Origin of the sequence: Acinetobacter schindleri CIP 107287 (genome assembly GCF_000368625.1) — a bacterium.
GTDB classification, from domain to species: Bacteria; Pseudomonadota; Gammaproteobacteria; order Pseudomonadales; family Moraxellaceae; genus Acinetobacter; species Acinetobacter schindleri.
Map to the genome: position 1 here is coordinate 287,137 of NZ_KB849576.1, position 115,343 is coordinate 402,479.

Annotated in this window: 106 protein-coding genes, 6 tRNA genes, 1 other RNA gene and 1 pseudogene (2 of these 114 only partly in view); 57 read left to right on the plus strand and 57 right to left on the minus strand. The window is 42.8% G+C overall.

Annotation, left to right across the window (positions count from 1 at the left end; all coding sequences use genetic code 11):
• Positions 1 to 19, plus strand: the 3' end of a protein-coding gene (locus F955_RS08905) for a M28 family peptidase (RefSeq protein WP_004893601.1). 929 nt of this gene lie to the left of the window's left edge; the window shows 19 of its 948 coding nt (coding positions 930-948); its start codon lies beyond the left edge, outside the window; its stop codon occupies positions 17 to 19.
• 60 nt (positions 20 to 79) lie between these two features.
• On the opposite strand, the gene lon is transcribed toward F955_RS08905, so the two are convergent.
• Positions 80 to 2,506 (minus strand): endopeptidase La, encoded by a 2,427-nt coding sequence (lon, locus tag F955_RS08910; protein ID WP_004893605.1) that lies wholly within the window; start codon positions 2,504 to 2,506, stop codon positions 80 to 82.
• A 142-nt stretch (positions 2,507 to 2,648) separates the two neighbouring features.
• The gene (locus F955_RS08915; RefSeq protein WP_004893610.1) at positions 2,649 to 3,239 is read right to left on the minus strand and encodes a 5-formyltetrahydrofolate cyclo-ligase; all 591 of its coding nucleotides are present in this window, start codon (positions 3,237 to 3,239) and stop codon (positions 2,649 to 2,651) included.
• Positions 3,240 to 3,598: 359 nt separating this feature from the next.
• Between F955_RS08915 and F955_RS08920 the strand changes: the two genes are divergently transcribed.
• Positions 3,599 to 4,789 carry a YncE family protein gene (locus F955_RS08920; RefSeq protein WP_228127690.1) on the plus strand — a complete coding sequence of 397 codons (1,191 nt, stop codon included), beginning with the start codon at positions 3,599 to 3,601 and terminating at the stop codon, positions 4,787 to 4,789.
• A gap of 69 nt (positions 4,790 to 4,858) precedes the next feature.
• Positions 4,859 to 5,311: a hypothetical protein gene (locus F955_RS08925; RefSeq protein WP_004893616.1), complete on the plus strand. Its 453-nt coding sequence runs from the start codon at positions 4,859 to 4,861 to the stop codon at positions 5,309 to 5,311.
• Positions 5,312 to 5,406: 95 nt separating this feature from the next.
• Here F955_RS08925 and ssrS read toward each other — a convergent pair.
• The 3 genes from ssrS to F955_RS08935 form a co-directional block, all read right to left on the minus strand.
• A non-coding RNA gene (gene ssrS / locus F955_RS16355) (6S RNA) lies at positions 5,407 to 5,591 on the minus strand.
• A 97-nt stretch (positions 5,592 to 5,688) separates the two neighbouring features.
• Positions 5,689 to 5,976: a cell division protein ZapA gene (locus F955_RS08930; protein ID WP_004810731.1), complete on the minus strand. Its 288-nt coding sequence runs from the start codon at positions 5,974 to 5,976 to the stop codon at positions 5,689 to 5,691.
• Positions 5,973 to 6,530: a hypothetical protein gene (locus F955_RS08935; protein ID WP_004893620.1), complete on the minus strand. Its 558-nt coding sequence runs from the start codon at positions 6,528 to 6,530 to the stop codon at positions 5,973 to 5,975. Before F955_RS08935 ends, F955_RS08930 begins: the two co-directional genes overlap by 4 nt.
• A 64-nt stretch (positions 6,531 to 6,594) precedes the next feature.
• Here F955_RS08935 and F955_RS08940 point away from each other — a divergent pair, with 64 nt between their 5' ends.
• The 4 genes from F955_RS08940 (at position 6,595) to F955_RS08955 (ending at position 10,663) form a co-directional block, all read left to right on the plus strand.
• On the plus strand, positions 6,595 to 7,230 hold the full coding sequence (locus F955_RS08940; RefSeq protein ID WP_004893623.1) for a UPF0149 family protein: 636 nt from the start codon (positions 6,595 to 6,597) through the stop codon (positions 7,228 to 7,230).
• Between the two features lie 109 nt (positions 7,231 to 7,339).
• The gene (gene pepP, locus F955_RS08945; protein ID WP_004893626.1) at positions 7,340 to 8,674 is read left to right on the plus strand and encodes a Xaa-Pro aminopeptidase; all 1,335 of its coding nucleotides are present in this window, start codon (positions 7,340 to 7,342) and stop codon (positions 8,672 to 8,674) included.
• 211 nt (positions 8,675 to 8,885) lie between these two features.
• Entirely contained in the window at positions 8,886 to 9,842 is a 957-nt protein-coding gene (locus F955_RS08950; protein WP_004893628.1) for a sensor domain-containing diguanylate cyclase, read from the plus strand.
• Positions 9,843 to 10,420: 578 nt separating this feature from the next.
• Positions 10,421 to 10,663, plus strand: coding sequence for a DUF378 domain-containing protein (locus tag F955_RS08955; RefSeq protein WP_004810720.1), 243 nt, complete (start codon positions 10,421 to 10,423; stop codon positions 10,661 to 10,663).
• 272 nt (positions 10,664 to 10,935) lie between these two features.
• Here the strand turns inward: F955_RS08955 and F955_RS08960 are convergent, their stop codons facing one another.
• Complete coding sequence (locus tag F955_RS08960; RefSeq protein WP_008302424.1) at positions 10,936 to 11,868, minus strand: IS5 family transposase; 933 nt, start codon at positions 11,866 to 11,868, stop codon at positions 10,936 to 10,938.
• Between the two features lie 1,021 nt (positions 11,869 to 12,889).
• On the opposite strand from F955_RS08960, the gene ubiH reads away from it, so the two are divergent.
• The 3 genes from ubiH (at position 12,890) to F955_RS08980 (ending at position 15,759) form a co-directional block, all read left to right on the plus strand.
• Complete coding sequence (gene ubiH / locus F955_RS08970) at positions 12,890 to 14,098, plus strand: 2-octaprenyl-6-methoxyphenyl hydroxylase (RefSeq protein ID WP_004893633.1); 1,209 nt, start codon at positions 12,890 to 12,892, stop codon at positions 14,096 to 14,098.
• Positions 14,095 to 15,336: an FAD-dependent monooxygenase gene (locus F955_RS08975; protein ID WP_004893635.1), complete on the plus strand. Its 1,242-nt coding sequence runs from the start codon at positions 14,095 to 14,097 to the stop codon at positions 15,334 to 15,336. The genes ubiH and F955_RS08975 overlap by 4 nt, the downstream gene beginning before the upstream one ends.
• A 174-nt stretch (positions 15,337 to 15,510) precedes the next feature.
• On the plus strand, positions 15,511 to 15,759 hold the full coding sequence (locus tag F955_RS08980) for a hypothetical protein (RefSeq protein ID WP_004893637.1): 249 nt from the start codon (positions 15,511 to 15,513) through the stop codon (positions 15,757 to 15,759).
• 82 nt (positions 15,760 to 15,841) lie between these two features.
• Here the strand turns inward: F955_RS08980 and rsmI are convergent, their stop codons facing one another.
• On the minus strand, positions 15,842 to 16,684 hold the full coding sequence (gene rsmI / locus F955_RS08985) for a 16S rRNA (cytidine(1402)-2'-O)-methyltransferase (protein WP_004893640.1): 843 nt from the start codon (positions 16,682 to 16,684) through the stop codon (positions 15,842 to 15,844).
• Positions 16,685 to 16,694: 10 nt separating this feature from the next.
• On the opposite strand from rsmI, the gene F955_RS08990 reads away from it, so the two are divergent.
• The 4 genes from F955_RS08990 (at position 16,695) to F955_RS09005 (ending at position 19,773) form a co-directional block, all read left to right on the plus strand.
• Entirely contained in the window at positions 16,695 to 17,654 is a 960-nt protein-coding gene (locus F955_RS08990) for a penicillin-binding protein activator (protein ID WP_004893641.1), read from the plus strand.
• Between the two features lie 5 nt (positions 17,655 to 17,659).
• Positions 17,660 to 18,079 (plus strand): YraN family protein, encoded by a 420-nt coding sequence (locus tag F955_RS08995; RefSeq protein ID WP_004893644.1) that lies wholly within the window; start codon positions 17,660 to 17,662, stop codon positions 18,077 to 18,079.
• A 139-nt stretch (positions 18,080 to 18,218) separates the two neighbouring features.
• Entirely contained in the window at positions 18,219 to 18,902 is a 684-nt protein-coding gene (locus F955_RS09000) for a BON domain-containing protein (RefSeq protein ID WP_004810697.1), read from the plus strand.
• A complete protein-coding gene (locus F955_RS09005) occupies positions 18,892 to 19,773 on the plus strand; it encodes an alpha/beta hydrolase (RefSeq protein ID WP_004893648.1) in 882 nt (293 codons plus the stop codon). Before F955_RS09000 ends, F955_RS09005 begins: the two co-directional genes overlap by 11 nt.
• 61 nt (positions 19,774 to 19,834) lie before the next feature.
• On the opposite strand, the gene nudC is transcribed toward F955_RS09005, so the two are convergent.
• From nudC to dnaQ, 3 genes are all read right to left on the minus strand, one after another.
• On the minus strand, positions 19,835 to 20,611 hold the full coding sequence (gene nudC, locus F955_RS09010; protein WP_004893649.1) for an NAD(+) diphosphatase: 777 nt from the start codon (positions 20,609 to 20,611) through the stop codon (positions 19,835 to 19,837).
• Positions 20,611 to 22,254 carry a hypothetical protein gene (locus F955_RS09015; RefSeq protein WP_004893651.1) on the minus strand — a complete coding sequence of 548 codons (1,644 nt, stop codon included), beginning with the start codon at positions 22,252 to 22,254 and terminating at the stop codon, positions 20,611 to 20,613. The genes nudC and F955_RS09015 overlap by 1 nt, the downstream gene beginning before the upstream one ends.
• 127 nt (positions 22,255 to 22,381) lie before the next feature.
• Positions 22,382 to 23,785: a DNA polymerase III subunit epsilon gene (gene dnaQ, locus F955_RS09020; protein WP_004893655.1), complete on the minus strand. Its 1,404-nt coding sequence runs from the start codon at positions 23,783 to 23,785 to the stop codon at positions 22,382 to 22,384.
• Between the two features lie 206 nt (positions 23,786 to 23,991).
• Here dnaQ and F955_RS09025 point away from each other — a divergent pair, with 206 nt between their 5' ends.
• The 6 genes from F955_RS09025 to F955_RS09050 all read left to right on the plus strand — a co-directional run bounded on the left by F955_RS09025 (position 23,992) and on the right by F955_RS09050 (position 34,185).
• Entirely contained in the window at positions 23,992 to 27,309 is a 3,318-nt protein-coding gene (locus tag F955_RS09025) for a LysM peptidoglycan-binding domain-containing protein (protein WP_004893656.1), read from the plus strand.
• 27 nt (positions 27,310 to 27,336) lie between these two features.
• Positions 27,337 to 29,178 carry an extracellular solute-binding protein gene (locus F955_RS09030; protein ID WP_004893659.1) on the plus strand — a complete coding sequence of 614 codons (1,842 nt, stop codon included), beginning with the start codon at positions 27,337 to 27,339 and terminating at the stop codon, positions 29,176 to 29,178.
• An 18-nt stretch (positions 29,179 to 29,196) separates the two neighbouring features.
• The gene (locus F955_RS09035) at positions 29,197 to 30,264 is read left to right on the plus strand and encodes a microcin C ABC transporter permease YejB (protein WP_004893663.1); all 1,068 of its coding nucleotides are present in this window, start codon (positions 29,197 to 29,199) and stop codon (positions 30,262 to 30,264) included.
• On the plus strand, positions 30,264 to 31,277 hold the full coding sequence (locus F955_RS09040; protein WP_004893664.1) for an ABC transporter permease: 1,014 nt from the start codon (positions 30,264 to 30,266) through the stop codon (positions 31,275 to 31,277). Before F955_RS09035 ends, F955_RS09040 begins: the two co-directional genes overlap by 1 nt.
• A complete protein-coding gene (locus tag F955_RS09045) occupies positions 31,252 to 32,838 on the plus strand; it encodes an ABC transporter ATP-binding protein (protein ID WP_004893667.1) in 1,587 nt (528 codons plus the stop codon). Before F955_RS09040 ends, F955_RS09045 begins: the two co-directional genes overlap by 26 nt.
• A gap of 102 nt (positions 32,839 to 32,940) precedes the next feature.
• Complete coding sequence (locus F955_RS09050) at positions 32,941 to 34,185, plus strand: NADH:flavin oxidoreductase/NADH oxidase family protein (RefSeq protein WP_004893670.1); 1,245 nt, start codon at positions 32,941 to 32,943, stop codon at positions 34,183 to 34,185.
• Between the two features lie 53 nt (positions 34,186 to 34,238).
• Here the strand turns inward: F955_RS09050 and F955_RS09055 are convergent, their stop codons facing one another.
• The 13 genes from F955_RS09055 to pyrC form a co-directional block, all read right to left on the minus strand.
• On the minus strand, positions 34,239 to 35,651 hold the full coding sequence (locus F955_RS09055) for an iron-containing redox enzyme family protein (RefSeq protein WP_004893673.1): 1,413 nt from the start codon (positions 35,649 to 35,651) through the stop codon (positions 34,239 to 34,241).
• Positions 35,652 to 35,894: 243 nt separating this feature from the next.
• Positions 35,895 to 35,970 (minus strand) — tRNA-Glu (locus F955_RS09060).
• Between the two features lie 46 nt (positions 35,971 to 36,016).
• Positions 36,017 to 36,092, minus strand: a tRNA-Glu gene (locus F955_RS09065).
• Between the two features lie 24 nt (positions 36,093 to 36,116).
• Positions 36,117 to 36,192: transfer RNA gene (locus tag F955_RS09070), tRNA-Glu, on the minus strand.
• Positions 36,193 to 36,323: 131 nt separating this feature from the next.
• Positions 36,324 to 37,235, minus strand: coding sequence for an alpha/beta fold hydrolase domain-containing protein (locus tag F955_RS09075; RefSeq protein WP_004893674.1), 912 nt, complete (start codon positions 37,233 to 37,235; stop codon positions 36,324 to 36,326).
• Positions 37,236 to 37,478: 243 nt separating this feature from the next.
• Positions 37,479 to 38,372 (minus strand): alpha/beta fold hydrolase, encoded by an 894-nt coding sequence (locus F955_RS09080; RefSeq protein ID WP_004893677.1) that lies wholly within the window; start codon positions 38,370 to 38,372, stop codon positions 37,479 to 37,481.
• 86 nt (positions 38,373 to 38,458) lie between these two features.
• A complete protein-coding gene (locus F955_RS09085) occupies positions 38,459 to 39,871 on the minus strand; it encodes an amino acid permease (RefSeq protein WP_004893680.1) in 1,413 nt (470 codons plus the stop codon).
• A gap of 114 nt (positions 39,872 to 39,985) precedes the next feature.
• Positions 39,986 to 40,061, minus strand: a tRNA-Glu gene (locus tag F955_RS09090).
• Positions 40,062 to 40,272: 211 nt separating this feature from the next.
• Positions 40,273 to 40,422 (minus strand): hypothetical protein, encoded by a 150-nt coding sequence (locus tag F955_RS16715; protein WP_004893681.1) that lies wholly within the window; start codon positions 40,420 to 40,422, stop codon positions 40,273 to 40,275.
• An 81-nt stretch (positions 40,423 to 40,503) separates the two neighbouring features.
• Complete coding sequence (locus tag F955_RS09095) at positions 40,504 to 43,050, minus strand: TonB-dependent receptor plug domain-containing protein (RefSeq protein ID WP_004893683.1); 2,547 nt, start codon at positions 43,048 to 43,050, stop codon at positions 40,504 to 40,506.
• Between the two features lie 166 nt (positions 43,051 to 43,216).
• Positions 43,217 to 43,292: transfer RNA gene (locus F955_RS09100), tRNA-Glu, on the minus strand.
• 20 nt (positions 43,293 to 43,312) lie between these two features.
• Complete coding sequence (gene rnt, locus F955_RS09105; RefSeq protein ID WP_008303612.1) at positions 43,313 to 43,972, minus strand: ribonuclease T; 660 nt, start codon at positions 43,970 to 43,972, stop codon at positions 43,313 to 43,315.
• Positions 43,957 to 44,991: a dihydroorotase gene (pyrC, locus tag F955_RS09110; RefSeq protein ID WP_004893685.1), complete on the minus strand. Its 1,035-nt coding sequence runs from the start codon at positions 44,989 to 44,991 to the stop codon at positions 43,957 to 43,959. The genes rnt and pyrC overlap by 16 nt, the downstream gene beginning before the upstream one ends.
• A 151-nt stretch (positions 44,992 to 45,142) precedes the next feature.
• Here pyrC and F955_RS09115 point away from each other — a divergent pair, with 151 nt between their 5' ends.
• A complete protein-coding gene (locus tag F955_RS09115) occupies positions 45,143 to 46,411 on the plus strand; it encodes a GGDEF domain-containing protein (protein ID WP_026056722.1) in 1,269 nt (422 codons plus the stop codon).
• 66 nt (positions 46,412 to 46,477) lie between these two features.
• Here F955_RS09115 and argG read toward each other — a convergent pair whose 3' ends face one another.
• The gene (gene argG, locus F955_RS09120) at positions 46,478 to 47,818 is read right to left on the minus strand and encodes an argininosuccinate synthase (protein WP_004893689.1); all 1,341 of its coding nucleotides are present in this window, start codon (positions 47,816 to 47,818) and stop codon (positions 46,478 to 46,480) included.
• Between the two features lie 59 nt (positions 47,819 to 47,877).
• Between argG and F955_RS16600 the strand changes: the two genes are divergently transcribed.
• From F955_RS16600 to F955_RS09155, 8 genes are all read left to right on the plus strand, one after another.
• Positions 47,878 to 48,048, plus strand: a complete 171-nt coding sequence (locus F955_RS16600) for a hypothetical protein (protein WP_017401397.1) — start codon at positions 47,878 to 47,880, stop codon at positions 48,046 to 48,048.
• A 273-nt stretch (positions 48,049 to 48,321) separates the two neighbouring features.
• Entirely contained in the window at positions 48,322 to 49,983 is a 1,662-nt protein-coding gene (lldP, locus tag F955_RS09125; RefSeq protein WP_004893691.1) for an L-lactate permease, read from the plus strand.
• A 21-nt stretch (positions 49,984 to 50,004) separates the two neighbouring features.
• Positions 50,005 to 50,748: a transcriptional regulator LldR gene (gene lldR, locus F955_RS09130; RefSeq protein WP_004893693.1), complete on the plus strand. Its 744-nt coding sequence runs from the start codon at positions 50,005 to 50,007 to the stop codon at positions 50,746 to 50,748.
• 3 nt (positions 50,749 to 50,751) lie between these two features.
• Positions 50,752 to 51,906, plus strand: coding sequence for an FMN-dependent L-lactate dehydrogenase LldD (lldD, locus tag F955_RS09135; RefSeq protein ID WP_004893695.1), 1,155 nt, complete (start codon positions 50,752 to 50,754; stop codon positions 51,904 to 51,906).
• A 156-nt stretch (positions 51,907 to 52,062) separates the two neighbouring features.
• On the plus strand, positions 52,063 to 53,757 hold the full coding sequence (gene dld / locus F955_RS09140; RefSeq protein WP_004893697.1) for a D-lactate dehydrogenase: 1,695 nt from the start codon (positions 52,063 to 52,065) through the stop codon (positions 53,755 to 53,757).
• Between the two features lie 234 nt (positions 53,758 to 53,991).
• Positions 53,992 to 54,345, plus strand: a complete 354-nt coding sequence (locus F955_RS09145) for a hypothetical protein (RefSeq protein WP_004893699.1) — start codon at positions 53,992 to 53,994, stop codon at positions 54,343 to 54,345.
• 107 nt (positions 54,346 to 54,452) lie between these two features.
• Positions 54,453 to 56,489, plus strand: coding sequence for an NADPH-dependent 2,4-dienoyl-CoA reductase (locus F955_RS09150; protein ID WP_004893703.1), 2,037 nt, complete (start codon positions 54,453 to 54,455; stop codon positions 56,487 to 56,489).
• Between the two features lie 87 nt (positions 56,490 to 56,576).
• A tRNA-Ser gene (locus F955_RS09155) sits at positions 56,577 to 56,667 on the plus strand.
• Positions 56,668 to 57,291: 624 nt separating this feature from the next.
• Here the strand turns inward: F955_RS09155 and F955_RS09165 are convergent.
• Positions 57,292 to 58,656: pseudogene (locus F955_RS09165) on the minus strand (ATP-binding protein).
• The gene (locus F955_RS09170) at positions 58,649 to 59,323 is read right to left on the minus strand and encodes a response regulator (RefSeq protein ID WP_004893711.1); all 675 of its coding nucleotides are present in this window, start codon (positions 59,321 to 59,323) and stop codon (positions 58,649 to 58,651) included. The pseudogene F955_RS09165 and the gene F955_RS09170 overlap by 8 nt, the downstream one beginning before the upstream one ends.
• 108 nt (positions 59,324 to 59,431) lie before the next feature.
• Between F955_RS09170 and dsbD the strand changes: the two genes are divergently transcribed.
• Genes dsbD through F955_RS09190 form a run of 4 tightly spaced genes read left to right on the plus strand, consistent with a single transcriptional unit; the run spans position 59,432 to position 63,351 of the window.
• A complete protein-coding gene (gene dsbD, locus F955_RS09175; protein ID WP_004893713.1) occupies positions 59,432 to 61,369 on the plus strand; it encodes a protein-disulfide reductase DsbD in 1,938 nt (645 codons plus the stop codon).
• Positions 61,366 to 62,214, plus strand: coding sequence for a TlpA disulfide reductase family protein (locus F955_RS09180; protein WP_004893715.1), 849 nt, complete (start codon positions 61,366 to 61,368; stop codon positions 62,212 to 62,214). The genes dsbD and F955_RS09180 overlap by 4 nt, the downstream gene beginning before the upstream one ends.
• Before the next feature lie 20 nt (positions 62,215 to 62,234).
• On the plus strand, positions 62,235 to 62,975 hold the full coding sequence (dsbG, locus tag F955_RS09185) for a thiol:disulfide interchange protein DsbG (protein WP_004893717.1): 741 nt from the start codon (positions 62,235 to 62,237) through the stop codon (positions 62,973 to 62,975).
• Positions 62,976 to 62,988: 13 nt separating this feature from the next.
• Positions 62,989 to 63,351: a YidH family protein gene (locus F955_RS09190; RefSeq protein WP_004893719.1), complete on the plus strand. Its 363-nt coding sequence runs from the start codon at positions 62,989 to 62,991 to the stop codon at positions 63,349 to 63,351.
• Here F955_RS09190 and F955_RS09195 read toward each other — a convergent pair.
• Complete coding sequence (locus F955_RS09195) at positions 63,348 to 63,668, minus strand: ArsR/SmtB family transcription factor (RefSeq protein ID WP_004893722.1); 321 nt, start codon at positions 63,666 to 63,668, stop codon at positions 63,348 to 63,350. The genes F955_RS09190 and F955_RS09195 overlap by 4 nt on opposite strands.
• A 120-nt stretch (positions 63,669 to 63,788) precedes the next feature.
• On the opposite strand from F955_RS09195, the gene F955_RS09200 reads away from it, so the two are divergent.
• The 3 genes from F955_RS09200 to F955_RS09210 are packed head-to-tail and all read left to right on the plus strand — an operon-like array spanning position 63,789 to position 65,498.
• Positions 63,789 to 64,205, plus strand: coding sequence for a YeeE/YedE family protein (locus F955_RS09200; RefSeq protein ID WP_004893724.1), 417 nt, complete (start codon positions 63,789 to 63,791; stop codon positions 64,203 to 64,205).
• Position 64,206: 1 nt separating this feature from the next.
• The gene (locus tag F955_RS09205; protein WP_004893727.1) at positions 64,207 to 64,623 is read left to right on the plus strand and encodes a DUF6691 family protein; all 417 of its coding nucleotides are present in this window, start codon (positions 64,207 to 64,209) and stop codon (positions 64,621 to 64,623) included.
• Between the two features lie 2 nt (positions 64,624 to 64,625).
• Positions 64,626 to 65,498, plus strand: a complete 873-nt coding sequence (locus F955_RS09210; protein WP_004893728.1) for an MBL fold metallo-hydrolase — start codon at positions 64,626 to 64,628, stop codon at positions 65,496 to 65,498.
• A 202-nt stretch (positions 65,499 to 65,700) separates the two neighbouring features.
• Here the strand turns inward: F955_RS09210 and F955_RS09215 are convergent, their stop codons facing one another.
• Both F955_RS09215 and F955_RS09220 read right to left on the minus strand, forming a co-directional pair.
• Entirely contained in the window at positions 65,701 to 67,620 is a 1,920-nt protein-coding gene (locus tag F955_RS09215) for a sensor histidine kinase (RefSeq protein ID WP_228127681.1), read from the minus strand.
• Entirely contained in the window at positions 67,530 to 68,204 is a 675-nt protein-coding gene (locus F955_RS09220; RefSeq protein ID WP_004893735.1) for a response regulator transcription factor, read from the minus strand. Before F955_RS09220 ends, F955_RS09215 begins: the two co-directional genes overlap by 91 nt.
• A gap of 602 nt (positions 68,205 to 68,806) precedes the next feature.
• On the opposite strand from F955_RS09220, the gene F955_RS09225 reads away from it, so the two are divergent.
• Positions 68,807 to 80,068 (plus strand): ESPR-type extended signal peptide-containing protein, encoded by an 11,262-nt coding sequence (locus F955_RS09225; RefSeq protein ID WP_004893737.1) that lies wholly within the window; start codon positions 68,807 to 68,809, stop codon positions 80,066 to 80,068.
• A gap of 162 nt (positions 80,069 to 80,230) precedes the next feature.
• Here F955_RS09225 and F955_RS09230 read toward each other — a convergent pair whose 3' ends face one another.
• The 3 genes from F955_RS09230 to F955_RS09240 form a co-directional block, all read right to left on the minus strand.
• On the minus strand, positions 80,231 to 81,202 hold the full coding sequence (locus F955_RS09230; protein WP_004893740.1) for a methyltransferase: 972 nt from the start codon (positions 81,200 to 81,202) through the stop codon (positions 80,231 to 80,233).
• Positions 81,203 to 81,520: 318 nt separating this feature from the next.
• Positions 81,521 to 82,219 (minus strand): pirin family protein, encoded by a 699-nt coding sequence (locus tag F955_RS09235; protein WP_004893742.1) that lies wholly within the window; start codon positions 82,217 to 82,219, stop codon positions 81,521 to 81,523.
• A 163-nt stretch (positions 82,220 to 82,382) separates the two neighbouring features.
• Positions 82,383 to 83,606 (minus strand): L,D-transpeptidase family protein, encoded by a 1,224-nt coding sequence (locus F955_RS09240; RefSeq protein ID WP_004893747.1) that lies wholly within the window; start codon positions 83,604 to 83,606, stop codon positions 82,383 to 82,385.
• 198 nt (positions 83,607 to 83,804) lie between these two features.
• On the opposite strand from F955_RS09240, the gene hemE reads away from it, so the two are divergent.
• The 5 genes from hemE (at position 83,805) to F955_RS09265 (ending at position 89,842) form a co-directional block, all read left to right on the plus strand.
• Complete coding sequence (hemE, locus tag F955_RS09245; protein ID WP_004893750.1) at positions 83,805 to 84,875, plus strand: uroporphyrinogen decarboxylase; 1,071 nt, start codon at positions 83,805 to 83,807, stop codon at positions 84,873 to 84,875.
• A 10-nt stretch (positions 84,876 to 84,885) separates the two neighbouring features.
• Complete coding sequence (locus F955_RS09250) at positions 84,886 to 85,692, plus strand: DUF817 family protein (RefSeq protein WP_004893754.1); 807 nt, start codon at positions 84,886 to 84,888, stop codon at positions 85,690 to 85,692.
• 138 nt (positions 85,693 to 85,830) lie between these two features.
• The gene (locus F955_RS09255; protein WP_004893757.1) at positions 85,831 to 86,301 is read left to right on the plus strand and encodes a DUF3015 family protein; all 471 of its coding nucleotides are present in this window, start codon (positions 85,831 to 85,833) and stop codon (positions 86,299 to 86,301) included.
• 72 nt (positions 86,302 to 86,373) lie between these two features.
• Positions 86,374 to 88,260: an Lnb N-terminal periplasmic domain-containing protein gene (locus tag F955_RS09260; RefSeq protein ID WP_004893759.1), complete on the plus strand. Its 1,887-nt coding sequence runs from the start codon at positions 86,374 to 86,376 to the stop codon at positions 88,258 to 88,260.
• A gap of 178 nt (positions 88,261 to 88,438) precedes the next feature.
• Positions 88,439 to 89,842 (plus strand): diguanylate cyclase, encoded by a 1,404-nt coding sequence (locus F955_RS09265; RefSeq protein ID WP_017401325.1) that lies wholly within the window; start codon positions 88,439 to 88,441, stop codon positions 89,840 to 89,842.
• Between the two features lies 1 nt (position 89,843).
• On the opposite strand, the gene F955_RS09270 is transcribed toward F955_RS09265, so the two are convergent.
• The 16 genes from F955_RS09270 to F955_RS09340 all read right to left on the minus strand — a co-directional run bounded on the left by F955_RS09270 (position 89,844) and on the right by F955_RS09340 (position 100,284).
• Positions 89,844 to 90,407: a DUF4385 domain-containing protein gene (locus F955_RS09270; RefSeq protein WP_004893763.1), complete on the minus strand. Its 564-nt coding sequence runs from the start codon at positions 90,405 to 90,407 to the stop codon at positions 89,844 to 89,846.
• 256 nt (positions 90,408 to 90,663) lie between these two features.
• Entirely contained in the window at positions 90,664 to 91,023 is a 360-nt protein-coding gene (locus F955_RS09275; RefSeq protein ID WP_004893766.1) for a cupin domain-containing protein, read from the minus strand.
• Positions 91,024 to 91,118: 95 nt separating this feature from the next.
• Positions 91,119 to 91,667 carry a GTP cyclohydrolase I FolE gene (gene folE / locus F955_RS09280; RefSeq protein ID WP_017401324.1) on the minus strand — a complete coding sequence of 183 codons (549 nt, stop codon included), beginning with the start codon at positions 91,665 to 91,667 and terminating at the stop codon, positions 91,119 to 91,121.
• Between the two features lie 93 nt (positions 91,668 to 91,760).
• Positions 91,761 to 92,444, minus strand: a complete 684-nt coding sequence (locus F955_RS09285) for a Smr/MutS family protein (RefSeq protein WP_004893768.1) — start codon at positions 92,442 to 92,444, stop codon at positions 91,761 to 91,763.
• 350 nt (positions 92,445 to 92,794) lie between these two features.
• A complete protein-coding gene (gene trpC, locus F955_RS09290) occupies positions 92,795 to 93,601 on the minus strand; it encodes an indole-3-glycerol phosphate synthase TrpC (RefSeq protein WP_004893769.1) in 807 nt (268 codons plus the stop codon).
• 20 nt (positions 93,602 to 93,621) lie between these two features.
• The gene (gene trpD / locus F955_RS09295; RefSeq protein ID WP_026056694.1) at positions 93,622 to 94,668 is read right to left on the minus strand and encodes an anthranilate phosphoribosyltransferase; all 1,047 of its coding nucleotides are present in this window, start codon (positions 94,666 to 94,668) and stop codon (positions 93,622 to 93,624) included.
• Positions 94,669 to 94,674: 6 nt separating this feature from the next.
• The gene (locus F955_RS09300; RefSeq protein ID WP_004893775.1) at positions 94,675 to 95,259 is read right to left on the minus strand and encodes an anthranilate synthase component II; all 585 of its coding nucleotides are present in this window, start codon (positions 95,257 to 95,259) and stop codon (positions 94,675 to 94,677) included.
• Positions 95,260 to 95,376: 117 nt separating this feature from the next.
• Positions 95,377 to 95,646 carry a helix-turn-helix transcriptional regulator gene (locus F955_RS09305; RefSeq protein WP_004893778.1) on the minus strand — a complete coding sequence of 90 codons (270 nt, stop codon included), beginning with the start codon at positions 95,644 to 95,646 and terminating at the stop codon, positions 95,377 to 95,379.
• Entirely contained in the window at positions 95,647 to 96,111 is a 465-nt protein-coding gene (locus F955_RS09310; RefSeq protein WP_004893781.1) for a hypothetical protein, read from the minus strand.
• Positions 96,108 to 96,278: a hypothetical protein gene (locus F955_RS16720; protein ID WP_004893783.1), complete on the minus strand. Its 171-nt coding sequence runs from the start codon at positions 96,276 to 96,278 to the stop codon at positions 96,108 to 96,110. The genes F955_RS09310 and F955_RS16720 overlap by 4 nt, the downstream gene beginning before the upstream one ends.
• Positions 96,278 to 96,661 carry a hypothetical protein gene (locus tag F955_RS09315; RefSeq protein WP_004893784.1) on the minus strand — a complete coding sequence of 128 codons (384 nt, stop codon included), beginning with the start codon at positions 96,659 to 96,661 and terminating at the stop codon, positions 96,278 to 96,280. The genes F955_RS16720 and F955_RS09315 overlap by 1 nt, the downstream gene beginning before the upstream one ends.
• Positions 96,661 to 96,903: a hypothetical protein gene (locus F955_RS09320; protein ID WP_004893787.1), complete on the minus strand. Its 243-nt coding sequence runs from the start codon at positions 96,901 to 96,903 to the stop codon at positions 96,661 to 96,663. The genes F955_RS09315 and F955_RS09320 overlap by 1 nt, the downstream gene beginning before the upstream one ends.
• Positions 96,904 to 97,033: 130 nt before the next feature.
• Positions 97,034 to 98,158, minus strand: a complete 1,125-nt coding sequence (locus tag F955_RS09325; RefSeq protein ID WP_004893790.1) for a hypothetical protein — start codon at positions 98,156 to 98,158, stop codon at positions 97,034 to 97,036.
• Complete coding sequence (locus F955_RS09330; RefSeq protein ID WP_004893792.1) at positions 98,155 to 99,315, minus strand: ATP-binding protein; 1,161 nt, start codon at positions 99,313 to 99,315, stop codon at positions 98,155 to 98,157. The genes F955_RS09325 and F955_RS09330 overlap by 4 nt, the downstream gene beginning before the upstream one ends.
• Before the next feature lies 1 nt (position 99,316).
• Positions 99,317 to 99,853 carry a hypothetical protein gene (locus tag F955_RS09335; RefSeq protein ID WP_004893796.1) on the minus strand — a complete coding sequence of 179 codons (537 nt, stop codon included), beginning with the start codon at positions 99,851 to 99,853 and terminating at the stop codon, positions 99,317 to 99,319.
• A complete protein-coding gene (locus F955_RS09340) occupies positions 99,850 to 100,284 on the minus strand; it encodes a hypothetical protein (RefSeq protein WP_004893801.1) in 435 nt (144 codons plus the stop codon). Before F955_RS09340 ends, F955_RS09335 begins: the two co-directional genes overlap by 4 nt.
• A 96-nt stretch (positions 100,285 to 100,380) precedes the next feature.
• Here F955_RS09340 and F955_RS09345 point away from each other — a divergent pair, with 96 nt between their 5' ends.
• Positions 100,381 to 100,704 carry a hypothetical protein gene (locus tag F955_RS09345; protein WP_017401449.1) on the plus strand — a complete coding sequence of 108 codons (324 nt, stop codon included), beginning with the start codon at positions 100,381 to 100,383 and terminating at the stop codon, positions 100,702 to 100,704.
• Here the strand turns inward: F955_RS09345 and F955_RS09350 are convergent, their stop codons facing one another.
• The 9 genes from F955_RS09350 to F955_RS09390 form a co-directional block, all read right to left on the minus strand.
• Positions 100,705 to 100,950, minus strand: coding sequence for a hypothetical protein (locus tag F955_RS09350; protein WP_004893803.1), 246 nt, complete (start codon positions 100,948 to 100,950; stop codon positions 100,705 to 100,707).
• A gap of 206 nt (positions 100,951 to 101,156) precedes the next feature.
• Positions 101,157 to 101,660 (minus strand): hypothetical protein, encoded by a 504-nt coding sequence (locus tag F955_RS09355; RefSeq protein ID WP_004893805.1) that lies wholly within the window; start codon positions 101,658 to 101,660, stop codon positions 101,157 to 101,159.
• A 43-nt stretch (positions 101,661 to 101,703) separates the two neighbouring features.
• On the minus strand, positions 101,704 to 102,651 hold the full coding sequence (locus F955_RS09360; RefSeq protein WP_004893807.1) for a sensor domain-containing diguanylate cyclase: 948 nt from the start codon (positions 102,649 to 102,651) through the stop codon (positions 101,704 to 101,706).
• A 151-nt stretch (positions 102,652 to 102,802) separates the two neighbouring features.
• Positions 102,803 to 103,156: a hypothetical protein gene (locus tag F955_RS09365; protein WP_004893810.1), complete on the minus strand. Its 354-nt coding sequence runs from the start codon at positions 103,154 to 103,156 to the stop codon at positions 102,803 to 102,805.
• A gap of 206 nt (positions 103,157 to 103,362) precedes the next feature.
• On the minus strand, positions 103,363 to 103,698 hold the full coding sequence (locus F955_RS09370) for a hypothetical protein (protein ID WP_004893812.1): 336 nt from the start codon (positions 103,696 to 103,698) through the stop codon (positions 103,363 to 103,365).
• 98 nt (positions 103,699 to 103,796) lie between these two features.
• Positions 103,797 to 104,744 (minus strand): LAPAL motif-containing putative phage structural protein, encoded by a 948-nt coding sequence (locus F955_RS09375; protein ID WP_004893815.1) that lies wholly within the window; start codon positions 104,742 to 104,744, stop codon positions 103,797 to 103,799.
• A gap of 132 nt (positions 104,745 to 104,876) precedes the next feature.
• Positions 104,877 to 105,179 carry a hypothetical protein gene (locus F955_RS09380; protein ID WP_004893817.1) on the minus strand — a complete coding sequence of 101 codons (303 nt, stop codon included), beginning with the start codon at positions 105,177 to 105,179 and terminating at the stop codon, positions 104,877 to 104,879.
• 83 nt (positions 105,180 to 105,262) lie between these two features.
• Positions 105,263 to 106,435: a type I restriction endonuclease gene (locus F955_RS09385; RefSeq protein ID WP_004893819.1), complete on the minus strand. Its 1,173-nt coding sequence runs from the start codon at positions 106,433 to 106,435 to the stop codon at positions 105,263 to 105,265.
• Between the two features lie 50 nt (positions 106,436 to 106,485).
• Positions 106,486 to 107,187 carry a S24 family peptidase gene (locus F955_RS09390; protein ID WP_016807135.1) on the minus strand — a complete coding sequence of 234 codons (702 nt, stop codon included), beginning with the start codon at positions 107,185 to 107,187 and terminating at the stop codon, positions 106,486 to 106,488.
• Positions 107,188 to 107,298: 111 nt separating this feature from the next.
• Here F955_RS09390 and F955_RS09395 point away from each other — a divergent pair, with 111 nt between their 5' ends.
• The 14 genes from F955_RS09395 to terL form a co-directional block, all read left to right on the plus strand.
• The gene (locus F955_RS09395) at positions 107,299 to 107,508 is read left to right on the plus strand and encodes a Cro/CI family transcriptional regulator (protein ID WP_004893824.1); all 210 of its coding nucleotides are present in this window, start codon (positions 107,299 to 107,301) and stop codon (positions 107,506 to 107,508) included.
• Between the two features lie 51 nt (positions 107,509 to 107,559).
• The gene (locus tag F955_RS09400; RefSeq protein ID WP_004646421.1) at positions 107,560 to 108,024 is read left to right on the plus strand and encodes a phage regulatory CII family protein; all 465 of its coding nucleotides are present in this window, start codon (positions 107,560 to 107,562) and stop codon (positions 108,022 to 108,024) included.
• Between the two features lie 48 nt (positions 108,025 to 108,072).
• Entirely contained in the window at positions 108,073 to 108,843 is a 771-nt protein-coding gene (locus F955_RS09405; protein ID WP_004893826.1) for a phage antirepressor KilAC domain-containing protein, read from the plus strand.
• Positions 108,840 to 109,139, plus strand: coding sequence for a hypothetical protein (locus tag F955_RS09410; RefSeq protein WP_004893828.1), 300 nt, complete (start codon positions 108,840 to 108,842; stop codon positions 109,137 to 109,139). Before F955_RS09405 ends, F955_RS09410 begins: the two co-directional genes overlap by 4 nt.
• On the plus strand, positions 109,136 to 110,125 hold the full coding sequence (locus F955_RS09415; protein ID WP_004893833.1) for a YdaU family protein: 990 nt from the start codon (positions 109,136 to 109,138) through the stop codon (positions 110,123 to 110,125). The genes F955_RS09410 and F955_RS09415 overlap by 4 nt, the downstream gene beginning before the upstream one ends.
• Complete coding sequence (locus F955_RS09420) at positions 110,118 to 110,888, plus strand: hypothetical protein (protein ID WP_004893837.1); 771 nt, start codon at positions 110,118 to 110,120, stop codon at positions 110,886 to 110,888. Before F955_RS09415 ends, F955_RS09420 begins: the two co-directional genes overlap by 8 nt.
• Positions 110,889 to 110,935: 47 nt before the next feature.
• Positions 110,936 to 111,175, plus strand: coding sequence for a helix-turn-helix domain-containing protein (locus F955_RS09425; RefSeq protein WP_228127682.1), 240 nt, complete (start codon positions 110,936 to 110,938; stop codon positions 111,173 to 111,175).
• Positions 111,176 to 111,245: 70 nt separating this feature from the next.
• Positions 111,246 to 111,650, plus strand: a complete 405-nt coding sequence (locus F955_RS09430; RefSeq protein WP_004893842.1) for a DUF559 domain-containing protein — start codon at positions 111,246 to 111,248, stop codon at positions 111,648 to 111,650.
• 2 nt (positions 111,651 to 111,652) lie between these two features.
• On the plus strand, positions 111,653 to 112,180 hold the full coding sequence (locus F955_RS09435) for a hypothetical protein (RefSeq protein WP_004893846.1): 528 nt from the start codon (positions 111,653 to 111,655) through the stop codon (positions 112,178 to 112,180).
• Positions 112,181 to 112,351: 171 nt separating this feature from the next.
• Positions 112,352 to 112,591, plus strand: coding sequence for a hypothetical protein (locus F955_RS09440; protein WP_004893848.1), 240 nt, complete (start codon positions 112,352 to 112,354; stop codon positions 112,589 to 112,591).
• Between the two features lie 746 nt (positions 112,592 to 113,337).
• A complete protein-coding gene (locus F955_RS09445; RefSeq protein ID WP_004893853.1) occupies positions 113,338 to 113,775 on the plus strand; it encodes a hypothetical protein in 438 nt (145 codons plus the stop codon).
• Positions 113,735 to 114,376: a putative metallopeptidase gene (locus F955_RS09450; protein WP_004893855.1), complete on the plus strand. Its 642-nt coding sequence runs from the start codon at positions 113,735 to 113,737 to the stop codon at positions 114,374 to 114,376. The genes F955_RS09445 and F955_RS09450 overlap by 41 nt, the downstream gene beginning before the upstream one ends.
• Before the next feature lie 45 nt (positions 114,377 to 114,421).
• Positions 114,422 to 114,892, plus strand: coding sequence for a DUF2280 domain-containing protein (locus F955_RS09455; protein WP_004893857.1), 471 nt, complete (start codon positions 114,422 to 114,424; stop codon positions 114,890 to 114,892).
• Positions 114,893 to 115,343: the 5' end (the start) of a phage terminase large subunit gene (gene terL / locus F955_RS09460; RefSeq protein ID WP_004893858.1), read on the plus strand. It continues 1,085 nt past the right edge of the window; 451 of the gene's 1,536 nt are visible here — the first part of the coding sequence; it begins with the start codon at positions 114,893 to 114,895; the stop codon falls past the right edge of the window.

A 115,343-nucleotide genomic window follows, 5' to 3' on the forward strand; every position in this document is an offset into this window, starting at 1 on the left:
AACCGTTCTAAGTCCATAAAATTTAGGTGGAGATAATAAAAAAACCCTGCCGGAGCAGGGTTTTTTATGAGCAGATCACTTAGTGACGTGCGGCTTTAGCTTCATCAGTCGCTTTTACAATTGGGGTTTTTACCAATGCTTTCGGCATAGAGGTAAGTGCCAATGGTAAAATCTCATCGATTGATTTCACGGCTTTGATTTCCAGACCTTCTTTCACATTTTCAGGAATTTCAGCTAGGTCACGTACGTTGTCTTGCGGAATGAATACCAGCTTGATCCCACCACGGTGAGCAGCAAGCAGTTTTTCCTTCAGACCACCGATACGCATCGCACGACCACGTAAGCTGGTTTCACCGGTCATCGCGATATCAGGACGAATCGTAATACCTGTGAATGCAGACACGAGAGCAGTGGTTAGTGCCAGACCAGCAGATGGACCATCTTTCGGTGTCGCACCTTCAGGTAAATGTACGTGTACATCAGTTTCTTCAAAACGAGAAGCTTCGATACCCAATTCAGCTGCACGCGTACGTACTACGGTCATCGCGGCGGTAATCGATTCTTTCATCACATCACCGAGAGAACCGGTAGTAATGAATTTACCTTTACCCGGAACCGCTGCTACTTCAATTGTCAGTAACTCACCACCAACCGAAGTCCAGGCCAGACCATTTACGCGACCCACTTCTGGTTCTTCTTCAGCCATGCCGAAATCGAATTTGTGAGGACCCAGGTACTCTGGCAAGTTGTTCGAATTCACTTCAAGCTGAAGATTTTTCGCTTTCTTGCTCACCGCTTCTTTAACTACCTTACGGGCAATTTTAGAAACTTCACGTTCCAGGCTACGCACACCAGCTTCGCGGGTATAACGCTGTACGATGTCGCGAATTGCCTCTTCATGAATGGTCAATTCTTTGCTGCGCAAACCATTATTCTTGATTGCTTTCGGAACAAGATAGCGTTCAGCAATATTGACTTTTTCATCTTCGGTATAACCCGGAAGACGAATCACTTCCATACGGTCAAGCAAAGCTTCCGGAATATTCATGCTGTTCGCAGTACAGATGAACATCACTTCAGACAGATCCAGATCAAGATCCAGGTAATGATCGTTGAACTTGCTGTTTTGTGATGGATCTAGTACTTCAAGCAGTGCAGAAGCAGGGTCACCACGGTAGTCCTGAGCCATCTTGTCGATTTCATCAAGCAAGAACAGTGGGTTTTTTACGCCAACTTTGGTTAAAGACTGCACAATTTTACCTGGCATCGCACCGATATAAGTACGACGGTGACCACGGATCTCAGCTTCATCACGTACACCACCTAGCGCCATACGCACGAATTCACGACCAGTTGCTTTGGCAACAGATTCACCCAGAGAGGTTTTACCTACACCCGGAGGACCTACCAGACATAGAATCGGGCCACGTAGTTTTTTCACACGTGACTGAACTGCCAGATATTCCACAATACGATCTTTGACATCATCCAGACCATAATGATCAGCATCCAGAATTTCCTGAGCCTTGTTCAGGTTAATGCTGACTTTGCTCGCTTTGTTCCAAGGTGTATCTAGGATCACTTCAAGATAGTTGCGAACAACCGCAGCTTCACTTGATGCAGGTTGCATTGCTTTCAGCTTGCGGAACTCAGCTTCCGCTTTTTTACGTACGTGCTCAGGCAGGTCTGCTTCAGCCAGACGTTTTTCAATCTCAGCGACATCATCTTCTGCACCGCCATTCAGGTCAGAAAGTTCGCGTTGAATCACCTTCATTTTTTCATTCAGGAAATATTCACGCTGATTCTTTTCCATTTGGCGTTTGACTGAATCATGCAGGGTTTGCTCAATCTGCTGTTCTTCAGACTGTTGCAGTAAATAAGTCATGAGTTCAGTCAGATGCGCTTCAAACTCATCGTGCTCAAGGAATTTTTGCTTGATTTCGATGTTCAGCGGCACACGAGTTGCCACGAAGAACAATAACTGAAGCAAGTCTTCAATTTTATTTGCAGCTGCAATCAGTTCACGTGCATTACGTAACTTCGCTTCTGCATACTGGGCAAATAACGCACGCAGTTCCTCTACACGGGTATCCTGAGTGTCATTGTCCATATTGACAGTGATCGGACTAAGCTCATGTTCAGCAGTCAGATAATCAGTGTCATCAATGATTTTAGTTAATTTGGCACGATAAAGGCCTTCGATGAGTACCTTGATACAGTTTTCATCATTTTCATGATTCACAACCTGCACAATCTTCGCGACAGTACCGTATTGATATAAGTTGTCGTGATCAATTTCTTCTGTAAGCGAATCTTTTTGCGCAACCACAAATACCAGATTGTCACTGTTACGAGCCACATCAACTGCATTGATCGATTTTTCACGACCGACAAATAGCGCGATTTGCATGTGTGGATATACCACTACATCACGTAACGCTAAAAGTGGTAATACACTTGGAACCTGAGGCTCAAAGCTTTCTTCATTCATAATAATTTCAGACATGGGCACTCCTAATGAGTGACAACGATGTTGCCATGTATTTTATAGTGATGGGTATTTTTAAAATTACAAGGGCCGTTCAGATGAAATTGTATAATTATTGACTAATTATTTGATTTAAAATTAACTTAGTCAATGAATTGATTTACAAACGCTTAAAATGTAGCAAGCGTGTAGGAGTTAAAAGTGCATCTAAAGGCTGATCCCATTTTTCCCGGGGTAATGATGTTTCTACAAGCTGTAAATCATGTGCCAAACCAAGACGATAGGGTTTTTTATACGCTGTTACCAAGGTACGGTCATAATACCCACCACCCATTCCGATCCGGGTGCCTCGATAGTCACAGATCAATAACGGCATAATTAATAAATCAAGTTTTGATACATGCAAACCACGACTTTGCATAGGTTCACGCATGCCTAAACGGTGATGGAAAAAACGCTTGTTTCGGTATAGGTGTTTGTTAATCCGTACCCATTCTAATCGCTGATTCATGTTACAGATCACTGGCAAATAGACTTTTTTCTCGACAGAGAAACAATATTCAATAATTTGCTGAGTGCGAATTTCACCAAAAGCATCTAAGTAAAGACCGACATGCTGTGAGTGAATAAATTGAGGATTTGATCTAAGCAGATTTAGCACTTGCTGGGCAGATTTTTTTTGTTCAAATCGGGAAATGCGACGACGGGCTTGGCGGATTTTTTTTCGAAGTTCCTGAACGGTCGTATACATAAATTATCTGAACTTTAGATGGTGCTGAGCATAAGTCTAAGGCAGGAAAAGCAAAAAGTAAAAAAGAAGACCTAAAGAAAATAAATTTTGAGTAAAAGCAGGTGATGACTAAAAATTTTCACAGCTATTCGGGTATTGAAAAATATTTTATTAATATACATAGAATTAATTTATTTATCGGAAACTTCCCCAACAATCCAAATACCTTTGTATATTGGAACAGCTTGAAGTTTTGCCCTGGTTGAAGAGCTAAAACTCAACTTAAGAATAATATAAAAAACAATTCAGGATTGAATGATATGAATAAGAAAATCAAGCCATTAACACGGTTTACACAACTATTTTTTGGTCTCGGTAGCATGCTGGCAGGATTAAGCTATGCTGCAGTGCCTAACTTGCCCGCACCACCGAATACACAACAGGTTTTTTTTGTCGGTAATAACTGGGATGGTACAGTCACGGTGATCCGTCCATCAGGTGATTTTGGTAAAGTCGGGGTGATTAATATGATTCCGGATCGCAAAGAGCGCTTACTTGAGATCCATCTTAATCCAATCAAATTGATTGCTTATACCTATATCCAGGCGACGGCAGGGGAAGGTAATGATCAGCTGGTGGATGATATGTATTCCACACCAGACGGTCAGTCTGTTGTGGCTTCACGTCCAAGTTTCGCCGATGTGGTATCAATTAATATTAAAACTGGCAAAATTAACTGGCGTACACCAGTCGAAGGCTTCCGGGCAGACCATATGGCAGTTTCACCGGATGGACAGCACGTGGCTGTTTCTGCATCTTCGGGCAATGTGGTACATGTCCTGGATATCAATACGGGCCAGGAATTAGGACGCTTCGCGACAGGGGATAAACCCCATGAAAATATCTACTTTAATGGTGGAAATAAAATCCTGAATTCTGCAATCGGTAATGTCGAAACATCCATGGATGCCCAATGGCAGGACTTTACTAAGGGTAAACGTTTTATCACTATTGCCGATGCAAATAATTTTAAGGTTTTAAAGAAAATTGATTTCCGGCCAGCTTTGGATAAATTTGGGCGTAAAGATTTGTCCAATTCAGTCCGTCCAATGGTCTTGAGTAAGGATGAAAGCAAAATCTATGCACAGGTTTCTTTCTTTAATGGTCTGATTGAATATGACCTAAATCAGGACAAAATTACCCGTATCGGTCAGCTGCCAGGCAGCAGTACGATTCCAAGTGATCGTACCAAATGGGTCAATGATTCCCGCCACCACGGACTTTCAATTAGTGGCGATGGTGAAAAACTCTGTGTTGCAGGGACAATGGATAATTACGCCACTATTGTGAATCGTAAAACCTTAACAGCCGGTCCTTTAATTCCAGCCGGTAAACCATATTGGGCTACCCTAAGCCCAGATGGCAAAAACTGTGTCATTTCTGAAAGTGAAACAGATGTAGTGACAGTGATTGATTTTGCTACAGGCAATAAAGTGATGAGCGTGCCTGTAGGCAATCATCCGCAACGGGTTCGTATTGGTTATGCACCCAAAGACTGGTCTACCCCATAAAAATAAAAGTGTTAAAACAGTAGAGAATCTCTCTGCTGTTTTAATATGAATTTTTAGGATAAACGTGAAATGCTGAATAACAATAAAAATATGATCATCGGTATTGCAATGATCTTCTTCAGTGGTTTAGCACTGATGCTTCTTTTAATGAAAGATGAAGACAGTATTGCAAAAGCAGAACACTCGAGTTTGGATGAACAGCCTGTCTTGATCCAGCAAGAATCACAGCTACCTGATCCAACTCCTATGCTTGAAAATGAGCAGAAAATTGCACAACAGAATCAGCAAATCATACAGAAGCGTGATGATCTCTATATGCAATTGGCAGACATTTCAAATCATCTCAGCCAAGGCAGAAAACCAGACCTAAGAGAAGTAAGTAGAATTCTGGAAATGCAGCGACAGCTGGTAAAGGTAAAAGTAATTTCTATACAAGAGGCAACCGCGACCATTCAATTTTTACAAAAAGTGTTACCTGAAATGGAGAGTGAATTGGCTCGTGAAATCAAGCTGATTGAATAAAAGATAGTGTTAAATAAAATTAGATTTTGAAAATTAAAATGTTTTTAGAATGCTGCCAAGAATTGAGCTGCTCATATTCTTATTCTTAGAAAATAAAACACTCCGAAGATGCCGCTGCATGTGTCGTTACCCTGAACCCGATGAGTTCAAGGTGGACGCGACGTATACTTGCTGGGTTTCCCACTCGAAGGTGGGCATACACTCTAAATATACAGAACGCAATCCATAAGTTTAAGTATCGGCAGGGGAATAGACCCGCTGGCGAACATCCCAGAGTTAGACTTAGTATAAACGATAAAGTTTATGTGGCAACTCTATGCTGTGTTGGAACTGTAAACTTGACCATTGATCGAATGAAGTTTAAACAAAAAGTCTGCTTATTCAGTCAGTTCTTCAACTTCTTCTAAAATAGTTTGTAACAAACGTTCGCAGTGGGCATATTGTTGCAGTGATTTATTCATGCTCAATACTTCCTGCATCAGTTCTAGCGCTACCATAATCACCAGCTTGCTTGGTTCCATACGAGGCGCTTTGCGGCGAAATTCATCGTATTTGTCATTCAATAGTTGCGCTGCACGTTCAAGTTCTTCGCGTTGATCTGCTGTGGAGGCCAGACGGAAACTGTGGCCAATTACTCTTAAATCAATAGCAATCTGTTCGCTCATGTTGACGCTTCCTCAGTCGTTTCAGTCGGATGGGCCAATTGCTGAATTTCCTGTGCATGATGATCTTGAGCTGTGCCCAGAATTGCCAGACGCTGGATAATCGCTTCAACCTTGGCTTTAGCATGCTCATTCTTCTGGGTCAGACGCTCAGTTTCCTGATGCAGGCGTTGAATTTCCTGACGCGCCTGTTGCTGTTCATTCAGCAGCTTTTCTTTCAAAGCACGCAGTTCATTACGCTCAGCCAGAATTTCCTGAAAACGGTTTTTCAGATCGGTGCAGCTTTTTTCCAGACGGCCATACCGGTCTGCAAGTGCAGTTGCATCATTATTAAGCTGTTGATATTGCGAGCGAGATTCAGCTAACTGTTCAGTTAAACTTTCATTTTCTTGTTGTTTTTGGCTAATAATGCTGTTTTTTTGAATGATTTCGGCTTGATGCTGACTCAGAGAGGAGTCCTGTTCTTCACGCAGGCTGGAGTTTTCGTTCTCCAGATGTGCAAGGCGCGTTTTTAAAACGCCAATATGCACTTGTAGACGCTGTAATTCTTCTAACATATCGAGGTCGCACAGTATTGCAAACAAAGGTAATATATAAGCAGTATAGAGATTGGATAAACGAATGCAAGACGATATTTCAGGTTGGTCAGATTGGCACCGCAATTTTTCTTCAATTGAGGAAATTTCCAGCCCAAGCGAACTTCATGGTTTGCTTACCGGTATTGTTTGTGTGACCCAGGCGCCGAGTAGCGAAGAATGGTTACAGATTCTGGAAACTTTAGATGTCCCTACGCTTGATGATGAAGCATTGGAATTACTAACAGGTGAAGCAGAAGACGTATTCCACTCACTTTCTGAAGATGAGCTGGATTATCTTCCATTACTTCCAGATGACGAGCATAGCCTGGCAGAACGTGTGCAGGCATTGGCAGACTGGTGTGCCGGTGTAGTCCTTGGTTTTGGTCTGGCAACAGGTCATATTCGTGATGATGAAATGGAACTGATTGAACATTTACAAGATGTTGCAGCAGTTGAATTTGAAGATTCTGACGACGATGCTGAAGGTGAGGAAAGCTATCTGGAGTTGTACGAATTTGTACGTCTGATTCCAGTGAGTTTATCTGTGGGTCGTAAAAAAGTTGAAGTGGAGGAAACGCCACTGTTGAAACGTTTTACAGCTAAAGTAAAAACTAAGTCTACGGACCCAGCTCAGGCACAATCTGTAGTTGAGATTTTCTCACCACATCGCCCAAGCTGAACTATAGCTATTTAGCTTTAGAAAAACCGAAATAAGTCCAGTCATTCTCTGGCTTATTCCGGTATCAAATCATATTCAAAAACAGCATTGATATAAGAAGTAAGGACCAATGAAGAAACTGACACAAGCAGAATTTCAGGAACGTCGTGATATCCTCGCCGGGGAAATGGGACTACGCAGTATTGCCATTATCGCCACCAGCCCAGTGGCCCTGCGTAACCGTGATGCTGACTATAAATATCGTGCCGATAGCAGTTTCTTTTATTTGACAGGCTTTGCTGAACCAGAAGCTGTAGCTGTGATCGAAACCTTTGACAGCGAAGAAGAAGGTTATACCTACAGTCTATTCTGTCGTGAACGTGACCGTGAGATGGAAATCTGGAATGGTTATCGTGCCGGGGTGGATGGTGCTGTCGATGACTATGAGGCAGATGAAGCTTATGCTATTGATCTGCTTGATGAAGAAATTCTGGAAAAATTGCAAAACAAGGACAAATTATTCTACCGGGTCGGCCATAGTGCAGAGTTTGATGCGCGTGTCGCGAAATGGATTGCACAAGCCAGTGGTGAAAGCCGTCGAGGAAAATCTGCACCTGCTCAAATCGTTCAGTTAGACCGTATTGTTGATGAAATGCGTCTGCATAAAGATGCCAATGAAATTGAACTGATGCAGATCGCATCAGATATTTCTGCGGAAGCACATACCAGAGCGATGCAGACTGTACGTCCGGGTATGATGGAATATGCACTGGAAGCAGAGCTGAACTATGTATTTGGCAAAAATGGCTGTGTACCTTCTTATAACAGTATTGTCGGTGGCGGTGAAAATGCCTGCATCCTGCACTATGTGGAAAATGACAAAGAACTGAAAGACGGTGATCTGGTGCTAATTGATGCAGCCTGCGAATATCAGTTCTATGCATCCGACATTACCCGTACTTTCCCGGTAAATGGTAAATTCAGTCCTGAACAAAAAGCACTTTATAACATCGTGCTTGATGCACAGATTGCTGCGATCAATGCAGTTCAGATCGGCAACTCCTATAAAGAACCACACAATGTGGCAGTGCGAATTCTGGTTCAAGGTTTGCTGGACTTAGGTATTATGCAGGGCAAGATTGAGGAAATTATCGAAACCGAAAGTTTCCGCCAGTTCTATATGCATGGTACTGGACACTGGTTGGGCATGGACGTACATGATGTCGGTGCTTATAAGACAAATAGTGAATGGCGTTCTTATGAAGAAGGTATGGTCGTGACTGTAGAACCGGGCCTGTATATTGCACCTGATGATGAAACAGTTGATCCAAAATGGCGTGGCATCGGAATTCGTATTGAGGACGATGTGGTTGCGACTCAAAATGGCCCATTAGTATTAACTGCCAAAGTGGTCAAAACTGTGGAAGATATTGAAGCCTTAATGGCAAAAGCTTATGCTGCTTAAAAATACGATAGCTTGAAAAAAGCTGGTCATTTGACCAGCTTTTTTATTTTTTAAAATAATATGAATCTAATCAAATAAATAATGAATTAATCTTTCACTGAATGATTTTATTAGAAATAATCTGGATATTTTTTGATTCAATTCTTATATAATTCTTTTTTTAATCTCCCTAACCAGTATTTACAAATACTCATCATTCTGAGTGTTCTCCATGCACAGTATAAAATTTCATAATTTTGAAGAAGCGGGCAAGCAGGTACTTCAATATCTTCATCAGCATTTGGGTTTTGGCTTATGGATGATCACTCGTGTAGAAAATGATGATTGGATTATTCTCCAGGCAGAAAATCAAAAATATAATGTTAAGCCAGGCGAAGTATTTGGTTGGGCGGATTCATTTTGCTATCACATGGTACAGGGAAAAACTCCTAAAATAGCGCCATGTTCTAACGAAATCGAACTATATTCAAAAGCACCAATAAATAACAAACTGTCGATCAAATCTTATATTGGTGAGCCACTATTTAATGAAGATGGATCAATTTTTGGAACAATTTGCGCTATTGATGATAAGCCCCATTCTGAGGATATTTTAAAAGATGCGGCACTCATTTCGCTTTTAGGCAGTTTATTGAGCTCAATTTTACAAAGTGAATTGCGGGAAAATAAACAGAGACGTTTACGTGAACGTTATGAGGTAGAAGCGCCCACCGATAGTTTAACCGGACTGTATAATCGCCGCGCCTGGGATCAGCTGTTAGAAGCTGAGGAGGGACGCTGTCAACGTTATGGCTTACCAGCTGCAATATTTAGCATCGACCTGAATGATTTAAAGCAGGTGAATGACCAGTTTGGACACGAAGCAGGAGACCAGTTAATTCAGCGTACTTCAGATGTACTGGTAGAACATATGCGTGTTAATGATGTGATTGCACGTATGGGTGGGGATGAATTTACGATTTTATGTCCTGAGACCAAAGCTGAAGACGCAGCGATTTTATATCGCCGTTTAAGTGAAATATTTGCAGCTGCCAATATTCATGTGGCAATTGGCTATGCAGTCCGTCAGCTGACTAAAGATCTACATGAGGTCTTAATAGAGGCAGATAAGAATATGTATGAACATAAGAAAAAAGCGAAACTGGAAGCAGATGATTTTATAAGCTAAAACTCGTTAAGATCAAATCATATAGGCTTGGTGGTCTGCATGAAACGTTCCTTAAGGTGTATTTATTGAGAGGCAGTATCAAGGTCCCCCTTTGCGCAGATAAAAAGCACAACAATCGCCTTTCATCTACTTTCATCAATTACTGGATTTAGATATTCAATGACTGGTTACTGCATAGGGAAATATTTTGAGCGGAAAATCAAAACCTAAACTAATGAAATTTATTGCTCATACTTTTAAACAAGCAATTTTTCCAGTCGTGGTAGGATGTTAAATCAGAATGTAGAAGAAATGATTTATATTCTTTAGTTGTTTTTAAATCAAGTAAAAATATTAAAATCAATAAATTAAATATTATTAATAAAATATTAAAAGCTTAAGTCTGATTTGGTTTACGTAAAATATGAACAATTCAAAGAAAACCAACTCAATTAAAATTTAATGCTTATAACATGACATTTATTCAACATAGATCAACACAGAATAGGGACTTTTAGCATCAAGACTACATATTCATTTTACTATAGCTTGCATAATTTTGGATGAGAATTAGTCAAACATTAGCTTGGAGAAAAATTATGAGAAGACTTGGAACTTTAGACTGGATCGCCTATGCATTAGCCATTATTGGTGGCCTGAATTGGGGCTTAGTTGGTGCATTCGACTTTAACTTGGTCGCAGCAATCTTTGGTGAGCAGAGCGCTCTTTCTCGAATTATTTATGTCCTGGTTGGTCTATCAGCGATTTACCTGATCTATACCGCAACTAAGTTAGGCCGTCATGATGTCCATCATGAAGCTCATACACGAACAATGCATTAATAAGTCAGTATAAACTCACTTATTATTAGGTTAAAGAAAATAAGTAGTTAGAGTGAGTTGACTGCTAAATAAAAACGGAGCTTATGCTCCGTTTTTATTTTAAAAATAATAACCAGATGTATATTTATTGCTGATAATCTATTATTTAATTTTATAATATTTATATTGTGGATTTTGTCTTTATATAGAGATTTCAGAGATTTGTTTTAAGAAATTAAATGGCTTTGTTGCACAAAGATTTGAAATGCAAAGCGCCCCTAATTGAGCCAAATTTAAGGCGTAACTTGGGTAAGTGGGCGACCTAATTCCGTAAATCTGTTAAGGACTGCTACACGTGCATGGATCTCATTCACTTGGCTACCAAAACTCCTTGCGCTGAGTTTATCTCCTAATAATTTAATGCAGTGCATCTTAGTTTCAACCAAACTTCGCCGATGATAGCCTGACCATTTTTTCCATAGTGTCCTGCCTAAACGTTTAATTGTTCGAAGTAATTCATTTCGCTCTAGCGAGCTACTCTTTGTATCTTTCCATTGTTTCGCATTTTTTCTAGGTGGAATCACCGCATGCGCTTGCCGATCTGCAATGACCTGACGGCATTGCTTGGTGTCATAAGCTCCATCGGTATAAACAGAGTCAATCCGCTCATCTTGTGGAATCTGATCAAGTAAATCACCAAGCACCTGTGAATCACTGACATTATTGGTTGTAAGCTGAACTGCTCGTATTTGTAGGGTTTTGGCATCTATACCAATATGAAGTTTACGCCATTGGCGACGATATTCAGATCCATGTTTCTTGCGTTTCCATTCGCCCTCACCTAGAAACTTCATGCCTGTAGAGTCCATGAGTAGATGCAGCCCATCGCTACTTTTTTGGTAGCTGATTACAATATCAATATGCTTTTGTCTTCTACAAAGCGTGGTGTAATCTGGAGCTATCCAATTTAATCCGCAAAGTTTAATCAGACTTTGTACAAAGCCAGTAACCATACGTAAAGACAGACGAAATAAGGATTTAATCATTAAGCAGCATTGGATGGCTGCGTCGGAGTAGGTTTGATTTCGCCCTTGTTTGCCTTTTGATGGAGCATACCATTGCGTAGCAGGATCAAACCAAATGGCAATATTTCCGCGACTCATGAGTGCTCGGTTATATGCGGGCCAATTGGTTGTGCGGTAGATTTTGTGTGTAGGCTTCTTCATTTGAAAATTATATCGCTAAAAAAGCCTTTACAGATAGGTTTGTGCAACAAAGCCAATCTTAATTATTGTAGATTAGAGGTGTGATGTTCCATATTTATAATAATTGCCATAATTCTTCATGAATTCCTTACTATTTATCTAAATTATTTAGATTAGTTTCCTACTTAAGCCATATTTCACCATGTTTATCCAATTTAAAAAGATTTCCTTGAATTGCATGAATTAATTTTTCACTCTATTTATTTAAATGTAAAAAAACTTCACTATTTTTTGTGGACCCAAAACAACATAAGAAATCATCAGGGAAAATTCTAATATAAAAATATAGACTATATTTTTAAATTTTGAATGAAGCTTGACATACTTTAAACCTAAATTGCTGATAAATACTTTTTCAGTATTAAAATAACTTTTTCTGAAATCCTAAGATAATCTTTCTATTCTTACTCTAATTTGATCTTTATGCTCTAGCAGATAACTATCTGTCGCTTGAACATTTGTTCTATGCAATATCAAGTAAAATTCTAATTGACGATTAGAGTCAGGCATCGGCAGTCGATTTGCTTCTTCCTACGTAATCGGTTGATATTTTCAGGGATGTCATCAATTGGAAAGGATCCTAAATAATGCTCTCGATGTGGACTAAGCTGTGTTTTTACAATCAATTCAGGATTCTGTTTCCAGGTGACGACTTCTTCTTTCTGAGGAATATATGCTTGTTCTTTTGATGAACAGGCTATAAGTGGGACAATATAGCCGGCTAAGATAAAGCATTTCTTTATTTGCATTGTTTTTCTCTTTAAGCTTTATTCTTGGAAGGACTATTTAAGGTTCGTTTATAAAAAAGACACAGATCTGTGCCAAGTTTTATTTCTCTAGAGATTTAAGCGATTAACAAAGCAATATCAATTACAGCTAAACAACTAATTCATTATAAAAATAAAAATCTTTGAGGTAAGATTAAATCCAACATGATTAGACGTATCTAGACTTCATAGATACCCCAGATAAGGATCAAAGCATGCAACAAGAAGTCATCATTGTCGGTGGTGGGATGGTGGGTTTAAGCCTCGCACTGATGCTGGCGAAAACCGGGATTGCGGTCAAACTGTTAGAAGCAATCCAATACCCAGATTATGATGATATCAATCTTGCTCCCTATCACTCCAGTTTTGATGCCCGTAACAGCGCTTTATCACGCCGTAGTGTACAGATTTATCAGGAGCTGGGTCTGTGGGATGCTTTACAGGAACATGCCACGCCGATTCTGGAAGTGAATATTACCGAACAGGGCAGCTTTGGTAAGGCACGTCTGATCGCTGAACAGGAAAAAGTCGAAAGCTTTGGTCAGGTGATTGAAAATGCCTGGCTCGGTCGCGTATTGCTGACACAAGTCAAAAAAGAGCTACTCATTGAACTGATCGATGGCGTGCAGGTGACTTCTCTCATCCAGGATAAAGACTTTGCTTATATTGAAGCACAGCGTGGCGAGACTGCTTTAAAACTGCAATCCAAACTGGTAATTGCTGCGGATGGTCGCGATTCTTTCTGTCGTAAGGCACTGGGTATTGGCGCATCGGTACACGACTATGATCAAGTTGCGATTGTCACAACCGTACAAACATCAAAACCGCATCAACATGTCGGTTTTGAACGTTTTAGTCCTTTAGGACCTTTGGCTTTGCTACCTCTTCCAGGCGAATACCGTCGTTCCGTGGTATGGCCAGTTCCTAAAGGTACCGAGCATGAATGGCTGGGTGATGAAAATGATCAGCACTTCCTGCACGCTTTACAACAGACTTATGGTGATCGTGCCGGAAAATTCCAGAAAACTGGTAAGCGTTTCAGTTTCCCATTATCGCAAGTCCTGGCGGAAAAGCAGGCAGTTGGTCGTGTGGTGTTAATGGGGAATGCAGCGCATACGATCCATCCAGTTGCAGGCCAAGGTTTTAACTTGTGTATGCGTGACGCTTATGTGCTGAACCGTTATCTGGCAGAACAGCTGGAACAGGGGGCTGATTTGGGCGATGCTCAAATGCTGCAAGATTATGAAAAATCACGCTTGAAAGATCAGCAACGTGTGATCAAGTTCTGTGATTCAGTCGTACGTGGTTTTAGCAACCAGAATCCATTCCTGAAACTGATCCGTAATACCGGACTGGTGGCTTTTGAAAATATTCCAGGCATCAAGCCACTTGTAGCCAACTATGCAATGGGACTCAAAGCATGAAAGAACAAACTCAGGTATTAGATGCTGTCATTGTAGGTGGCGGGCTGGTTGGTGGCTTAACGGCATTATTACTTGCTCAAGGTGGCGTACAGGCCACCGTGCTGGATGCTGCACCGATTCTAGATGCTGAAAAGACACTAAGTGTTGCCAATCCACGCGTATTGGCACTCAGCCAGGCCACTATTCATTTGCTAAAAACAGTAGGGGTTTGGGAAAAACTTGCACGTCAGCAGCCATATACAGGTATGCAGGTCTGGAATAAAAATGGTTATGGTGAAATCAATTTTGGTCAGCCTTCCAAGAAAACACCAAAAGTCGAGCAGGCGCTTGGTTCTATGGTTGAGCCAAGTATTCTGAACCTGGCCATTCAGCAAAAAATGCTGCAAGAACTGAAAGATTACCGCACACAGGTCAAAGTTAGCCGGGTAGAACGCGGGGTGGGAGTCTGGATTGTACACCTTGCCGATGGTACCCAGCTCAAAACCAGATTGCTGATCGGTGCAGATGGTGCCAATTCCTTTGTCCGTGAACAGGCCTTTATTGACATTGATGTCCTGGACTATAAACAGGCCGGTATCAGCTGTGCCATTAAGACCGCACAACCCCATCAGCATGTTGCACGCCAGATTTTCCTGGAAACTGGTCCATTGGCTTACTTACCGATGGCAAGCTTAAAAGCTGAAGAACAGGGGCATTGGCAATCGATCGTCTGGACTTTACCGGATGATTATGCTGAAGAATATGCAGCTTTGTCAGATCAGGAATTTATCCAATTACTCACTCGCGAAAGTCATCACATGCTTGGTGAGGTGCTCGAAGCAAGCCCACGCGCAACTTTCCCGCTTAAAGCACGTGCGGCTCAGCAATATGTGCAAGATGGACTGGCCCTGATCGGTGATGCTGCCCATGTGATTCATCCACTCGCGGGACAAGGTGTCAATATTGGCTGTCTGGATGCGGCAGTGTTATGTGATGTGTTACTGCATGATAAAACGCGTGGCGTCTGGGCACATGAGCAAACCTTACAGCGCTATGAACATCTGCGTAAGGGGCAAAATGATGCCATGATGCACAGCATGTCTGCGATTGGCTGGATGGAAACCACTCAACTTTTCCCTGTGGTTTGGGCACGTAATTTGGGCCTGAAACAGGTTGAACAGATGCCTGTATTAAAAGATGCTTTTATGACGCAGGCCAATGGCTTGGGACTGCTCAAAGATACCCGCTACGCCATCTGATCTAGAATTGTTATTTTTTAAACAATCATATGTAAAAAGAAACGAATTTGTTTAAAAAAGATACGATTTTTTAATATTTGGTACTAGGCGAAATACAAAGAGATTGCTAAATTTCAGGTAATTTACAACCTAGTTTAAATGCACATGTGATGGTCATTTGTGGGGGAGATGAAAATGACAGATATGAATGAATATGATGAAGCTGAAGATGCTGTCGTTGATGATGATGAAGCGAAAGCAGCAGAGAAAGGCGCTGCTGAAGGCGATGAAGTTGTTAGTGATACAGACGTTCTCGAAGCTGAAACATTGACTGTGACAGCGAAGCTAAAAAAGCGTCAGGCACTTGAAGATGAGGTGGCTGCGTTCCTGGCTCGCGGTGGTCGAATTACTGAAGTGCCGGCAGACGATTCAATACGCGAGTAAGTCATCTACCTGCTGAATATAAAAAAACACCACAGATTACAGTGGTGTTTTTTTATGCCTATTTTTCTCTGGAAAAAGCGATTTAGTCATTGGCACCCGTTAACTCAAGTGCACGTTGGTAAGCTACTTTCTTTTTGATACCGGTCAGGTCGGCTGCCAGCTGGGAAGCTGCTTTCACAGAAAGATCCTGTAATAAACGGAGTAACAGGTTGTCGAGTTTTTCCTGATCCATATCTTTTTCGACAGTCGCTCCACCCACTACCAGTACGATTTCACCTTTTTGCTGGTTAGCGTCCTTGGCAATAAACTCAATCAATTCACCCAAGGTCATCTTTCGGATAGTTTCAAATGTTTTGGTAATTTCACGGGCAAAGCCAACCGGACGATCAGCACCAAACACATTCGCCATATCTTTCACACATTCCAGAATGCGGTGCGGTGCCTCATAGAAAATCATGGTCTGGGTTTCATCTTTGAGTTTTTCAAGATTGAGCAGACGCTGGCTTTGTTTCGATGGCAGGAAGCCTTCAAAGCTGAAACGGTCACTCGGTAAACCTACTGCGCTTAAAGCAGCAATTGCAGCACAGGCACCAGGCACAGGAATCACACGAATATTGTGTTCCTGTGCAGCACGCACGAATTTAAAGCCTGGATCACTAATCAATGGTGTGCCCGCATCACTGATCAGCGCCATGTTTTCGCCATTGAGCAAACGTTGAATAAGTTGATCTATCTTGTTGCTTTCATTATGGTCGTGGCAGGCTGTAAGTGGAGTGGAAATATTAAAATGCTTGAGCAATTGCATAGAAGTTCGTGTATCCTCAGCAGCAATAAGACTCACCGACTTCAACACCTCAATTGCACGATAACTAATATCATCTAAGTGCCCGATTGGAGTCGCAACAACAAATAACTGAGCACTCATAGGTTTCTCCATGTGGAATAAACAGAATTATAAAAAACGGAAGAATATTAAAAAAATATTGGGTTTGAGCTTATTGGGCTGCATCGGCAGCGTGCAAGCGGAAATTCTGGTCATTCTACCCCAATCTGGACCTTTGGCGCGAGCTGCATCGAATATCAAACAGGGATTCATGAGTGCCTATATGGCATCAGGGCAAAAAGTGCCGATTAAATGGGTGAATTCTGATCAGAAGAAAATGTCACAATTACTGAAACAGCATGTCAATAAAAAGACGCAGCTCATCGTGGGGCCACTGGCACGTCAGGATATTGAAGCACTGGTTCAGGCCCAGCCCAAAGTCAAAACCCTGAGTCTGAATGACAGCATAAGCAGTTCACCTCAGCTCTGGCAGTTCAGTCTGTCTAAACGTGAAGATGCAATTGCTTTACAGAAGGTACTGACGAAGGATCGAATTCAGTATTTACAGGTACTACGTCAGCCCGGAAGTGAAACCGAACATGAACTGATGTTGATGTCCTTGCTCAGTGTGGGGGATCTGCAAGTTGATATTATCGATATTGCACCAAAATCTTTGTCCTCTAAACAGGGGTTATTACTCATGGGCAATCCGGAGTGGTTAGCCGCAATGCGAAACCTGCCGAAGAAACGGCTTTATACCGTATCCAATGCGATTGACCAGCATATAACTTTGCCTAAAGGTATTAAATTTTGTGACGTACCTGCACTATATACCCATGCCTGGCCAGATGTATTGAATGCCTATCAGCAGGCGCCGGTGCAGATGTCCTATCAGCGGTTAATCGCCTTTGGTGGAGATGCCTGGCAGATCAGTCAGCTGTATTTAAATGACCATAAAGCCGAACAGCTACAATTCCAGGGTCGTACCGGACATATTCAGGTCAATGCGCAGGGACTGCGACGTATGCCCGCCTGCTTTGAATATACCAGCAAGGGCGTCAAGCTGATTTAACTATTATGCGTATCAGTCAGCAATTGGGAAAATGGGCAGAACAGCAAGCGCTTGCCTTGTTGCAGCATCATGGCTTTCAGTTGGTCCAAGCCAATTATCACAGCCGTTATGGTGAAATTGATTTAATCGTGCAACGTGATCAAGAGCTGGTTTTTGTGGAAGTAAAAGCACGGGCAAGTACAGATTATGCCAATGCACTCGAGTCAATTTCCCTTAGCAAGCAGCGGAAAATGATGAAAACTGCTCTTTATTTCCTGCAAAATCATGAAGAATTTCAGCATTTTTTCTGTCGTTTTGATGTGATTTGTTTTGATTTTAATCAACATTTTGCAAAAACCATACAGCATGATTTTTGCAATTACCTTTATGATTCGCAATGGATTGAAAATGCTTTTACTTTTGATCAAGAGTTTATTAATCTTTGAACAACACAGGCTTTTCTTTGTGCGGTTTTCTGTACAAAGATTATGGTAATGTTCAAGGAAAATAAAAGTTGATCAAGATTGCGCGACAGAATTTATTAAATTGAACAAAGACGTATTAAACAATAAGGAGTCTTGCTGAGTGGTTAAACGTATTGTAATAACAATGTTATGTGTCGCAAGTTTATCGGGCTGTGCCAGCTTTATTTCAGGTGGTACAGGCACGGCTCCTGTCGGTACGGACCAAGGGGCGCGTACCCTTGGACAGGTTTTTATCGATTCTTCGATTGTTCGTACTGCAAAAATTAATCTTTATAAACTTGATTCACGATTCAAACAGTCGCGAGTCAATATTGAGAGTTTTCATGGTCATGTACTACTGACTGGTCAGGTGCCAGATGCACATCTGAAACAACTGGCTGAAGACAATGTCAAAGCCATGAGTGATGTGAAAGCCGTACATAACTTTATTACTATCGGTAACCAGATCAGTTATGGCACCATCATGCAGGATACTGCAGCGACGGCAAATACCCGTGGTCTGATCATGAAGGCGCCTGTAGTTGCAGACAGTAAAGTGCATGTGCATACCGAAGATGGCGTGTTATATGTGATGGGCCGTCTAAACAATGCTGAAATTGCTGATCTTAATCAGGTGCTGGCGCAAGTCGGTAATGTCACTAAAATTGTGACCCTGATTGATAATGTGGAAACGCTCAGCAATTCAACCAGCCAAAACTTTGCGACTACAGCTTCATCAAGTGCCTTGGTGCAAACTCCAGTTGCGATTGATCCTGATACAGTTGAACCAACTTATGCACAATAAGGTGCACTCTTTTAAAGCCAAGCTGTCGAGTCATCTGAACGTTGCAAGACAAATCTACCGGGATTTTCGTTTATATGATCTCGGCAGCTATGCGCTGAACCGTTTTACTCCCAAAGCAGGTTATAGCGCTGAACGACATTTGGCCTATGGCCTTAAAGCGCGGCAGCGTTTTGATCTGTATCGTAGTGCACAGCCTTTGGCACATCGCCCCTTGATTGTTTTTGTCCATGGCGGTGCCTGGCTGCATGGGGATAAGAAAGAATATCAGTTTATTGGTGAGGCTTTTGCCCGTGAAGGCTATGACGTGGTGGTTCCAAATTACCATCTGGCGCCAGAACATATCTTCCCGCAATCTGTGGATGACTTGCATCTGCTTTTGGATCATCTGCACACTGCGGCAGCAAAGCTGCAGATTTCATCAGAGAATATTGTATTGATGGGACATTCTGCCGGTGCGTTTAATGTGATGTCAGCGGTGTACTATCCGCAGCAGCATACAGCAGAGCGGCTGGCGAATATCCGCGCTATCATTGGTTTAGCGGGGCCTTATCATTTTGACTATAAGGATGATCCGATCTGTGCTAATGCCTTTGATCAGGCAGTGCCTTATCAGCAGGTGATGCCACTGTACTTTGTACAACCTCAGCCTTTGAAGCATTATCTGTTTATTGCTGAAAAAGACGATATCGTGGGACATTTCAATAGTCATGATCTGGATCGGGTATTAAAGCAACATGGTAACCATAGTCATGTGATCAGTATTCCAAAGCTCGGACACATTACTATTGTTGGATCACTTTCCAGCCTGTTTAGCCGCTTCTTTGTAACCAAGTCTAGAGTACTGTGGGCACTAGAAGATGCATTTAAATAATTCATTCTATTGAATGTAAAAAGCCCGGATTTAATACCGGGCTTTTTGTTTATAAATTGGCTTACAACCAGGCTTGAGTATCATCAGCCACGGGCGTGCCTTGCGTGATATGCATAATCATAGAATGTGCAATGCTGCCTTTGAATGGAATTTCTGGCAGGGCATCCAGCTTAAAGAATTGTGCATCACTGATTTCTTCTTCCTGCAGTTTGATCTCGCCAGAAGCGTATTCTGCTTTAAAGGCAATCATCAGATTACTTGGGAAGGGCCAAGGCTGGCTGGCCAGATATTGAATATTTTTGACTTTAATTCCGACTTCTTCTTCCGTTTCACGACGGACTGCTTCTTCCAAAGTTTCACCGACTTCGACAAAACCGGCAATCAGTCCATACATCTGGCTGGTTTTATTTCGGGCATTTTTAGCCAGCAAGATTTCATCTTCACCACGGGTAATCACGGTAATCACACAAGGTTGTACGCGTGGATATTGGCGGTAATGGCAAGCGGGGCAGACCATAGCATATTCTACGGCATGGGCTTCGGTCGGTATACCACAATGACTACAGAAACGATGATTGCGACGCCATTCCAGTAGCTGTACAGCGCGACTGGCCTGTTCAAACTGGCGAACATTCCAATATTGCAGTAACTGACGGATTGGAACGAGTTGCAGACCTAGAGGAATCGGTTCCTCAGGGAGGAGGTCACGGGCAATCACCTGATCACCCGTACCGAGCTGTATGTCACTTGCTAGCGCTTCCACTTGGGGAAGCTGGAGATTTTCATCGACTAAAAGTTGCTGTTGTTGAAAGATATACGCAAGTGACAATTTAGACATTAGGCTACAGTTTTCAGTTTTTGACTACTGTCCAATGCTACCTTAAACATTGACTGTAATACAGGCTGTTTGCTCTTTAAATTGTCAATGAGCATATCCGCGCTGGCGAGTGGATCAAGCACGCGATTGACGTCATCGGTACTGAGTGCAGTAGCAGATTCAATCCGGCTTTGAATAAAGTCAGCCGTTGTGCTTAGTGCGGCCTGACCATTTTCAGCGTTCAGGAACAGCATTGCACCCGCAATTTCACGGATCTGGTTTGGCAAGCTTTCTAATGTTTGCAGGTTCTGGTCCTGCAAGTAATTCATTAGGGTGTGGCTTGCAAGTTCGATCAGCGCTTTGGTCTCGCTCAGTAAAGCAGCATGTGCTTCATCCAGACGATCCAGTGAAATATTCATGTTATTTACACGGAGCTGTAAACGGCTAGAGGTGTGATGACGTTCTAGTATCCCAATCGAGTTCATAGCAGACAAAATCACATTCATAAGCTGCTGGGCAAAACCTTCATCTTTCAACACTTCAGCTTGACTGAGTGAAGCAGCCTGACGAGTAAGATCATTAGAAGCTTCATTCAGGTTCAAAACCTTGAAGATGTTTGCCATGCTATTCAGCTGAACCTGCAATTCCTGAGTCTTTTCAGGGGTCATGTTGTGATAGTTGTATTCGATGTCATTACGGATCTGTGCCATTTCTGCTGTTACCAGATCACTGATGGTATGCATGGTTTCAAAATCAGGACCATATAAATGACGGCTGAAGACCTGTAATTGAGTATCGGTCAATGAATCTTCACCGATATTCAGCTTGCTACGGATATGATGAGCAATGTCATCTTCCTGGCTGATACATAAGCTCAGTATATTCGCCAGGTCAGCAATGTTCGCCTTGAAACGGTCTGGTGCATTGAAATACTGTGCCATATTACGCTCAACACTGATCAGGGTGCGTAAACGTGGCTCGTTGATCAGGAGCTTATCGATATGATTGAACGCCACATAGACCAGATTCCAGTACTGTTTGCTTGGGTGCTGCTCAGAAAGACCTGCCAGATAAGTCCCCACCAGTTTGATCGCTTGTAAGTCCAGATCGCTTTCTTCCTGCTTAAGCAGTTTATTCAGCGATAGCTTGTACAGGCGATGCACATAAGCAGACTTCTCCAGTCCAGGTGCTTGCGGCAGATCAAAATCAGGTGTGATCAGGTCGAGCAGGGACTCAATCTGATGGCCTTCAGTAGTCAGTGGCTTGCCCAGCGCAAGTTCCAGCCGGTTTAAAGTATCCAGCAAAAATTGTGGAATTTTGACTTCACGCAAGCAAATGAATTCGATATAGCGCTTCAGCATGGTCGTCCCTTCACTGAGGGCGATCACTTCTGCCGTGTTCACGTTGGCAGGATTCCCCATGATCTTGCGCATAAGCTCAGCAGAATATTGAGTAACTTTGGCCAGGCTTGGCATATCGATCAGTGCAAGAACTTGGGCACACTGTTCGAACTGGTTGAGCGCATCATCAATCCCAAAAGGCAAGGTCTGATCTTCTACCAGTGTGCTGACTGCTGATTCAACCAATTTGATCGAATTATCAACCTCATTTTTTATTATCAGTAAAGCCGTAGGGTCAAAATGTATAGAGGTTTGGTAAGACATTGATCTGCACCTTTCCTGAAGTTTTATCTAATAGTTGAGGCCTGCTGCAACTGGCAGGACATCTTTGTATTTACTATAACTGAACTGTTATTTTTTTTAACATAAATTGTTAACTGAATAATGGATTTTATTTTGCGAAAAGGCAAGGCGCTCCATGTTTTTCTTCATATTGTTTGACCCAGTTCTCATGTTCGCTCAATTCTTCATCAGATGGCAAAATTACCGGTAGATCAATTTCAATTTTCACACTGCCTGAGCTGGCATTTTGTTCTTCACTATGTGACAGGGCATCCATATCAAAAGAAACCTGACCACCGGTCATCGCCAGGTAAACATCGGACAGAATTTCTGCATCGAGTAATGCGCCGTGGAAAGTACGGTCACGCTGCGGAATCTCATAACGACGTACCAGGGCATCAAGAGAGTTTTTCTGGCCCGGATGGCGTGACTTGGCCATCGCCAGGGTATCCGTGACTTCACAGACTTCTGACAGGGTTTGAAAACCAGCACGCTTGAATTCCATATCCAGGAAGTTCATATCGAAGGTCGCGTTATGCGCGATGATTTCTGCACCTTTCAAGTAATCGAACAGAACTTGAGAAATATCCTCAAATAAAGGCTTGTCTTGCAGGAACTCATCAGTAATGCCGTGGACATTAACTGAATCGCCTACCGGTTTTTTCGGATTGATATAAATATGAATCGAGCTGCCGGTGAGTTTACGATTCACCATTTCAATCGCGCCGACCTCGATAATCCGGTCACCATCCTGATAATAGAAACCGGTGGTCTCTGTATCGAGAATCAGCTGACGAGGACCAGATATATTTAATGTGGCTGGAGTAATCACAATCTGCGGGTGTAGTTGATTCTCCGCTGGAGTTTGTTCAGCAACGACAGGCTGATTGTTTAAGTGAGTTTCCATGGTCACTTCAGTTACATCTTCCATGAGTTCATCCATTTCTTCAGCTTCAGCCAGTTCCAGGCCAAAAGGGTCATCCAGTAACCAGTCTTTTTCAGGCTTTTTTATATCTTGTGTTTTTTTCTCAGCGCTTGCTGCAAAATGAATTGCTGGAACATGACGGGATTTTTCGCCATTTTTTAAGGCGAGATCCGCACCCAGATTAGCCAGCTGATCGGCCATTTCATTACCCTCATGGCCAGCATGTCCTTTGATCCAGTGCCAGTCAATCTGACGGCCCTGGCAAACTGCATCCAGCTGTTTCCATAAGTCAGGATTTTTGACATCTTTCCAGTTTTTACGTTTCCAGCCTTCGATCCATTCAGTGATACCTTTTTTGACATAATTGGAATCGGTCCAGATCACCAGCTGGGCATCTTTGGGACAGACAGAAATCCCTTCTATGGCAGCCATCAGTTCCATACGGTTATTGGTGGTCTGAAGCTCGCCGCCATAAATTTTATGCTCATCTGAACCGTTCTGAATATAGGCACCCCAACCCCCTACAGCGATTTCCTTACCATTGCCGCGGCATGCGCCATCCACATACAGTGTGATTGTTTGAGACATAAACCAAATCCGATCAAAAAAGAACAAGCTGAGTGGGATATTGTATAACGCAAATACGTTTGAATAATCCATATCTCCGCGATTTTTTAATTTCTTGTAACATTTAACGTCAAATCGCGGTAAATTATTAGCTTGTGTCGTCGACATGCTTAATTAAAATGGCATATCTAAAAAATAAATTTTATACAAGTTGTTTGGATTTCTTTATGTATAAACCAACCGCATTCATGTGGCAGCCATCGTTACCTTCATTTTTAAAAGTCTCAGTTCTCGGCACTGCGCTTGCATCCTTAGGTTTAACGGGTTGTTCGACGACACAAAGCGCGGCAGGGTCCAAGCATAAACAAACAAGTTCGAATTATTTAGGCGCCGACAGTCTGGATAGTCTGGAAGATCTTTTATCCGCGACTGATATGCGTGCGGTAGAAGGCGACCGACTGTTGGTACTGAAACACGGTGATGTGTGGAAGCGCATGACTGTCGGTTTCAAGATGAATCTGGATGTCTGGAATCCGCGTATTGATGCCCAGCGTGGCTGGTTCGCATCACGTCAGCCATATTTAGAGCGTTTAAGTGCGCGTGCTTCACGTTATTTATATTACACAGTAAAAGAAGCTGAACGCCGTGGTATGCCGACTGAGCTGGCATTGCTTCCAGTGATTGAAAGTTCATACGACCCGGCAGCAACCAGTAGTGCGGCTGCAGCGGGTCTGTGGCAGTTTATTCCAAGTACCGGCCGTATTTATGGTTTAAAACAGACCTCGATGTATGACGGCCGCCGTGATGTGGTGGAGTCAACTCGCGCTGCCTATGAGTTTTTGGGTGCATTATATAATCAGTTCGGTTCATGGGAACTGGCTTTAGCATCCTATAATGCCGGTCCAGGCCGTATTCAGCAGGCGATTAACCGTAATAAGGCTGCTGGTTTGCCAACTGATTACTGGTCGCTAAAGTTGCCGCAGGAAACCATGAACTATGTGCCGCGTTTCATGGCAGTGGCACAGATTGTAAAAAGTCCAGCCAAATATGGCGTGAGCCTGCCACCTATTGCCAACCGTCCGCACTTTCGTGAAGTCAGTGTTGGGGCAGCCAGCCTGAATGAAATTGCTGCAATTACCGGTTTAAGTCGGGCTGAACTGTATCAGTTGAACCCGGGGCATCGTGGAGACAGGATTGATCCGGACAGTCCGCGCCGTATTCTGATTCCAGCTGACCTGAGTCCATCCATTGATGAAAAACTGAAAAAGCTTCAATCCTCTTCTTCAGGTTTATGGGCAAGCTCTACCAGCACTTTACCGAAGAATAATCAGACGATTACGCCAGTAAAAACCACGCCACCTGAGCTGAATAGCAAAACAATTACGCCAGCTAAACAGACACCGCCTGCAATCACGGCCTCAACCACGACAACTGTTAAACCTGCAACGCCTGTAACCACTACTGCAAGCAAAGCGACGTCCCCAGCAACGACTACAGCGATTGTTACTGCCGCTGCAACACCAGCAGCTACAAGTACAACCAAACCCAACCAGACTGCCCAAAGCAAGACCAGGGTCAGCACACCAAGAGGTTCTTCAGCTTTGGCTGATTTTGCTGCGAAGAGTGAATTACCTATTCCAAGCGCACCGCGTATTCCAGTTGCAGTGACGCCGGTAACACCTGTGCAACCGATTCAGGTTGAACCGCCAATTTCTGCAAAGGAACGTGAACAGATTCAGGCGGCGGTTGTGGCAGAGGAAATTCCAAAGTCTGTAGATGAAATCCTGAAACCGGTGGCGACAGCCGCAGAACAGGCAGAAGTGGTGGAGGAACTGAAAGCACTGGCACCTGCGGGTACCGAAATTGTCGATCCTTATGATGGCAAGATTAAGCTGACTGCGATTCAGACCAGCCTTTCTGTAGCAGAACAGCAGGGTAAAGAACTAACCAAAGGTTTCTCTTATCCAAAAGGCGTAGCGGAAAGTACCAAGGCAGATTCAGTCGAAGCGAAATTGAACCAAGGCAAGAATTACGTTAAAACAGATTCGGAAGTTGTGGTTGTTGCACCAAAAGGCAAGCGCAGTACCTATACGGTTTTACCGGGTGACAACCTGGCTTTGATTGCTGCTAAAAATGGAGTGAACTGGCGGGATGTGGCGAAATGGAACCAGATTGATCCAAATGCCACTTTATATGTCGGTACCACGATCTATCTTTATGATGCCAAACCTGTTCAAGAAGCATCAAAACCTGCTGCAAAACCAGAAAGCTATGTGGTACAAGCCAATGATTCACTCACCGGTGTAGCCAGCCAGTTTGGTTTAACGGTAAAACAGCTGGCTGACTATAATGGTTTGAGCACGACCAGCGGTCTATTTGTTGGTCAAAAATTATCCTTAAAAGAAACTGCTGCTAAAGGGAAAGTTGAGGAAACGAAAAAAGCGGAAAGCAGCAAAGTTCAGACTAAGACTTATACCGTTCAGCGCGGCGAATATCTGAAACTGATTGCAGACCGTTATGCACTTTCGAATGCAGAACTGGCTGCGTTGACGCCAGGTTTGACTTCAGGCAGCAGCCTGATGGCAGGTCAAAAAATCAATGTACCTGTGAATGAAGCTGAATCTGCAAGCTCAGGCAAGAAAATTGAGCAGAAGTTTGAAAATGTTAAAGTGGACCAGACTGCAACTGAAAACTATCAGGTAAAACGTGGTGAGACGCTGTATAGCATTGCCAATCAGTCCAAACTCAGTGTGGCTGAACTGGCAGCCTTAAATGGCTTTGCTGCCAATAGCGGTCTACGTATTGGTCAAACCATTAAGATTCCTGCGGGCAGCACTGTGCCAGAGAATTATACTGTGCAGTCAGGTGATACCCTGACAGGGATTGCGGCCAAATATAACCTGAGCATGGATCATCTGGCGAATCTGAACGGTTTATCCCGTAATGCTGGCCTGCGAGTAGGACAGCGTCTGAAATTGACCGGAGATGCAGAAGCAGTTCGTGAAACTGTGACTGAGCAGGCGGTGAAAGGTGTGAAGTCAGACACCCATATAGTGAAATCAGGTGAAACCCTCAGTTCAATTGCACGCGAGTACAAATTACAACTGAAATATTTGGCTGAGCTGAATGATTTGTCTGTATCGAGTCCATTACGTGTCGGAGAGCGTCTGAAGGTTGACGGTGATCTGCCAGAAAGTAAAAAGGTAGATGAGATCAAAGCAGTAACCACGACTGTTTCATCTAAGGCCACAGAAAGCTATACAGTGAAGTCAGGCGAATCACTTAACGCGATTGCCAGTCGTCTGGGAATTACCACCACAGAACTTGCCAGTTTAAATAATCTGCGTGCTAATGCAGGCTTGCGTGTGGGCCAAAGTCTGCAAGTCCCTAAACGTATTACGGAATATAAAATCAAGCGTGGCGATACATTGATCGGTTTAGCCTCACGTTATGGCATGGACAGTAGTACACTGGCAGAAATGAATGACCTGAAACCGAATACTCAACTGCGTATTGGGGATGTGATCAAGGTTCCAAATCTCTAAAGCCGAAATGATACAGGGAGTATCTGAATGCCGTTTGCTGCTGCAAAGCGCCTGATTTATATCTGTGGAATTTCGGTCATTACTCAGGAGGCTTGGGCTGCACTGCAGACCACTCCTTATATCGCCATTCATAGTCAGCCCAAATATGCCGGGCTGACACATTTACCCTACGCCAATCCTGCAGCGCCCAAAGGTGGCTATCTCAGCCAGTCTGCCAATGGTACCTTTGATAACCTGAATGCCATGAACGGCAAAGGTACAGCAGCAGATGGCGTGGAATACCTGTTTGATACGCTTATGGTTAGTTCCCTGGATGAGCCGGGCGTGATGTATCCCTTGCTGGCTGAAAAAGTCACCTATGATCCAAAAAAAACTGCCTATGTGATTTATCATCTGAATCCCAAAGCACGTTTTAGTGATGGTACGCCAGTCACTGCAGAAGATATAAAATTCAGTTTTGATACGTACACAACCAAGGGCAATCCAGGCTTACAGATGTATTTGTCAGATCTGGATAAAACCGAGGTACTATCTAGGTACCAGGTCAAGATGAGCTTCAAGTCGAATAATAATTCGGAAATGCCGTTAATTCTTGCACAGATGCCTATCTATTCTAAGAAAAACTGGCAAGGCAAAGACTTTAGCCGCATCACCATGCAGCCAATTTTGGGTTCAGGTCCCTATCTGATTGAAAGCATTGATGCAGGGCGCAGCATTAGCTATAAACGCAATCCGAATTACTGGGCAAAAGATCTACCCATTAACCGGGGTAAATATAACTTTGATCGCCTGAAGTTTGTTTATTACCGCAATATGGATGTTGGTTTTGAGGGCTTTAAGTCTGGTCAATATAGCGTGCATCAGGAATACACCGCACGTAAATGGGTAACGGAATACAATTTTTCAGCCATCAAGGACAAGATGGTGGTGAAATACAACTTCAATCATGAAAATCCGATTCCGACACAAAGCTTTGTATTCAATACCCGTCGTGCACCAATGCAAGATATCCGCTTTCGTCAGGCCTTAACTTATGCCTATGATTTTGAGTGGCAAAACAAGGCGCTGTTTTATGGTCAATACCACCGTTTACAAAGTTATTTTGCTAATAGTGAGCTGGAAGCGAAGGGCATGCCTTCAGCTGAAGAACTGGCGATTTTAAAGCCTTATCTGGCTAAGTTAGATCCGATTCAGCGTGCTGGTGTGCTGAAAGACTGGAAATATCCAGTTTCGGATGCTTCAGGCTTTAATCGCAAGAATTTACTGGTCGCGCGGGAATTGTTACTCAAGGCGGGTTACCGTTATCACAATGCGCAACTGACTGATCCAAAAGGTAAGCCGATTCGACTTGAGTTTCTGATTCATCAGGATGGTTTGCAACGTACTTTAATGCCTTTTATACGTAACCTGAAACGGTTGGGGATCACGGTGAATATCCGTCATGTCGATGTACCTCAGTACATTGAACGTATGCGCAGTAAAGATTTTGATATGACGACCAATGTCTTGCCACAATCTCTCAACCCGGGCAATGAGCAGGCACAGTTCTGGAGTAGTGCGTCAGCAGATCAGCCAGGTAATTACAATTATGCGGGTATCAAAAATGCTGTGATTGATGATGCTATTATCAAGGTGATTCAGGCACCGGATCGCCAGCAGCTGGTGATACGTACCAAAGTACTGGATCGTCTGCTACGTGCTGGCTATTATCAGATTCCGACCTATGGGAAAGGCGGCAACTGGTATGCTTACTGGAATATGTATGAGCAGCCAAAGATCAAGCCAAAGCTTGCTGTTGGATTCGACTTCTGGTGGAGTAATCCACAAAAAGCTGCACAAGTGAGCCAATATTTACGTCGTCAAAAATAATAAGGAATATCACTGACAATGGGAACCTACATACTTAAGCGGCTCTTGCTGATTATCCCGACTTTATTTTTGATTCTGCTGATTAATTTCATTGTCATTCAGATTGCGCCGGGTGGACCGGTCGAACAGGCCATTCAACAGGCAGAAACTTTTCAGGGCATGAGCGGAACCACAGGTGCAGAAACTGCACAGTCCAAAAGCAGCTATCAGGGTGCCAAAGGCCTGAGTGACGAGATGGTGGAAAAAATCAAGGCCCAATATGGTTTTGATCAGCCCGCTCATATCCGTTTTTGGGAAATGCTGAAAAGCTATGTGCAACTAGATTTCGGCATCAGTTTCTTTAAAGATAAACCTGTAACTACATTATTATTGGAAAAATTACCAGTTTCTCTGTCATTGGGACTGTGGAGCACTTTGCTGATTTATCTGGTCTCGATTCCACTTGGGATTCGAAAGGCGCGTCAGCATGGCAGCCTGTTTGATAAATCCACTTCGATGCTGCTCGCCGTGGGTTATGCCATTCCGGCTTTTGTCTTTGCCATTTTACTCATCGTATTTTTTGCGGGTGGTTCCTATTTCCAATGGTTCCCATTGCAAGGGTTGGTATCGGAAAACTTTGCTGAATTGTCCTGGTTCGGAAAAATTAAGGATTACTTCTGGCATATGACCTTGCCATTGCTGGCGATGGTAATTGGTGGTTTTGCCGGGCTGACTTACTTAACTAAATATTCTTTTATGGAAGAGCTGAGCAAACAGTATGTACTGGCAGCACGTGCCAAGGGCTTAAATGAATCGCGTGTGCTATATGGACACGTCTTCCGAAATGCCATGCTGATTGTCATCGCGGGTCTGCCGGAAGCACTGGTCGGGATCTTCTTTGTCGGTAACCTGTTTATTGAAATTATCTTTAACTTAGATGGATTAGGTCTGCTTGGTTTTGAAGCGATTGTACAGCGTGATTATCCGGTGATTTTTGGGACCTTGTTTATCTTTACTTTGCTTGGGCTGATTCTGCGTTTGATCAGTGATGTGATGTATCAGGTGATCGACCCGCGAATTAACTTTGACTCGCGAGGTGCCAAATAATGTCACCGATCATGCGAGCTCGCTTGCAGCGTTTTAAGGAAAATAAACTCGGCTTCAGCTGCTTTATTATCTTTATCATTATTTTGATTTTGTCCTTAGGTTCAGAACTGATTGCTAATGATAAACCGTTGCTAGTGAGATATGACAGTTCAATGTATATGCCGGCATTTAAGACTTATCCGGAAACCACATTTGGTGGTATGTTTGAAACTGAAGCAGATTATAAAGATCCCGTCGTCCAGCAGTTAATCAATGCCAAGGGTTGGGCATTGTGGCCACTGATTGAATATTCCTACCAGACGCCAAACCTGGAACTGGCAGTGCCAGTGCCGTCTGAACCCACGTCACAAAACTGGCTAGGGACTGATGACCAAGGTCGTGATGTGTTGGCGCGAATCCTTTACGGTCTACGAATATCATTGCTGTTCGGCTTTGCACTGACCATTGCATCTGCAGTCATCGGCATTATAATCGGTGCGATTCAGGGCTACTATGGCGGCTGGATTGATCTGGCAGGGCAACGCGTTCTGGAAGTCTGGGGCGGCTTGCCGATGCTGTTTATGGTGATGATTCTGGTCAGCATGTTTACCCCAAATGTGTACTGGCTATTCCTGATCATGCTGCTGTTCGGCTGGACTACCCTGGTTGGTCTGGTACGGGCTGAATTTTTACGGGCACGTAATTTTGACTATGTGCGTGCCGCGCGTAGCCTTGGTGTTTCTGATCGCGCGATTATCTTCCGGCATATTTTACCTAATGCCATGAGTTCGAGTCTGTCACAGCTACCATTTATGCTGACGGCTAATATTACCGCTTTAACCGCATTGGATTTTCTCGGTTATGGATTGCCACCTGATGCGGCTTCACTGGGTGAATTGCTGCTACAAGGCAAAAATAATCTGAATGCGCCGTGGCTGGCTTTATCCGGTTTCTTTACGCTGGCCATAGTTCTATCTTTACTGATCTATATTGGGGAGGCGACGCGTGATGCATTCGATCCAAGACGTCAATAACGCAACACCGCTTCTACAGGTCGAAAATCTGCAGATCAGCAGTCTAGATCAGGTACTGGTACAACAGCTGAGTTTTGAACTATCTGCCGGACAGACCTTGGCGATTGTCGGTGAAAGCGGTTCAGGTAAATCGATTAGTAGTCTGGCAATCTTGGGTTTGTTGCCAAGAAATTTAAAGGTACAAGGTCGGGCGGTATTAGATGGTCAGAATTTACTGACGCTTTCTCAGCCTCAATTACGTCAGATTCGCGGCAAGAAAATTGCCATGATCTTTCAGGAGCCGATGACGGCACTAAATCCATTGCATCGGGTAGAAAAGATCATTGGCGAAACCTTGTTGTTGCAGGGCTGGTCTAAAGCCAAGGCACGAGAACGGGTGCTGGAGTTACTGAAGGATGTTGGTATTCCTGAACCTGAGGACAAACTAAGACGTTATCCGCATGAATTATCTGGTGGCCAGCGTCAGCGCGTGATGATTGCCATGGCATTGGCACTAGATCCAGATATCCTGATTGCAGATGAACCAACTACAGCACTCGATGTCACCTTGCAAGCCCAGATTTTACATTTGCTGAAATCATTACAGGAGAGTCGGCAGATGGCGATGATTCTGATCAGTCATGACCTGAATCTGGTGAGACGCTATGCTGATCAGGTCATTGTTATGAACAAGGGTCGCATTGAAGAGCAAGGTGGAGTACAACAGATCTTTAATTCACCCCAATCGGCTTATACCCAAGACTTGCTCAATCATGATTTTGGTCAGGTACTGCCTTTAGCTCAGACTGAAACCTTGCTTGAACTTAAGCAGGTAGAAGTCAAATTTCCCATCAAACAGGGTCTACTGAATCGCATTAAGGACTATGTTACTGCTGTCGAACTGCTGGATTTAAGCATGCTGCAGGGACAATCGATTGGAGTAGTAGGAGAAAGTGGTTCAGGTAAAAGTTCACTTGCTTTAGCCATAGCACGATTGATTGAAAGCCACGGTCAAATCCTTTTGGAAAATCAGGATTTGAATCAATTGTCTGAAAAAGCTTTGCGGCCATTACGTAGTAATTTTCAGATCGTCTTCCAGGATCCATTTAGCAGTCTGAATCCGCGTATGACCATTGAACAGATCATTGGTGAAGGGTTGGGCTTGAAGGCGATGACCGAGGAGCAAATCCGTAGTCGTGTCGAGGAAGCTTTAGTGCAGGTAGAGCTGCCCGCATCTTTTAAAGACCGCTATCCGCATGAGCTTTCTGGGGGGCAGCGTCAGCGTGTATCATTGGCAAGAGCATTGATTTTAGAGCCAAAACTTTTAATTCTGGATGAGCCGACTTCAGCACTGGACCGTACTACACAACGCGCAATTGTGAAACTGTTACGTCGTATTCAGCAAGAAGAAAGGATTAGCTACCTGTTTATCAGTCATGATTTACAGGTAGTACGAGCACTTTGCCAGCAAGTTTTGGTACTGCATCACGCACAAGTTATGGAGGTTCAGGAAACTGAACAATTATTCCTGCACCCAAAAACTGACTATACCCGCCAGTTAATTGCAGCCAGCCAATATTAAAACTACAAATCTTTTTAAACGAAATTGACATGGGTCATTGTCAATTCCTTGCTGACACGGTATAACACCGACAGAATAAAAGCATAATGTTTAGGAAAAAACATGACACAACTGGCAGATTCAATTCAGATTCGTAATACCATCTTTAAAAACCGTATCATCAAGGGAGCTATGAGCGAGGCACTCGCTAATGATGCTGGTCAGCCGAATGACTCACATTTGAAACTCTACGAAGCCTGGGCTAAAGGCGGGCTAGGCTGTGCGATTACTGGTAATGTCATGGTGGATTTTCGTGCCAAGAATGAACCGGGTGTTGTAGTCGCTGAAACAGAACGTGACCTGAACAAACTTAAGGCTTGGGCAGAAGTTGGCAAACGTCATGGTATGGTGCAACTGGTGCAGTTGTCACATCCGGGGCGTCAATGTCCGAAAGGGTTGAATCGGGAAACTGTAGCACCATCGGCAGTGCCATTTAGTCCGGCACTGGCTGTCAGTTTTGGTACCCCACGTGAACTGCGCGAAGATGAAATTCTGGATATTATCCAGCGTTTTGCAACTTCTGCTGCAATTTGTGAAAAAGCAGGATTTGAAGGCGTACAGTTGCATGGTGCGCATGGTTATCTGATCAGTCAGTTCTTATCGCCATTGACCAATAAACGTCAGGATCAGTGGGGTGGCAGTATTGAAAACCGTACCCGTTTCTTATTAGAAATCTATAAGGCAGTTCGTGCTGCAACTTCAGAAAATTTCATTATTTCTGTTAAACTGAATTCGGCTGACTTCCAGCGTGGTGGTATCACTGAAGAAGATGTGATCTATGTCTTTAAAGCTATTGATGCCGTAGGCATTGACCTGATTGAGGTGTCCGGCGGTAGCTATGAAGCACCAGCAATGGCAGGCGTGAAAGCAGACAAGCGCAAGGCCTCGACCATTGCCCGTGAAGCCTATTTCCTGGATTTTGCCGAAAAAATCCGTCAGGAAGTGAGCTGCCATATTATGGTGACTGGCGGTTTTAGAACTGCTGCTGGTATGAATGCCGCACTTGAGAGTGGTGCCTGTGATTTTGTGGGTATTGCCCGTCCGTTTGCAGTAGAAACTGATCTGGGGCAGAAGCTCGTGGCAGGGCAGGATGTACGCTATGCCGTAGAGAAGATTAAAACCGGTATTCCAATGATTGATAAAATGGCAATCATGGAAATCATCTGGTATGCCGCGCAGTTTAAACAGATTGCTCAAGGCAAACAGCCAAATCCAAAACTGTCACCATTAAAAGTTTTCCTGCATTATCTAAAAGGCAATGTCACTGCTGTGATTAAAGGACAGATCAATTCACGTAAATCTGCATAACCTGATCTACATTTAAAAAGGCACCGTAAGGTGCCTTTTTAAATGCAACAGATTTAGCTGAATTGCACCGCTTGGGTCTGGAAAGGAAACAGGATTTTAGAGACCTGTTGTGTCGCCCAAAGTCCAAGCTGCTGATAATGACAATGTGGTGCTACATAAGGCGTGAGAATCTCCAGTTTTTCCTCATTATTGTCACAACGCTTTAGATGCAAGCGAAGTTCTTCCAGCTTATGTTGCTCTTGCCGACTGATTATCGGCGTTTGCGTCCGTAGTTGATGTGAAGAAAGCCGTCGAGCCAGTTCTGGACCTTGAATCCAGTCACGAATTATCTGTTTCTCTGTGGCATTAAATACGCCAAACATCTTGCCATCTGGATCATCAATCAGTTTCCAGAAACGGCTTTGCTCTACAGACAGTCCACGTTGAATCCAGCCTTTATCCATCATGACCTGTAGAAAATCCTGAATCTGTTCAGGTTGTGACAACCACTCATTGATGGTCTTACCACTAAACTGACATTTCTGGTTATGAATGTACTGACCAATTAAAGCTTTCTGCTGAAACAGTTTCAACACCTGGGCATCGAGATCCAACTCACGCACGATCTGAGTAGAACTCTTGCCTACATCATTCAGCAAGTAACCCTGTTTGACCATTTCCAGATAGCGCTCTGGGTGTTCTGCAGAACGGTATAGATCCAGGAAAGCTTGCAGGGATTTTTGCGCATGGCCATTATGCGCATTATCAATCGTGATGTGCACATTAAAGTAATGCGGATTAATACCGAGTTCAGCCAGTTCATAATTGGTAATTAATAAATGTAGCGGTAGTTGTTCATAGCCCAGATTAAAGCCAATCACCAGCGGTAAATATTCAGCTGGCGCATACGCCAAAGCCAACTGGACAGCTGCCTGTTCATAATAGCGGTCATCGAGTTGTTCGCTATAGGCAGTGAGTTCATAGTTATTTAGCAGATCCTGATACATGGTGACATGGTTGGTTTGTGGATGACCCAGCCCCAGCTCTTCCAGATAAATATGAATCAGGTCTTTAAGCGCAGGTTGATCCGCATGTTCCAGAGTAGAGTATAACCATGAGCCATCGACCATTTTTGTAGGTGCCACCCGGTAGAGAAATTCAAATGCATGCGATACCGTAGCAAAGTATTCACGTTGTCCGCCTTGTTTGCGACGGCTGAGATAATCCTGAAATATTCCACAAATTTTATGATGTTCTTCTAAAAAATGCGTAGCAGCATGTTCGGGTTGGTCGAGCCAGCTGATGGAACCCAGATCGATGTGCTGGATTAACTGACTGAGGTATTGTTCTGCCGAATCTGTTTTTGTTTTTTTAGAGATCTGCTCATCCAGAAAAAAATCCACCCAATCTTTGAAGCTTTTAGTTGGTTCTTGAACAAGATTTTCAAATGGGGGTGCAGTTAAACAAAACTCCGTACTCGTGAACATAATCTTATCCTTGCATATTGGCTCCTAACTTACCTTAGCCTTATGTGAAAGATCAGATGTTTGGTTTTTGTTCGATTTTATGGCGGAAAATACAAGGACTTTGCAAAAGTGCGTAAATTTTTAGAGGTTTATTATTTTGAATATATGGTAAAAATAAATTAAATTGAAGGCAATAAAAAAGCCCAGGTCACAATGCCTGAGCTTTTTTATGAGAAGATCATTTTAAGATAATCATCTCGAATATGGCGTCCCTACGGGGATTCGAACCCCGGTTACCGCCGTGAAAGGGCGATGTCCTAGGCCTCTAGACGATAGGGACAGTACAGAAGATAGATTTTAAAACCTTTACTTTCAGTTTGAAGTAATGGCGTCCCTACGGGGATTCGAACCCCGGTTACCGCCGTGAAAGGGCGATGTCCTAGGCCTCTAGACGATAGGGACTTAATAAAACTACTTTCTGAAAATTGGCGTCCCTACGGGGATTCGAACCCCGGTTACCGCCGTGAAAGGGCGATGTCCTAGGCCTCTAGACGATAGGGACGTTTCAGAGGTGGGCGTATAATAGGGTGAAAAAAGGGGGGTGTCAAACGCATTTCTGCACTTTTTCTAGTTTTTTGAACCGAGTGCATAAAATTAAAACAATCTTAAGAAAATACTTGAAAAATACATGGTTTAAGCTGGATTTTTAAGCAATTCTAGAATTGTTTCTACCACCTGCGGATGGAGTAAATAACCAGTAATATCATGCGGGCGGTGAATATGTGTACGAATGCCGTGGTTAATAATTGCAGGTTGAAACTGAAATGGCGGTTGTGTGAGAGGAAAAGCGGTGAGGAAATCATCAGTTGAATAGAAATTTATCCAGTCGCCTGTAATTGCAGCAGGTCGTACAATCGGTTGTGGTAAATGTGACTGGATCACCTGGAATGCTAATGGCGATCCTAAAGTAATAAAACGCTGTACATTGAGTTCTGGATGTTGAATAAGATGATTATAGGCAATCACACTACCCAGAGAATGAGCAATTACAATACAAGGTTTACGACCGTTCAATTGTCGGGCGATCCGCTCATGAACTTCTTTCATGAAACCAGGATTGTCGAGATACAAATAGGTTTCAATAAGAAATTTTTGAAGCAGGCTACGATGCAGACTGGGAAAATAATTGAGCAATAACACAAAGTCCCGCAGCGCAACATTTTTGCTCAATGTAGTAATAAACTTGAATTTCTGTTTGAAATTCATGGAGTCATTCAGGTTGAGCAGGGGAAGATCGGAAATCACGGGTTTGCGCCAGCCAGGACGTGGAACTGGTGCAGGAAGCTGGGGCTGAACAGGCTGACGGAACCGAAAGCTGGGCCATTGCTGTGGCATCAGGGTGCCAGCATTGAGGATGTTGCGGACGTTATAGCGAGAAAGCAAGTCCCCATAAAATGGAATGTGAATGTGACGTCGTAAATAACTGAATCTGGCATCGTGATGATGTTTGCGAATACCTTTTTGAAGTATATGTAGCCAGCGCTGACGGATCGATGCAGCGCTATGATGTTGCTGATTCATTCCATGAATAAAAATAACTTTCATCGATACCTCACGGAGGTCGATCTATATATTCACAGTATAGAGAAAATTGCGGCAAGCCAAGCTGTACTTTTTGTGGTGTTCATGTGTAAATTACTTTGATAAAACAATTATTAACAGACAGTTGTATATTTATAAAAAAGTAGAAAAAGCAGTAAATTGATAGATACGGATCAAGGATTTTACTACATAGAAAAAAGATAGGAATAAAACGGTAAAAGTTGAATCCAGCTGTTTAAGTAAATCCTAAAGTAATTTCAGCAGCGCTTTGATGACGTCGGGATGTTGGATATAACCATCAATATCATGCGGATGATAGATGGAGGTACGAATTTTCTGATTAATAATCGCCGGCTGAAACTGGAAGGGTGGTTCTGATAAGGGAAAGGCAGTCAGAAAGTCATCGCTACAATAAAAAATGATCCAGGCACCACGAATGGCTTCGGGGCGGGTCATCGGTTGCGGTAAATGTTCCTGTATTACACGAAAGGCCATGGGTGATCCCAGCGTAATAAAGCGCTGCACACTTAATTCCGGATGTAAAAGCAGATAATGATAGGCAATCACGCTGCCTAAGGAGTGTGCGATCAAGATACAAGGTTTATTGTCATGTAGTCGCTGACCAATACGCTGATGAACTTGCTGCATGAATCTGGCATTGGCCAGATAGGAATATGTTTCAATCAGAAATTTTTTGATGAGCGTATCATGCAGATGGGTAAAATAATTGAGCAAGACCATAAAATCCCGTAAGGCTGTATTTCGGCTTAAGGTAGTAATAAATTTCAGCTTCTGGTTAAAAGTCAAAGCATCCTCAATATTTAATTCGGGAATCTTGCAAGTTTCAGCTAAATACTGATGAAGATGTGGCGGCGACGGTTGGGATTTAAGTGGCTGGCGCAAGGGAAAATGTGGCCAGTCTTGTGGCATTAAGGTACTGGCGTTCAATACATTATGTAAATGATGCCGTAACAGTAAATCTCCATAAAAAGGGATACGAACATGACGTTTGATATAGGCAAAACAGGCCTGTCGATGCGACTGTTCCAGACCATGTTTAAGCAGACTTAGCCACCGTTGCTTTAATGAAGCAGAACTAAAATTCTGCTTGTTCATTCCATGGATATAAATAATTTTCATCGACACACCGCTGTGGTTGCCTGAAACATATTCAGTATAGATAAAAAAAAGAGCAGCCGGAGCTGCTCTTTTGTTAGCGCTAAGATTTAAGCTTTATTGTGATAAAACTTATAATAGCTGGCATAGCAAAGTCCAATAAACACCAGACAGCCAAAGAAGCTGATTCGCATTGTTGGATCAAATACCATACTGATACAGGTGATCAGACAGAACAGGAAGCCCAGAATCGGCACAATCGGGAACAACGGTGCAGCGAAAGCAAGATCTTTAGCTGTCTTCCCTTGTTTGTACCATTCACGGCGGAAGTTGAACATACTCAGACAGATACTCATCCAGACCACCACCATGGTAAAGGCTGCAATACCTAACAGGTTGGTGAAAATGGTTTCTGGCGCAAACTGTTCAGACAACAGACCTGGCATACCACCAATCATAGTCACGATTACCGCAATGTAAGGAATACCGCGAGCATTCACTCTTGAGAACATGGCTGGTAATTGTTTGCTATAAGACAATGACCACATCATACGGGAGGCAGCAAATAAACCTGAGTTTGCTGCAGACAACAGCGCAGTGATAATTACAAAGCGAATAACGTCTTCAGCATATGGAATACCAATGTGCTGGAATACGGTCACGAATGGGCTACTACTTACACCTTCCGCCGCAAGACCTGCTTCTTGATGTGGTAATAGACATGTCACCACGACAATCGTACCTACAAAGAAAATCAATAGGCGGAAAATTGCGGTATTGATGGCTTTCGGTACGTTTTTGGCAGGATCTTTGGTTTCACCAGCGGCCACACCAATCAGTTCTGTACCTGAGAAGGCAAAGTTGACAATCAGCATTGTTGTGAAGATGGGGAACAGGCCTTCAGGGAACCAACCCTGAGCTGTCAGATTGCTAAACAGCGGGGCAGTTTCCTGACCTGCATAACCCAATACACCAAATATGGCCAATAATCCCAGCAGGATAAAGGCAATAACAGTGACAACTTTAATGAGGGCCAGCCAGAATTCGGATTCTGCAAACCAGCGGGTCGAAATCATATTCAGTGTAAACACAAGCGCACCAAAGACCAGTGTCCACATCCACATGGAGCTGTCCGGGAACCATTCCTGCATCAATAAAGCTGCAGCGGTAAATTCGGTTCCCAGTGTCACTGACCAGGTCAGCCAGTATAACCAGGTAATGGTATAACCTGTGCCCGGTCCAATATAACGTTTGGCATAAGCACCAAATGAACCAGATTCAGGCATATGTACGGCAAGTTCACCCAGACATAGCATAACCATGTAAGCGATGATACCGCCGAGGAGATAAGCAAGAATGGCACCTACAGGCCCCGTTTGTGCAATGACTTCACCCGACCCTAAAAATAGGCCAGTCCCGATTGCGCCACCAAGCGAAATCATGACCAGATGTCGAGTACTCATAGCGCGTTTTAAAGGCGCAGAATTGCCCTGATGCGAAGCATCATTCGGAGATGAGTGCATAGGAAATAAGAAATACTTCAAAGGAATGAAGCGAGCTATTGTAGTGAAAAACTACAAATCTGCAATCAAATAATAGTAATTTTGAATAAGTGCTGATCGTATGAGATCAATAGATGGCGTCCCTACGGGGATTCGAACCCCGGTTACCGCCGTGAAAGGGCGATGTCCTAGGCCTCTAGACGATAGGGACGTTGCGAGGTGATGGCTATGTTAAGGACTAAGCTAAGCTTTGTCAAAAGGCTTTTTGCTAAAAATGAATTAACAGATTAAACATTAAACAAGAACAAAGGATTAATGTGATTTCTGAGTTCAAACTAGCGTATCCATCAGTTTGTAGCATCAGAAATCGACATTGAGACCTCAAATTCCCGTCACTTTACAGGAGTTTAAGTCGTGTGGATTTAATGGTCAGGTGTTTGGGATTCGGCCGGTTGACTGGCTGGAACCGTTTGTTCCGCAGGTGCTTCGGTTTTATCTTCACGGTTGACGATATATAGATACAGCATGGAAGGCGCTAAAATCACTAAAACCAGTAAGATCTTTTTTAACATGGCACAAATGCAAGAGATGAAATTGCAGTAATTATAGCCTAAGCTAATTCAAAAGAGCACCTGAATGCTCTTGTCCATGAGTTAGAATTTAAAAGTGACATCTGCGATAAATTGGCGGCCAATTTCAGAGTACAGTTTGCTTCCACTCACATATAAATTATTGCGGTTAGTTATATTATTGACCGTTAAGCCAAAAATCGCTGAATAATCTTTTGAAACTTTCCAATCATAGGTGGTGCGCACATCCCATGTAAAACGAGGTTTTACATCTTGTAGCGTATAAGTATCGATTTTAACGCCATCATGCACCACTTTGTCAGCAGAGCTCGCTTCTAACACTTGCTCATAGGTGTCTTTATAGCTAAAGAAGTTGGAAATTTTTAAAGGAAGAGAATCAAAGCCAATATTCCACATGACACGTGCAGTAATCGGTTGGTTATAGTTTGATGCAGGGCGGTCACCATAAGGCATGATTTTGCCATCATAGGAAATCAGCTCCTGAAGGTCTTCTTCGGTAAAGTTTTCCGTATAATCTGGTGCGCTACGGTACACATCCGAGTAATTGACTGCTAAGCCTAAATCATGTTGAGTGCCTTTAAATTTAAATGGCTCAATCGTATTAAGTTCTAGCGTTACGGTATCATTTTCGCCATAACCGCTGTTATTAAACTCATAAGAATAAGTAAAATAGTCGTTTGGAATATCAGTTCTATTACGGGTGATTTCATCATCATACTGACGATTCACCCATTTTAAGCTGAGATTGGTGTTTTTAAATTGGCTATTAAACCCAAGGACAAATTCATCTGCAAATGGGGTTTTAAGATCCTTGCGGCGTGTATCATTGGCTGAAACTTTTACTTCTTCAACCCATTCAGAATTTTGATCAGCACGGCTGAGGTCAAAATCTAATGAGGTCAGATGTTGACGCAAGTCCGTCATATACGTTGGGGCATTATAGTAGCGGTTCCAACCTGAAGTCAGGGTTAATAATTTATTGGAAAAAGGCTGATAACTAATGCTGCTACGTGGTGCAAAGTTAAGATTATTATTTGATTCATCATAATCAGCACGCACACCTAAACGGGCATTGAGGTTGTTCCAGCGAATATTATCTTCTAGATACAAGGCTGCTTGATGATATTGACCAGCAAAGCTGCCTGCTTTGTATACATTACCCTTTTTAAAGTATTGGCCATCAAAGACCGTAGGGACTTTATTGTTCAGGAATACAGCTGTGGTATTTTCATCGCAGAGGGGATCATTGATTTGACATTGTTGACCTTTAAGATCAAACAAGTTTTGGGTTTTCCCTGATGTTACGCCATAGAAAGTTGAAAAATCTTTGGTACGTTCCCATTGCACATCATCATAATGATAGGCAAAACCGGCGCTGATTTGATGGTCGGTGTCTGCAAATTTAAAGTTATTAAATAGCGCATTTAACCCATAACTCACAGAAGATTGTTTTAAATCAATATCTGCAGAGGTTGCACCTTCCCATACTTTTTCAGTATTTGCCCAGTCTTTGCTCCCTGCTGCATACATCCAGTTCACACCGCGATCAGATGATGATTCACGTGCATTGTCAATTTGCTGGTAATTGAGCTGGTGTATTAATTGTCCCCAATCTTGTTTTTTTTGCATCTCTGCGAAAATTAAAGCTGATTGATTATTGGTGCTGCTGTGAGAGTTACGACGTTTGTCTGCGTAAGTATTGTCTTCCAAATCACCTAAAGCGAAACCGAATTTCATACTGGTGTCTGCATTTGGATCGACATACAAGGTTCCGCCGACATTGGTGTTACGTTTTTCTTGATCAATTTGTTTTGGTGCAGGTAAGCCACTTTCAACAGGAATTATTGATTTACGTTGTGAAGCATAGAGATCGAAGCCATAGACCTCTGAAAGCTTAGCAAAAATATTGGCACTAACACCTTGGCGAACATACTCTTTTTGGTTTGACTGCGTTGATGCACCTTCAAAGAGTCCTTTGTCTGCAGCAGTTTTTAAGTGGTAGCGGTTCCAGTCACTTTCTGTATAGTCATAAGTGATGCTACCATGGACTTTGCCAACTTCAGATTTAGGTGCACAGGTTTCTGCCTGAACCACACCACCGGTGAAGCCACCGTGTTTTGCACTAATGTTGCTGTCTAATACTTCTAAATTACACAATAAATCGGTGTTGATTGCCACACCTTGTGAACCGCCAGACACTGCACCGTAATTGCTATTTCCTGAACCAGCGGGGTCGAGGTTATTGCTGTTGCTGACGCCATTGACCACAAATTTATTATTAAATGATTGTGCACCATGAATCGAAATTTCAGCCGGTTTTAAATCAGCTTGTGAGCTGGCTGCCATATGTTCATTGCTAAACTGCACATTCGGATTTACTTTTAAAAAGTCAGTGATATTTTTAGAGCTATTCGGCGTCTTTTCTAAGTCTTCTTTTGAATAAATGGCTTTTCCAACTTCATTTTCTTGCTGAGCTTCAATAATAATCGTGTTGAACTTAACCGTAGCTTCATTAAGGATGGATTCTTGATAATTTGATTCTTCTGCGAAGCTAGAGGTTGATAATGTGGTTAGAACTGCAATAGAAAGTGTTGAATAAGCAAAACGCATGAGAAGGGTTGAATCTGTAAAAGATAATGAAAGTGATTATCATTAACTTTGGTATAATAATCAATAATAATGAGAATTATTTGCATTAATGGGTTTTTTGGGTGTGCAGAATTTAATCGACTTAAATAGCTGAATAATAAAAAATAAAAAGACAGAGGAAAATAGATGGCGTCCCTACGGGGATTCGAACCCCGGTTACCGCCGTGAAAGGGCGATGTCCTAGGCCTCTAGACGATAGGGACGTTTAGAAGATGGCGGTATCTTATTGATCCGCCACCAAAGTGTCAAGCAGGTGTGGGGTGAGTTTGTTTAAAATATAGCAAAACAGTTCAGCTGTCTTCTGCGTGTCGTATAACGCAGAATGGGCTTCTTTGCCATCAAACTCGATACCGGCCTGAATACAGGATTTTGCCAGTACGGTTTGACCAAACATCACCGCACTCAAAGTCACTGTGTCGAAGACAGAAAAACTATGAAATGGGTTCTGGTTTTTGGTTCCTGTACGGGCAATTGCCGCCTGTACAAAGCCTAAATCGAAATGCGCGTTATGACCGACCAGAACGGCATGGGTACAGTTTTGCTGGCGGCGTACTTCATTGACAGATTTAAAAATGCGTTTAAGCGCAGTTTTCTCATCTTCGGCCATTGCAATACGCATCGGATTAGAGGGATCGATCCCAATAAAGTCCAGCGAACGGCGGTCAAGGTTTGCCCCTTCAAATGGATTGATATGTGCATGGTGAGCAGGGCCCGGCACAAATTCACCTTTCTCATTAAAAATAATAGGAATGGCAGCGATTTCCAGCAAGGCATCAGTTTGTGCATTAAAGCCCGCTGTCTCTACATCGACAACAACAGGCAGGAATCCACGGAAACGTTGACCAATGACTGGGAGAGTTTCATTTGTCACACTTTTCTCCATTGAATGGTTTTACCCGCATATAACGGAATAATCTGTTCACCATCCAAATAGTCCAGACTCTCAGGAATCACTTGATCTTGTTTTACCAGGGTAATGGTATTGGTATTACGAGGAAGACCATAGAAGTCAGCACCAAAGTGGCTCGCAAAACCTTCCAGACGGTCAATTTTGCCGACCTGATCAAATGCCTGAGCATAAAGTTCAATTGCAGTGGGCGCACTATAACATCCTGCGCAACCACATGCATTTTCTTTGGCATTTTTTGAGTGCGGCGCACTATCTGTGCCCAAGAAGAATTTAGGATTACCGCTGGTCGCGACTTCCAGCAGAGTTTGCTGATGCGTCTGGCGTTTTAAAATCGGCAGGCAGTAGAAATGCGGCTTGATGCCACCCACTAGCATGTCATTACGGTTGAACAGTAAATGTTGTGGCGTGATCGTTGCCGCCACATTACGGTCCTGTTCCAGGACAAAGTTTGCCGCTTCACTGGTGGTAATATGTTCAAGTACCAGCTTCAGTTTCGGGAACTGCTTTAATAATGGAGAAAGTACTTCGTCCAGGAAACGTTTTTCACGATCAAAAATGTCGACATGGTTATGCGTGACTTCACCATGTAGCAGTAAAGGTACCTGATGTTCTTCAAGCTGCTCAATTACTGCATACACTTTAGAAATATCGCTTACACCGCTATCCGAGTTTGTAGTCGCACCAGCAGGATAAAGCTTGATGGCATTCACATACTCAGATTCTTTGATTTTTTTAACTTCGGCAGGTGAAGTATTGTTGGTGAAGTACAACACCATGCGTGGATCAAAGTTGCAGCCTTCCGGCACATGCGCCATGATGCGTTCACGATAGCTGTTTGCCTCTTCCACGGTTTTTACTGGTGGAACCAGGTTTGGCATACAGATTGCGCGGGAAAATTGTTGAGCTAGATCAGGAACAGTACGTTTAAGTGCTAGACCATCACGTAGGTGAGCGTGCCAGTCATCTGGCTGGAGAATCGTAATCGTATTCAAGGCGAATTCAATCAGAGAAATAATATGAATGATAATGCATCTATACTGAAAATGGTAATGTGAAATACTGACAAAAGATGCATTAACTATGAATTAATTTAAAAAAGTATGTTATTTTAAAAACACTAAAAAAATTACATACATGCTTGCCATGGAATATAAGTATAATTTAGCAAAACTGCAGGATCAAAAGGAAAAAGTCGAAGAGCTTATTGCTGGGCAGAAATTGAGCCGAGTTTTTCCTCAACCGCTTGAAGATGAATTCTGGACCAAAAATCTGGAACGTGCCCGTAAGCACGCCGATCAGTATGTCTGGGCAGGACTATTAATCTATTTTGTCGGCATGCTTATCCTTATTCCTACCGATTACTGGATCATCGATAAACAATATTTTGTACATGATTTTGTATTGTCTTTAATAGGTATTATTAATGGCGGAATTAGTTTATTTGTTTTCTATTTATTCTCCAGTTTAGAACGCTTAAAACCTTTTTTTCAGCCTGCTTCACTGGTCTTGATATTCTGGGCACTGGTTTCAATTTCATGTCTGACTATGTCCATTCAGACCGCAGCTTTACAGCATCAATCCATGGCAATTGTCACCATTATTTATGTGTTGGGTTATATCCTTACTGGTGTCAAGCCGATTCAGATGATGATCACTGGTGTATTGGCAGCTGGAACTACGATTATCTGCCTGACCCTGGTTGGGGCTAACTTTAATCCTTTGGTATTTGGCCGAATTCTGTTGGGAAGTTGCCTGCTCGGTTTTGTTATTAGTCATATGATTTTTGCACGTGAACGGATGATTTTTCTTTATTCCATGCGGGCGCGGATCAGTGAGCAGATTCACCGGATTCACAATACCGAACTGTTACATCTGAGCCAGCATGATGAGCTGACCAAAATCTCGAATCGCCGTACCTTTGATGAAATGCTGGAAATTTACTTTTCTACCGCTCAGCGTCAGGAAAGCTCTTTGGCTATTTTATTTATCGATGTAGATTTCTTTAAGAACTATAACGATTTTTATGGGCACCAGAAGGGTGATGATGTGATTTCGACCATCGCCAAAACTATCAAGAATGCGATCCGGCATATGGACTTTGTTGCGCGTTATGGAGGTGAGGAGTTTGTGGTGCTGCTTCCAGAAACTGATGCACATGGGGCTTATGCAGTATCTACCAATATCTTTAAAGCGATTGAACGGCTGGAAATACCACATGAAAAATCTTTGGTATCCAAGCAGATTACGGTAAGTCTAGGCATTACGGTTTATCGTGGCGAGCAAGCTATGACCAAAGATGGATTACTCGGTATTGCAGATCAGGCACTGTATCGTGCCAAGCAACTAGGGCGCAATCAGATTTATTATCAAAGCATTGCTTCGGTAAATTCAAAACCGCTGCATATCAGTTGAATTTTTCCTGAATTACAGACAATAAAAACCGCGCAATTTGCGCGGTTTTTTTGACACAACTAAAACTTAGTTTTTGTCTTTTAATTGTGGAACAGCTGAACCGGTACCCACTGCAAGTAAACCCGCACCTGTGTAGATACCCAGTTTTGCTCGCGTATCCGTAATGTCCAGGTTACGCATAGTTAACTGACCGATACGATCCATTGGTGAGAACATTGAATCACCTTTTTCCATCGTTAAGCGTTCAGCTTCGTATGTCAGGTTTTCAGATTCAGTGTTCATAATCGTGTAGTCATTACCACGACGTAGTTCTAAAGTCACAGTACCTGTGATGGCTTTAGCAACCCAACGCTGAGCCGTTTCACGAAGCATAAGCGCTTGAGAATCGAACCAACGACCTTGGTAAAGTAAACGACCTAAACGTAAACCATTGATACGGTATTGTTCAATCGTGTCTTCGTTATGAATACCCGTCACCAGACGTTCATAAGCAATGTGAAGCAGCGCCATACCTGGAGCTTCATAAATACCACGAGATTTCGCTTCAATGATGCGGTTTTCGATCTGATCCGACATACCTAGACCATGACGGCCACCGATACGGTTCGCTTCAAGAATGAACTCAACCGGATCTTCGATACGTTGACCATTGATTGCAACTGGGAAGCCTTCTTCAAAAGTGATCGACACTTCTTCAGGTTTGATTTCAACTTCTTCTTTCCAGAACGCAACACCCATGATTGGGTCAACGATTTTGATGCCTGCATTCAGGTATTCAAGATCTTTGGCTTCGTGAGTTGCACCCAACATGTTTGAGTCAGTTGAATAAGCTTTCTCTTTTGACATTTTGTAGTCAAAGCCGTTGTCGATCAGGAACTGAGACATTTCAGCACGGCCACCAAGCTCGTCAATAAACGTCTGGTCTAACCAAGGCTTATAGATTTTAAGATTCGGGTTAGTCAACAAACCATAACGGTAGAAACGCTCGATGTCGTTACCTTTATAGGTTGAGCCGTCGCCCCAGATGTTGACGTCATCTTCTTTCATTGCGGTAACAAGCATTGTCCCTGTTACTGCACGGCCTAGTGGCGTTGTGTTGAAGTAAGGAACACCACCAGTTGAGATGTGGAACGCGCCACATTGAATTGCAGCAATACCTTCTAATGCAAGCTGTAGACGGCAGTCGATTAAACGTGCTTTTACTGCGCCATATGCTTCAGCTTTCTTTGGAATCGCATCGTAATCATCTTCATCAGGCTGACCCAGGTTTGCAGTATATGCATAAGGTTCTGCGCCTTTTTGTTTCATCCACAACAGGGCTGCTGAAGTATCTAGACCACCAGAAAAGGCAATACCAACTTTTTTGCCTACAGGTACATTCTGTAAGATAGTTGCATTATCAGACATTGTTAATCCTAACGATAGAATAATATAGGCACCACTTATATTGGTGGCCAAGGAGAATTTTGAATGCAGATATTGTAACACCTTTCAAATGGCAAGTTTTCGCAAAAAAAATGCAAAATCTAAAAAATAGACAAAAAAATAAACAATCTAATGCAAATAGAGCCATCACAAATGGCCTTGAATTAGCCAAATCCAGGGTTTTAAAGCGGGCTAAGACTAAAGTTCTATAGGCTTCACTTTATCTCAACCTTTGCTCCTTTCAACCTGTTAAATACCGGATGTTGCTTAGCTTTCACTCATATTGAATTCCATCTTTTAATATAAAAATTGGTCATACCAATTCTATTTTAATGATTTAAATGTTGCGGTATTTTAAATATTTTATTAAATTTGGCTACCTCAAAGACCGATATTGGTCTGTTTAATGCTAAATTGGTCATACCAATAATCTTTTGGACATGTCCTGTAATGAAATAACAAACAAGCATTTCAAGGAGTAGAGAATGCTTCAACAGTGGCAACAAATTTACGATCCAATTGGAAATATCTGGATTTCTAGCGCGATCGCCCTCATTCCAATCGTATTCTTTTTCCTTGCTCTTGCTGTTTTCAGAATGAAGGGCAGTGTAGCAGGAACGATTACTGTGGCTTTGGCATTTCTGGTGTCAATGTTCCTCTACAAAATGCCAGTCACTATGGCATTGGCTTCCATGGTCTATGGGTTCTTCTACGGCTTATGGCCGATTGCCTGGATTATTATTGGGGCAGTATTCCTTTACAAGATTTCAGTGAAGACCGGTCAATTTGACATTATTCGCTCATCGATCCTGTCATTAACCGAAGACCAGCGCTTACAAATGTTATTGGTCGGCTTCGCTTTTGGTACTTTCCTGGAAGGTGCTGCAGGCTTTGGCGCACCGGTTGCGATTACTGCTGCGTTATTAGTAGGTCTTGGATTTAAACCACTGTATGCCGCGGGTTTATGTCTGATTGTGAACACTGCACCTGTGGCTTTTGGTGCGATGGGAATTCCGATTATTGTCGCTGGTCAGGTATCAGGCGTAGACACCATGGAAATCAGCCAGATGGTAGGACGTCAGTTGCCAATCATGGTACCCATTGTACTGGTGTGGATTATGGCAATCATGGATGGCTGGCGTGGTGTGAAAGAAACCTGGCCTGCAATTTTAGTCGGTGGTGGTTCTTTTGCCCTGGCGCAGTTCCTGACTGCTAACTATGTGGGTCCTGAATTACCCGATATCACTGCAGCAATTGCATCTTTGGTGAGCTTAACGGTATTACTCAAGTTCTGGCAGCCAAAACATATTTTCCGTTTTGATAATGAACAACAGGTCGATAGCAACATTGCTTTGGCAAGCCAGCAAAAATATAGCATCGGTCAAATTATTAAAGCGTGGTCGCCATTTGCGGTACTGACTGCCATGGTAACTTTATGGAGCATCAAACCATTTAAAGATCTGTTTGCCAAAGATGGGGCTTTAAGTGATTTAGTAATTTCTATTAAAGTGCCTTTCCTGCATCAAATGATTCAAAAGTTGCCGCCGGTGGTCGCTGAAGCGAAAGACTACGACGCGATCTATAAATTTGACTGGTTGTCGGCGACGGGTACAGCGATCATGATCGCTGCAATCATCACCATCATTTACCTGAAAATGAAACCGAAAGACGCAGTAGCGACCTTTGCTGAAACAGTAAATGAGCTGAAAACACCGATTTACTCAATTGGTATGGTATTGGCGTTTGCTTTCATTGCCAATTACTCAGGCTTATCGGCAACCTTGGCATTAGCCCTGGCACATACAGGACAAGCATTTACGTTCTTCTCGCCATTCCTGGGCTGGGTCGGTGTATTCCTGACAGGGTCTGATACTTCAGCAAACGCATTGTTCTCGGCTTTACAGGCAACTACGGCCCAGCAGATCGGTGTACCTGAAGTATTACTGGTGGCTGCGAATACCAGCGGTGGTGTAACCGGTAAAATGATTTCACCACAGTCGATTGCAATTGCCTGTGCCGCAGTGGGTCTCGTCGGTAAAGAATCGGATTTATTCCGCTTTACCGTAAAACACAGTATCACCTTCACGGTGATGATCGGTATCATTATCACCTTACAAGCTTATGTGTTCCCATGGATGATTCCATAACACCATACTGAGGGCGGTGCAATGAAAGTCTCTGATAAAGTCGTACAAAGTCTGCGTAGTCTGATTGAAAAAAATCATATGCAGGTCGGGGACCGTTTGCCCGCAGAACGTAAATTATGTGAGCAGTTAGGCGTGTCGCGCTCTTCGTTGCGAGAAGCGCTGCAACATCTGGTCAGCCAGGGCATGCTGGTGAGCCGTGTTGGTGCCGGTACTTATTTACAGGAACTGCCGAATCACTGGTCACAGCATCATATTGTGCAGCCTTTAAGTGACCTGATGGATGTCGATCCTGAATACCGTTTTGATGTTCAGGAGTCTCGTCTGATTCTGGAAGGCGGTACAGCCTGGTATGCCGCACAGCGCGCCACACCCGATGATATAAAAAAAATCAGACAGTGTTACGACCAGATTGCACACTATCAGCTGTTGGGTGATGACGATGAGGCAGCTCGCGCGGATGCCCGTTTTCATCTTGCCATTGCCGAAGCATCGCATAATGTGGTGCTGATCCAGTTGATGCGCAGTCTGTTCGACCTGCTGCAATTTAATGTGGTACTCGGACGACGCAAAGTCTATTCCGAAGCCCACCGTTTTGATCAGTTGCAGGACCAGCACTTTAAGGTGATGGCCGCAATTGAGCGTCAAGATCCAGAAGCTGCACGTCAGGCAGTTTGTGGACACATTGAGTTTGTCATTCAGCAAGTACGCACGATTGATGAGGATGAAGCCCGTCAGCAGCGTATGAGCCGATTAAACAGGATCTAAATTATGATTATCTCTTCTGCAAATGATTACCGTGAAGCCGCACGACGTCGTCTTCCACCATTCCTGTTTCATTATATTGATGGTGGGGCTTATGCAGAATACACGCTGAAACGCAATGTAGAAGATTTATCAAAAGTAGCGCTGCGTCAACGTGTCTTGAATGACATGTCAGCACTAAATCTGGAAACTAAATTATTTGATGAAACCCTTTCGATGCCGGTGGCCTTGTCACCTGTAGGCTTGACCGGTATGTATGCACGCCGTGGGGAAGTGCAGGCAGCAGTTGCGGCAGACCAAAAAGGGATTCCATTCACTTTGTCGACGGTATCTGTGTGTCCAATTGAAGAAGTGGCACCAGCGATCCAGCGCCCAATGTGGTTCCAGCTGTATGTCCTGCGTGACCGTGGCTTTATGAAAAATGCCTTGGAACGTGCCAAGGCAGCTGGCTGTTCAACGCTGGTCTTTACCGTAGATATGCCAGTGCCGGGTGCACGTTACCGTGATGCGCATTCCGGCATGAGTGGACCAAATGCAGCGATACGCCGTTATATGCAATCTTGCATGCATCCGCACTGGGCCTGGAATGTCGGCTTAATGGGTCGTCCACACGACTTGGGCAATATCTCGAAATACCTCGGTAAACCGACAGGCCTGGAAGATTATATCGGCTGGTTGGGTGCCAATTTTGATCCGTCTATTTCCTGGAAAGATCTGGAATGGATCCGTGACTATTGGGATGGTCCGATGGTGATCAAAGGGATTCTGGATCCTGAAGATGCTAAAGATGCTGTACGTTTCGGTGCGGATGGCATTGTAGTATCCAACCATGGTGGTCGTCAGTTAGATGGTGTGTTATCTACCACACGTGCCTTGCCACCAATTGCTGATGCGGTAAAAGGTGAACTGAAAATCCTGGTCGACTCTGGTATCCGTAATGGTCTGGATGTGGTGCGTATGCTGGCAATGGGTGCGGACACCTGTATGCTCGGTCGGGCCTTCGTTTATGCATTGGGTGCTGCAGGCGGGGCTGGTGTCAGTAACCTTCTTGATCTGATCGACAAGGAAATGCGTGTTGCCATGACCTTAACAGGTGCCAAGACCATTGCTGACATTACACAGGATTGTCTGGTAAGGCTCGATCGCGAAATTTCACAATAAAACCAATCAGGATGACCACTCTAAATCGTGGTCATCCTAGAGCAATTCGGAACAACAGAATTACTGCTATTTCATCTATTCAAGATTAAAAATCCAAAACATGCTTATGGCTAATTTTATAAAAAGATAGCTATAAAAATGAAACGGGGCTCTACTATGCAAAACTCATTTGACCCTACTGCGACCTTAAACAATCTGGTCGCTGTGGTCGGCCAGCGACATGTGTTGACGGACGATCACGATACTCGTCTGTATCGGCAGGGCCGGCGTTATGGTTCAGGTGAGGTGTTTGCGGTCGTCACTCCGGGTTCATTACTGGAACAATGGCAAGTATTGCAAATTGCTGTTGCAGCAGACTGTATCGTGATTATGCAGGCAGCCAATACCGGTTTAACTGGTGGTTCAACGCCGTTTGGTGAATATGACCGTCCAGTGATTGTGATGAGTACTCGCCGTCTGACAGGTATTCAGGTGATCCAGGAGGGCAAACAGGTTGTCTGTTTGCCGGGTGCAACACTTGATGCACTGGAAAAGCAGCTGGCACCATTTAACCGTGAACCGCATTCGGTGATTGGTTCATCCTGTATCGGTGCTTCGGTGCTGGGTGGCGTATGCAATAACTCCGGTGGAGCCTTGGTTCGCCGTGGGCCGGCCTATACTGAACTGGCATTGTATGCGCATGTCAATGAACATGGCGAACTGGAGCTAGTGAATCATCTCGGTATCCATCTGGGTCATAGTCCGGAAGAGATTCTGAAAAATCTGGAGCAGAAACAATATAACGAGCAGGATATCCAGCAGCAGGAACATCGCTGTGCTTCCGATCATCGTTATAGTCAGGATGTGCGTCAGGTCGATGCTGATACTCCAGCACGCTTCAATGCCGATCCAAGCCGTCTGTTTGAAGCCTCTGGTTCTGCTGGTAAAGTTTGCGTATTTGCCGTACGTCTGGATACTTTTGAAAAGATTCCAAGCCAGGTGTTTTATGTCGGTACTAATACTCAGGATGACCTGACGGAAATCCGTCGTTTTCTGCTCAAAGATCTACCGCGTCTACCGATTGCTGGAGAATATATTCACCGTGTGGCTTATGACATCGGTGCGGAATATGGCAAAGACACTTTTATGTTCATTGAAAAATTTGGTACTGTCAAAGTGCCTGCCGCATTTGCCATGAAAGACAAGGTTGATGGAATATTGCAGAAACTGGGGCTACGTGGCTTAAGCGACAAAATTCTGCAAATGATCAGTAAAATGCTGCCATCACATTTGCCAAAACGCATGAACGAGTACCGTGATCTGTATGAGCATCATCTGATTCTCAGAATTGAAAATCAGGATATGGCACAGGTACAGGCATTCTTTGAAGGCTACTTTAAGACCCATCCTAACGGGAACTATTTTCTCTGCACCGAAGACGAAGGACGTAAGGCATTTCTGCACCGTTTTGCCGTAGCAGGTGCAGCAATTCGTTACCGTGATACCCATTTAAGTGAAGTGGAAGATATTGTGGCGCTGGATATTGCGCTGCGTAGGAATGACCGCCAATGGGTAGAAACCCTGCCACAGGAGATGGAAGAGCAGATCTTACATAAACTTTATTATGGTCACTTCCTGTGCCATGTATTTCATCAGGATTACATTGTAAAAAAAGGGGTTAATCCGCTGAAGATGGAACATGCCATGTGGAAGCTGCTGGATGATCGTGGTGCGGAATATCCAGCTGAACATAATGTAGGGCATCTCTACATTGCCAAACCGGCGTTAAAAAACCATTACCAGAAGCTGGACCCGACCAATAGTTTTAATGTTGGTATTGGGCATAGCTCAAAGCTGAAATACTGGAAATAAGCAGAAAAACTGAGAATAACAACAATAACATTATGATCTGGCCTATCTCATGCAGTGCTCGCACTGCATTTTTTTATCTATAAAACATTGGAAAAATACAGGTTGTACGAATGTTGCAATAGATCGAAAAATTGCTGATTTAAATCCAGTCTTGGGTTTTAATATGCCAGGTAGAGATCATGATCTGGTCCTGATACGATAAAACCAACAATAACAAGTTTTTAGGAGTCTCTTATGAATTCAAGTATCACCCCGCCACAGCTACCACGACTGCATGAGCGTAATCAGACTTTGTCTGTATTGCATGGCATTTATGCCGGCCTGTTGATCTTTAGTGGCGCAGTTTTTCTTTATCTTGAATCTCAGCAAAGAACCGCTTCAACCATCAGTCTGGGACTTGTCATTTTATTAATGCTGGTATTGATCTATTTCAATATTCAGGCAGCTCTGAAAGTTAAGAAAGGTCAGGGCGAGGGACGTACACTTTCCCGAGTTATGGCGGTGCTGATGCTGTTGAGTTTTCCTGTAGGAACAGTACTGGGGGCAATTGCACTATGGAAAAGCTCGGCGAAACAGTGGGAGGCCTGAGTTGACCTGAGAAAGCAATAATTTTGTGAAAATGCCATAAACAAAAATAAAAAACACGCTAGAGTAATATGCAACAAGTTGCAAAGCCATCATCAAAGGGAATAGCCATGACAACGACTCGTTATGCAAATATTTTAAAACCGCTTCATCTGGGATTTACCACGATTAAAAACCGGGTGGTGATGGGTTCAATGCATACCGGGCTGGAGGATCGTTTCTATAATTACCCCAAACTGGCAGCTTATTTTGGCGAGCGTGCCAAAGGTGGGGTAGGTCTGCTCATCACGGGTGGTATTTCTCCAAACCGTCAGGGCTGGTTACTGCCTGCAGGCGGGACCATGAATACCTTGGGAGATATTGCTCCGCATCGACTGGTAACTCATGCTGTGCATAAACATGGTGCCAAAATCCTGTTGCAAATCCTGCATGCGGGCCGTTATGGCTACCAACCTTTTGTGGTTTCAGCGAGTCCAATCAAGTCCCCGATTTCTCCTTTTAAACCACGCCAGCTTTCAGAAAAACAGATTCTGGCTACTATTCAGGACTATGTAAAAACTGCCAGTCTGGCAAAAAAAGCCGGCTATGATGGTGTGGAAATCATGGGTTCAGAAGGTTACCTGATTAACCAGTTCCTGAGTCGTCATGTTAATCAGCGTAATGATCGCTGGGGTGGTTCGATCGAAAACCGGATGCGTTTTGCGGTGGAAATTGTCAAAGCGATTCGGGCCGAGATTGGTGAAAAATTTATTATCTGCTTCCGTCTGTCTTTACTGGATCTGGTACATGATGGTAATACCATGCAGGAAGTCATTACCGTCGCTAAAGCATTAGAGAAGGCCGGAATTACTTTACTCAATACCGGGATCGGCTGGCATGAAGCACGTATTCCAACCATCGTCACGTCTGTGCCACGGGCTGCTTTTGTCGAGTACACTGCGGAAGTAAAGAAAAATGTTACTGTTCCGGTGATCGCATCGAATCGTATCAATATGCCAGATACTGCTGAAGAAATCCTGGCATCAGGGCAGGCGGACATGGTGCAAATGGCACGTCCTTTACTGGCAGATGCTTTCTGGGTCAATAAAACAGCGACCAACCGTGTTGATGAGATCAATACCTGTATCGCCTGCAACCAGGCTTGTCTGGACCATACGTTTAAAAATCAGCGTGCTACCTGTTTAGTGAATCCGCGTGCTGGATATGAAACTGAACTGGTTTATGTAAAAACCAAAAAACCGAAACGGATCGCCGTTGTGGGTGGGGGCGTTGCAGGTATGTCAGCGGCAACCGTGGCTGCCGGACGTGGTCATGAGGTGACCCTGTTTGAAGCGACGAACGATGTTGGTGGTCAGTTCAACCTGGCCAAAGTAGTGCCGGGTAAAGAAGAATTTCATGAAACCATTCGTTATTTCAAGGTTCAAATAGAAAAGACTGGGGTTGAATTACGTCTGAATACCAAGGTCAATCGTGAACAGCTGGAACGTGAAGGTTTTGATGAGGTGATTGTGGCGACTGGCGTTGTACCACGCGCCTTGAAGATTGCGGGTAGTGATGCGCCACAGGTCTTGTCCTATACCGAAGTGTTGAATGGAGCATCTGTCGGAGATCGAGTTGCCGTGATTGGTGCAGGAGGAATTGGTTTTGATGTATCTGAATTTTTGCTAAAACCACCATTGCAACCTCAGCCAATGCCTGTAGATGAATGGAAGCGTGAATGGGGAGTAGACCCAAATCCAAATTATGTGACTGAAGGAGGAATGCAGCCTGCGGAGGTTGAAGCACCAGTCCGGGAAATTTATCTGCTCCAACGTAAAACCACACCACTTGGTGCTGGTCTAGGGAAAACCACAGGCTGGGTACATCGCGCACAATTGAAAAAACATGGTGTACGCATGCTGCGGGGTGTGCAGTATAAGTCGGTTACTGATGAAGGCTTATGGATTGAGGTGGATGGACATGACCAATTGCTACGCGTAGATACGATTGTGGTATGTGCCGGTCAGGAATCAGTGAAAGAAATCATGCCAGTTGAAGGTCAAAAAACTATAGCTAAGTATCATATTATTGGTGGTGCCAAACTGGCGGCAGAGCTGGATGCCAAACGCGCGATTCGTGAAGGTGCTGAACTGGCAGCCAGATTGTAAGGATTTGATGAAACTATATGCAGTTGATTGCATTCACTGTAATTTTCACTTGTCAGGTGAGGAAAAGCTCCGTATGATGGCGCACATGGAAGCGTGGCAGAGCGGTTTAATGCACCGGTCTTGAAAACCGACGAGGGCTTATACCCCTCCGTGAGTTCGAATCTCACCGCTTCCGCCAGATACGAAAAACCCCAGTCAATGACTGGGGTTTTTTATTGTCTGGATATTTTAAATTACGGGTATAGGTCATTGAATTATATAATAAATTAGAATATGCGGACATATAAAAACTGATATAGATTGACAGTGACAAAGTAGTAAAAAGTGCCAAAAGCTAAAACCTACACCTTTTTTTGCATGGTGAATGGGATTACATGTAGTTTAAGTCAATTGGCCGCTATAACCACTATAGAGGTTAAAAAAGCAGAACTTCATCTGGACAAAATAATAAAGCTGCCAGCTGGCGAAAATCTTGATCTATGTATTGATACTGATCCTCATGGGAGCAAGTGCTCAAACTTAAATAACAGAAAATAAAACTTCAGCTTTAGGGGGGAAATTAAGAATTTTATGTTTGCATGATTATTAGAGTCTTTCATAAATTATGTTTAATCACTATCAAGACAATTCCTTCTCCATAGAAGATTTGCGAAACAGGCTCCTTAGGAAGAGCTTTCCACCCCCTCATCCTGTTGCGAGGCAGTGCTTCTTATCCCAAAGAGAGAAGGCACTTTTAATATCCATTTAAAGATAAATAGCACGATCATTTTTTGATTTATGAAAGTGGTCTATTAAAATCAAATTAATTTTGAATATATTGTTGAATTTTAATAGTCAGTCCTACAGGCTGACGCTGCTGAAATCCAAGGTGGTATTGATAATTACCTAGCAAGCTTTTAACCAATGCCAGTCCCAGACCATGGCCGTGCTGCTGAGCAGATTTGCGCCAGAAGCGTTGTCCTAAATGTTGAATATCCTGTGCTATCAGTTGTTGTCCATCATCTTCAATCACCAGGCAATCAGACTGCATGGAAATCCAGATATGGGCAGCCTGTGCATGTAGCAGGGCATTTTCAAGCAGATTTTTCAGTACCGTATACAGCACAAATTCAGGCAGCTAAATTTCACCCAAGCTGTCCCAGTTCACTTGTATTTTTTCGTTCATTTCTGGATAGCGCGTACCTAAGTCTGCAAGAACTTTCTCAAGAGTGGGGTGAAGCCAGATGGCCTCGGTCATTTCTTGGACACTGTTTTCTGATTGGGTCAGCAATAAAAGCTGCTCGAGTAACAGCGTATAACGCCGGATACTCTCATTGGCCTGCTGCAAATTGTGCTGAATGGATTCAGGCAGGTTCTGCTGCTGACCGATCAGCTGGGCCAGTTGTACATGGGTTTTAATTGCAGTCAGGGGACTGCGTAATTCATGTGCAGCATAGGCACTAAAGGCTTTCTCCTGTTGCAGACTGTCATTGAGTTTTTGAATCAACTGCGTGGAATTGTTGACAAAAGGCTGTACTTCTTGGGGAATACTTGCAGGCTTGAGCTGCATTAAAAAATCTGCCGCCTGTGAATAGTTGAGGTTTTTCTGGTTCAGGTATTGACTGAGCTGATCCAAAGGCCGGAACTGTCTGCGGATAATAAAGATGATCAAGGCAATACAGATCAGCAGTGAGAAGACCAAGGGAACCAGTACGGACTGCAGAATCTGCTGTAGTAGCATATCCCTCAAGAACATGCGTTCTGCCGCCACCACCTGAATATCGCCACGACGCAGAACATAACTGCGCCATTCCGTATCACCCTGCTGCCAGGTGCTGAATCCTTCTGGTCGCTGGCTTAAATTTTGGGGGGCACCGCGTGTTTTGGCAATCACCTGATTACCTAACGAGATGTCAGAGCTAAAAAGAGAGACTTCACAGGCAATTAACTGGTTTGCATCATCATTCTTGGCTAATTTTGATAGGGTTGCATCCCCCAGACTATCCAGCGGTAACTGCTGAATCAGCCGGGCAACCATTTGTGCAGATGCCGATAAGCGTTGATCCAGTGTGTCTTGTAAACGCTGTTTCAGGTCAATATACAGCCATGAAAATACCGCACTCCACAACACAATAAACACGGCCAAAAGACTCATGACCAAACGCCATTTCAAGCTGTGACTAAACATGACGTTGCTCAAACGGTTTGAAAATATAGCCCACACCGCGAACGGTCTGAATCAAGTCTGGATGCAGTTTTTGTCTCAGGTGATAAATGTGTACATTCAGGGCATTGCTCTCTATAGCGTCCTGAAAGCCATAGAGCTTGTCAATAAGCTGTTCATTTTTCAGGATCTGGTTGGGGTGACTCATCAGGGTTTCCAGCAGGCTGAATTCACGGCGAGATAAATTCACGGCCTGGTCTTGATAGGTCACAGTCTGGGTATCCCGGTTCAGAACCAGTTCATCAAATTGCAGTGTATTCGAGGCAAAGCCACGGTGGCGCCGGGTGAGGGCATGAATCCGGGCAATCAGCTCCTCCAGTTCAAAGGGTTTGGTCAGATAGTCATCGGCACCGGCATTCAGGGCCTGAACACACTGATCGGTCCGCAGCCGCGCCGTCAATACCAGTACCGGGAGATCAATCTGGTCGCGTCGCCAGCTATGCAACAACTCCAGGCCATCCTGATCCGGCAGGCCTAAATCCAGTAAACACAAATCGACTGCACTATGCCGGATAAAATAATCTGCAGCACGTGCGTGACTGACATGCTCCACTGAAAAATTCAGATAGTTCAGAGCAGCACAAATGCTCTGTGCGATATAGGGATCATCCTCAACCAATACAATAAACATAGAACATCCTGATCAAACTGCCATTATTTTATAAATGATTTGGGCTGTTAATGTTGCCTTAATTTTAGTTTTTCAATAATGCAGTCCTAACAGGAGGAGATCAGCTGGATGTTGAAGTGGATATTGGGTGCCGTGATCGGCGGTGGAATCATGACGGGAACTGCACATGCAGACTTTTTACCACCAGATCAGGCATTTCAGTTTCAGGTGGTTTCTACAAGTCAGGATCAGGCAGAGCTTAGCTGGAAAATTGCAGAGGGTTATTATCTGTATCATGACCAGCTTAAAGTGTCTTCTCAGCAGACTCTAGTCAAGCTAACATTGCCCAAACCCGAAGACAAAGACGATCCCAATTTCGGTTTGACCCAGGTGCATTATGGGCAAGTCAAAAGCAATATGAATGTGCAGCCCAACCAGCAGTTTGTGGTGCAGTGGCAGGGCTGTGCAGAAAGCGGTTTATGTTATCCGGTGCAACGCGCCACGGTATCAACTGATGCAGATGGTCTATTTCCAGCGCAAAACCTGAGCAAAACACCAAAACTGCTGGCCAGTACTGCACAGCCACAAGCAAACGAAAAAATTCTGAATGCTCAGAAAGATGAGTTCCAAGCTATAGAGCAGACTCCAAGTACAGATCAAGCCCTGACTGAAGAAAAGGTAGAGGAAATACAAGTCGCTGCAGTTTCTGAACCTGTGGTGCAGCCTGAGATGGAATTAACAGAGAAAAATGACCAGCTCATTGCAGACCCTAAAAAACAAACTTCCCCAGCAGGCATGAATAGCCAGTGGAACAATGACCAGTATTTTTTAAGTCTGCTGTCTGAACAAGGTCTGTTAATTAATGCCCTGATTTTTCTCGGGCTTGGCATTCTGCTGGCCTTTTTACCGTGTTCTTTACCTTTAATTCCAATTTTAACGGGAATTCTGGTCCAGCAGCACCGGGGCTACCGTGCTGCGCTGATTGCGCTGGTCTTTGTTTTGGGTATGGCACTGGTCTATGCGGTCATGGGACTTGCTGTGGCACAGCTCGGTTACAGTTTTCAGCGTTGGTTTCAAAGTCCGGTATTCATCAGTATTTTCAGCATTCTATTTGTTTTGTTCGCGCTTAATCTGTTCGGAGCATTTCAGCTGTCCTTACCCCAAGGAATGTTACAGCGTCTGGATCAATGGCAGCAAAAGCAGAAGGGTGGCACGCTGATTGGTGCTGGTCTCATGGGCATGATCGCCGCACTGATTGTCGGGCCATGTATGAGTGCACCGTTGGCCGGTGCCTTAATCTATGTGTCTCAGCTCAATCAACCGATGCTGGGAGCCAGTTATCTGTTCGTCTTAGGCCTTGGGCTGGGCTTGCCGCTATTTATTGCAGCCGTATTTGGATCTCATCTTTTACCCAAGCCTGGCATCTGGATGGATCGCCTGAAGTTTAGTTTTGGCTTTGTCATGCTGGCCTTGGCTTTGTATTTTGCCCGCCCTCTATTGCCCGGCATTTTATACCTGAGCCTTTTGGGTGTGGTACTGATCACCTGTTCAGGCTATTTCTTGTTCAAGATGCTGCCCCATGTGCATCGGTCTGTATCGAAAATAGTCCTGATGCTGCTCAGTGGTTTACTGGTCTATGCAGGAGGCATGCAGCTCTATCATGTCTGGAGTCAGGTACAGGTCGCCCATGTGGAATCACGGCTTGAATGGCAGAAGGTCAGCACAGCCGCACAATTGCAACAGCTATTAGCCAAACATCGCGAACAGCCGGTAGTGATTGATGTTTATGCAGACTGGTGTGTGGCCTGTCAACCGATTGAAAAGGAAGTGATTTCACGTAGTGATGTCCAGGCGGCTTTACAAAATGTGGTTCGTATCAAATTAGACCTGACTCACTATCATCCAAGTCAGGATGAGCTGCTAAAAGAATGGCAAATCCTCGGTCCACCTACCTTCATATTTTTAAATGCAGCGCATCAGGAACAGCGAGACTTGCGTTTAACCGGAAGCTTTAGCGCGACACATTTACTAGGCACATTGCAGCAACTGCAAGGAGAGCAACCATGATGATTTCCAGTGATGCACTGCATCTGGGACCTTTGATGTTGCCCTGGACACTCATAATTGTTGCCACTGGCTTGATGCTGTTATCTGCCGTGCTGTTTGGATTAGCCAGAAAGTATTCATGGTCTAAACAGCTGCTTGGACAAAGTCAGGATTTGCTCTGGAGCAGTTTTTTGCTGGGGATGCTGGGTGCGCGTCTTGTTTTTGTCCTGCTTAATGCCGAGCTGTATTTTGCAGCACCCATCGACATACTGAAAATCCAGGACAAAGGTTTCCATTTATGGGGAGGGGTGCTGATTGGTGCTTTGTGGTATGTCATTCGAAACAGACAGTTGCAGACCCGATTCAAAGCCATCTTGTTGATCATCTTTATAATTTGGATCGGGCTTGGGCTCGCATTCAAATCCAGTCTAAAAACTGAAGCGGCGTTTCCTGATCTAGCCTTTGGTGGGCTAGAACAGGGGCATCTGGGTACAGACAAGATTCCACTCAGCCAGTTCATTGGCCAGCCCACGGTAATTAATATGTGGGCGAGCTGGTGTCCGCCGTGTCACCGCGAAATGCCGGTGTTGGCAAAGGCTGCCAAGCAGCATCCTCAAGTGAATTTTGTCATGCTCAATCAGGGTGAGGAGGTAGCGACCGTAAATGCCTATTTAAGAAAACATCAGTTTCAATTTAAACATGTCCTGCTGGACCCATATGGTGAACTCCCCCAGCAGCTGAATAGTTTTGGCCTGCCAATGACGCTGTTTTTTAATGCTCAAGGCCAGCTGGTCGAGCGGCATATGGGGGAACTCAGTCCGGCCATGTTGCAGCAATATTTAAATAGAATTTCAGATCAACCTTAAAAAAAACAGAAGAACTTAGTATGAACAAAATTTACCAGGTGCTTGGTGCAGGCATGTTCCTGATCATGAGCATGCACACGCAGGGAAATATAAAACAGAACATTGAACAACAGGGCTTTGTGTTTGTAAAACAGATTCCGGCACCGCAAGGAATGACCGGCTGGGTAGGGCATGAAGACCAGTATTCCAATACGGTATTTATCTCCAACGATGACAAATATTATATCAAGGGCGAACTGTTTGATGCACAAGGGAAAAGCCTGTCCAATGAGCAGATTGAAAAGCATATGAAAAAAGCGGTATTGGACGATGTCTGGAAAACCCTGGAAAAATCGACCTGGATCCAGGATGGAAAGCCAGATGCACCACGGGTAGTCTATGTTTTTTCCGATCCGAATTGCCCATATTGCTATAAATTCTGGCAGGCGGCTCGGCCTTGGGTCGAATCAGGTAAGGTACAGCTGCGTCATATTCAGGTCGGTGTGATCCGTCAAGAAAGCCGTGGCCAGGTGGCCACATTGTTAATGTCGAAAAATCCAGCAGCAGTTTTTAATGATATAAACAAGAATAAAGGCAAAAAGCAGCTCAAGAAAATGGAAAAGATTCCTGCCGAAATTGCTGCAAAAATTGATGCCAACCAGGCCCTAATGGGGAAATACGGCTTTTTCTCCACACCGTCGATGGCTTGGAAAAACAATCAGGGTGAATTTAAATCCACTCAAGGCCTGGCGATGGACGTCAAGGAAATTTTTGAACAATAAGATCGGATGAGATATGTCAAATTTGGATGATCCACGGGTACTGCTTGCTTTGGAACGAACCGCTCTGGCGTGGAACCGGAGTGGTTTGGCATTAATTGCTTTTGGTTTTGTGATTGAAAAATCCAACCTGCTAGTGCAACTGGTGGACCCAGAGACTTATGCACAGAAAATAGCTTATTCACAATGGTTGGGAATTGTGGTGATTGTATTTGGTATGTTGGTAAATTTCGCCTCAATCCTACAATATCGGCGGGGATTGGCATCACTGCGACCTCCGGAATTTATTGAAGGTTATTACACCCAGCATCCCGTATGGCTAAACCTTTTTACTGCTTTTAGCGGACTGCTTCTGATCATTTCTTTTTGGCTGCACTAAGAAGCGGGTTGGGCGCAATACAGCTCGTACAGCTTTTGCATCAGGCTCAAGACCTTGGGGTCACTCAGACGATAAAAAATCTGTTTACCCTCACGTCGGGTGCCGACCATGTTGGCCTTTCGCAGTACTGTCAGCTGTTGTGAAAGTGTAGGTTGATGAATATCGGTAGATTCTTCAATTTCCTGAACATTCATTTCCCTGTCGACCAGGACACATAAGATTTTCAGACGATCAGGATTGGCTAAAACTTTTAGGCATTGGCTGACGAAATCGACTTGAGAAAAATCAATTTTGGCATTTTCAGCAATCATATCCATAAATGTCCTCACAACTTTTGATGTAGCCCGTGCAGTTTACATAATTTACCATAAAACTGCTTGATTAATATTTTTTATTATATAATATAAAAAAGTATATTGTATAGGGATTAATTCATCATGCATGACTTCCTCATCGCATTTATTGGCGGCTTAATGCTCGGGCTTTCCGTGGTCGGCTATCTGTACGTCAATGGCCGTATTGCAGGAATCAGTGGTTTGATTGGGCAAGTCTTAAACTCAAAAACCATGTTTAAAACACCTGCAATCTGGTTTTTATCAGGCTTGATCCTCACACCGTTTATTTATGGTCTGTTTGTGCAACCTGAAATCGAATTGAATGCCAGCCCATTGATGATGATTGTGGCAGGTCTGCTGGTAGGCTTTGGGACACGTTTGGGTTCGGGCTGTACCAGTGGTCACGGAATTTGTGGCATTAGTCGGCTGTCTAAGCGTTCTATTGTCGCGACGATGACTTTTATGTTTGCAGGTTTTGTCACCGTTTATATTATCCGTCATATCACAGGAGCATTCTAAAATGAAAAATGTGTTTGCCTTTTTATTTGGTGCTCTATTCTCTGTGGGTCTGATGGTGTCGGGCATGTCCAATCCTGAAAAGGTACTCGACTTTCTGGATCTGTTTGGTGATTGGGATGCCAGTCTGGCCTTTGTCATGATGGGCGCGATTGCAGTGGCCTTTATTCCTTTCCAGAAAGCAGTACGTAAGGCTCAACCGAAAACAGTATTTAATGAGCCTATTGATTTGCCTAAAAATAATCAGATAGATAAGAAACTGATTACCGGTGCGGTTTTATTTGGTGCAGGTTGGGGCATTGCCGGCATCTGTCCGGCGCCAAGTTTCACCTTGATCGGTTTGGGCCACTATCAAGTGCTCTATTTTATTGTAGCAATGCTGGTGGGTGTATGGATTCACCGTAAATGGTCAGGAGCTTAATGATGTCAAACTTACCTATAGTAAAAGATTTTTTTCACGAAGATACCAATACCTTCAGTTATGTTGTACGTGATCCGGAGACCAAGGCCTGCGCCATTATTGATAGCGTTCTGGATTATGATCCGGCATCAGCAAGTACCTCAACTATTCATGCCGATAAAATTATTGCCTATATTAAAGAGCAGGATTTAACGGTCGAGTGGATTCTAGAAACCCATGTACATGCTGATCATCTGACTGCAGCGCAATATCTCAAGGCAGAACTGGGTGGTAAAATTGCCATGAGCCAGAAGATTTCTGTGGTACAGGAAACCTTTGGTGCGATTTATCATCTGGACATAAAACAGTTTAATGCCCTGCAACCATTCGACTACCTGTTTGAGGATCATGAGCATTTCAAGATTGGTGAAATGGATGCCTATAATATTCCTACACCAGGGCATACACCCGCCTGTCTCAGCTATGTGATCGGGGATGCGGTATTTGTGGGTGATACCCTGTTTATGCCGGATTATGGTACGGCACGTTGCGATTTTCCGCGTGGTAGTGCATCGACCTTATTCGATTCGGTACAGTCACTGTATCGGCTTTCGCCTGAAACTCGGATGTTTTTGTGCCATGATTATCTGCCTGAAACGCGTCATGACTATGTCTGTGAAACTGATGTGCAGACACAAAAGACCCAAAATATTCATATCCACGAAGGCACCATTAAAGCAGAGTTTGTCGAAATGCGACATCAGCGTGATGCTACTTTAAATATGCCAAAACTGATTCTGCCGGCAATTCAGATCAATATGAAAGCAGGGCAGTTCCCTGAGCCTGAAGCCAATGGTGTGTCTTATTTGAAATTGCCATTGAATTATTTTAAATAATTTTGAGCTGCTGTTTCTGTAAGCCCTGTAGATACAGGGCTTTATTGTTCATAAGACTTGATTATAAAAGGAAAATTCCAGATCATTTTATTTCCTTCCGATGCTTCACCTCATTCTGTGCCACACTACATTTAAGCATCGGAGGAAAAGAGCAGCTTAGTCTTGATATATTAAAATAGGTGTTTAACTATCCTAAATAATTTTAAAAACTTAACATGACCTGAATATGAGTTCCCCGACCTGAAGACAGGATATTCAGTGTACCATTCGCACGTTGAGCACGTATTTTCATACTTTGTAGCCCTATATGCTTGGCTTCTATAATACATTCAGGATCAAAACCGACGCCATTATCCCGAATATTCAGGATTAATGCCTGCTCTGTCTGTTCAAGCCCGATACTAATCTCACTTGCCTGACTATGTTTAATAATATTGGTCAGTGCTTCTTCAAGAATACGTGTCAGGGTTAAACATTGCAGAGGTGTGGGCAACTTGTTCCATTTATCTGGTATTTGCCAATGTGCAGCAATGTGCAGCTCATCAAAAATTTCCATAAAGCGATGGCGGGTTGGCGCTGCCCATAATATTGGACTATCAGGTATTTTTGCATCCAGACTTGAACCATGATCAATAATCTGGCGTAAGTCATTACTTAATAATTTTAAAATCGATAAAAATTTTTCTTTTTCTAAATGATCATTGCGGCTCACCAGTTCGATTGAACGAACAATTGAACCACCAATACCATCATGTAAATCACGAGACAAATTAACGCGTTCTTGAAGGCGAATATTTTCTAAAGCTAATTGGTACTGAGAATTTAAAGAAGAACTGAGTTTTTGAGTCACATTATCAATTTCGTCTTTTAAAGTTTTATTAAATCGTGAAATCACCTTATTGTTACGATATAAACGCAGACCTAGTAAAAGCCCTAAGAATAAAGCACTAAATGGTGAAATAAAAGGTGACCAGAATTCATTTTGATAAGTCAGGATTTGATAAGCATCATGAATCGCAACCGGAACAAAAAATGCATGTAATCCTGCCATTAAATACACTTCAATTTGTTTAGATTTATAAGTTAAAAATGGATAAGTAGAATTTTCTAATAAGAAAATAATCATATTAAGGATGAAAAAGAAATGAATAGTTTGTTTTAAATATTCATCTGGAATAACTGCGAGTACAGCAGTGGCAAGAAAAAATATAAACAAAAGCAGTTTTTCAATTCGAGGAAATTTCAGATTGGCAAAGCGCCAGATAGAAACACAGGAGACCAAGGTATAGGTTGAAAATAACCAGGCGAGCAACCTGTCGACCTGAATACTGCTGAGAGGGGTTGAATACAGCAGAAAGAACAGGGAATAGCCGAGCCAAAACAAGACATTCGCACTGATCCAGAGATATGCTGATTCCTTACGGTATATAATCCATACCATAAAGTAAAAAATACCAATAATTACATTGATTAAAAAACCAATTGAAATCAATGTCTTTTGCTTGAATTGATACTCTTGATAAAGTGGCAGTAGCTGGTTATAAGGTCCAATATGGACATGACCTAAATTTCCTTCCTGAATTGATGCGCTTGCTACATATATCCAGATCGTATTTTCTTTTGTCTTAAGAGCAGAGATGGGAATTTGCCAGCTACGTGGAATATTCCAACTTCGTGATAGTGGTTCAGTTAAAGATTGATCTTTCCAAAGTAAATCATCGTTTAAATAGACTTTTCCAGCCATATTAATATGACTAATAACAAGACTCAGGGGGTGGTCAGGCTTATTTTTACAGTCATAGGTCCAGTGAATTTTATACCAGGCATTACCTTTATAATCTTTCCAGTGTGAATTGATGAAATCAGGAAAGTGCTCGACTTTTGCCCAGCCTGTTGTTGGTCGTTCAACAGGGTTATTAGGAATTGCTTTGGCGATAAAACTTTCTGTAATGTATGCTTTACAGGAGGTTGAGGAAGACTCTGGTGATTGGGCATGCAATTGACAGGCGAAGAAAAACAGCAGGCATAAAATTAAGAGATTAACCCCATAGTGCGTGCAGTATGGATAGCTTTCGACCTGTTGCTCACGCAAAGTTTGCGATAAATATTTTTGATATGACATTCGATTGTATATTTTGATAGAAACAATGCTTCGGCAATCTCTCTATTACTCATCCCCTGAGCGACCAGATTTAAAATTTCATATTCACGTTTAGAGAGTAAATCATTTTTCTCTAGGTTTGAATGCTTTTCTATTGATTCAAAAGAAATATTTTTCAGAATTTGCTGCGCAATAAAAGGATCGATTGGTGCACCTCCCCGAATGACATTACGTATGGAGAGTAATATTTCAAAGTCATCACGTTCTTTTAAAAAATAACCTGTTGCCCCGGTATGGATGGCCTGAAGGATAATGTTCTGTGTGCAGCAGGTCGAAATGACCAGAATCGGGAGTTCTGCATTCAGATGATGTAGGGTTTGAATGACCTCTAGTCCTGAGCCATCAGGTAAGCCGAGATCGATCAAGGCAAGTGCAAAAGAATATTGATCAATGAAGGTATGCGCCTGTTTAACTGACTGCGCATAATAAATGACGTCGGAAGTATAGCCCAGTTCTCGCAACAGTTTTTCAGTCCGTTGTTGCATGAAAATATCATCTTCTAAAACTAATATGGGGGCAGGTAATTCCATTTCGTACGTCAGCATCAGATTGATGTCTCCCTCAAATCAAAGTGCATTTTATGAAAGAGCATGCGCCTGCAGGAAAGGACGCTATTTATAATTCAGTCGTTGTGGTGCTTTATTAATGTAGCCTAAATTTTATATATATTACAAATATTTTTAATACTTTAGAGCGGATATTTTTAACTTACAATTTATGCATTATTTCCTATAACAAATATCAAATTTTTCTGTTCTATTCCATACGTTCAATACACCTCTAACCTTTTTCGTTTCGTTATAAGAAGAATAAATACTAGGAAAAATCGAAATGAACAAATGCCATTTTTTTAGTTGACCGAAAATTTTTATGATTTTAACGGGAGATTTATGGAGCATTTAGTTTTCTAAACATGACCTAAATCAGATGAATAATTTTGGAAAATACCAATTTTCAGGGATATGTAAAGTTTCTTTTCATTGATGTAATTCATGATAGGAGAACCATGCACTTTTGTAACAGGTGTTTGGATTGAGTTAACTAGGACTGCATTTTAATCTCGTCAATTTTAATAATTTAAATATATGTTTTTATTTATTTTTTTAATTGACATTGAGATGAGAGTCGTTGCATGAGATAGAAAGTCATGAACCACATCTACCGTATTATCTGGAATGAAACTTTAGGGGCATGGGTTGCAGTTGCAGAGAATGTAAAAAGAAAAGGGAAAAGATCATCATTAAAATTAGCTGCTCTTTCCGTTACAACACTCATCAGTTTGATACATATTCCCGCATTCGCTAAAAATGAACTTTGTATGCCAGATGAGGTTTGTAAGTCATTTACCAATTTATTTGATTCTGTTGTATTAAAACAAAGCCATGAACAAGCATATACCGATCAAGTAATCTCGATTACAGCAAGAGCTAATGATGGTAGTAATGGCCGTACAGGTGCATTATTTGTTAAGCCCAAAGCGGGTAAACCAGGTGGGGATGTTGGTACGAGCTGGGAATATAGCTATGTTGTGAACTCTGATATATCTGAAACAAACGGCTTAGATCCAATTGTTGTCATTTACCATAATGATGGGGCGTTTAATGGTGGAGGTGTGCCAAGCGGTGAATATATGCAGGCTACATTCACTCCACATGATGTAGATGGAAATGACATTTTTTTAGATGAAGTCAATCCTAGGTATCAGGTCAATACCGTTAACTATTCATCGAGTGGTGTGGCTTCAGCAATAAACACAACTACGGTAAATGTCACTTTAGAATTCAATGTCGATTCAAATACTGGTCAAGAAACATATCTAAAAAGTGTTCAAATTCCGCATTATGATTTGAATATAGATTTAGAAGATAGAGACCAGACCAGTACATCAGGTCAACATCTTAATGCTGAACTGAACTATTCCGTTCATGGGGAAAATCAGACGCTCAACTTTACTAAAACAGCGACCGCTGTGGAATTAAGCAGTCGCGGTGGTGATGGCGGAAATGGCGGGCAATATATTTTAGGTGGAAAAGGAAAACCGGGCGGTGTAGGTGGGGATGCTTCAAATTCGGTTCTAAACTTACATGATCTAGACATTGCTATTGTTGCGTCAACGCGAGCAACAGGGGTAGGTAAAGGCAGTACCGGCGTCTTAGTGAAGTCTCAGGGCGGTGATGGTGGTGATGGTGGTGGTTCTTATACGATTGACGCTGGGGGCGGAAAAGGGAATGTAGGCGGAGAAGGCAAAAAAGCATCTGCAAATATATTCAATACTCACATCATGATTAATGATGATTATTCATCAGGCGTGGTTGCGATCAGTGCAGCGGGTGATGGTGGTAATGGTGGTAAAGCTGGAGGTATTGTCTCATCTGGTGGTAAAGGAAATAACGCTGGACAAGCTGGCGAAGTTGAAATTTATACAGATAGCCAAAGCCGAATAGAAATTATTGGATCACATGGTAATGGTCTTTTAGCACAATCGGTGGGGGGAGCAGGCGGTTCCTCCGGTGCCAGTATCGGTATTGTATCGATGGGTGGGCAAGGCGGTCATGGTGGAAATGCCAATAATGTAAAAATTATAAATGAAGCTGAGATAGTAATTAAAGGAACACAATCCAATGCGATTACTGCGCAATCGGTTGGCGGTGGTGGTGGTAATGGCGGTAGTGGATTTGGACTGGTTACACTAGGCTCTATGAATGGTGCAGGTGGTAATAGTTCAATTGTTGATGTCACGAATAGTAATCAACTGACAGTTGAGGGACAGTCATCACACGGTATTGTTGCCCAATCTATTGGTGGTGGTGGTGGTAATACTGGTTTAACTGCTGGCATGGTGGCATTGGGTGGAAAGCAGACAGAAAGTAGTGCTGGTGGCGGTAATGCAGGTGTAGTTAGAGTAAATAATACCATTGGTGGAGATATTGCAACCCTCGGTGATGGTGCACATGCGGTGATTGCACAGTCCATTGGTGGCGGTGGTGGTAATGCAGGCCTAAGCACAGGTTTAGTCTCTTTCGGTGCCAATGGCGGTAAAGGTGGTCACGGTACTACGGTTACTGTCAATAATAATGCAAATATAACAACAAATTATTTATCTACAGCAAATAATGATAGTGAACGACAAATAGAAAAAGCACAGCAAGTTGGTTCCATTGGTATCTTGGCCCAATCGATTGGCGGTGGTGGTGGTAATGGTGGTAATTCAGTTGCAACAGGGGCTTTTGTCAGTTTAGCGCTGGGCGGCAAAGGTGGAGCTGGAGGTGACTCAGGTAATGTCCAGGTTCGTCATGGTGGTACTGATGGTTCTGAGCCGAGGATTTCAACAAAAGCAAATCAATCTAACGCAATTAAAGCACAGTCGATTGGCGGTGGTGGTGGTAATGCGGGTTATGCAGTATCTAATAGTGTTGGCGGCGGATTTAGCTTTAGCTTAGCGATGGCTAAAGATGGTGGTGCTGGAGGTACATCTGGTGATGTGCGGATTGATACTTTAAGTGGGGAGCTTCTTACTCAAGGAGATCGTTCAGCTGCTATTGTTGCACAGTCCATTGGCGGTGCAGGTGGTGATGGTGGTGTTGCTGGAACTGGCAGTGTATCAGTTGGTTTTAGCCTTGGCTTAAGTTTGGGGGGAGAAGGTGGACATGGAGGTACAACGGGAACTGTCGAAGTCAACAATAATAGCTTAATCCATACTCAAGGAGCTGATTCGTCAGCTATTGTTGCGCAGTCGATCGGTGGTGATGGCGGTGCAGGAGGAGCAGTGTATAGCTTCTCGGGAGGAATGTATGCTGGCGCAGTTGGACTGGGTGGCACAGGTGGTGCGGGAGGTGTTAGTAATTCTGTTACCGTCATCAATAGCGCGGATATTATGACTCAAGGCACGAGTTCATCTGCTATTTTAAGTCAGTCTATTGGGGGCAGCGGTGGTAATGCAGGAACAGCAATTACTGGTGCATTGGGTAATGTAAGCGCCGGACTTTCTTTAGGTGGGCAATCTCGTGCAGGGGGTACTGCAAAAATTTCTAAAATCCATTCACTTGCAGAAAGAATAATAACAAAAGGTGATAACGCCACGGCAATTATTGCCCAATCTATCGGTGGAGATGGGGGTAATGGCGGCAATGCAATTGGTGTGTCTGGCTCAGCCTTGGCAGGAGCTGGTATTGGCGTTGGCGGTACAGGTGGGACTGGTGGAAAAGCTGGTGCTGTCGAAGTGGTTATTGGTGATGAAACCACTGCATTGGAAGGCGTGGTTATAACACAAGGTTTTAACTCGGGTGCAGTTTTGGCGCAGTCTATCGGTGGTTCTGGAGGTAATGGCGGATATGCTATTGGAGCTGCTGCCAATGTAAATGTCGCTGGTGGTTTGAGTGCAGGTGTTGCACTTGGTGGGACTGGTGGCAAGGGAGGTTCAGCCGAAGCTGTGACCTTAACCTCACATCATGCAATATTTACAGAAGGTGAAAATTCAACTGGATTGACGGCTCAATCTATGGGGGGCGATGGTGGTAATGGTGGCATGGCATTGGGTATCGCTGCGACTGGGTCATTGGCTGGTATTGTAAATGCAGGCGGTCTCCCATCTGTAGCTTTAAGTGCGGCAGTTGGGGGTAAAGGTGGTAGTGGAGGCATTGCAAAATCTGTAGAACTGACCAGCCATAATATTATTGGCACAAAAGGTAATAACTCCAATGCCATACTTGCTCAATCACTTGGTGGTGGCGGTGGTAGTGGTGGTTTTTCAGGTGCATTTAGCCTAAGCGCATCAAAAGTAGGTGCTATTGCAGCCAGTGTCGCTGTAGGCGGAACTGGCGGTGATGGTGGTCAGGCAGGCACAGTGAATGTCGATTCTTTTGCTGATATTGCGACTGAGGGGCACAATTCATCCGCTATCTATGCACAGTCAATCGGTGGTACAGGTGGTAAAGGTGGAATGTCTTTGGCAGTTTCTGCCGCAGCGGGCTCATCTGCTGCATTGAGCTTAGGTGCAAGTGTTGGTGGAGATGGGGGAAATGGTGGTACAGCGAAAAGTGTTGAAGTAAATAGCCAGAGCAATATCAATACGGCTGGTGATTTTTCACATGCGATTCTTGCACAGTCAATTAATGGTAATGGCGGTAGCGGTGGTAACGCCATAAATGCATCTGTGTCTTTATCCAATGGTCCTGCTACAACTGCATCAGTTTCTATTGGTGGAGAGGGTGGCGGCGTGGCTACCTTTAAAGATAAAGATGGCAATGATCTGAAAGATCAGTATGGCCGTTTAAATGTAAATGGGACTTATCGAAACTTAAGTGGTAAAAAGGTCGACGAAGAAGGGCGTTTACTTGATAGTGCAGGAAAGATTGTTAATAGTGAGGGGTATCGTGTTACTGCTCATGGTCATTTCATCTTAGATGATAACAAAATTGTAGATGCCGAAGGGCGTGAGCGAGATCAGAATGGTAACTATCTAGTTGATGGAAAGCGGTATAACGATCAAGGTTATGAGGTGACATCAGAAGGTTACATTGTTACAGCTCAGGGTAATGTGAATGAGGTCGGTAACAAGGTTAAAGCTGATGGAACAGAAGAAATAGATAGTCAAAAAAATGTTATTCACATTGATCAGAGCCAATGGGGAAGTATTGATCTCTCAAATATTCCTCAAATGAGTGATTTTGAAGCTAAACGAGTTTTGACAACTGTAGATCAATACAACGGGGACTGGAAAAACTATTTAGCGGCCATTTTGACTGAAAAACTAGAGCGAGAGCGCAATCTCAATCATGTCACTGTGAACGTTGGAAAACAATTCACCCATACTGATGACATTAAAGTGATTCAAACCTCGGGAACGAATGCTGATGCCATTGTTGCCCAGTCCATAGGTGGTAATGGTGGCACAGGTGGTCTTAGCATTAATGGCACATTAAGTTCAGGCCGGTCTGCAACCAACTTGGCTGTTGCCGTTGGTGGTGGCGGTGGTGATGGTGGTGTAGCTGGGGATGTCTTGGTTAATAATCAGAACACTCTGATTGAAACGACGGGTAAAAACTCAAGTGCTATTCTCGCGGAATCGATTGGTGGTAATGGCGGTAAAGGTGGTACGTCCATTTCTGCGAGTTTAACCAATGCCAAAGTACAAGCAGCTTCACTTACTGCAAGTGTTGGAGGTGGGGGTGGTATAGGTAATGAGGCGGGTGATGTAACTGTTATTTCGAATAATCAGGCTTCATTAAAAGATGCTGAAACCTTAAAAGATATTGCAACCATTTCGACCCTAGGGGATCTGTCTCATGGTATTGCGGCTAAGTCCATTGGCGGTGGCGGTGGTCAAGGCGGATTTGCGGGGAACTTTAGCTTAAATTATGGCAATAATAAAGGTATGCCAGGTACGCCTCAGCCTCAAAGTAGTTCATTATCTGCAAGTGTAACGATTGGTGGCGGTGGTGGTACAGGCAACCGTGCGGGTGATGTTTATGTGGATAGCACAGACAATATTGTCACCAAAGGTATAAATGCGATAGGTATTAAGGCTGAATCCATTGGTGGAGGTGGTGGTAGTGGCGGTAAAGCACTCGATGTGAATATCAATGCCACCGAAGGAACAGGAATTGATTTAGGCGTTACACTGGGCGGAAAAGGTGGTTCAGGGAGTTTAGCGGGCCAAGTTCAGGTTGATTCAGAAGGTTTAATTATTACAGAAGGAGATTATTCGCATGCAGTATATGCGAAATCTCTAGGCGGTGGCGGTGGTGATGGTGGTTTTGCTGTAACAGGATCGCTGTCTAGTAATGTTGCAACATTTCAAGCAAATGCGAGTGTAGGTGGTTTCGGGGGTAATGGAAACAGCGCTGATTTGGTGACTGTGAACCGCATGGGCGATATTTATACGCATGGTACAGAGGCGGTGGGTATTTTTGCACAGTCTATTGGAGGTGGCGGTGGTGATGGCGGTATGGCAATCACTGCAAATTTAGCTAAAGCTGACTCCTACCAACTTGGTTTTACTTTGGGTGGGGCTGGTGGTGATGGACATGCTGGTAGCAAGGTCAACATAGATAATGTTGGAACCATTCTGACAAAAGGCTTTAAATCACAAGCAATTAAGGCACAGTCGATTGGTGGTGGCGGTGGTAATGGTGGTACTTCAGCTGCATTTGATGCCAAAGGCATTAATATAAAAAGTAATTTTGTTATTACAGCTGCAGTAGGTGGTTGGGGCGGTGATGGAGGCTTCTCCGATAAAGTCACAGTGAAGAATGATGGGCTGTTGATAACACGAGGTAATAGCGCTCAAGCCATCTTAGCGCAGTCGATTGGCGGCGGTGGTGGTGATGGTGGTAATGCCTATTCAGGTACCTTAATGGCACCATCTGTAGGACCTCAAGGGAAAACAACGTCATTTACTTTTGCACTAGGTGGTTTCGCTGGTGAAGGGAATAAATCAGGCGAAGTGGATGTTCAGCATACGGGCGATATCTATACCGAAGGTGATCGTTCAAGCGCAGTACAAGCACAATCCATTGGAGGTGGTGGGGGTAATGGTGGTAATGCCTCAACACTCGCAGTGAATATGCAATGCGATGAAGTATGTGCGGATCAACTAAAAAATGAAAACTTATCTTCACCTCCATCAACATCGATTTCTACCAGTATTGGTGGCTTAGGTGGGATTGGAAATGACGCTAATACTGTTACCGTCAATACCAAAGGCTTAATTCAAACTCAAGGAAATAGTTCGAACGGTATCTACGCACAATCCATTGGTGGTGGTGGGGGCGACGGTGGTAGCACATTTGCGAACTCTACGACAATCACTGGTGCCCAAAAGGCAGGTTCATCTAATTTTTCTGTAGGAATTGGCGGTTATTATGGTTCAGGTGGTCATGGTGGGGATGTGAGTGTCACACATGCCAATTCAATCATGACCAATGGCTATAATTCAAAAGGTATTTTAGCTGAATCTATTGGCGGCGGCGGTGGCAATGGTGGTGATACTTCGGGTTCCAAAATTGGTGTCGGTGGTGGAGCATTCCAAGATGAGATGAGTCACTTGCTCGACAAACTCAAAGAATCATTATCTAACTTAGGTGCAGATGAACTTGCAAAAATTTTGCCCCGTTTAACAGATGGTGCTGCTGGTGATGGTGGTGATGTCATCGTAAATACTCGACTCGATGCGGAAGCTGAAGAAATTGAATTCACTCGAGCGGATCAGACTACATTTACGCTCAAGAATTTCATCATGACTCAAGGTCAATTCTCCGACGCGATCTTTGCTCAATCAGTTGGTGGTGGCGGTGGTATAGGTGGTACTGTCGAAGGGGGGACACCTGAAATTGCTTTCGAAATTGAGGTCAATTTACCTACTGGTGAAAAAGATGAGCACGGTAATGATATATATGCTCCGAAGACAGTTAAACAGACTATTAAGAAAGCAGATGGAGGTTTATTCGCACTCGGTGGCGATGGCGGTGCGGGTGGTGATGGCGGTGTTGTAACTGTCAATAACGAACTCGATTTATATACTGCGAACAAATCCTCACGTGGTATTTTTGCCCAATCCGTTGGTGGTGGTGGTGGTGCAGGTGGAGATTCAGATGGAAAATCAACCATCGGCATTGGTGGTTCAGGATCCATGGCGGGTAAAGGTGGTGAGGTTTCTGTTAATAACCAAGGCTCTATTTATACACAAAGCACAATGTCAGAAGGTATATTGGCGCAGTCCATTGGGGGCGGTGGTGGTGCTGGTGGCAGTGTGGAACAGGCAACCATTGCATTAGGTGGCGGAACACTCACGACTTTACTAAATGGTTTTGGAGCCAATTTACCTGTTAATAATGGGCAGGACGGCGGGTTAGTGAAAGTTCTGAGTGGAAGTAAAGCTAAACTGACTACGATTGCAACTCAAGGTAATCTCTCATCAGCAATACTTGCACAGTCTATTGGTGGTGGCGGTGGTGTAGGTGGTCATGCTAGCGGAACTGTAGCTGTTGGTGGAGCGGGAGCCGCAGGTGGTGATGGCGGTGTTGTATCCATTGATAACCTCTCAAATCTACAGACTTTAGGACATGACTCATCCGCAATTTTAGCTCAATCCATTGGCGGTGGGGGTGGTGTTGGCGGAAACAGTGATGGCGGCAATAAAAACAACGAAACCAAGAGTGCAATGTTATCTGTAGGGGGGAACGGTTCTGCAGGTGGTAATGGTAACGATTTAACTGTAAAACATGATGCCCAGATCCAAACCTTAGGCAATAATTCTAAAGGTATATTGCTGCAATCCATTGGTGGTGGTGGTGGTGTTGCAGGTAGTACCAAAGGTTTCTCAACGGATGAAATTCGCGATGAAATTGAATCCATAGGTTTAGGAAGCGGTGTCAATAAAATATTAATGAAGCCATTAGACCTTGCAGATACTGTGATTGAAAAGGTGTCTGGTTGGGTGACGCCGTATATTAAAGAATATTTAATGTCAGGATCTGTTAAAGGTGGTGATGCAGGAACAGTCATATTAAGCCTTGGTCCGGATAGTGCCGTACAGACATCAGGTCATGCTTCAGAGGCTATAGTTGCACAGTCTATTGCTGGCGGTGGTGGTTCGACGGGTAGTACAGCTGGCCTACTTGTCGCGGGTGCATCAGCTGGTGCGAACGGTATCTCTGGTGCTGTACAAGTTGATCATGCAGGTGAAGCTTTTACCTTTGGACAAAATTCAAGTGTGATCGTTGCCCAATCGATTGGCGGCGGTGGGGGGCTAAGTAGTGGTATTGATCAAATCAGTCAATTTGCCCAGTTAGGTGCAGAAGGCGCTACAGGCTTAGCCAATACAGTGAGTGTTAGTAACTCGGGTGTTTTATTTACCAAAGATAAATTATCTCAAGGGATTATTGCTCAATCCATCTCTGGGGGTGGTGGGGCTACAGCACTCAGCCATCAGTTGGTTTTGGGTGGAGCAGATAATGCTGACAGTCATGCAGAAGATGTTACCGTAAGTAATAGTGGATATATTGAAACAACCACAGATGGTTCGTCTGCAATTGTTGCGCAATCCATTGGTGGTGGTGGCGGTTTTGCTGCGGGTGTCGTCAATGGCAATGTAAGCGCTGGCAATGGTATGGGAGACGGTGCTGACGTAAGCGTGACTAATGGAACCTTATCGACAAGAAAACTTGCAGCATCTGGTACTGATACCACTCCATCTAAAGGGATTACCACATTCGGTAATTATGCCCACGGTATTATTGCTCAATCCATTTCAAATGGTGGGGGGTATAGCAATAACGTTGATGCTTCAGGTAATGTTACTGGTTACCAGACAGTTGCTCAGAGTGCATTAGTGAGCGGTAATGCAGGTAATGTGAATGTGGATCAGCATGACAATATCTATACGACAGGGGTTGGCTCTGTAGGGATTTTGGCACAAAGTACAGGCTTTAATGCGGGCACGATTATCATTAACAACACTGCAGATGCACTGATTCGTGGTGGATCAGCAGAGGGTGCTGCGATTCGTCTGATTGATGGACGTGACAACGCTATTCATAACGCAGGTATCTTGACCGGATCCGCATCTGATAACGTCTTTGGTCAATATTTATCAGGTCAACATGATTTGATTGATATTGGTCTGTTAAATGCAAATGCCGTATTGGCCGGTAATGCCGAAGACACGATTAACAACACTGGTTTTATCACAGGAAATCTGGATTTAGGTTCAGGTACAAATGCATTGAATAATAGAGGTGATGGCTGGATTATTTCAGGTCAATCACAAGTGATTAATGGGGTGGCCCGTAATGAAGCGAACTGGGCGGTATCGGGGGTAAATCTGGTTGGTCAAACTGACTTGATTGGGGACTTCAGTCAGGAGCAATCGGGAACTTTATTCTGGGACTGGAACTTTAAATCTGCAGCATCTTCAGCCGGTATAAATGCCCGAGCTTTGGCTGCGGCAACACCAAATTACGATGTCTTAAATGTTAGTGGTAATGCAGTGGTCGATGGCGTGCTATCTATTAATATTATGGATTCAGGCTATGTTAAACCTGGTGATTTCGCACTTAATTTTATCAATGCGAATACAGTTGATATCAGTGCTTTAAAACTAGATGCAGTTGCTTCTGCTATTGCGACCTATAATCGCAGCTTGATAAATGGTAACGGTGCGATTGTTTCAAATATTAATTTTGCACCTACTGGCTTAAGTCAAAATGCTGCAAGTTTGGGTGAAGTGATTAATCAAATCCAGTTAGCAGAAATTGCAACATTTAGACCTGTTGCAGCACCACTATTCTACCGACCTAATTTAGAGGCTTTACAGGAAACGTATAATCTATTGAGTGGTGAAGGGAGTGTGGCTAGCCAACAATTGTACTTCACCCAAAATGCAGGTGTGATGTCAGACCTTTCGATGCATATCGATTTTTGGCGTTCGAAATCGGCACATGCCCAAAATAATGGATTTGCTACAGTAAGTTGTTCAGCTGAAAATGAAGCCGGTTCTGCACGTACAGATGTGAAAAACTGTCTGGAAGATAATAAATGGAGCTTATGGATCGCAGGTCACAATGGCGAGCAGGAGCAACGTGGCAAAACATCTTCAGGCATGGCAAATGTCAATAGCGACAGTTATCGTACCATGGTCGGACTGGACTATGCGCTATCGCCAAATACGCTGGTTGGTGTGGCATATAGCAATGGCAAGACCCAGTATGAAGTTCAGGACCGTTTGACTACAGGTTTAATGGACTTTGAAGGAGTGAATATATTTGCTTCACATCGTATTCAGGACGCATACGTAAAAGCTTTGATTGGATATGACCAAGTTTCAACCGAAGTAAATCGTTATGCATTCATTGATCCTGCTCTAGATCCAATAGTTCAGGTGGCAGGTGTTGAAAATAATCTGACTGGTGAAGCTAAGGCAGATGCCTACAGTCTGCGTTTAGAGACGGGGCGTCTGTTTGAATTAGATGCTGTAAATGTGACCCCGTTTATCGGAGCGCAGTATAGCCAACTAGATACAAAAGCATTCCGCGAATCGGCGTTAGAAAGTACAGATCCATTGGCTTTACAGTATGAAAAAACGAGTGTCTATAGTGCGCCGTTATTCATCGGTGCGCAGTTTGACAAAAACTTTGTCTTTAGCGAAGGCGTGATTCAGCCATATGCCCGTTTTGCATTCAGCCATGAGTTGTCTAGCAAACGAGAAATGGATGCAAGTTTTGTTTCTGCACCAGGTTATGTCTTTAGGACACAAGGTGGTGAACCACAACGTAATAGTTTTGATATGAATGTGGGCTTTAAAATGACCTCGATTACCAATCTGTCAATTTTTGGTCAGTACTATGGAAAGTACGCTTCATCAAGTTCGAGTGATCAAGGCGGAAGTATCGGTTTAGAGCTGAACTGGTAATAGATGAGTTAATAAAAAACCGGCTTAGGCCGGTTTTTTATTAAAGATAAACCTTTAAAATATCAATAAATTACTGGGATATTTTTTATAGATTTTTCATAAAAATTTATAAATTTTCTGAGTATTTACCCATTAAATAAAGAACTTTTAATGACGACAATATTATTGTTTGACTTCAATTTTCACTAACGCCAAAGCAATCCTGTCCACATGCTGATAAGCCGGTTGTTCTAATTCTTCTCCAAAGATGTCCGGATCAATCTCTTCATAAGACCAGCTGATATTTTTATACTGCTTCATTAAGTTTTCTAAATGCGCTAAAAAACGATTGTCATCCTGAGTGACGGTAACACCTGTATATAAGAATATACATCCCTGCGGATTAAGATGCTGGATACCTTCTTTAATGATGCGAAAAGAGAGAGCATTGCCATCTAGCTCATCACCGCCATGCCGGTATTGACGTTGATGTGGGTCGATTAAATAGGGGGGATTGGCAAAAATTAGGTCAAACTGACCTTGCAGATTTGCAAATAAATCACTCTGTACCGGATGGATTTTTTTTAAACCAGCAAAGTCGATATTCATTTGACTATATAACAGGGCTTTCGGATTAAGATCCGCGACAATCAGCTCATCATAATCTGGAAAATATTTTGCGATACTGACGGCAGCTGCCGAAGTACCACAACATAGTTCAACTGCGCGTTTCAATGGATCAGATCGGCTCGCTAAATGTTGCTTCAAATGATAGGCAAAACGATAAGTATCTGGGCCAAAAAATACTGCATCTTGTTCTATGGTCGGAAAGGCAGAGTGAATAAATAACGCATTGTTGAGAGAAGCTACCCGTACCTGACTTAAATATAAGTTTTCCTGAAATTTAAGAAGCTGATGTTCTTCAAGTATGGAAAAAAGCGCAGGATCAAGATCTGTTTTTTTAAATCCAAGATTCCAGCCAAATATATCCTTGAGCGTAATTTCTTTATTTAAATCATTTTGTTTACGATCCAGAATCCGTTGATGAGAAAGTGGGGTAATTGCAGTAAATTGATAGTCTTGCTGTTTTAAGAAATTCAATAAATAAAGTAAGGCCTGCTGTTGGCTGGTTTTTATATCTAAGATCTGGTTCATAAGGATTTTCTCTTCTGATTCTTAGAAAATATCAAGTAATCATTCTGTTGTGCTCATAATAAAAAATGACTCGAAGGATAGCCATAAGAATTGGTTAAGTTTCTTCGTACGTTATAAATAGACGGTTGTTTAAAATGAATAAGCTTAATCATCGCTGAAAATGGGAAACTCTTAGGTAAAGAAGTGCTGTGGATTGGTATTATTTATTTTTATCTGCAAGCTTGCATAGAGAGAAATAAGTTCACGATATAAAAAATAAAGGCTATCCACCTTGCAGATGAGATGAATAGCCTTTTAGAACTAAAATTGATAAAAATCTTAGTCTTTGACTTCCGGCAAATCAAACCAGATTACTTGAGCATCATCCAGAGCTCTCATATCTACTTCATCCAGGAAAGCGATTGCATCACCTGCATTTAAGGTGTATTCGGCAATCTGTACTGCACCTGAAATCACATGCACATAGTTAATATGCTGAGTGGCTTTGATTGCTAAAGCCTGATCTTTTTTGATCACTGCGGTTTTCACTTCAGCATTCTGACGAATATGCATCGGTGCGTTGTCAGTTGGTCCACAAATGAGATGCCACTGGTTAGGTTGTTCACGTGGATCCAGCTTAATTTGCTGATAGTTCGGTTGTGCATCATGTTCGTTTGGAATGATCCAGATTTGTAGCAAATGGACCTGTTCATCACCTTGGTTCATTTCACTATGGCGAACACCTGTACCGGCACTCATCAGTTGCCACTCACCCGCAGAAATCCCTCCGTGATTGCCCATGCTGTCCTGATGGGTAATCGTACCTTTAAGTACACAGGTCAGGATTTCCATATTGTCATGCGGATGTTGACCAAAGCCTTGGTGACCATCGATCAAGTCATCATTAATCACACGCAGTGCGCTGATACCCATATATTTAGGGTTATACCAGTTACCAAATGAAAAGCTGTGTTTGGATTCTAGCCAGCCCATTTTGACATGACCACGGTTTTCGCTTTTATGCAGGAAAGCATCCATTTTTCATCTCATCTATTTTTTTAACATGATCCTATCTTAGCGTTGTATTTATTTTATAAAAAGCCTATCCATGCGACAGATCATTGCAGTTTTGCAACGATCTGAATTTTATTGAAGCATAAAAAAGCCCACTCGAAAGCGGGCATTTTTTATATAGAACTGATTATTCCAGGAAGCGGACAGTTACACCTGACTTCACTTTACGGCCAAGATCATTGGCATCCCAGTTGGTCAAACGGATACAACCGTGTGAATAAGACTTGGAAATCATCGATGGATTTGGCGTACCATGAATACCAAATGATTTCTTGCTCAGACCAATCCAGATATTACCGACTGGACCATTCGGGCCAGGTGGTAAGGAAAGCGGTTTGGTATTATTACCTTGAACAAAGTTAGAAGGTGAATAGCTATAATACGGGTTACGCGCCACACCTGTTACTTTATAAGTACCTGTTGGAGAAGGCGTACTGGTATTACCAATACTTGCCGGGAAAGAGGCAATCATTTTATTTTTGCTGTTAAACAGATACAGCTGTTTGGCACCTTTGTGCGCTACAATCAAATGAATGTCTTCTGGCAGGTTGTTACGGACATTGGCAACCAAAAGTTTTTGGCCTGCTTTGCTGAAATTTGCTCCCGGATTGAGCTGTTTCAAGAATGCTTCATCCATGTGGAATTTTTCAGCAAGCATTTCCGACATGCTGGTGTAGTACAGACCAGGCATTTTAGCCTGTAGCGCATAATCAGATGGAATTGATTTTGCCAAAGGTACTTTCAGATCTTCTGCTGAAATGGTGTATTCGACAAATGCAGGCTTAGATGCTTGCAACTCTATCAGCTTATCCCAGGTTTCTTTGGTCAATGTACCGGTCGGCTTGATACCATTCATTTGCTGGAAAGAGGCCAGCGCTTTCAGGGTATTTTTACCACTGGTTCCATCAATTGCACCTGGCGAAGCATGAGCATTGTTCAACATGACATGTGCACGTGCGTATACAGGGAACTGACCTTTACCGATGTCTTCATACCATTCAGCATTATTCAGACCATCTAGCGTCCAAGAGGCTTTATTGGCATGAGCAGACGTGCTTTTAGCGGCTGCTGTTGGGGCAGCACCGATATCCGCATTTTGATCTTCAGCTGCCTGCAGGCCATCCAGGGTCTCAGAAGCCTGAGTAAGATCGCTTTGTTCCTGAGCTGAAATAGGAGTATCTGTAGATTTGGCTGCTGATGCTTCTGTAGCAAGCGGATCGATCGGGTCTTGAACCGTAACATCGGTCGCTACTTTTTTGGGATTTAATGGCTGTTCAGTAGCAGAAGCAGCGAAGGCAGTACCTGCAATAATGCAACTTAAACTCATTGCGAGCATTGTGCGAACGAACATGTAATTCAACCTAATTATTCATAAACTATTTAAATAACGTAATAAGTATTACAGAAAAACTATGGAGATGCAGTAGTTGTTTTGTGACACCCTTAATTCTTCACTTATGATGATCGATTTTTAAAGTAATGTGAAGTTATTAAAAATGGAGGCTTTTTGCTATGATGTCTTGAATGTCAAAGATTGATGGTAATGTGAATGACGACCTTAAAAAATGATCGTTTTCTGCGTGCATTGTTGCGTGAACCTGTAGATACCACACCCGTATGGATGATGCGCCAGGCAGGCCGTTATTTACCAGAATACCGTGAAACACGCGCCAAGGCAGGGGATTTTCTGTCTCTTTGCAAGAATACCGAATTTGCCTGTGAAGTGACCTTGCAGCCGCTACGCCGTTATGAACTTGATGCTGCCATTTTATTTTCGGATATTTTGACTGTGCCGGATGCATTAGGTCTGGGTCTGTATTTTGAAGCCGGTGAAGGTCCTAAGTTTCATAAAACCGTACGTACCGAGCAGGATGTAGCGAATCTGCCAGCATTTAATGCCAAAGCAGATCTGGACTATGTCATGAATGCGGTTACTACGATCCGTTCAGCATTAGGTGGACAAGTTCCCTTAATTGGCTTCTCGGGCAGTCCATGGACACTGGCGACTTATATGGTTGAAGGTGGTTCCAGCAAGGATTTCCGCTTTACCAAACAAATGATGTATGCACAGCCTGAAGTGCTGCATGCATTACTTACACGTCTGGCAGATGCAGTAACGGATTACCTGAATGCCCAGATTGATGCAGGTGCTCAGGCGGTGCAGATTTTTGATAGTTGGGGTGGTGCACTAGCGCATCGTGAATATATCGAATTTTCACTTAATTATATGCAGAAAATTGTCGCAGGTTTGCAGCGTGAAAAAGATGGCCGCAAGATCCCTGTGATCCTTTTCACCAAAGGTGGTGGCCAGTGGCTTGAGCCAATGATAGCAACAGGTGCAGATGCTTTTGGACTGGACTGGACTACGCCGTTGAATGTTGCCCGTCAGACTGTTGCTGGTCGTGCAGCACTACAAGGTAACCTTGATCCTGCAACCTTATATGGTTCTCCAGACGCAATTGCTAAAGCTACCCGGCTGATGCTGGACGATGCCTATGCCAATGGTGAAAAGACCGGTTATGTGGCAAATCTTGGACATGGCATTACACAATGGGTAGATCCAGCCCATCCTAAAGCGTTTATTGATACCGTGCATGAGTACAGCGCTAAATATCTTTAGGATGTAAACCTTGATCGACCTACTCAAATCAGGGTTTGAATTTTCTTATAAGGCAGCATCGGCTGCCTTATTTGGGATATTACTCCTGCTGGCTTTTGCTTTTAGCGCTTCAATGGGGAGTGAACTGTTTTACGGCTTCTACCGTTATGACTATCTTCTATTTTATGCTCTGGTGATTCAGGTCATTCTATTGTATGCCAAATTAGAATCCTGGGCAGAAGCCAGAGTCATTGCGCTATTTCATATTCTGGCGATGGTGATGGAAATTTTTCTGACTCATCCAGCGATTGCTTCCTGGCATTATCCACAACCCGCCATTTTCAAGATCTTAACCGTCCCGTTGTTTGCAGGCTTTATGTATTCAGCTGTAGGCAGTTTTTTTGCGCGTTCATTACGTCTGTTTCAGGTCTCTTTTAATCACTTGCCTGATTTTGCCAATATGATGGCACTGGCCGTGTTGTCCTATATTAACTTCATGAGCAAGTTCTTTATTCCAGACTATCGTATTCTTCTTTTTATCTGGAGCGCGCTGATCTTCTGGAAAACTCAAATCCGCTTTCAGCTGAACCGGCATTCCTTTCAGTTGCCGATGTTACCGGTCCTGGCTTTACTGGCTTTTATTATCTGGATTGCAGAGAATATCAGTACCTTTTACCAGATCTGGCTCTATCCAAGTCAGGTAGAAAAATGGCATATGGTCGGCTGGGCAAAATTAGGTTCCTGGTACTTGTTATTATTGCTCAGTCTGGTTCTGGTTATGAAGATTTTAGGGGTGCGTGATTCTAGAGGAAATTGGCAGTTGAAAGCTTCTTCATAAAATTAATGTTTTCTTTGGTTAACATGGACGTTTTTGACATTGCGTATCGATCAGCTTCCAGCTAATCTGCTTAATGTGTAATATAAATTACATAATTATATCAATAACAAAGATGCAGAGAATAACCGGAGAATAAGTATGTTGAAAAAAATTATGCTCGCAGCAGTATTAGCGACTGGTTCGAGCCTGGCGATGGCTGACAATGATGTTGGTTGTGGTGTCGGTAGTCAGGTGTGGGCAGGTCAGTCAGGCATTATTCCTAAACTGCTTGCTGGTACTACAAACGTTCTGTTTACTAACCAATGGCTAGGGATTACTTTCGGTACCTTGGGTTGTAGCCAGGGAGGAACAGTCACTGCACAAGTTGTGACATTTACCAATGAAAATGCGGAAGCATTGGCACGCGATATGGCTGTTGGTGAAGGTGAAAGCCTGAATGTACTGGCAGAATTGCTGAATATTAAATCTGAAGATAAAGCACGCTTCTTTATTTTATCCAAGCAGAATTTCTCTGAAATCTATTCAGAAGAAAATCAAAATACTTTACAGGTTTTGAGCTCATTACAAAACGTGATGGCTAAAGATGAAGTGTTAAAATCTTACATCTAACGGATCCTTAAAAAACCCTGCTACTGGCAGGGTTTTCTTATGACTATAAAAACCCAAGAATACGTTGACTGAATGAAATATGCCTTTTTAATCATAGCTTTGCTATCGAGTCCCATAAGTTTTGCTACGACCATTTCCCCAGATATTCAGCCTTATCTTGATCAGGCGGTACAGAAGCAGCTGTTTAAGGCGGAAACCTGGCAGCGTTTAATGTATGCCAATAGCAAAGGACAGAGTGAGGTCAGCTACTCTGGTTATTTTCTGGCGGAGCAGGGAGGAAGTAACCTGCAACAGGAAATGCAGCAGAATATACAGGCATTATTTTTAGCAGCTGCCCCCAACCAGTCCGTGCGCTGCAAGTTTCCCGCACGTAGTCACTGGCTCATGCAGCAGTTAAATATCTCTGAGCAGCAATTGCCTGAGCTAAGTTGCCCTGATCTTGAACGCTGGATTGGGGAGGTTAAGCCTTACAAAGCTACCCTGATTTATGCGACAGATTTTATGGGGAATCCGAGCTCAATGTTTGGGCATACTTTGCTGCGTCTGGACCCTAAAGACCAGCAGGAACTGAAGCTGATTTCTTATGCAGTCAATTATGCAGCGACCGTAGACAGTAATGATAACTGGTCCTTTGCCTGGAAAGGCCTAACCGGACAATATCCGGGTGAATATTCACTGATGCCTTATTATCGTAAGGTCAAAGAATATGGCGATTTTGAAAGCCGGGATTTATGGGAATATGAACTTAATCTGACGCCCGAAGAAACTACTTTTCTGGTACAGCATCTGTGGGAAATGCAACAGGTCAATTTCCCTTATTATTTTATTAATGATAATTGTTCATATCGTCTCTTAGGTCTGCTCGAATTAGTCCGACCTGGACTGAATCTGCAAAAACAGTTCGGTACGACCGCTATTCCGGTAGAAACCCTAAAAGTTGTAGAGCAGCAGGGGCTGATTCGGGAAAAGATCTATCGACCAGCCCTCGAAACCCAGTTGCTGGCTCAATCTCGCCAGCATGGTAAAGTTCTGGCAAAAACTGCACATCAGGTCGCTTATGCAGAAACTGCTAGTATGTCTGAGATCTTGCACAACTATCCTGCTGAAGATCAGGCCAAGATACTGGAAATGGCTTATGATCATTTATATCTGGATTTTCTGCGTCAGGAAGTAGATGAAGCATTTGCCCAACCAGGCTTTCGCAAGTTATTGGGATTAAGAAGCCAGCTGGCCATAGAGAAACAGCGTCAGCAGCCAGAAACTCCAAAAGTAGATCCGACACAAAGCCATCATGCACGTAATTTCGTATTTAAGGCTGGACAGGTACAGGATCAAACCACGATTCAGTTAGGTTTGCGTCAGGCTTATCATGATTTGATGGATCCACAAGGCGGATTACGCACAGGTACTCAATTATTATTTCTCGATGGTGCGCTGCAATACCGTGATGATCGTATAAAACTGGAACATCTGGACCTGTTAACAGTTAATTCTTATAACCCGATTCATGCATTTAAGGTTCCGTTGTCTTGGGGCTTTAATCTGGGCTGGAAACAGGAAGCGCTTGACCGGGAAGGAGGGTTCAGTACTGAGCAGCAGCATGGTGTAGCCAATTTTCAGGTACAGGGTGGCTATAGCTGGGCTAATGCCGAACGTGAACATCTATGTTATGTGCAATTACAAACGCATGTGCAGGCTGGTAAAGCACTTGATGATGGCTGGCGTGCAGGCCTGGGACCAACCGCAGGCTGTCAGAATATCTGGACGGACCGAATTAACAGTCTGGTACAGATAGAGCTCCCTTATTGGCATGACAGTCAGCAATGGATGCTCAACCTGAATACAGAACTGCAATATAGCCTAAATATGCAAAATGCCATTCGGATTGGATGGCAATACCAGCAGCAGGGGAGTCTGGACTGGCAGGCATTGAATTTACACTATATTCGTTATTTTTAAGTGAATTTTCGAGTAAAATCTCTAAAAGTTGCTGATTTAAATAAAAAATAGAAGTTACAAAGATATAAGGATCTTGTGGCCGATTTAGACGTCGTTTTATCAAAATTATGGATGCATGGGATAACGATAGCTTATAAATTTGATATATTGTTCACCTGATTTATTGGGGTGTTTGAGTATGGACAATGAATGTATGGATATGCTAGCGGGACAGTGGCAGCATATATGCCAAAATTATTCATCAGATGATTTAGTCCATGCCTTCCAGTTTATACAGGATAATGCCCTGATACTGGTGGAAGAGTTTTATAAAAATATGCTGGTGGAAAAAGAGTCGGCAGAGTTCTTTTCTGACGATCTGATTCAGCAGCGCCTGCGCAACACTTTGCATCAATGGCTGTTAGAAAGTTTTAGTGTGGGTATTAATAAGCACTATTTACAGGCAGTACAGAAACAGCATACCGTCGGTCATGTCCATGCCCGGGTAGGTATTCCGTCCTGGCTGATTATGCGTGGTGTGCGTGAAATTGAACGCAAGATATTTGAGCTGTTAGAAGAAGATGATCAGTTGCTGACGCTGACGATCTGTAGCTATCTGGTACAGGTTATGAGCTTTGCCACTGAAATCATGTGTCGTTCCTATGAGGCAAAAACTGCCAAAAATCAGGAAATCAAGCACAGTTATCGTCTGTTCTCTGCCATGCAGGATGTTGCAGTACAAAAAGATAAGCAGCGTAGTTGCTTACTCGACTGGGAAAATGAGCTGATGTACAAAGTGTTCTCAGGTCAGGAAACCTTACGTCATCCGCTACTGTCCAAATCTGAATTTGGCCTATGGTTTATTCATAAGGCCTCGTATGCATTCACCGGTTCAGATCAGGTTCAGCTAATTATTGAACGCATTCATCAGGTCGATACGCTAAATCAGATCATTTTAGAATGTCAGGATAAAATAAAAAAACTGAACCTGATTCAGCAGATTCGTGAGCTGAATCGTGAGATTCAGCATCTGATTGATCAGCTATTTCAGGTGGCAGAATATATTGAATCGGGTAATGATTCCCTGACTCAATTACTCAATCGTCGCTATCTGAATACCATTATTTCCCGCGAAATTACTTATTCACGTCAGAACCAGACACCGCTTGCCTTATTGGCGCTGGATGCCGATTTCTTTAAAACCATTAACGACAAATTTGGTCATGCGGCGGGTGATCTGGCCCTGAAATTTATTGCGGATGGATTACAGAAATACAGTCAGGGCAGTGACTATGCTTTCCGTGTGGGGGGTGAAGAATTCTTGCTATTGCTGGTCGATACCGATCAACGCCGTGCCATGAATATTGCAGAAAATATCCGTAAATTTATTGAAGAAGGCATAATCACGACTGCACAGGGTATGCAGTTCAAGTTTACCGTGAGTATTGGCTGTGTGATTTATGATGGTCATCCAGACTACCAGAAGTTCCTGGATACTGCCGATACAGCTTTATATGCAGCAAAAAATACTGGTCGTAATCGGGTGTATCTGGCAAAAAATAACCCGGATGCGCGGGTATTGAATACACCATCACTGACCTAAATTATTGATGTGATTGCAGCGATTCAATCCAGTCTTTAAATTTCTGTTTTTGCTTAATATATTCGGGATGAAGCTTGGCTTCATCCCATTTTTGTTTAAAGATACGTGCTGCGGCAGCTTTAACGGGATCTTCTCGCTGACGAGGTAACTCATCTCTGCCGTGGGCGCCGCTCAATCCTTTTTTGTCATCTGGCACCGGACCGTCATATTTTTTACCGCCTTTATGATTGGCATAGCGGCGGGCACGGGTATAGCCCATCTGCAAGAATTTACGTGCCATATCCGCACCAATAAAATCTTCTTTTTCCAGATAATCTATAAACATGGCATAAATCTTAGTGCTACTTGCTTGAGCCTTCTCTTCATCGGCAAAACGCCAATGTGGCAAAATTTCCGATTTATACGGTTCAACTGAAAGCACGCCCTGTTCACCACGTCCAATCCGGTACAATTCAGGCCGTTTTCTAAAATCAATTTTTTCAAAATCCAGCGAGTAATCAAAACTGGTCGAAACTACTCGTGAGGTTTTACGGGGAACATTTTTTGAAACTTTTTTAATCGTCATATTTTCTCCTTATGTATCTATATTTCCCCTATAACCATGAATGCCTGTCTGTATTTTTGAAGTCCATGAGCTTTCTTAAAATGTATGTATTTTTTATTAAGTGCATATACACAAGCAGATCAATCTGCATAGATGCACAGATGATCAGGAATAATGTAGGATGGAAGAGTGCTAAAGCGGGTAGTGATGCTGTAATGAATTGTAGAAGTAGAATTTATTTATAGCTTTAAAAAAGAAAAACCTGCAAAAGCAGGTTTTAGGCTTCAACTACGACAAAGTATTTTTTGACTGCCTCTACCACTTCAAAAGTACCGACAAAGCCTGGCGGAATAATACCTGCATCACCTGCTTTGATTTCTACATAACTTTTTTTGTTGGCATCATGCAGGCGAACTGTACCTTCAATGACCGTAAAGAATTCCTGTTTATTCTCAGCAAACACAATATTCCATGCACCGACTTCGCATTCCCAGATACCGCAATTCATATTGGGATGATCATACAAGCTTTGTGTAGAACGTTTAGGATTGCCAGTGACCAGGCGATCAGGACGGGGATAATCAATTGTGGTTTCACTCTGGGTTAAACTGTGACCTGCTAACCAAATCGATGACATGGTGAATCCTCAAGCTAAAGTTATCTGAAATTGAACAAATTAAAGCACATATAAAAAAGCCTCAACAAGTGTCGAGGCTTTTGAAATCAAAACGATTAGTAAGCTTCAGGTACTGCGCTCAGGAATTCACGACGTTCTTCTTTATTGGTTTTGAAATCACCCACAAAAGAAACAGTACGTGTCGTTGATTCCTGCTTGCCCACACCACGCATCATCATACACATATGCGCAGAATCAATCACCACAGCCACACCACGTGCGCTAGTCACTTCAGCCACTGCTTCTGCAATTTGCTGGGTCAGATTTTCCTGAATCTGTAAGCGACGTGCAAACATTTCAGTAATACGGGCAAATTTAGACAGACCTAAAACACGGCCTTCTGGCAAATAAGCAATGTGCACACGACCATAAAATGGCAATAAATGGTGTTCACACAGCGAATAGAATTCGATATTTTTGACCAAAACCATCTCATGGTTATCAGACGGGAATACCGCATTATTGGTCACTTCTTCCAGAGTCTGGCTATAGCCGGAAGTTAAATACGAAAACGCTTTCGCAGCACGCACAGGCGTATCTTTGAGACCAGGGCGATTTAAATCTTCACCAACGGCAGTAAGAATGTTTGCGTAGGATTGCTGCATAGTCATATGACGTATTCACTTACACTGAGATAGAACAAGGACGGCATTGTAGCAGAAAACTATTACATTGCCTTAATTTGGAGTTAATTCCGATTACTGTTTGAACTTTGGATTCTTTTCCGCACGCTTGAGCAGAACCAGCACAGCGCCAGTACCGCCCTGGTTTTCAGGTGCGCTGACAAAGGCCAAAACATCACGGTGCTGACGCAGCCAGCCATTTACGTAGGTCTTTAAAATGGCTTCCGGACCTTTACCATGTACGATCTTAATCACGTTCTGGTTTTCATCTTTCGCCATCTGGATAATTTGCAATACTGCAATACGTGCTTCTTCCACGGTACAGCCGTGCAGATCGACTGCTTCATACCAGCGCAGATTACCGGCTTTCAGGTCTTCAAAGACTTTGTGCTGGAGGGTCGCAATGCGATAGCTCAGCGCAGCCTGACTTCCGACTGGGTTCAGCATGGCCTGGGTATCAGAAAGGGCAGTTTCATCAGTCTGCATCGGGCCTTCAGCAGCAGCACGTTTGGCTAGTGTCTGTGCATCCGGTTTTTTCTTGCCGGCTTTTTCGATTTTTGCGATATTGCCATTATCGATTTTTTGTACACCCTGCATCTGTTTACGAAACAATTCCAGCTCATCAGCTTGTTCCTGTTCAGGTGTTTTCACCGCAGGTGCTTCAACTTCAACGCGTGGCTGTGGATTGCTGATCTGTTTTTTAAATTGCTTCAGCAAATTAAACTGATCTTTGGAAAGCGAAGAATCGTGTTTGCTCATAATCAAAAAACATGCAAGATGCGAAAATATTGATAAATTATAGTCCTGATTCAAGAAAATGAGAACTGCATTGCGCTCATACTGTTTAGGTATTCTGTTCAAGTGAATATTTAAATGAAATTTAAACGTGAATATACAATAAGAGCTCACGTTTATTATTTGATTTTTTAGGTCTTACTGTTCATATAAGCAGAATGTATTTGATTATATCCAGGCTGATAGGCTGGATTTTAGAGAGAGATTTTAAGCTGGGGGAGAAGAGAAAAACAGATAAATTAGAAGGTCTAAAAGTTGATTCAGGGAGTGGGAAGAATCAGGGCAAAACGAATTTTGCCCTGAATTGAAAATTTTTATACAGTTTCTGGTTCACCAAACAGGTCGCGGAATGCATGATCCGGACGTGGCTGTTTCATAAAGCTTTCACCAACCAGAAAGGCATGAATATCATGTTCCTGCATCATCGCGACATCTGCAGGTGTTGCTATACCACTTTCAGTCACCAACAAGCGAGATGGATCGAGTAACTGTTTTAAACGCAGTGAGGTATTTAAATCAACATCAAAGGTCTTCAAGTTACGGTTATTTACACCCAACAGGCAGCGATCTGAAAGTTTAAGCGCACGTTCAAGTTCGGCTTCATCATGCACTTCGACTAAAATATCCAGATTATGCTCAAAAGCAGTCTTCGACATTTCTTCCAGTTGCTGATCAGACAGGCAAGCCACGATCAGCAAGATACAGTCTGCATGTAAAGCACGCGCTTCAATCACCCCATAAGGATCAATCAGGAAATCTTTACGTAGGGCTGGCAAATCGCAATGCGAACGTGCAATCTGAATATTCTCATCAGCACCCTGGAAGAAATCCACATCGGTCAATACGGATAAACATGCAGCGCCTGCATCCTGATACTGTGCGGCAATTTCCGCTGGATTAAAGTTTTCACGGATAATGCCTTTGGATGGAGATGCTTTCTTGATTTCAGCAATCACCCCCGGGCGCTTAGCCAGCAATGATTGAGCAAAGCCACGTACAGGTGTGCCAGCTTGAGCCAGCTCTTCAACATCCTTATAACTTTTTTGCTTCAGACGTGCAGCAAATTCTTCTTTTTTCCGGTCTACGATCTTACCTAGAATCGTATTTGCGATATCTACCATGATTAAAAATTCCTGCTGTCTTAGATGTCGTATTCTTTGAGCGTATTGCCAAATTCTGCCAAAATGCCCATTTTTTCTAGAGCTTGCCCCCCATAAATAATGTCATGGGCAAGAGCAACACCTTGTTTATAGCTGGTGGTTAAACCAGCTACATAGATACCTGCACCAGCATTAAGCGCCACCATATTTGCGGCTTTCTCACCAATTTCAGATTTCTTTTTGCTTAACGCGTCTTTAATCAGTTTTAAGCTGTCGGCAGCACTATCAATGGTTAGACCTGTTAAGGTTTGAGAGGCAATATCGACCTGTTCAGGAATGATTTCCCATTCAGTGATTTCATCATTCTTGAGTTCAGCCACATAAGTTTTAGATGCTAAACTGATTTCATCTAAACCATCTTGTGAATGCACCACCATGACATGTTCAGCACCGAGTTGCTTAAGCACTTCAGCCATTGGGCGGCACAATTCATGCGAGAAGACACCAATGACAAAGCGTTTTACGCCAGCCGGATTTGTAAGCGGCCCAAGCAAGTTAAAAATACTGCGGAAGCCCAATTCACGACGTGGACCAGCGGCATATTTCATGGCTTTGTGGTGATTTGGGGCGAATAAAAACCCTACACCAATTTCACGAATGCAACGTTCACTTTGCTCAAGACTCAGATCAAGGCGAATACCTGCTTGCTCTAGGACATCGGATGAACCGGATTTACCAGATACACCACGACCGCCATGTTTAGCAACAGTTCCCCCTGCAGCCGCAATCACAAAACTTGAAGCAGTAGAGACGTTAAATAAATTCTGACCATCACCACCTGTACCGACAATGTCGACCAAATATGGCAAATCGCTGACATCAATTTTCAGTGCCAATTCACGCATTACACGTGCTGCAGCAGTAATTTCATCGATGCTTTCGCCTTTTAAGCGTAGACCCATCATCAGGGCGCCAATTTGTGCATCGGTGGCTTCACCCGACATGATGCAACGCATCACGTCTTCCATTTGTGGCTGAGTCAGGTGAATGTTTTTTGTAATATGGTTTAAAGCTTGTTGAATATTCATCATTATTTACGCATAAATTTCTAGGAAGTTTTTAAAGATTTGATGGCCATGCTGGCTTAGGATGGACTCCGGATGGAACTGCACACCTTCAACAGGTAATGTCTTATGTTTTACGCCCATGATTTCTTCCATTGAGCCATCTGCTTCATTGGTCCAGCAGGTCACTTCCAGACATTCCGGCAAGGTCGCCTGATCAATCACCAGTGAGTGATAGCGCGTCGCAGAAAATGGAGAAGGCAGGTTGCTGAAAATCCCTTTGTCACTGTGATACATGTCGGATAGACGGCCGTGCATGACACGTTTAGCGCGCACAATGTCACCGCCAAATGCCTGACCAATACTTTGATGGCCGAGACATACGCCTAATAGCGGAATCTTGCCAGAAAAGTGCTGAATCGCAGGAATAGAAATACCGGCTTCACTTGGAGAACATGGACCAGGGCCAATGACCAGATATTTAGGTTGCCATCGCTCAATATCTTCTAAAGTCACGGCATCATTACGGACTACTTTTACTTCTTGATTCAGCTCGCCAAAGTACTGGACGATGTTGTAAGTAAAGGAGTCATAGTTGTCGATCATGAGAAGCATATCGCACGTAACCTCTTGAAAATTGTGAAAATGAGCATCTTTATTTCTAATCGTTACTCACTATGTTACTCACTTTTAGAAAAGTGACTGATTTTACAGGCATTAAAAAGCCGCTAATCAAGCGGCTACTTTACCAGTTTTTGAATGCCTTGTGACAACTTCGTTCACATAACTATTTAGGTAGTAACTTCGTGGACCATCTTTGCTTGGCTGGTCAATTTCTCCTTTTTTGATCCTGTCATATAAAGTCGGCTCACTCATATTCATCCGCTTCGCAAATTCCTTGATACTCACTCGGCGCTCATCTTGATTTGCCATTGCTCTTTTAAGCTCCTGCATTTCATCAAAAATGGCTTGGAGTAGATTATGCTCAGATTCAGTTCCCATCTAAGACACCTCCTTTAAGCTTTGAACTACTGATTCCGGCAACCCAAAAAAATCATTTAGAGTTTTATCAAATTCACCGCTTTCAATGAATTGATCCATCAGATTTACTTGCTTATCAATAGTATTCTTAGGTTTAGCCCACCAAGCTACTGGACCATCCTCTGTGTCGTTAATAGATACCAAGAACCAGTCACCATCTCCTTTAGGTTTACTTGGATTCCAGTAAGCGACTGCTTCAAGCTCCTCCTGATCCCAGTAGCGCTCAGCAACATCTTCCGGAGCATCGAACTCCATCTCAACTTTTGAGAAATCTACATTAAAGTGAAGCTTTAATTCTTCAAATTGCTCACTGGTCATTCCTTCCGAATCACCAATTACACACTCCAGATATTTACTGAATACCGGGTGAGTCCAGAAGCCATATTGATCACGAATAATTTCTGCCGGTTCTAATTGCTTAATCATCCCTTTCTCTCCTTGGCTTCATGAGCCTTCAAGTATTCAAATTTTGCATCTGCCCAGTTCTTAGAATCATATGGGCTTAATCCTTTTTTCTTGCACCAATCAGCGCACCAGAGCCATTGCGCATCGTCATATGGGGTGGGTTCAATTATTTGGTTATTGCTATCCATCACGCCACCTCATAGAAGCGCTTAGCCTCATCAAAATCAGAAGTAATTAACTCAGCACTATCTTTGTAGCAGTGCACGATTTCACCGTACTTAAAAGCTTGTTCAGCCTGCTGCATGTTTTTGCACTGGTACATCGGCTCTTTAAACCAGTCTTCTGTATAAAACATTTGTTCCTGGTGTTCTTCAGCTGTACCTTCCCATTCTTGAACCTGAAAGTATTCATCAAATGATTCGATCATGAACTGATTACCTTCAGCTTTAGTCATGGCTCTGTATCGAGCCAAAGCACGTTCAGCAATTTCTTTTGATGCAGCAGGTGACTGTTCATGCGGACTATCATCTTCAGGGCAGATTCCTACGCACCACAATTTGTTATCTTCCATCACGCCACCTTCACATCTAAATAATCAGGGTTATCCAGATGTTCTTCATATTCATGAAATAACACCTGACATGCCGCATTACCTGTTAAATCTTTCTTTAAGAGCACGTAACTCAGTGTCTTGCGTGTGCCTTTGCCGCTAAATGTCGAGCTGCCATCCGCAAGTTCATTTTTGGTATAACCCAATTTTTCTAGCCAAAGCTTAAAGCCAACTTCATGCTTCTTTTTAATTCTGAAGATCATCTGTACCCCCAGGTGTTCGCAAAATTTCGAAGGCAATCATCAATACCGAATAGGTTGATGTTGCGGTAAGTTCTAACCCGACCTTTGTGCTGCACAAGCAGCACGCGGGTCATTGAAGAGTAGGAGTAACTCATGAAGCCTCCCCAGTTTCAGCAGCTTGAATCAAGGCATCTTTGCGCTGTGCATACAGGCTAAGTAGTTCCTGATGATCAGCTGGAAGTAATTTAGCTGCAGGTATCGCTGGTGCTAGTCGTTCTAAAGTTTCTACTGAATCCATGTCATAGATCCGATTGATCAGAACCTGTTTTTTCTTCTTGTAGAAGAGATCAATAGGGGCACTACCATGTTCAGCACTTTCCACTGATGCTTGTTTGCGTGCGGCATTTTCAATTTGATCAAACATACTTGGTTGCTGAGCTTCAATGACTTCATCTGCGATTGGTTCAGGTTCAACCTTCGGCGTGTATTGCTCTGGATCCAGCTCAAGCAATTTATCTTCCGTAAGCTTGCATAAGTGCTGTTGATCTTTTTGATCTAAGTGTCCATTGGCCAGAAATACGTGACGGAATGAAAGAACGTCATCCTCCTTAGTAAACTGATCAATTTGTGCAGTGAACTTTTCAACAAGCTTTACCCGGTCGGTTTCAACTGAATCCGCTTCAATTTCTGTAACTGGAGTTTCAGTATTAATAGTGGCTTCTTGCTCTATGGCCTCAATAGGCTGAATTACCTCTGGCTCAGGCTGTTTTTCAATATCTGGTACAGCATCACCTGGGCCAGCTGGAATGCTAGCCTGTTCAGTCTCATTCTTAGCTTTGGTTGAGCGTCTCTTTTTAGGTTTGCCTGTATTGTCTATAGTTGGAGGATAGACAATCATTCGACCAAATAGTTCACCCATTGCAACCAATTGTAATTCGGCATTTTCTTTATCCGCCTGAGCAAAACCATTGTCGACAGCTTTGAAATACTCCATGCACTGTTTGCTGTATTTAATCTGTGAGATATGGTCAGGATGAATAATAAAGATTTCCTGATCTTCCACGACATCATCAAGAGTCAAAGGCTTGGTAAATGTAATACCAGCCAGCTCCATTGTTTCAACCTTGATGCAGAACTCATAGCCTGGCATAGCGAAAATCGTAGCCGGGAATTGAGACAGATCATCAAAATCCATTAACTCACCAGCTGCACGACACATGATATTTCGGCCAGCCATCATTGCCTCAAAAGCTTCTTTGCTATTTAAAATTTTCATGCTGTCATTGCTCCCTTAGCTACTTGTTCTATTTCATTTTTTACGGCTTCAAATTTGGAAGCTTCTATCTGGTTGAGAGCATCAAGCCCTAAGTGTTCACACACTGTTTTCGCATCAAGACCACAGGTATCGATAAAGTCCTGTAGATCGGCCAGCTGCTCATCAGAAATGCCATTGAATTGAGGTGGATTGAACCAGCGCTTTTTCTCTTTTTCGTAGGTGCATTGCATTTCAGCGCCACGTGCCTTAATAGCAGCCCACATTTCTTTTACATACTTATGCTCAGGCATAAGTGACTCAGTAAGCTGATTTAGATCACCGGCATGACTGGCTTCTTCGCAGACTTGCTTACAATGATTAAGGTCAGTGATATTTTTTAACTCTTCAGCTTGTACTGGAGTAAGAGTATTGATGTGGTCCTTGGCTTGTTTAAGCAGATCTGCAAGGAAAGTAGGGGAATGAGCCAGATCTGGAACAGTAACTTGGCCAGAGCAAACTTCCACACCATTCCCATTTGTATGTATTCGACCTAAGCGACCTGAGTTTTTGCCATGGTGTGACTCAGATGGGTTGAAATAGATCGTACGGAGATCATCTCCATTCTCATCGGTAGAAGCGTGTAGATAGCCCATAATGTCTGACATGCGATAAAGCATCGCGCTATTTTTGCCAGCCAGATCTGGACGCACAATTTTGATCTTATTCTTACCAGCTTCCTGCTCTACAGCATGAGCAATAAAAACAATATCTTTACCTAGGTTTTCCCACTTACGAACCATTTTCATAAATAGGTTTCCAGCTAGACCCTGCGCCTTTAATGTCAGTGATTTATCACGTTGCAGGTTGTCACTATTCTTGGAAAGATGATCTTTAATTGCATCCAGCATTGCACCTACAGTATCTGAAACAATAGTTTTATAGGGTGCATAGAAGTCATCCTTAAGATTCTCAAGGTCAAGCCAGCTATCAATACGAACAATTGCGCCACGACGCAGCTCAGCAGATACACGATGCTGACCTTTATCAAAGTCAAAAATTAAAGGCTTTTCTGCGGTATGAGCAATGGTACTTTTACCCATACCAGGATCGGTATACAGGTAGCACTTAATACTTTCTACAAGCAGGGTGTTTTCTGGTGTAAATACTTGAATAGCCATCTCAACGTACTCCTGCAGGACGGTTATTACGCTTAAAGTTCTTATAGTCTTCCGATGCAAAGAAGCCGGTACTTTCTAAAACTTGATGACGCTTGTTTTTGCGCATAGCAACACGCGCATTTTCCAACCCATCTAAAATCCATTTTGGAGTAAGGGATTTATCCATCTTCCTCAATGAGCCATCCGGCTGAATGGAGTAGATCTGCGTATTGCAGAAATAGTCGGAAATAGTTCCTGAGCTTTTGACACGTAGGGCAAAATAGCTCGCCCGGGTTTTACCCACTCGATAGATTTCAAGTCCTTCAAAGGTCTTGATGTATTCAGAGAAATAACGATGAGTTGAGCCAAATTCTACCGGCATTGGCACTACAGGTAGCTCATCTGCTTTGAATTGCAGGAAGCCGGTGTAAAGGTCTACAAAATTAATTTGAGTTCGATCATTTAGAGGAGACCAGTCATCAGAGCCGCATTCACACCAGTAGACCGATTGGCCATTCAAAAGCGCCTCAAATATTTGATCAGCAGAATTTAAAATCATGACTGAACCTCCACCAGACGGTACTTCATGATGTAGCCGGCGATCATTGAATTGATTTCGCGGTGATCTTGATGATCAGTGAAGTCGTTATATGGATTGCCATTAGCATCGAACACCTTGATTTCACCTAGTTCAACGACTTCTATATTTGTGAATTCGGAACCTGGTACACCGTAATCATCCGGGTGTGCTTCAACTTCAAATGAAGTGATTTCCAAACGGAAACCATCCAGATTTACGACAGCTTCACCGTGTACATCGTCGAGCATCTTTAAAGAGACGATTCCATATTCAGATTGAATATTTTGAGCTGGTGCTACCTGGTCAGTACCAAAGTCAGCAAGATGAGCAAATGCCAAGGCGCTTACAGTTAAGGCGGCGGTAAACAGAGTTACCTTGAAGCTATTGTGTGGAGTTAATTTTGTGTTCATAATAATTTCACTCAGTAGGGTGATGGGTCACGCTCCAGGTTGTTCTAGCAACGCTGGGGCTTCTTTTTACTTGATAATTAAAGCATACTTTAATAAATGGGTTATGTAAAGCATACTTTAATTATATTTATAAACTTTGCTTTAATTTATGCTTTAATAGACAAAAGAAAACCCATCACAGGGATGGGTTGTTTGGAGTTTGTTAAAATGAGCAAGAAGAAATTTCGAGCTGAATTATATAAAGCTTATGTTGCCTCAGGCATACATGACCATGCCCTTATACAGGAATATATTAAAGTTGCCGAAGCTTTTGTGCTTGATAACCAAGAGATTACTGTTAGCGGTTTTCGTGCACTTACTGAAAAAATTAGCACCAATAACGGCCACTCTAATGGCTCTCGTGCTCTTGGTAGAGAGTAGTTATTTTTTACTCTTTTTTAATGAGCTTACAGACTGCATAGTTAAGCCAATTCCGGCCTCCAGATCATCTAATCGCTTAACAATATGATCTAGTTTAATACCAATATGGTTATGTTCCATTACCGCAATAGGAACCCCGCAATTGGAGCATTGTACAAACCAAAACAAAAGATCTGACTTGCCCAAGTTTTGGCTTGAAAGCTCAAAGCTGTGCGATCCACAGCTACCGCATTTTGTTTCTGCCATATTTTTCTCCACCCGATCCAAGAGCCGCTCGGGTATGCGGCAAGGTATTTTTATGAAATTAGAAACGCTTGTTTTAATAGAAGATCGGCTTCATCCCGGCTCAACCCAGATTTACCTGGAGCACATAAAAGAAGATGTGCCTGAATTTTTTGTGCCAGTAGGCGATTACAATAAGCCGATTGGTTATTTGAAATTTAAAAATATCGCTAAAAAAGGCTGCTTTGAATTAAGCTCATTAGAGAGCCTAGATTATCCCAACCCGCATCCACAATTTTCGTTGACAGGTGTTTTATATTCTCGGCAGGCAGCTCTTGAAGCGCACCACGCAATTTCTGCTTATCAACAGGCGATAAATCAGATTGATCCACCTTAAGTTGAAGTATTGTGCGTATGGTGTCAGCCTCAAATCTTACAGTTACCACACCTAAAATAGCTGAAAGACCACCATCATCTTTTAGAAAATCCAAGCCTTTTTCTGTGATTTGCGGCTTCATGATAAGAATGGAGCCACCACCATCTCCAGATTTACTATGCACCACTTTGGTGGAGTTCTCGGTAAGAAGGCCATGACCCTTGAGATAGTTCAAATTGATAGCAATTTTATGATACTCAGCACTATCTGGCTTTCGCTCATAATCAGTCCATACAAATGGGTAGCACTCTGCGATCTTACTTAACAACTCAAGCTGTAATTCTCGATCCAATATCATATAGCTTCCTGCTTATTGAGCCGCGTCGGGTTCGCGTTTTTTATTAATTAGTCTCAGGTGATTTGCTTAGGGCTTTATCCTGATACATTTTTTCATCTGCCTCTATGATAGCTGCTGATAGACCGTATGCTGGATTTCGCATTGCAAGACCAATTGCCGCACTAACTTCAGCTTTCGCAAAAGCATTTTGAATTCTTGTTACAAGCTTCTCAGCATTCTGCAGATTAGTTTCGATACTAAGTACGGCAAATTCATCACCACCTAGGCGAGCAATAATATCATTGCTACGTACTATGCCTTTTAAAGCTACAGCCATTCTTTTGATCAGCTCATCACCAGCAGCATGTCCTAGATTGTCATTAGTGATCTTTAGATCATTTAGGTCAATCATAAGCACAGCAGTAGGGTGACCATATCGCTTACACCGTTCTTCTTCTAACTCAACTAATCGATCCCAAGCACGACGGTTATAAAGTCCAGTCATTGGATCAGACAATGCTTCCATTTCAAAGCGTTCAGCTTTACGTATGTGTTCGGTTGCTCTTAATTCAGCTTGAATCGTGTAACTAAGCACCTTTCCCATAAGATCAAACAATGGAGCATCCTCAACAAGGACTTTAGACTGAGGTTCGGGATCAATTGCACAAAGAGTGCCAAACAAGGAACCATCTTCTTTTAAAATAGGTTGACCGATATAGGCTTTAATAGTGACAAGTTTATTTATTGGTGCATCTGTATAAACTTGAACATCGGGCGAGTAAGGGGCAATGCGGGGCGCATTATTTTGTACCATGTGTGAGCAGAACGAATCTGCCCATCGAAATACTTGTCCTGGCTTAACGTTATAGCCATTATCTTCACTTAGTAAGACAATCCAGTCATCACCTTCAGTACGGGTAATCATCCATAACTTAAATCCAAATCGTTGAGATAAGAATTTTAAAATAGCTTGGCCAGCCTCTTCGAAATTCTTAAAGTTAATATTATTCATTAAGTTAGTCCGTATTTGTGCTAAGAGAGATATGAAAAAACAATTTTTAGACTACAGCGTCATATATTATAATTTTAAACTGATAGGAATATTACTTCATATAATAAAAAGACAACCCACCACTGGGGTAGGTTGTCCTAGAACAATAATCTTATTTTTTGTATTCAGTAATACTGATAGGTTTGTCTTTCATAAACTCTACAATACCTTCACCAGCTTTGAAGTGAATTGAAACACCATCATTATTGGCTAAACGCATACCACTTCCTGAAATAGCTCGCTTAAGGTGATAAACCTTGCCAGAATTATCTGTCATTTCTGCAGTTTCAAAATTATCCGAAGATTTCAATTCAACTGTAAGATCCATTGGACCAGTAAAGTTAATTACCTGAGTTTCAGCTGGAGTATTGCTCACAACTTTTTCTTGTACCACTTCGTTTTGTGGATTTGAAGTACAGCCAGTAAGTGCTAATCCTAACAATGCTGCACCTAACAAATATTTCATTGATACTTACCTTTCTATTTATGAATCATAGGTATCTTTATATTAATTGTTATAATGTAACATTTAAAGACAAGGTTACACTTACCTTACATAAAGAAAAACCCGCGGATAGCGGGTTAGTGATGCTTTACTTTGTTATTACAGACCCGGTCATGAGAGGTCTTAAGTCCAATATAAAGATTTAATATTTCAGAAGTAAGAAAGCTTTAGCACTGAATAGCATCTTTCTCTTTGTAGTGATCTAAAACCAAATCCATATCAGCCAAAAGTACAGCTTCAGAGTATTCACCGGGTGATAGCTTCAACAAATTAGGCATATAGTTTTTTTGATACTCGCGCGGGTAGTCTCTGCATAAAATTTTTACCCGTACATCTTGTGTAGTGAACTCCGATTCTAGCTTTTCTATATATTTACTAAGAATATTATCTGAGTTCTCAAGAGCTGTTATGGTTGTGATTGGATCTATATCTTCACTAAGTTGCTTCTCACAACCAGTGAAAGCTAAAGACAAGAGTAGGATAGTTAAAGTTATTGTTTTCATAGTTTGATTTTAGTGTTATTGGACTTTGAATTATATAAAGAATTTTATAAAAGAAAACCCACCGCTGGGGTGGGTTGAAGAACTCATTTATTAAGCAATTAGAGTTCTAATTTTTCCTGCTCGCCACTTTTCATTGGCTTATGCTCAATTACTTTAATAATTTCATATTCCGATTTTAATTTATTGTGAGCAATAGTTTGAACAACCTTTAATTTTACTTTTAAGATGTCGCCTTTACCGAATCTTAACTCACCAACATCAATTCTAGAAATAAATTCTTCATCAGAGATACTTGCGTTAAAAAAGAACTTACCATTACTAAACTTCCATTTATTCTTTTCTTTAAATGAAACAGATTCAATCTGGACATATGTCTCAGAAACATCAGAGTTTAAATCTTCTTCAAATTCCTGATATTTAAAAAATTTAACTTCATTTTTATCAATCAAAAGCTGTACATTCTTATCGTCCGCATCTTTAACGACATAGAGAGCATCAATACCATCCTTTGATAAAGGCTCCAGCATCTTATTTAAGTCAGACGCTATAGATTTATTGCGATACAAGCGGAGTACACGCTTATCGACTAGTTCGAATTCAGTTTCAGAATAATAAACTCGAACACCCTCAGTCTCTTCTTCAACCTTAACAGGTGGCTTGCCTTCTAATTTTTGATACAGCTGAATTAAGCCAGCCCTCGGGCTTTTGAACATCCCAATTAGCGCCAGAAGCCCACCAGCATTTGCAAAAGCGGTAACAGTCGGCCCGGTTAAAATATCTCTAATCTGGTCATACCAAGACAAAATTTCATGAAACTCAATACCAAAACTACCGGCTTTAAAATTGGCTTTAACTTTCAGCTCAATTTTAAGCTTTTCACCGTTGATTTCTTGATTTGCATGAATAAGAAGATCATTGATAGCCATCATAGCAGGCGCAAGGTCGCGTACATCCATTAGATGCTCATCTAAAGCCTTACCATCATAAACTACGTGGAATTTCTCACTCATATCATCTTCATTCACATCAGTATTGGTTGTGGTCATAGTCTATCAATCAATATTTATAGTTTCATTATGAGTTTGACAATAATTGTCGTCTTAATTATCCCACTCAACTCAAAGAGCCGCATATAGCGGCTTTTTTATTCATCCAGCCAACAAAAATTAATTTGCGGTTTATAGAGCAGAATACTTTTCTAAAAACTCATCTATCCATCCTTGTGCCACTTCAAGATTGGTTATGTCCGCCAACTTTAGATTAGTCTCTTCTGCTTCGTTAAAGCCCTCAATAATAGCTTCAAAGATATTTGCCTCACTAATGACCTCACGTGCTATTTCAGCAGCGTCATAGCTTTGCTTGGCTTTCTTAAGCGAAGCTATTTGCTTATCAATCCCTTCACCGATTTTGCCTAATGCCAATTTAAATTCTTGACGATTAATTGTTAGCGCAGTTTTGGATTTATTAAGTGTTGCGATCATTATGCTTTCCTTCTTTTTTGGGGAGCTACCATATTCAACATCTTGATAAAACCTAAGCCGCATATAGCGGCTTTTATAAATATTTATTGACTAGGGGCACGCTTGAAATTCTCATCATTCATGCAGTACTCAAGACTATCCCTAAGAATACCCACCATTCTGTAAATATGTTCCGGCTTTTCTAGAAAAATTTGTCCATTATTTTGAAGTTCTAGACCAGCGCGCTCAAGCTCAGTTTTACGAGATTCATCTATTGATACATTGAATTGAATTGTAGGACGCTTACGATTAACATCGTATCTAAACAACCATCTGTTTGTTTTATTTTGATATAGAACAGAGTAATAGCTCTCAGTATCACGCCCTTCAATCTCAACTTCTGGGAATAACTCCGTCACAATACGCAGTAAATCTTGCTCATCCTTTGTGGTGATGATTTTTTCATTGTCGGGATGCACAATAAAATCGGACTCTGGTATTGCTTGATTCACTTCAGGCTGATTTTCAGTTGGTTTCTGCTCAATTGGCTGTGCGGTAATAATTGTTGGAGAGGATAGGCCTTTAACGACTGTATCACTAATAGCTTGCTGTACCGCTTGCTGAACAAATGGCTGTATGGATTCAAGAAACTTAGTATTTAATTGGCGTTGTATGCTTGCTTGTTGTGCAACATATCTTACAAAATCAATATCAACCTCATTAATACTTTTCTTAATTACAGTTTTAAATTGCTGGATATATTGATTTTCTTCTGCAAAAAATCTTAACTTTTCCGCATGAAAATTGTCATGTTTAAATTCCGCTAACTGTGTCAGATCTTCAGGGTCAGCTTTTGTAAAATCAATTGTTAGAAATGGCTTTTCATCCATAACATTAGTGTTGATTAGATCTGTAAAAAATCTCCACTCACGACCATTTGTAATAGCACCAATAGTTACACCTAGGCTGCTGTTAAAATACCTTGATAGTTGTGGTGCATGATTGGTTAGATTTGCAACATAAGGCTTGGCTTCAATAAACATTACAGGCTGACCATTGCAATATAGTGCGTAATCTACACGCTCAGTTGCCTTAACTCCCGGGAAATCAGCTGCAAATTCCGCAAGAACTTTTGTGGGATCATATGGATTAAAACCCAAAATATCCAATAAAGGTAATATCAGCGCTTGCTTCGTGGTCTCTTCCGTTGAGCAGTGGACACCTACTTTTTTTACATGTTCAATATGATTTTTTAATCGTTGTACAAAATTATCCATAGTTTCCCCCTGGAATATTATCTTTACCTTGATTGGTAAATTACTTTTAATTAAATTTTTCTATACAACCCGACAACTTTACCTACTAGGCGGCAATCTTCTGTCAGTTTAATAATTTGCTCAGGCCAATCTGGATTAAGTGGCTGAAGGTACTTATCGCTGCCTTCAATAATTAGCTTTTTAAACGTAGCCTCACTCTCACCACAGCAGGCAATAATCACTAAATCATCGGTATGTAAGTCGAAAGTTTGAATATCAGGATTTACATAGATACGATCACCTGGCTTAAAGTCAGGCTTCATGGAATTTCCAACCACTACTAAACCATATCCATTTTTTCCACATTCTCTTATTGGCGGAAGATATTCATCCACTTCAACATCTTTAAGCACGGTTTCAATAGGGTCAAATGAACCAGCAGCTACCCATGAAATAACAGGTACAGGAAAACCTTCCATAGGAATTTTTTGAGATAGATCGATATTGTTATCAAGTTTCTGATCACTTGATGCATCAAGCATTCCATACTTAGGATCACCGGCTAACCAGTGGGGATTCACACCTAAAAATTGAGCAGCTTTAGCATTTTTAAAGCTATCAAGCGACTTTGTTTTTCCATTAATCCATTGGCCTACCGCAGCTACAGATGCTTCGCAATACTTAGCCATGGCCGCTCTGTCCAGTTTCTTAAGTTTATTCTTGGACAAAAAATGAGATATGGCCTGATTGATCCGATCCTCAAGAGTACTCATATTAAAATTCACTTTAAATTTAAAGCCAGCTTACAACAATATTAATAAAGCTTGCTTGCAAAAATATATTAAAGTACACTTTAATAATAAAGCATACTTTCGAGATTGAACATGAGAGTACTCATCAAAACCAGTGACGCTCTTGATCATTTTAAAAATGCATCACGCCTAGCTGAAGAAATTGGCATCACTCCCCAAGCGATTAATCAATGGGGTGAATACATCCCAGATCCTTCTGTTGGAAAAATCATGGCTGTTATACCAGGGATTTCCTACAAGATTGTTAGAGAAGTACCCACGCCATCGCGATTAACCGCTTAAATTAATTATTAAGCATTTGATTTTAATTAAATACGTTCGAAGGAAGGGAAAATGAACATAACAGATGCAGCGTACAACACAGTTCGTGACTACCCAGGTGGTTCAGCCTCATTAGCTCCACGTATGGGAATCAAAAGCCCCGCTGTTCTAAACAGCAAGATCAACCCAAATACTGAAACTCACCATCTAACACTTGCTGAGGCTTCTAAATTGATGGCTTTGACTGGTGACTTTCGTATTTTGCAAGCATTAGCTGCTGAGCATGAAAAGGTTGCAATTAACCTTCCCGAAATCCCTGAATGCCGCGATATGGCGCTTACAGATAAGGTTTTGTGCGTCGGGATGCGTGGCGGGGATGTGATGAGTACGTTTCGCGAGATTATGGCTGACGGCCGCATCACTCCAGGTGAAGTGCGTGATATGTCAAAAGTAATTCACCAAATGCACGTTGTTTTGGCTGAGCTGGATAAACAAGTCCAGGCTTGTATCAATAACCCAGAAACAGAAAAAGCCTGACGGTCGAGGTCAGGCTTTTCGGTGTTTAAATCGTTGGAGATCCAAACAATGAATATGTTAACACAAGGAAATTTTAACATAAACGAAGTAACAATGTCATCACCTGAGATTGTTGATTTCATTAATAAATTTCGCAAAGAGACTGCCACTGTAGAGAAGCCATATAAAGAACTTCGTCATGATGACTTTATGCGGAAAGTCCCAGGTGTTTTAGGGGATAATCACGCTCCGAAATTTATCGGAACGCAAAACTACGGCAACAACAACACGCGACATATCTACAACTTCCCAAAACGCGAAGCCTGCTTGATGGCTATGTCATATAGCTATGAGTTACAGGCTCGAGTTTTTGACCGCATGACTTCGATGGAAGACGCGCTTAAGGCTAAAAATAGTTTTGACATCACCAATCCTGCACATCTACTTCAAGCAATCGAAGTCCAAGCCAAGCTCAACATTGAGTTAAGTGAAAAAGTAGCAGTACTTGCACCTAAGGCTGAAGCATTAGAAGTCATTGCTGATACATCCAATACTTATTGCCTGCGTGAATGTGCCAAAACAATCGGTATTAAAGAATCAGACCTAATCAAGCTATTGATTGACAGAAAGTGGGTTTACCGCGACTCGGATCGCAAGCTTCAACCACATGCCCAGTATGTCATTAATGGCGTATTCACCAACCGTACATCACCAGTAATCACAAATCGCAACGATGGCAAGGAGCGTGTGTTCTTGCACATGCGTGTCACTGCTTTTGGCCTGACTCGTATTACAGGCCTAGTCAATAAGATGCGTAAAGCACAGCAGGTGGCAGCATGAGCATAACTTTAGAAGATGTTCTTGGCTTCATATCTTCATCTAGTGGTTCTGACTTAAATACGATTGCCGATGAAATGAAAGAAAGCGGCTTTGAGTATGAATGTCTTGAATGTGAGACCCATGAATGTGAAGAGCATGAATGTCATCACGATGAAGAAATGACTGAAGTGAAAAATGAGTTTATTCATTATTTAGTTGAGCGGAACAATCAATTTGGCTTAGACGACATGCTTGATGAGCTAAAGCGTGAAGGTCAGAGCATTGGTGCATACCTCAAAGTGGAAGAAAAGTTATGAATTATTACCAACATCATATAGGGGATTTCAACAATGCAACTCGCCATTTGAGCTTGGTTGAGCGTGCGATCTACCGAGATCTTCTAGATATGTATTACGACACTGAAAAGCCAATTGATGCATCCAATTTGGAGCGTTTGGCTCGCCGTTTGCAATGTACAACTGAAGACCAGACAGCTGCTTTGAAATATGTTCTTGATGAGTTTTTTACTCTTGAGGATGGGGTTTATATCAACAATCGTTGTGAACGTGAAATCGCTGAATATCACGGTAAGCGCAAACAGGCTAGTGATGCTGGAAAAGCATCTGCTAAAAAACGCGCAGAGAAAAAGCAACGGAACTCTGATGGTGGTTCATCAAATGATGATCATTCGAATAGCAGAAGTTCAACAGACGTTGAAGGTCAGTTAAATGAGAATCCAACGACCGTTGAAGCAGCGTTGAACGGAAATTTAACGGACGTGCAACCAACCATAAACCATAAACCATTAACCAATAACCATGAACCAATAACCAGTATTTATAGTAGTGGTAGTAGTAATGCGTGCGAAGAAAAAATTTCTTTTCCACCGATTCAATTTTCTCAATATCAAGCTGAGGATCACAAACGCTATTCGATTCTTGAATGCGTACATGTATATCCAATTCACTACGATTTCATAGAACTTGGAAAGCAGCGTAATCCTGGTCTACCAGAACAAGATCTGATTGCTATGTTTACAAACTTTGGTGATTTCTTCTCAGCTAAGTCTGATAGCAAAAATACACCAAGCTTATGGCTGGTGAAATGGTTTACCTGGATTCAAAACAACAAAGACGAAGTACGCCGTCTACGTGAAGCCAAGAAATCTGCACCGGCTGCCAAACCTTCTGGATACCAAAGCCGAGCAGCACGTGAAGCACAGGAGTGGTTTGCTGAATTAGGTCAACCTGAAGAACAAGCCATAATTGATATCCATGCGGTTGAGGGGGTGGGCCATGCATAACCAGATCTCAAATCAAGTGAATGGACCTGATCAACAAGTTCGCAAATTTGGCGAAGAAGATGCCCGTTTACTGATCAAGGAAATGATTGAGCTACACGGCAAAAAATTTACTGATCAATGGGCCGGTCAGACTAAAGGGCAAGTGGTTGCCAAGTTTGCTCAGAAACTTTCTGTGCTGACTTATGAGCAATTCTTGCGAGGTCTTAAGCGACTGGACACGGCAAGCTGGCCACCATCGATTCCAGAATTTAAAGACTGGTGTTTAGGTGGGTATGAATATCAGACCGCTGATGAGGCATGGTTACAGGCTCTTAATTTTGAGAAAGAAAACCGCTCTGCTCGAATCAATCACCTAGCTAAAGCAGCTTATGACGCTGTAGTGGGTCCATATGGGATGCTAAAAACCACTGATACCGTACACAACGTATTTTGCAGTGTGTACAAACGACTCGTTACTGAAGCTAAAGAACGTGGTGAGCCTGATGGCGTGTTGGATGCTGTGATGCAGATTGAAAGCAAAGCTGAGGAGGATCATAACCCGGTACCAAATGAAGTGGCAAAGCAAGCGCTTGAAGAACTTAAAAAACGCATGAATGTAAAAAACCGTCATGTGCCGAAACCTCAACGTCTCCAGTGCCAGCCGACTGCAATAACTGATCCTTGGCCAGATCCTTTTGAAAATCCTGAGTCGTACTTGGAAAAATGCGAGATGGATGGGGTGAAGGTGCCTAAGGTTATTCGTGAGCAATTGGGAGGTCACTGATCATGTCAAAAGAATATGACTTTCAAACCATGGATTGGTGCCCATCGATGCACGCTGTAACCCAAGGCGAGAAAATGATTCGTGTATTGCGCCAAATGATGGCTAAACGGGGCAAAACAAGTGTTTCTGATGTGATGGTACTGATGGAGGGTAATCGTCGCACTGTGCAGCGTTATTTAGGCCAGTTGGAGCAGGCCGGATATATCCAGAGAGATGGTGCAACGCCTGCAGGTTTTACCGTAACTGAAAAGACTAAGCAGATTTTCACAGTGAAGGTGGCGGCGTGAAGGACCTTAACAAAACATTGATGTTTATTTTCATGGCAATTGGCGCCGTCGTTTTGAGGATGTGGTGTGAATGACCAGCTACTCAATCGCTGAATACAAGAAGATGGTGAAAGCCACCAGACCAAAAGTGCGCTCCAAGCGTCCTAAGGTGAAAGGCGAAAAAGTACCGAATGAGTTTGAGGCGAAACTGGCCCGAGAACTAAAGACTTTAAAAATTGAGTTTGAGCAGGAATTTAAATTTCACCCTGATCGTAAGTGGAAAGCAGATTTTCACTTAGTAGACAAAAAGATATTGGTTGAGGTTGAAGGTGGGATCTGGAGTGGTGGAAGACATACCAGAGGCAAGGGGTATATCGGGGACATGGAAAAATATAACGCCGCAACAATGATGGGTTTTCAGGTAATACGGTTTAGTACAGATCAAGTGAAGTCAGGTCACGCGATCCAGCAAATAGAGAAGATGGTAGGGGAATAGGGATGAATGCGATGGTTAAGGTTCAAAATATTATGCAGGCGGTTGATTGGGGTAAATACTCACTAGAGGAATGGCTTTATCAATTTGGGGCTTGGATGAATAGCGTGGCTGGGACATGCGGCAAGAGCATCAATCCTATTGCTGTTGCTATGGATGAGGCGGTTGTAAAGCAGCGCAAGTTTAAGTTGGGTGTGAGAAAGACTCGTCAAATTATTGCTGATTCAATGCTGTCAGAGGAAAAGCCGAAATTATCCAGAGTTGGGGTGGTTTGTGAGATTGATGATAATGAAGCTCGGGCAGTCCAGCGCTTAATTCTGGATATGCAGGGTCAAAGTGAAATCATGGATGAGTGGATGGATGCGATTATCTGCCGTTATTTTTATGGGAATTCGTGGTCGCAGATGGTGAAATGGGAGATGAATCCAGTGGGCGACATGGTGAAAATGTATTCAGAAAATGATGCTCGTGCTGATGTGAAGTGCGGTTTGGCTGCATTGCACTGTCGTTATAAGTTCATTGAATATAAATAATGATTAGGGATTGACCTTGTACAAGGGTAATGCTAAATTCGTGTTATAGTGGTGCGAAGTGTAAGTAAGTCGCACTACTGATAGAAGGCTCATCGAAAGGTGGGCTTTTTTGACATTATTTATTCATAAAATTAAGTGATAATGCCTTTTTGTTTTTGAGCTCTAATTGAAATGGCGATTTTAACTGTTAAAAAACTAGAAGATACTCTCGGTAAATTAGTGGCTGAAGGCAAAAAGCCTGAAAAGATTTTATTAGGCTATAAAGCATATGGCGAGCTAATGAATGATCGTAGCTTTTTTGAGGAAGTGGCTGGCTCGGCAATGGATCCAAACAAACGAAAATATAAAAATATTAAAATTAAGGTCACTCAAGACGAATACCAGTTTGAAGTGAAGGGTTCAAAAGAATAGGTTTAAGCATCAAGGAAAGCTCGCCAAATGGTGGGCTTTTTTATTGCCCTGAGAAATATTAGTGTAATCACACCAAGTTAAAATGCTTGATCATTGCTTGATTAACCAGGAAGGAATCTTGCTTAGTTCGACAAAATTACTGACATTATTTTGGAAATAAATATCATAAATTTATGTTTTATAAGTGAAAATAACTGACATTTCTTGCGACATGATTGCTTGATTGCCCAGGAGTAAAATCATGCTTAGATTACTGATGTGTTTATTCGGCCTACACGGTGCGACTGAGATCGATTACACGGTTGATGATGAAGAAATCAAGGTGTGTCGGGATTGTTTAAAAGAAGTTGAATAGCAATCACCCAAGCAAAGAGCTGTTTCATAAAGCTGTAATATTTAAGCAATATAGTTGCTCTGCAAAAGAAGAAAGACGTTGTGACGCAAGTCAAGCCCGTTTAATTGGAGAGAGTTAAACGGGTTTTTTATTGAAATATATTGCTATTTTCCTTTTGTCGAACATATTGCGACTCAAACCCCGTCATTAATTTGTCGGGGTTTTTCTTTTCTTATTGGTGATTACATGACAGATAAAGTACAAGCGAAACAAGACTTAGAATTTTGCAGTACTGAGCTGTCTAAGTATCAGAATCTCAGCAGATCTGGATTGACGCGTCATCAAATGATAGTAATCGATGAAATTATAATTAAGCTGAAAGAACGCATTAATAATTTACGGTTCACTTTGTATGGATGAAAAGGCTTATAAACTTTTCACCCAAAAAATCCCGCCAAAAAAGAAATCGCGTGTCAGACCCCTACCCAAAGCTGGTGAAAAATACTTAGAAGCATTCGATCGATTAAAAGAAATCTTGGATCGGGTGGAAATCAAATACGAAGAATATTTTCATTTTAAAAGTACTAAGCACTGGCGTTTCGATTTGCACCTGGTTGGCTATCTCACATTAATTGAAATTGCTGGTGGGCCTTGGTCTGGTGGCCGAAAAGGTAAGTTGGCCACAAAAGCTTGGAGTATGGATCGCTATGACCATGCTGAAGAAATGGGTTATCGATATCACCGCTTTGAAGTTAATGACATCAATATGGGCCGTGCAACGGCATGGCTGAGAAATTTAAAGGCATCTTATGGAACAGTTCAGACCATTCCCGCCGACGGAGCTGATTGATCAGGCCGAGGAAGAGGAAGCCATTCGTTTGGCACCTGCACCAGAGCTCAAGGAATGGGTTGTTAAAAACTGGCTCACTCTCGGCGGTGAACTTCATAACCCGGATCATGATCATATTGCTGAATTACTGCATGACAATGAAGAGTTCCTTGCATTCGCATGGGCTTCATCTGCCGCCATAGCGAAAAAACGTATGGTGCTGGGGCAATGTGAAAAGGTCATGTTTAACCAGGGTGGCTGGAAGAAAGCACGCCAGGAACAACAGATGCGGGATTGGTTCGGCTTTGTACCTCAATATCTGATTACTGTGGATGCTGCTTTCTGTGAGCAAGCCTCAGATCGTGAGTTTTGTCGACTGATTGAACATGAGCTTTATCACATCGGTGTTGAGCGTGATGAAGATGGCGAAATCATTTATAGCGACCATACTGGCTTACCTAAGCATTATTTGGCTGGCCATGACGTTGAAGTGTTCTTTGGTGAGACTAAACGGTGGGGTGCTGATGAGTCTGTTAAAAGACTTCTAGAAATTGCCAAGAATGCGCCGTTTGTATCTGAAACGAATATTGCAGCATGTTGTGGGAACTGTGTCATCGGTTAATTTTTTTGCCCACTTTCCTTGATGTACCTTGATGGATGGTGATTTATGGCAAGACTTAAAAAACACGAAAAAGTATTTATAGTTCGAGCACTTGCCCAGTTTATGACCCCCACTCAAGTAGTAGAAGACATCAAGGTAAAATTAGGAGTTGATGTTTCCCCACAACAAGTGGAGACATATGATCCTACCAAAGTTGCAGGTGCTGACTTATCACAGGAATTTGTAGATCTATTTAATGAAGCACGTAAGCAATACATTGCCCAGCCGATCTATAACATTGAAGGTGCTAACGATATTGTTCAGTTGAAAATTCTCAGTGATCTATTGGTGAATAAAAAAAGCAATGTGGTTTCAGCAATTAAATTAATTGATCAGATGCAAAAAATTGTTAAAGGTCACTATGAAAAGAAAATAGAGATTACTGGTAAAGACGGCGAACCTCTTCAAACAACAGTTGTTCATGCTACCCAAGCACAGGTTGAAGCTGCAGTAAAGAAGGCCCAAGAGGAATATTAAATGGATCTGCAAACACAGGTTGAAAAGAAGCTGTGTGAAGATGAGCATTTATATTTCACCCGGCGATTCTTTAAGCCCCGTATGGGTTTTAAATTTACGGTGAACTGGCACCATGTTTACATCTCATGGATTATTGATCAGGTGATTGCTGGTGAGATTGCAAACGTGGTTATCAACGTTCCACCAGGGGCCGGAAAAACTGAACTGACCACCAACCTAATTCCACGTGGCTTAGCGTTAAATGCCCGGTCACGGTTTTTGTATTTGTCCTTCTCTCAATCACTGGTAGAAGGCGTATCGGATACGGCGCGTGACATTGTAAAGTCGAAAGACTATCGCCAAATGTGGGATTTAACAGTTTCCAATAGTACTGACTCCAAGAAAGAATGGAAGATTACGGTTGAGGACTATGACGTTGGCCATGTGTATGTGGCTTCTATGGGTGGACAGG

Coding starts and splice junctions, on each gene's coding strand:
- lon (WP_004893605.1), bottom strand. CDS start 2,506: ATGTCTGAAATTATTATGAATGAAGAAAGCTTTGAGCCTCAGGTTCCA.
- F955_RS08915 (WP_004893610.1), bottom strand. CDS start 3,239: ATGTATACGACCGTTCAGGAACTTCGAAAAAAAATCCGCCAAGCCCGT.
- F955_RS08920 (WP_228127690.1), top strand. CDS start 3,599: ATGCTGGCAGGATTAAGCTATGCTGCAGTGCCTAACTTGCCCGCACCA.
- F955_RS08925 (WP_004893616.1), top strand. CDS start 4,859: ATGCTGAATAACAATAAAAATATGATCATCGGTATTGCAATGATCTTC.
- F955_RS08930 (WP_004810731.1), bottom strand. CDS start 5,976: ATGAGCGAACAGATTGCTATTGATTTAAGAGTAATTGGCCACAGTTTC.
- F955_RS08935 (WP_004893620.1), bottom strand. CDS start 6,530: ATGTTAGAAGAATTACAGCGTCTACAAGTGCATATTGGCGTTTTAAAA.
- F955_RS08940 (WP_004893623.1), top strand. CDS start 6,595: ATGCAAGACGATATTTCAGGTTGGTCAGATTGGCACCGCAATTTTTCT.
- pepP (WP_004893626.1), top strand. CDS start 7,340: ATGAAGAAACTGACACAAGCAGAATTTCAGGAACGTCGTGATATCCTC.
- F955_RS08950 (WP_004893628.1), top strand. CDS start 8,886: ATGCACAGTATAAAATTTCATAATTTTGAAGAAGCGGGCAAGCAGGTA.
- F955_RS08955 (WP_004810720.1), top strand. CDS start 10,421: ATGAGAAGACTTGGAACTTTAGACTGGATCGCCTATGCATTAGCCATT.
- F955_RS08960 (WP_008302424.1), bottom strand. CDS start 11,868: ATGAAGAAGCCTACACACAAAATCTACCGCACAACCAATTGGCCCGCA.
- ubiH (WP_004893633.1), top strand. CDS start 12,890: ATGCAACAAGAAGTCATCATTGTCGGTGGTGGGATGGTGGGTTTAAGC.
- F955_RS08975 (WP_004893635.1), top strand. CDS start 14,095: ATGAAAGAACAAACTCAGGTATTAGATGCTGTCATTGTAGGTGGCGGG.
- F955_RS08980 (WP_004893637.1), top strand. CDS start 15,511: ATGACAGATATGAATGAATATGATGAAGCTGAAGATGCTGTCGTTGAT.
- rsmI (WP_004893640.1), bottom strand. CDS start 16,684: ATGAGTGCTCAGTTATTTGTTGTTGCGACTCCAATCGGGCACTTAGAT.
- F955_RS08990 (WP_004893641.1), top strand. CDS start 16,695: ATGTGGAATAAACAGAATTATAAAAAACGGAAGAATATTAAAAAAATA.
- F955_RS08995 (WP_004893644.1), top strand. CDS start 17,660: ATGCGTATCAGTCAGCAATTGGGAAAATGGGCAGAACAGCAAGCGCTT.
- F955_RS09005 (WP_004893648.1), top strand. CDS start 18,892: ATGCACAATAAGGTGCACTCTTTTAAAGCCAAGCTGTCGAGTCATCTG.
- nudC (WP_004893649.1), bottom strand. CDS start 20,611: ATGTCTAAATTGTCACTTGCGTATATCTTTCAACAACAGCAACTTTTA.
- F955_RS09015 (WP_004893651.1), bottom strand. CDS start 22,254: ATGTCTTACCAAACCTCTATACATTTTGACCCTACGGCTTTACTGATA.
- dnaQ (WP_004893655.1), bottom strand. CDS start 23,785: ATGTCTCAAACAATCACACTGTATGTGGATGGCGCATGCCGCGGCAAT.
- F955_RS09025 (WP_004893656.1), top strand. CDS start 23,992: ATGTATAAACCAACCGCATTCATGTGGCAGCCATCGTTACCTTCATTT.
- F955_RS09030 (WP_004893659.1), top strand. CDS start 27,337: ATGCCGTTTGCTGCTGCAAAGCGCCTGATTTATATCTGTGGAATTTCG.
- F955_RS09035 (WP_004893663.1), top strand. CDS start 29,197: ATGGGAACCTACATACTTAAGCGGCTCTTGCTGATTATCCCGACTTTA.
- F955_RS09040 (WP_004893664.1), top strand. CDS start 30,264: ATGTCACCGATCATGCGAGCTCGCTTGCAGCGTTTTAAGGAAAATAAA.
- F955_RS09045 (WP_004893667.1), top strand. CDS start 31,252: ATGCATTCGATCCAAGACGTCAATAACGCAACACCGCTTCTACAGGTC.
- F955_RS09050 (WP_004893670.1), top strand. CDS start 32,941: ATGACACAACTGGCAGATTCAATTCAGATTCGTAATACCATCTTTAAA.
- F955_RS09055 (WP_004893673.1), bottom strand. CDS start 35,651: ATGTTCACGAGTACGGAGTTTTGTTTAACTGCACCCCCATTTGAAAAT.
- F955_RS09075 (WP_004893674.1), bottom strand. CDS start 37,235: ATGAAAGTTATTTTTATTCATGGAATGAATCAGCAACATCATAGCGCT.
- F955_RS09080 (WP_004893677.1), bottom strand. CDS start 38,372: ATGAAAATTATTTATATCCATGGAATGAACAAGCAGAATTTTAGTTCT.
- F955_RS09085 (WP_004893680.1), bottom strand. CDS start 39,871: ATGCACTCATCTCCGAATGATGCTTCGCATCAGGGCAATTCTGCGCCT.
- F955_RS16715 (WP_004893681.1), bottom strand. CDS start 40,422: ATGTTAAAAAAGATCTTACTGGTTTTAGTGATTTTAGCGCCTTCCATG.
- F955_RS09095 (WP_004893683.1), bottom strand. CDS start 43,050: ATGCGTTTTGCTTATTCAACACTTTCTATTGCAGTTCTAACCACATTA.
- rnt (WP_008303612.1), bottom strand. CDS start 43,972: ATGGAGAAAAGTGTGACAAATGAAACTCTCCCAGTCATTGGTCAACGT.
- F955_RS09115 (WP_026056722.1), top strand. CDS start 45,143: ATGGAATATAAGTATAATTTAGCAAAACTGCAGGATCAAAAGGAAAAA.
- argG (WP_004893689.1), bottom strand. CDS start 47,818: ATGTCTGATAATGCAACTATCTTACAGAATGTACCTGTAGGCAAAAAA.
- lldP (WP_004893691.1), top strand. CDS start 48,322: ATGCTTCAACAGTGGCAACAAATTTACGATCCAATTGGAAATATCTGG.
- lldR (WP_004893693.1), top strand. CDS start 50,005: ATGAAAGTCTCTGATAAAGTCGTACAAAGTCTGCGTAGTCTGATTGAA.
- lldD (WP_004893695.1), top strand. CDS start 50,752: ATGATTATCTCTTCTGCAAATGATTACCGTGAAGCCGCACGACGTCGT.
- dld (WP_004893697.1), top strand. CDS start 52,063: ATGCAAAACTCATTTGACCCTACTGCGACCTTAAACAATCTGGTCGCT.
- F955_RS09145 (WP_004893699.1), top strand. CDS start 53,992: ATGAATTCAAGTATCACCCCGCCACAGCTACCACGACTGCATGAGCGT.
- F955_RS09150 (WP_004893703.1), top strand. CDS start 54,453: ATGACAACGACTCGTTATGCAAATATTTTAAAACCGCTTCATCTGGGA.
- F955_RS09170 (WP_004893711.1), bottom strand. CDS start 59,323: ATGTTTATTGTATTGGTTGAGGATGATCCCTATATCGCACAGAGCATT.
- dsbD (WP_004893713.1), top strand. CDS start 59,432: ATGTTGAAGTGGATATTGGGTGCCGTGATCGGCGGTGGAATCATGACG.
- F955_RS09180 (WP_004893715.1), top strand. CDS start 61,366: ATGATGATTTCCAGTGATGCACTGCATCTGGGACCTTTGATGTTGCCC.
- dsbG (WP_004893717.1), top strand. CDS start 62,235: ATGAACAAAATTTACCAGGTGCTTGGTGCAGGCATGTTCCTGATCATG.
- F955_RS09190 (WP_004893719.1), top strand. CDS start 62,989: ATGTCAAATTTGGATGATCCACGGGTACTGCTTGCTTTGGAACGAACC.
- F955_RS09195 (WP_004893722.1), bottom strand. CDS start 63,668: ATGGATATGATTGCTGAAAATGCCAAAATTGATTTTTCTCAAGTCGAT.
- F955_RS09200 (WP_004893724.1), top strand. CDS start 63,789: ATGCATGACTTCCTCATCGCATTTATTGGCGGCTTAATGCTCGGGCTT.
- F955_RS09205 (WP_004893727.1), top strand. CDS start 64,207: ATGAAAAATGTGTTTGCCTTTTTATTTGGTGCTCTATTCTCTGTGGGT.
- F955_RS09210 (WP_004893728.1), top strand. CDS start 64,626: ATGTCAAACTTACCTATAGTAAAAGATTTTTTTCACGAAGATACCAAT.
- F955_RS09215 (WP_228127681.1), bottom strand. CDS start 67,620: ATGTCATATCAAAAATATTTATCGCAAACTTTGCGTGAGCAACAGGTC.
- F955_RS09220 (WP_004893735.1), bottom strand. CDS start 68,204: ATGCTGACGTACGAAATGGAATTACCTGCCCCCATATTAGTTTTAGAA.
- F955_RS09225 (WP_004893737.1), top strand. CDS start 68,807: ATGAACCACATCTACCGTATTATCTGGAATGAAACTTTAGGGGCATGG.
- F955_RS09230 (WP_004893740.1), bottom strand. CDS start 81,202: ATGAACCAGATCTTAGATATAAAAACCAGCCAACAGCAGGCCTTACTT.
- F955_RS09235 (WP_004893742.1), bottom strand. CDS start 82,219: ATGGATGCTTTCCTGCATAAAAGCGAAAACCGTGGTCATGTCAAAATG.
- F955_RS09240 (WP_004893747.1), bottom strand. CDS start 83,606: ATGTTCGTTCGCACAATGCTCGCAATGAGTTTAAGTTGCATTATTGCA.
- hemE (WP_004893750.1), top strand. CDS start 83,805: ATGACGACCTTAAAAAATGATCGTTTTCTGCGTGCATTGTTGCGTGAA.
- F955_RS09255 (WP_004893757.1), top strand. CDS start 85,831: ATGTTGAAAAAAATTATGCTCGCAGCAGTATTAGCGACTGGTTCGAGC.
- F955_RS09260 (WP_004893759.1), top strand. CDS start 86,374: ATGAAATATGCCTTTTTAATCATAGCTTTGCTATCGAGTCCCATAAGT.
- F955_RS09265 (WP_017401325.1), top strand. CDS start 88,439: ATGGACAATGAATGTATGGATATGCTAGCGGGACAGTGGCAGCATATA.
- F955_RS09270 (WP_004893763.1), bottom strand. CDS start 90,407: ATGACGATTAAAAAAGTTTCAAAAAATGTTCCCCGTAAAACCTCACGA.
- F955_RS09275 (WP_004893766.1), bottom strand. CDS start 91,023: ATGTCATCGATTTGGTTAGCAGGTCACAGTTTAACCCAGAGTGAAACC.
- folE (WP_017401324.1), bottom strand. CDS start 91,667: ATGCAGCAATCCTACGCAAACATTCTTACTGCCGTTGGTGAAGATTTA.
- F955_RS09285 (WP_004893768.1), bottom strand. CDS start 92,444: ATGAGCAAACACGATTCTTCGCTTTCCAAAGATCAGTTTAATTTGCTG.
- trpC (WP_004893769.1), bottom strand. CDS start 93,601: ATGGTAGATATCGCAAATACGATTCTAGGTAAGATCGTAGACCGGAAA.
- trpD (WP_026056694.1), bottom strand. CDS start 94,668: ATGAATATTCAACAAGCTTTAAACCATATTACAAAAAACATTCACCTG.
- F955_RS09300 (WP_004893775.1), bottom strand. CDS start 95,259: ATGCTTCTCATGATCGACAACTATGACTCCTTTACTTACAACATCGTC.
- F955_RS09305 (WP_004893778.1), bottom strand. CDS start 95,646: ATGGGAACTGAATCTGAGCATAATCTACTCCAAGCCATTTTTGATGAA.
- F955_RS09310 (WP_004893781.1), bottom strand. CDS start 96,111: ATGATTAAGCAATTAGAACCGGCAGAAATTATTCGTGATCAATATGGC.
- F955_RS16720 (WP_004893783.1), bottom strand. CDS start 96,278: ATGGATAGCAATAACCAAATAATTGAACCCACCCCATATGACGATGCG.
- F955_RS09315 (WP_004893784.1), bottom strand. CDS start 96,661: ATGGAAGATAACAAATTGTGGTGCGTAGGAATCTGCCCTGAAGATGAT.
- F955_RS09320 (WP_004893787.1), bottom strand. CDS start 96,903: ATGATCTTCAGAATTAAAAAGAAGCATGAAGTTGGCTTTAAGCTTTGG.
- F955_RS09325 (WP_004893790.1), bottom strand. CDS start 98,158: ATGAAAATTTTAAATAGCAAAGAAGCTTTTGAGGCAATGATGGCTGGC.
- F955_RS09330 (WP_004893792.1), bottom strand. CDS start 99,315: ATGGCTATTCAAGTATTTACACCAGAAAACACCCTGCTTGTAGAAAGT.
- F955_RS09335 (WP_004893796.1), bottom strand. CDS start 99,853: ATGATTTTAAATTCTGCTGATCAAATATTTGAGGCGCTTTTGAATGGC.
- F955_RS09340 (WP_004893801.1), bottom strand. CDS start 100,284: ATGAACACAAAATTAACTCCACACAATAGCTTCAAGGTAACTCTGTTT.
- F955_RS09345 (WP_017401449.1), top strand. CDS start 100,381: ATGGGTTATGTAAAGCATACTTTAATTATATTTATAAACTTTGCTTTA.
- F955_RS09350 (WP_004893803.1), bottom strand. CDS start 100,950: ATGGCAGAAACAAAATGCGGTAGCTGTGGATCGCACAGCTTTGAGCTT.
- F955_RS09355 (WP_004893805.1), bottom strand. CDS start 101,660: ATGATATTGGATCGAGAATTACAGCTTGAGTTGTTAAGTAAGATCGCA.
- F955_RS09360 (WP_004893807.1), bottom strand. CDS start 102,651: ATGAATAATATTAACTTTAAGAATTTCGAAGAGGCTGGCCAAGCTATT.
- F955_RS09365 (WP_004893810.1), bottom strand. CDS start 103,156: ATGAAATATTTGTTAGGTGCAGCATTGTTAGGATTAGCACTTACTGGC.
- F955_RS09370 (WP_004893812.1), bottom strand. CDS start 103,698: ATGAAAACAATAACTTTAACTATCCTACTCTTGTCTTTAGCTTTCACT.
- F955_RS09375 (WP_004893815.1), bottom strand. CDS start 104,744: ATGACCACAACCAATACTGATGTGAATGAAGATGATATGAGTGAGAAA.
- F955_RS09380 (WP_004893817.1), bottom strand. CDS start 105,179: ATGATCGCAACACTTAATAAATCCAAAACTGCGCTAACAATTAATCGT.
- F955_RS09385 (WP_004893819.1), bottom strand. CDS start 106,435: ATGGATAATTTTGTACAACGATTAAAAAATCATATTGAACATGTAAAA.
- F955_RS09390 (WP_016807135.1), bottom strand. CDS start 107,187: ATGAGTACTCTTGAGGATCGGATCAATCAGGCCATATCTCATTTTTTG.
- F955_RS09395 (WP_004893824.1), top strand. CDS start 107,299: ATGAGAGTACTCATCAAAACCAGTGACGCTCTTGATCATTTTAAAAAT.
- F955_RS09400 (WP_004646421.1), top strand. CDS start 107,560: ATGAACATAACAGATGCAGCGTACAACACAGTTCGTGACTACCCAGGT.
- F955_RS09405 (WP_004893826.1), top strand. CDS start 108,073: ATGAATATGTTAACACAAGGAAATTTTAACATAAACGAAGTAACAATG.
- F955_RS09410 (WP_004893828.1), top strand. CDS start 108,840: ATGAGCATAACTTTAGAAGATGTTCTTGGCTTCATATCTTCATCTAGT.
- F955_RS09415 (WP_004893833.1), top strand. CDS start 109,136: ATGAATTATTACCAACATCATATAGGGGATTTCAACAATGCAACTCGC.
- F955_RS09420 (WP_004893837.1), top strand. CDS start 110,118: ATGCATAACCAGATCTCAAATCAAGTGAATGGACCTGATCAACAAGTT.
- F955_RS09425 (WP_228127682.1), top strand. CDS start 110,936: ATGCACGCTGTAACCCAAGGCGAGAAAATGATTCGTGTATTGCGCCAA.
- F955_RS09430 (WP_004893842.1), top strand. CDS start 111,246: ATGACCAGCTACTCAATCGCTGAATACAAGAAGATGGTGAAAGCCACC.
- F955_RS09435 (WP_004893846.1), top strand. CDS start 111,653: ATGAATGCGATGGTTAAGGTTCAAAATATTATGCAGGCGGTTGATTGG.
- F955_RS09440 (WP_004893848.1), top strand. CDS start 112,352: ATGGCGATTTTAACTGTTAAAAAACTAGAAGATACTCTCGGTAAATTA.
- F955_RS09445 (WP_004893853.1), top strand. CDS start 113,338: ATGGATGAAAAGGCTTATAAACTTTTCACCCAAAAAATCCCGCCAAAA.
- F955_RS09450 (WP_004893855.1), top strand. CDS start 113,735: ATGGAACAGTTCAGACCATTCCCGCCGACGGAGCTGATTGATCAGGCC.
- F955_RS09455 (WP_004893857.1), top strand. CDS start 114,422: ATGGCAAGACTTAAAAAACACGAAAAAGTATTTATAGTTCGAGCACTT.